Genomic DNA, 115343 nt, shown 5'->3' with positions numbered 1-115343 from the left:
CGCACCCAGTACTCGTACCCGCCGAGCATCTCCTTCACCTGATAGCCCAGCCGGGCGAAGGCCAGCGCGGCCCGGGTCGCGCCGTTGCAGCCAGGCCCCCAGCAGTAGGTGACAACGACGCTGCCGGCCGGGACGGCCTCGGCCGCCCGGGACGCGATCTCCGCGGTGGGCAGGTGTACCGCGCCGGGCAGGTGGCCGTGCTCCCATGCCTCCAGCGAGCGGGAGTCGACGAGTACGAAGCCCGGCGTGCCCGAGGCCAGGTCGGTGTGCACATCGGACACGTCGGCCTCGAACGCCAGCCGGGCGGCGAAGTGGGCGGCGGCCTCGGCGGCGTCGGCCGGGGGCGTGCTGAGCACTGCGGACGTGCTGACTGCGGTGGACATGGCCACTCCTTCGGGTCGGTCACTGGTTCCATCCTGCCGAGCGGCCGGGGCGGCCAGAAGTGGCGAGAACGCCGCTGTCCGCTAATATCTCGCCATGGGTACACCCGTGGCACTCCAGACCCGCGCCCGGCACCGGATCGCGGTGCTGGCCTTCGCCGGGATGGCGCCCTTCGAGCTGGGCTGCGTCGTCGAGGTGTTCGGCCTGCCCCGCCCCGAACTCGACATCGCCTGGTACGACCTCGACGTCTGCGCCGAGACGCCGGAGCCGATGCCGGCCGTCGGCGGCTTCTCGATCACCGCCCGACACGGCCTGGACGTGCTGGCCGCCGCCGACACCGTGATCGTGCCCGGGGTCGCCGACGTGCGCGCCGAGGTCTCCCCCGCGCTGGTCGAGGCGCTGCGCACGGCCGCCGCCCGGGGCGCCCGCATCGTCTCCATCTGCTCCGGCGCGTTCGCGCTGGCCGCGGCCGGGCTGCTGGACGGCCGGGCGGCGACCACGCACTGGAAGTACGCGCCGCTGCTGCGTGAGCGCCACCCGCTGGTCGAGGTCACCCCCGACGTGCTCTACGTCGACAACGGCCAGGTGATCACCAGCGCGGGCAGCGCCGCCGGGCTGGACCTGTGCCTGCACCTGGTGCGCCGCGACCACGGGGCGCAGATCGCCAACACGGTCGCCCGGCGGCTGGTGCTGCCGCCGCACCGCGACGGCGGCCAGGCGCAGTTCATCGAACTGCCGGTGCGCGACGTGATCGACGACGACGGCGTGGCCCGCGCCATGGCCTGGGCGCTGGACCACCTGACCGAGCCGCTCACGGTGAACCTGCTGGCCGCGCACGCGCGCATGTCCCCGCGCAGCTTCCTGCGGCACTTCGCCCGGCACACCGGCACCAGCCCGATCCGCTGGATCGTCGACCAGCGGGTGGCGGCGAGCCTGCCCCTGCTGGAGACCTCGGACTCCCCCGTGGAGCAGGTCGCCGCCGCGGTCGGGTTCGACTCACCGGCCACCTTCCGGCACCACTTCAGCCGGTGCATGCGCACCTCGCCGTCGTCGTACCGGAGGACCTTCCGCGGCCGGTGAGCCGGGATCAGGTCAGCAGCACCAGCTGGCGCTCGCGCTGCCGGCCGTGGCGAAGACGCCGACGGCCGCCGCGGTGACCGCCAGAGCCGACGCGATGATGAACCTGCGCATGGCTGCGCTCCTCTCGTTCGGGAACTGTCACAGGCATCGACGCCCGCCACGGCCCGCCAGGAGGGGTGTCATGACGAAGTCAGGCGGGACATCTCCACGGTGGACTGCAGCCGCCGGGCCTCCGCCAGGTACGCGTCGGACAGGCCGAAGCGCTCGTCGCCGCGGTGCAGCTCGCCGAGGCGGCGCGCGGTCTGCGCCTGGGCGCGGCGGTCCCCGATCCGCTCGAAGATCTCCAGGGCCTGGGTGAGCCGCTGCACGGCCACCTCGGGCGCCTCCAGCGTCGCCAGGTCGGTCAGACAGTAGGCCTCGCAGTGCGCGTCGCCGAGCACCGCGAACCGGTCCAGCGCCGCGATCAGGTCGGCCCGCGCGTGGGCAGGATCGCCGCTGCGCAGCCGGACCAGGCCCAGCTGGCGGGTCAGCAGCGCGGCCCGGTGCGCGTCGCCGACCTCCTCGGCGATGGCCAGCCCTCCGGTGAAGTCGCGGTACGCCTCGGCGAGGTCGCCCTTGGCCAGCCACACCATGCCCAGCGCGCCCCGTGAGTAGGCCTCGCCGTGCCGGTGCCCGAGCAGCCGGTACGCCTCCAGCGCCTGCCGGTAGCAGTCCAGCGCCTCGTCGTGCTCGGCCCGGATGCGGTGCCCCGTGCCCAGCCCGGCCAGTGCCGCGGCCTGCCCGCACAGGTTGCCCAGCCGGGCGAACAGCAGCCGGGACCGGCTGAACGCCTCCGAGGCCTGCTCATAGTGGTCGCGGTAGAGGTGCAGCTGGCCCAGCCCGCGCAGGGTCACCGCCTCACCGAGCAGGTTGCCCTGCGCCCGGCAGGCCGACAGCGCGGTGCGGTGCGTCCGCTCCCACACCGCGGTGTGCCCGCCCAGGTCGCACCAGGCCACCATGGCATGGGCCAGCTCCCAGGCCAGATCGGACAGCCCGTTGGCGGCGGCCGCCTCGACCGCGCCGAGCAGCGCCTCCCGCTCGGTCGAGAACCAGCGCACCGGATCGCGGGCCAGCTCCGCGGCCCCGGGCACCGGCCAGCGCGCCGCGACGGTGACGCCGGGGCCGAACACCTGCGGCGGCAGCCCCGCGGCGGCGCGCTCGGCCAGCGCGAGGTATCCGCCGAGCACCCGGGTCAGCGCCGCGCCGATCGCCTCGCCCGGCAGGTCCGGGGCCAGCAGGCCGACCAGCACCGGCAGCCCGTAACGCGGCTGGTCCAGCTCGTCGGTGCCGGTCGGGCGCAGCAGCCGGGCCCGGTCGAGCGCGTCGAGCACCTCCGTCGCGTCCGGCCGGTCCAGCAGCGCGGCGGGCACCCAGCCCGGCGTGGCGGCGATGCCCAGCCGGGCCAGGCCGCGCAGCACCAGTGCGGCCGCGCCGTCCAGCCGGGTGCCCAGCACCGCCGGGCCCTGCTCCTCGACCAGCAGCGTGCGATGCAGCCGGCGCAGCGGCTCACCCGGCTCCACGCCCAGCTCCTCGGTGAGCGTGCGGCGGGCGGTGGCGTACGCCGACAGCGCCTCGGCCCGGTGCCCCGCATCGCGCAACGCGGTCACCAGCAGCAACCACGCCTCCTCGCGCAGCGGCTCCTCGGCGACCAGCCGGCGCAGCTCGTCCACGGCCGCCGCCGGCTGCCCGGCCTCGATGCGCAGCCGGGCCCGGGTCTGCCGGACCGCCCGCCGCCGCTCGACCAGCCGGTCGACCTCAGCCCGCCACAGCGGTGAGGCGGGCAGGTTCTCCACCGGCTCGCCACGCCACAGCCCCAGCGCCGCGTCGAGGCTGTCCAGGTCGCCGCCGCGGGCATACTCCTCGAACCGCAGCACGTCCAGCTCGGCGCACTGCAACTCCAGCCGGTACCCGGGCGCCTGCCGGCGCAGCCGGTCCTCGCCCAGCCGGGTACGCAGCGCGCTGACGTACGTCTGCACATTGGCCAGCGCCGAGCGGGGCGGCTCCTGCCCCCACAGCACCTCGATGAGCTGGTCCACCGACACCGTGCGGCCATGGTTGAGCGCCAGGGTCGCCAGCAGCTGGCGCGGTTTCACACCGCCCACGGGTGCGTCGACGCCGCCCAGGGTCAACTCGAAGGAGCCCAGGATGCGCAGTTCCAGCCGGTCCGACATCGTCCAACCACCCACACGTTCCGTGATGGAATCGCCTGAGCCTACGCGTGCTCGGCTGATCGGACCAGAGCGCTGGGCTGAACGGCTGTAGTGGTTCTGGAGAAACGTTGGAGCGCTTGTCGCGACGCTGTGGTCACCCAGCCAGCTCGGGCTTCCTGTTCCACCACCCCACGGAAGGGAATCGTCCATATGCGACCAATAAGGTTGCTGACCGGCGCCGCCGCGCTGATCATCGGCCTGGCGAGCTCGGTCCTGCTCGGCAGCCCGGCCCACGCCGCCCCCGCCTTCCAGCTGCCCTTCCCCTGCGGCCAGACGTGGAACGGCAACAGCAGCAACAGCAGCGCCCACGTGTCCTGGGAGATCGACTTCAACCGCGGCTCCACCGCCACCGCCGACCTCGGCGACACCGTGGTCGCCGCAGCAGCGGGCACCGTCGAGGTGTCCGCGCACCAGGGCTCGGTCAACGGATACGGCAACCTGGTCGTCATCGACCACGGCGGCGGCTACTTCACGTACTACGCCCACCTCGACACCCGCGCCGTCACCGCGGGCCAGTCGGTGCTGCGCGGCCAGGCCATCGGTTCGGTCGGCAACACCAGCAAGCCGGGCAACGGCATCTCGCCGCACCTGCACTACGAGGTGCGCTACCCGGACCGGTCCCAGTCGCACATCATCAAGGCCGTCTTCAACGGCAGCACCTTCGGCTACGGCTCGGCCAACGTGACCAGCAACAACTGCGCCACCTCATACGACCCGGCGGCCGAGTGCGGCAGCGGGTTCCAGATCATCGACTCGGTGAAGCTGGGCACGGCGGGCACTGCCAACCTGCTGTGGAAGGGCTCCACCGGCCAGAACTGCGTCATCACCCTGAAGATGGCCAGCGTCGGCACCCCCACCGCCACCAGCGCGTTCCTGGAGCCGCAAGGGGCAAGCCGAACAACAGACTCCGGCAGCTTCTCCTACTACGCCGGGCCGGTCATCCGCACCGCTCCGAGCTGTGTGAAGTGGGGCGGCAGCGCCGGCGGCACCAGCTACACCTCCGGTTTCGAACACTGCGCCTGAGCGCCTACCCCCACTCACCCCAACGCAAGGAGCACCCCGTGCACATCAGACGCATCCTCGGGCTGGCCGTGGCCGCCGTGGCCGTAGGCGCGGCCGTCCTGGTCGAAGCCTCGCCGGCGATGGCCGCCCCGACCTTCAAGGTCCCCTTCCCCTGCAACCAGGTGTGGTCGGGGCAGACCCGCACCAACCACAGCCCCGCCAACGCCGTCGACTTCAACCGCACCGACGACTCGGGCGACCCCGTCGTGGCCAGCGCGCCCGGCACGGTCGACGTGGTCACCAACCTCGGTGACACCAGCTACGGCAAGTACGTGCGGATCAACCACGGCAGCGGCTACACCACGTACTACGCGCACCTGAACTCGTTCGCGGTGTCCGTGGGCCAGACCGTCAAGTACGGCACCGTGATCGGGTACGTCGGCACCACCGGCGGCTCCACCGGCCCCCACCTGCACTACGAGCAGCGCTCCGGCGGCTCCGCCATCCAGGTCAAGTTCAACGGCGTGACCGCGCTCTACTGGGGCACCAAGAACTACACCAGCGACAACGGCTGCGGCGGCGGGGCTGCGCAGGGCACCGTCAACACCGCGGGCTCCCCGCTGACGGTGCGCTCGGGCCCCGGCACCGGCTACTCGTCGGTCGGCACCGTCGGCGACGGCGCCACCGTCTCCATCCAGTGCCAGACCACCGGCACCTCGGTCACCGGCACGTACGGCACCAGCACCATCTGGGACCGGATCGGCTCGGGCCGCTTCATCTCCGACGCCTACGTCTACACGGGTTACGACGGCTTCATCCCCGGCGTCCCCCGCTGCTGAGACCAAAGGAAGGGCACCTTCTTAACGCTCCGCGTTAAGAAGGTGCCCTTCCTTTACCTATAGCGATGTGAAGGTGCCCTTCCTTTGCCGCAGGGCTTGGGCTAGGAGGCGGGCACGGCGGCGGGTGGGGACGACGGCTCGGCGGGCGAAGACGTCGTGGTCGGCGCGCTCGATCTCGTCCAGGATCGCGCCGTAGACCAGGTACGCCGTGCGCACGCAGGTCCGCGAGGCGCCGGGCAGCAGGTCGAGGCCCGGCCGGGCCGCCGCGTAGTGGGCGCGGGCACGGGTGGTCTCGTACGCGATGAGGCTCTTGATCTGCGGGGTGGCCCGGCCGGCCGCGGCGGCCGCGTGGAGCTCGGCGGTGGTGACGCCGAACCGGGCCAGATCGTCCTGGGGCAGGTAGACGCGGTCGCGGGCGAGGTCCTCGGCGACGTCGCGCAGGAAGTTGGTCAGCTGGAACGCCAGGCCCAGCTGCCGCGCGGGCTCGCGGGCCGCGGCCGGGTCGGCGGGGCCGAGGATCGGCAGCATCAGGGTGCCGATGACCGCCGCCGAACCCTCCATGTACGACAGTAGCGCCGGGTAGTCGGCGTACCGGCGCACGGTCAGGTCCATCGCCATGCTGCCCAGGAACGCGGCGAAATCGTCCCGGTCCAGGTCGAAGACCTCGACGGTGTGCAACAGGGCGGGCAGCAGCGGATCGTCCACGGGCTCGCCGCGCAGCCCGGCGAGGAAGCGGTCGGACCAGTCACGCAGCCGCCGGGCGCGGTCGGCGGGGGTGCCCGCGTCGGTGCGGTCGACGATCTCGTCGGCATACCGGGCGAAGCCGTAGAGGGCGTGCACGTGCGGGCGCTTCCAGGCGGGCAGCAGCCGGGTCGCGAGGTAGTAGCTGCGGCCGTGGCGGCGGTGCAGGTCCCGGCACCTGCGGTACGCCTGCGCCAGCTCGGCGGGGATCGGAGCGGCGGGGATCGGGGCGGCGGAGCTCGGGGCGGCGGAGCTCGGGGCGGTGGAGCTCGGGGCGGCGGGGATGGGACTGCCGGGGATCGGACTGCCGGGGATCGGACCGGCCGCCATACCCACCTGCCGCACCGCCGCCGCTCCCCCACGCCCTGCCGCCCGCACGTTCGCGCAGGTCACCGGACATGCTAGGCGCGCCCTGCCGTCGGCCCACCACCGGGCGGTCGGGAAGATCGCTGTTTCCGGTCAGAAAGTGAGGTCCGGCCGCAGTTTTTGACCGGAAACGGCGATCTTGCTCTGGGCACCGCCTCCCACCGAGCGGCCGGCGCAGCGCCGCCGCAGAGCCGCCGCAGAGCCGGCGCAGAGCCGGCGCAGGCAGCGGCGCTGCGGCGTTAGGAAGGGCACCTTCTTTAACGCGGAGCGTTAAGAAGGTGCCCTTCCTTTGCCTCAGGTTAGGAGGGGTAGACCTCCAGTTCCCAGAGCGAGTAGCCCCAGGCGGTGGCCCGGGTGGTGCCGTTGACGCGGAGGTAGCGGCCGCTGCCGGTCAGGCCGGTGAGGTCGTCGACCCCGCCGTCGCCGCCGGTCACGGACCGGACCGTGGTCCAGGTGGCGCCGTCGGCCGAGGTCTGCACCTCGTACGCCGACCCGTACGCGGCCTCCCAGGTCAGCTTCACCCGGGAGATGCTGTACGTCTGGCCGAGGTCGACGCGGATCCACTGCGGGTCCGTGAACGCGCTCGACCAGCGGGTGGCGGTCGCGTTGCCGTCCACCGCCGCCGAGCCCGGGTAGGCCGCCGACTCGGTGCTGGAGGTCAGCGTCGGCTTGTTCAGGGCCACGTTGACCGGCTGGGGCGGCACGGTGCCGCCGCCGTAGACCTCGAACGCGAACAGCGAGTAGCCCCAGGCCGTGCCACGCGCCGTGCCGTTGATGCGCACGTAGCGGCCGGTGCCGGTCAGGCCGGTGAGGTCGTCGACCCCGCCGTCCCCGCCGGTCACGCTGCGGACGGTGGTCCAGGTCGTCGCGTCGTTCGAGGTCTGCACCTGGTACGCCGAGCCGTAGGCCGCCTCCCAGGTCAGCTTCACCCGGTCGATCGTCTTCGACGAGCCGAGGTCCACGTAGATCCACTGCGGGTCGCTGAACGCGCTGGCCCAGCGGGTGGCCGCCTGCCCGTCGACCGCGGCCGAGGCCGGGTAGGTCGCGTTCTCGACGCTGGACGCCACCGCCGGACGGTTCAGCGCCAGGTCACCGCCCGGGTCGGGCGGCACGGTGCCGCCGCCGCCGAAGGTGAACTCGTCGATGTCGAACAGCGAGCCCGCAGCCCCCTTGAACACCAGGTAGAGCGTGTTCGACCCGGCCGGCGGGGTGACCGTGCCGGTGACCGTGACCCAGTTGGCCCAGCCGCCGGTAGGCGCGACCGTCAGCGTGCCCGCGAGCGGCCCGGTGACCGAGCCGGCCCGGAACTCGATGGTGCCGCCCGCCCCGGCCGAGGCGACCCGCGCCGAGACCGTGTTGACGCCGGTCAGGTTGTACGGCGTGAACGAGATCCAGTCCCCGTTGTCGATGTAGCCGACCGCGGAGCCGCCGTTGGCCCCGGCGTTCGCGCTGGGCTGGATGCCCTGGCTTGCGCCGAAGTGCTCGGCCTGGCGCACCCGGGGCTGCGCCACGTTGGTGGCGTGGCTGGTCAGCGCGGGCTGGCCGTTCGCGCCGTTGTCGGTGTACTCCGCGTCGAACACCCCGAAGATGTTCGCCGCGGTGTCGTGCTCACCGTCCTGGGTGGTCTGGATCGTGCCCGAGCAGCCGTTCTTGCTGGTGACCGGGTGGCCGTGGGTATCGTGGCCGAGGATGTAGCTGACCTTGACCCGGTTGCAGTCGATGGCGCCGTCCTCGGCGTCGGTGACCGTCACCGAGTAGCTGACCAGGTCGCCGAAGCTGAACACCTGCCCGTTGGCGGGCGTCGTCAGCGTCACGACCGGGGCGGAGTTGCCCACGGTGATGACGACGCTGGCGTTGCCCGACTTGCCCGTGCTGTCGGTCACGGTCAGCGTCGCGGTGCGCCGGCCGACCGTGGTGTACGTGAAGGACGGGTTGGCCGCGGTCGAGTCGACCGTGCCGTCGGTGTCGAAGTCCCAGGCGTAGGTGAACGGGTTGCCGTCCGGGTCGTAGGTGCCCGCCGAGGAGAACGTCACCGCCAGCGGGGCCGCGCCCGAGGTGCGGTCGGCCGCGGCCAGCGCGACCGGCGGGCGGCCGGCGCGGGCGTACTCGATGCGGTAGAGCGCCGAGTTCGCGTCGCCGCCGAACCACGAGGTGCCGTAGTCCAGCACGTAGAGCGCGCCGTCGGGGCCGAACTCCATGTCCATGACCTGGGTGCCGGTCCACGGGAACGGGTTGATCTTCAGGTAGTTGCCGGCGCTGTCGATCACGAAGTTCTTGATCCAGCGAGCGCCGAACTCCCCGTGGAAGTACGTGCCGTCGTAGTACGCCGGGAACGCCACCGGGCTGGTGTTGTTCGGGTCGTACCGGTAGACCGGCCCGCCCATCGGCGCCATGCCGCCGCCGCCCATGTCGGCCGGCGTCCCGCCGTTGTACGGCACCCACGCCGGCTTGAGCGGGGGCAGCTGGGTGATGCCGGTGTTGTTCGGCGAGTTGTTGACCGGCCCGCCCGCGCAGTTGTACTTCGGCAGCGACGGACCCGACGGGAACGTGTACTCGTTGTACGCGTCGCCGAAGCTGGAGCAGTACGGCCAGCCGTAGAAGCCCGGCGCGGTGACCCGGGCGATCTCGACCTGTCCCGCGGGGCCGCGGTTCGGGTCGGCGGTGCCCGCGTCGGGGCCGTAGTCGCCGAGGTAGACGACGCCGTTGGCCTTGTCCACGCTCATCCGGAACGGGTTGCGGAAGCCCATGGCGTACACCTCGGGCCGGGTGTTGGCCGTGCCCGGCGCGAACATGTTGCCCGCCGGGATGGTGTAGCCGCCCGCCGCCGACGGCTTGATGCGCAGCACCTTGCCGCGCAGGTCGTTGCTGTTGGCGGAGGTGCGCTGCGCGTCGTAGGCCGGGTTGCGGTCGGTGCGCTCGTCCAGCGGCGAGAAGCCCGCCGAGTCGAACGGGTTCGAGTCGTCGCCGGTGGACAGGTACAGGTTGCCCTGGGCGTCGAAGTCGATGTCACCGCCGACGTGGCAGCACATGCCGCGGCTGGTCGGCACGTCCAGCACGGTCACCTGGCTGGCCGGGTCGATGGTGTTGTCGGCCCGCACCGTGAACCGGGCCAGCCGGTTCACCCCGTTGAACGGCGCGAACTGCGCCGCCGTGCCGGTGGACGGGGCGTCCCCGGCCGGCGTGGACAGCGGGGGCGCGTAGTACAGGTACACCCATCTGTTGGTGGCGAAGTTCGGGTCCGCCTTGACGCTCTGCAGGCCCTCCTCGTCGTGGGAGTACACGGCCAGCGTCAGCGCGACCTTGGTGTTGCCGTTGACGTCGGTGTGCCGGACCACGCCGTCACGCGAGGTGTGCAGCACCCCGCGGTCGGGCAGCACGGTCAGGCCCATCGGCTCGCCCGTCTCGGCGACGCCCTTGGCCAGGGTCACCTGCGAGAAGTTGCTGCTCACGGTCGCGGTGCAGTCGGCCGCCACGGCGCCGGCCGCGGTGCGGATGCCGCCGAGCAGGTGCGCCCGGAAGTTCGCCTCCGCGTAGCTCTCCTGGGTGTGGCCGCCGCCGGTGTACCAGGCCCGGCCGCCCTCGTAGTTCTGGCACCAGGCGATCGGGTGGTCGACGCCCATTGTGCCGCCCGGGTAGCTGGTCTCGTCGAGCGTCGCCAGCACGTGCGCCTTGCCGCGCACGTTGGTCTGGTACGAGTACCACTCGTCGAACCGGTTCCAGCGCTCCGGCAGCGAGACCGTCGACGGGTGGACGTGGTCGGCCACCTTCACGGTCGCGTTGGCGGGCGCGGGGTGGTTGGCGAAGTACGCGCCGACCAGGTTGCCGTACCAGGCCCAGGTGTACTCGGTGTCGGACGCGGCGTGCACGCCGACGTAGCCGCCACCGGCACGGATGTAGCGCTCGAACGCCCCCTGCTGCGTCGGGTCGAGCACGTCGCCGGTGGTGGACAGCCATACGACGGCCTTGAACCGGGCCAGGTTGGCGTCGTTGAACTGGGCCGCGTCCTCGGTCGCCTCGACCGCGAAGTTGTTCGCGGCGCCCAGGGCCTGGATCGCGGCGATGCCCGCCGGAATCGAATCGTGCCGGAAGCCTGCGGTCTTGGAGAAGACCAGAACGGTGAAGTCCGGTGCGGCACTCGCGGTGCCGGGCCAGGCGGCGGCTGCGGTGACGGCGAGCGCTGTGGACAACAGCACGCCGAGCAGCCTTCGCCGCCTGGAGGGGCGGACGGTGGGCATGGCTTTCCTTCCTGTGCATACGGAAGGGGCCGTGCGCCGATCACGTCCCCCGGGGGCGAACACGGGGGCGCGTGTTCGGAGGAGCTCGCCCGCTGCGAGGCGGACGGTGGTGCGCTTGCTGGCTGTGCAGTTGTGCGGCGGCGCCGGGCTGGGAGCCGTTCCTGCGGGTGGTGCGCGGCTCCGGGCCGGGAGCCGGTCCTGCCGGTGGTGCGGGCCCGCCGGCCGTCACGTGGGAGCAGCGGCCGGCGGGGGCCGGGGCTCAGTCCGAGCTGAACGCCGCGTCGAACGAGGCGGTGGGCGGGTCGAACAGGAGGCCGCGCACGAACTCCAGCGCCTGGGGAGCCCCGACGAGGCGGTCCATGCCGGCGTCCTCCCACTCGATCGAGATCGGACCGTCGTAGCCGATCGAGTTCAGCGCCCGGAAGCAGTCCTCCCACGGCACGTCGCCGTGGCCGGTGGACACGAAGTCCCAGCCCCGGCGCAGGTCCGCCCAGGGCAGGTGGGACGACAGGATGCCGCGGCGGCCGTCGCCCATGCGCACCTTCGTGTCCTTGCAGTCCACGTGGTAGATGCGCTCGGCGAAGTCGAGGATGAAGCCCACCGGGTCGCAGCCCTGCCACACCATGTGCGACGGGTCCCAGTTCAGGCCGAACGCGGGCCGGTTGCCCAGCGCGTCGAGGGTGCGGCGGGTGGTGTGGTAGTCGTACGCGATCTCGCTCGGGTGCACCTCGTGCGCGAACACCACGCCGACCTCGTCGTACACGTCCAGGATCGGGTGCCAACGGCGGGCGAACTCCTCGTAGCCCGCGTCGATCATCGACTGCGGGACCGGCGGGAACATCGCCACGAAGTGCCAGATCGGCGAGCCGGTGAACCCGACGACGGTACGCACCCCCAGCTTGGCGGCGGCGCGGGCGGTGTCGGCCATCTCGGCGGCGGCGCGCTGGCGCACGCCCTCGGGCTCGCCGTCACCCCAGATGCGGGCGGGCAGGATCCCCTTGTGCCGCTCGTCGATCGGGTTGTCGCAGACGGCCTGGCCGACCAGGTGGTTGGAGATCGCGTAGACGCTCAGCCCGTACTTGTCGAGCTGGGCACGCTTGCGCGGGATGTAGGTCTCGTCCGACAGTGCCTTGTCGACCTCGAAGTGGTCGCCCCAGCAGGCGATCTCCAGGCCGTCGTAGCCCCACTCGGACGCCAGCCGGCAGACCTCCTCGAAGGGGAGGTCCGCCCACTGGCCGGTGAACAGGGTGATGGGTCGGGGCATGTGTTCGCTCTCCGATCTGTGCGGTGCCAGTGCGGCGGTGGACGCCGGGTCGTTGGGCGAGAGGGCCGGTCGGTCGGCGTCCGGCCGGCCCTCCCACGTTCGGTGCCGGTGCGGTCAGGCCGCGACCGGGACGGCGGGCTGCGCCACCTGCGTCCAGGCGGACCCGGACGCGGCGGAACTCTGCACCGCTTCGAGCACGAGCTGCACGCCGAGGGCCTCCTCGAAGGAGGGGTGAGGGTCGACGCCCTCCGCCACGGCCTGCACGAAGTCGCGCATCTGGTGGGTGAAGGAGTGCTCGTACCCGATGATGTGGCCGGGCGGCCACCACGCGGACAGGTACGGGTGCTCCGGCTCGGTCACCAGGATCCGGTTGAAGCCCTGCTCCGCGGACGGCTTGGTCGCGTCGTAGAACTCCAGCTCGTTGAGGCGTTCGAGGTCGAACACGAGCGAGCCGAGCGAGCCGTTGATCTCGACCCGCAGGCCGTTCTTACGGCCCATCGCGAAGCGGCTGGCCTCGTACGTGGCGATCGCCCCTCCGGACAGTCGCGCCGTGAACAGCGCGGCGTCGTCGACGGTCACCTGGCCGACGGCCTGGCCGTTGCCGGTGGCCGCCAGGCCGCTCGCCTCGGCCGGGATCGGCCGCTCCTTGATGAACGTCTCGGTCAGCGCGCTCACGCCGGTGATGCGCTGGCCGGTGATGTACTGGGTCAGGTCGATGATGTGCGCGCCGATGTCGCCGAGCGCGCCGGACCCGGCGCGCTCCTGCTGGAGCCGCCAGACCAGCGGGAACTGCGGATCGGTGATCCAGTCCTGCAGGTACACGGCACGCACGTGGCGGATCACCCCGAGCCTGCCGGCGGCGACCATCTGACGCATCAGCGCCGCCGCCGGCACGCGCCGGTAGTTGAACCCGCACAGCGTACGAATACCCGACTCCCGCGCCGCGGCTGCGGCATCGACCATCGCCCGGGCTTCCGCCACGGAGTTCGCCAGCGGTTTCTCGCACATGACGTGCTTGCCCGCGGCGAGCGCGGCGATGGTGATCTCCGCGTGGCTGTCGCCGGGTGTGCAGACGTCGATCACGTCGATGTCATCCCGGGCGATCAGTTCCCGCCAGTCCGTGACGTAGCCGTCCCAGCCGAGCTTGTCAGCCGCCTCGGACACCTTGGCCTCGTCACGGCCGCAGACCGCCGCCATCCGGACCCGCAGGGGCAGGTCGAACGCGCGGTTCACGGTGCGCCACGCCTGTGAGTGCGCGGCGCCCATGAACGCGTAGCCGACCATGCCGACCCGCAGTTCCTTGTTGTCGTTTGTGGACACGGGGTGGGCTCCTCCGTTACCGAGCCCGCTGGTGCGGGCGAACCATGTCGGGCTTAGAAACCGAGCGGCAGGTACGTGCTCGCGTTCTCTTTCGTGATCGTTTCAGAGGCCAGGATGATCTCCTTGGGCACCTGCAGCTCCACCAGGTCGGACATGCCCCGGCCCTGGGCGATCAGGCGGGCCAGCGAGATCGCCGACGACGCCATGGAGGGGCTGTAGGTGACCGTCGCCTTGAGCACGGTCTTGTCGGCGGCGATGTCCTCGATCGCCTTCTTCGAGCCGGCGCCGCCGACCATGAAGAACTCGCTGCGGTTGGCGGCCGTGATCGCGGCCAGCACGCCGATGCCCTGGTCGTCGTCGTGGTTCCACACGGCGTCGATCTTCGGCAGCGCCTGCAGGAGGTTCTGCGCCTCCTTCTGGCCGCTGTCGGCGGTGAAGCGCGCCGCACGACGGTTGGCCACGACGAAGCCGTAGGTGGCCAGCGCGGCCTTGAAGCCCGCGCTGCGCTCCTGGGTCAGCTCCAGCTCGTCCATGCCGGCGATCTCGCCGATGATCGGGCTGGCCACGTTCTTGGCCTTGAGCGTCTTGCCGATGTAGTGGCCGGCGGCCACGCCCATGCCGTAGTTGTCGCCCTTGACCTGCAGGCGGTACGCCAGCGCGTCGGGGAAGGCGCGGTCGAGGTTCACGACCGGGATGCCCGCCTCCATCGCCTTGAGGCCGAACGCGTTGAGCTCCTTGCCGTCGTGCGGCAGCAGCACGATCACGTCGGGCTTCTCGGCGATCAGGGTGTCCAGCGCGGCACGCTGGGCGGCGGCGTCCTTGCCCGCCTCGACCTGCTTGAAGGTGACGTCCTTGAACGCCCCGGCCTGCGCCTTGGCGTTGTTGGTGATCGCCGCGATCCAGCCGTGGTCGGCGGCCGGGGCGGAGAAACCGATCGTGACCGCCTTGCCGGCGGCGTCGTTCGGGTTGGTCGTGTCGGCGCCCTTGGTCTGCGCCGGGGTCGGCGTCTGCTCGTTGCTGGTGCAGGCGGTGAGCAGAGCGCCGGCGGCGATCGCCGTGCCGCCGAAGAGGAGCCGGCGGCGGGACGTGTCCGGAATCGGGTTGGTCATCACGACCTCCTGGTCGTCGCGAGGGTGCATTCGGTCCGGCGACCGTCGCGTTCGACGGTCGCCCCAGATGGAGCGGGCTGTGCGGTGGTGGAACCCTTACACAGGGGGCGGTCAGGCCTGCGGTTTTGCCCGGGTGAGACCGTGCCTTCGGGCGAACTGCGTGACGGACGAGAACCGCACCTGCTGGAGAAGGACCGCGACCACGATGATCGCGCCCTTGACCATGTTCTGGACCTCGGTGGGCAGGTTGGCGATGGCGAACAGGTTGGTGATCGCGGAGAACACGATCACGCCGAACAGCGAGCCGACGATGGTGCCGCGGCCGCCGGAGAGCAGCGTGCCGCCGATGATCGCCGCAGCGATCGCGTCGAGTTCGTAGAGTTCGGCCGCGGCCGCCTGGGACGAGGTGGCGAGCGAGGTGAGCATGATGGCGGCGATGCCGCAGCACAGGCCCGAGAGCGCGTACAGCAGCATGGTGTGGCCGCGGACGTTGATGCCGGCCAGGCGGGCCGCCTCGGCGTTGCCGCCGATGGCGACGGTGCGCCGGCCGAAGGTGGTGCGGTTGAGCAGCACCCACCCGAGCCCGGCGACCACGAACAGGATGATGGCCAGCAGCGGGATGCCGAACCAGCGGGTGGTGGCGAGGCTGTTGATGATCTGGTCGGTGGAGATCTGGGTCTGCTTGCCGGAGATCTGCGCGGCCAGGCCGCGTGCGGCGACCAGCATGGCCAGGGTGGCGATGAAGGGCACCAGCCGGCCGTACGCGACGAGCGCGCCGTTGACCAGGCCCGCCCCGATGCCCACGGCGATCGCGGTGAAGATCATGCCGGCCGTGCCGAAGCTCTGCGTGGCCAGCGTGGTGGCCCACACGCCGGACAGCGCGATCAGCGCCCCGACGGACAGGTCGATGCCGCCACCGATGATCACGAAGGTCATGCCGACCGTGACCACGCCGATCGCGGCCGCCTGGGTCAGGATGACCATGATGTTGTTGACGACCCAGTCGGCGTTGCTGTACAGGTCGGGCCGGATGTACGCGCCGATGGCGAACAGCGCCAGCAGCACCCCGACCAGGCCGAGGTTGCGCCGCAGCGGCTCCTGCGCCTCGTCCTTCCACCAGCTCGTCCCACCGGCACGCTCTGCGGCGGCGTGGGGCGCGTGCCCCTCGGGCACCGCGTGTTCCACCTTCTGCTCGCTGCTCACGCTCATGCGGCCACCTCTTCAGTCGTCGCGGCGGTCAGCGATCCCGCCATCACCAGATCGAGTACGTCCTCTTCACTGAGCTCGGACGCGGGCGCGGTGCGCACCACCCGGCCCTCGCGCATGACCAGCACCCGGTCGGACAGTCCGAGCACCTCCGGCACCTCACTGGAGACCAGCAGCACCCCGACGCCGTTCGCGGCGAGGTCGCGGATCACCTGGTACAGCTCCGCCCGGGCGCCCACGTCCACGCCCCGGGTCGGCTCGTCGAGCAGCAGCAGCCGGGTGCCGCCCAGCAGCCACCGGCCGACCACCACCTTCTGCTGGTTGCCGCCCGACAGCGTGCGCACGGCCCGCCGCACGTCGCGCGGGCGCAGTTCCAGCTGGTTCGCGACCTTCATGGCCTCGGCCTGCTCCTTGCCGGTGTCGGTGAACCCGGCCGTCGCGTACGAGCTGAAGTTGGTCAGCGTCATGTTGCGGTAGATCGGCTGGCCCAGCAGCAGCGCCTGGCTCTTGCGCTCCTCCGGGGCCATGCCCAGGCCCGCCCGCACCGCCGCGGCCACGTTGCCCGGCGGCAGCCTGCGCCCGTCCATCACCACCGTGCCGGCCTCGGCCACCCGTGCGCCGAACACCGTCTCCAGCAGCTCCGAGCGGCCCGAGCCGACCAGGCCCGCGATGCCGACGATCTCGCCGGAGCGCACGTCGAGGTCGACGCCGGCGAACTCGCCGGAGCGGCCCAGCCCGCGCACCTCCAGCAGCTTCTCGCCCGGCTCGGTGTCCGGCCGCGGCGGGAAGACGTACTCGATGGAGCGGCCGGTCATCCGGCTCACCAGGTCGCGGGTCGGCGTGGTGCGGGCCGGCAGGTTGACCGCCGAGGTGCGCCCGTCCTTGAGCACGGTGACCCGGTCACCGATCTCGCGGATCTCCTCCAGCCGGTGCGAGATGTAGACGACCGCGATGCCCTGCGCCGTCAGCTCCCGGATGATCCGGAACAGGTTGCCGACCTCGTCGTGGGCCAGCACCGCGCTGGGCTCGTCCATGATGATCAGCTTGGCCGAGTGCGAGAGCGCGCGGGCCATGCTGACGATCTGCTTGCCCGCGGCGGGCAGCGACTTGACCAGCCGGTGCGGCGGGATCTCGCCGTGGCCGAGCCGGCCCAGCAGCTCCCGGGCCTGGCGGGCGGCCTGTCCCTTGTGCACGAAACCGAGGCTGCGCGGCTCGTGGCCGAGGTAGATGTTCTCCGCCACCGACAGGTAGTCGACGAGGTCGAGCTCCTGGTAGATGGTGGCGATGCCGGCCTTCATCGCGGCCTGCGGGCCGCTGAACGCGACCTGCTCGCCCAGCCACTGCACGTCGCCCTCATCGGGGCGGTGCACGCCGGCCAGCACCTTGATCAGCGTGGACTTGCCCGCGCCGTTCTGCCCCAGCAGGCAGTGCACCTCACCCGCGCGCACCTCCAGCTCGACGCCGTCGAGGGCGCGTACGCCAGGGAAGGTCTTGACCACACCGGACAGCCGCAGGACCACCTCACCGGTGGCGGCCTCCGCCGTCGTGGCCGGCTGCTCGCTCATGCTCGACTCCTCGGTCATCTGAAGCTCACGCCTGCTCGAAGGCGATCTCGCTGGCCAGCACCGCGGCGCCGGCGACACCGGCGCGGGGGCCCAGCTCGGACAGCACCAGCGGCAGGTTCCCGGTGGCCAGCGGCAGCGACCGCCGGTACACCACGCTGCGGATCTCGGCGAGCATGATGTGGCCCAGCTGGGCCAGCCCGCCGCCGATGACGATCATCGAAGGGTTCACGAAGCTGACCAGCCCGGCCAGCACGGTGCCGATGCGGCGGCCGCCGTCGCGGATCAGCTGCACGCAGGCGACGTCGCCCTCGACCGCGGCGATCGCGACGTCCATCGCGGTGACCACGCCGTTGGTCGCCAGCCGCTCGGCCAGCGCGGGCGAGGTGCCCGAGCGGGCCGCGGCGGTGGCCTCGCGGGCCAGCGCGGCGCCGCTGAACACGGCCTCCAGGCAGCCGACGTTGCCGCAGGTGCAGACCGGCCCGTGGCTGTCGACCTGGATGTGGCCGATGTCGCCGGCGCAGCCGTCGGTGCCCCGGTAGACCTCGCCGCCGAGGAAGACGCCGCAGCCGATGCCGGTGCCGATCTTCACGAAGAGGAAGTTGTCGACGGAGTGCGCCACGCCCGCGTTGCGCTCGCCGATCGCCATGATGTTCACGTCGTTGTCCACCACGGCCGGGCACCCGTGTTCCCGCGTGAGCAGCTCACGCACGGGGAAGCGGTCCCAGCCGGGCATTATCGGCGGGGAGACGGGCACGCCGTCACGGAAGCTGACCGGGCCGGGCACGCCGATGCCGATGCCGTCGAGGTGCGCGAACGCGCCCTCCACCTTGGCCTTGGCGAGCAGCTCGTTGACCCGCTGCAGGGTGACCTTCGGACCGCTGCGGATGTCGGCCGGCTCGCTGTAGTGCGCGACCGGCTCCAGCCGGCCGTTGGTCACCTCGACGTCGATCGACGTCGCGCCGAGGTCGACGCCCGCGAAGCGCATGCCGGGGTTCAGCTCCACCAGCGTGGAACGACGGCCGCCGCGCGACTCCGCCGGGCCCGCCTCGGCGACGTGGCCGCCGGCGACGAGCCGGTCGAGCTCGCCCAGCAGCCGCGGACGCGGGATGTCCAGCCGGTCGGCGAGTTCCGCGCGTGACAACGCGCCCTCGTCGCGCAGCAGCCGCAGCACTCTGACGTGCAGCGGGTCCCAGAGCGTCCGCGCAAGGCTCATCCGCTCATTCCTCCGACCTGATAGGACTCCACCGATGTGGTGTGTCGCACAGGTTACGAGCTTTCGACAATCATGTCCATAGCTTCTCGCCGAATCCGCGAAACTTTTGTTTGATCTAGCAGAAGTTAGCCATGACCATCCAGAACACCCCCTCCTCTTTCGCGCAAGTCTTAAAAAGTCGCGGTCTCATAACGGTCTGGAGACCGCAACTCTCACGCAGTAGCGGCCCGTTCGCGCCCGACCTTGCGGCGAGGTGGCATCGTCACAGCTCACGGCCGGTCTGATCACGGCCGTGGGAGGCGGCAGAACGGCGGACGCGCCCCGGATGGCCGCGACCCCGACCAGTCCACAGGCCCGTCCGAGCCGAAACGAGGCGTCCCACGGATGCCTCTACGCGACCGCCGAGGCCACGCCGGAACGGCGGAGGCGGACCGGGCCGCGAGCGACTCCACCCCCACCGAAGGGCGCCCGGCCCCACAGGTGAACGCACCCGATTCACGCCGGGCGCGGCGAAAAGTAGGCCTGTCCCGAGCGAAACCCGTCCTTCGGGCACACCCGGCCCCATGATCATTGGACTTGCCCGGCACCCGTGCGTATCTTGGGCGCGCTTTCGCCCACTTGCCCGGCAAGTCGAACGATCATGGACCGGCACGCCGGTCGCCGGTCGCCGGTCGGCGTGCGGCGTGCGGCGGTCGCTGGTCGGCGGTCGGCGTGCGGCGGTCGCTGGTCGGCGGTCGGCGTGCGGCGGTCGCTGGTCGGCGTGCGGCGGTCGGCGTGCGGCGCGGAGTGCGGCGTGCGGCGTGCGGCGTGCGGGACGCGAGAGGAGATCGTCAGGGGCGCGGTGGTCGCTGTTCCTGCCAGCGCTGCAGGGCGGTGCCGACCTGCTCCTCCACGAAGCGGAAGAAGTCGCGCATGTCGGCCATGCGCTCGCCGGCCAGGGTCCGCGCCCCGCCCGCCGCCCCGATGACGACGTCGGCCTCGTCGGAGAACTGGCCGTAGAAGCCCCGCTTGGCCGTGGTCACGCCGTACCAGGGCTGGTCGGGCAGGCGGTAACGGTCGCGGCGGGAGCCGGGCGCGGGTTCGCGCACCACGAAGCCCATCTGCATCAGGTAGCGGACCGCACCGGAGATGGCCGCCGCGCTCACTCCCAGCCGCTCAGCCAGGTCACCAGCGGTGAGCGAGGTCTCCTCGGCGCTCATCATGGTCATCAGCACCCGCGACGGCATCCGGGGAAACCCCATGTCGGCGAGCATCATCGCCATGTGCTCCACCGACCGGCGCACACCGTCCTCATCACGCGACGCGACCGCGTCAACCTTGTCGCTCATCATGGACGATCATAACAACCTTCGGAGTCTTCACAATTTTATGAACACCGTGCACGTCCTCCGCCCGTCCTTCAATAGACGTCGGCCTGTCTGGATGTGAATTCACGGATCGAACTCATCCAGACAGGCCGACGTCCATGCAAAAGCGGAGCGGGCGCTAGGAGCCGGCGCCCTTGGCCGTGCCGGTCAGTGCGCCGACCACCCAGCCGACGAACAGCCCGTAGGTGGAGCCGGCCGCGGCGGTCTGGAGCGCCCCGACGAAGGTCGGATTGCTGATGATGAAGGAGGTGATGAAGGCCGCCAGCGCCGCCGCGAAGATCAGCGCCGACCAGCCGAGCAGGAAGCCGCCGGCGCCACCGGTGACCGCCTTGCTGACCACCCCGAGGATGAGAGCCACGAAGAGGATCAGCAGCAGCGCGCGCAGGTCGTCGGCGAGCAGCCGGCGCATCGCGCCGCTGGATCCGTCGACGGGACCGAAGGCCCACCGGGGCCAGGTCAGCACACGCAGGAACCAGCCCCACGCACTGTCGGAGCTGGTGTGCCTCGACACCCACTCCACGAAGGGCTGATTACCGAACAGAAGGACGAGCGCCACGGTTGCGATGATCCCGGCACCTGTCACCGTACGAGTCCGCGCCATGACGAAATGATAGTTGGCTAAGCACGCATATGTCGATGGGTCATACCGCTGGTAACACTCGCCCACTCAGCCCGTCGACCGGTCACCGGCGGCTGTCGCACCTAGACTGACGCCCATGCGCACCGCCCACGTACGCTGCGGCGACGACCTCCGGGAGACCCTCGGACCGGCCGGTTTCCCCGGTGACTTCGTGCCCTTCACGGACCCGGTGTGCCAGGGACCGGTCCCCCGCACGGCTGACCCGGCCGAGTTCGACGCGATCCGCGCGGACTGGCTCGGGCAGGCGTACGACCTCGACGTCGCGCAGGTCCGCGAGCGCCTGTCGCGGGAGCGTGCCGGCCTCGACGCCCTCGACGGTTATGACCGGGTGCTGCTGTGGTTCGAGCACGACTGGTTCGACCAGGCGATCCTGATCCGGCTGCTGGCCCTGCTGGCGCACCGGCCCGCGCTGCACGGGCGGCTGTCGCTGCTGTCGATCGACGCGTTCGCCGGCGAGGACCCGTTCATCGGGCTCGGGCAGCTGTCCGCACCGCAGCTGGCGACGCTCGCCGGGCGGGACCGGCCGGTCACCCCGGACCAGTTCGCCGCGGCGCAGCAGGCATGGGCCGCGCTGGCCGCGCCGGACCCGGTCGCGCTCGCCGGGATCGGCGGCGACGCGCTGCCCTACCTGCCCAGGGCGGTGCGCCGGCACCTCGCCGAGCTGCCGTGGACCACCGACGGGCTGTCCCTGTCGGAGCGGCTGTGCCTGCGCGCGGTCAGCGCCGGGCCGCTGCCGTTCCCGGCCGTCTACCGGGCGCATCAGGACGGGGATCCGCTGCCGTACCTCGGTGACGTCATGCTGCTGCCGGTGCTGCGACGGCTGCACGACGCGGAGCGCCCGGCGCTGGCGCTGCGCGGCGGCGAGTACCAGCTGACCGCGTACGGCCAGCGGGTCCTGCACGGCGACGCCCGCTGGCAGACCTTCCCCCGCTGGGTCGGCGGCATCCTGCTCCCCGGCTGGCTCTGGCACCCCGACACCGCCCGCCCCGTCCCCGCCTGAACTCGGGCCGCAGTTTCGGGGAAAGTGCGGGAATCTCCACTCGGATTCATGTGCTTTCCCCGAAACTGCAGACACGACATCGGGCGGCCGGTCAGGCCGCCAGGGGTGCGGCGGCGAAGGAGACCTTGAAGCGGGCGCACCAGATGGTGACGCTGCGCAGCTCGGTCGGGTCGGCGCTCGCGGGCACGGCGTAGACCTGGGTGCCGTGGGTGCCCTTGAGGCGGCCCAGCTCGACGTGCTTGCCGTCGTCGAACACGTGCCAGCCGGCGCGACCGGGCAGCACGGGCTGATCGGTGAGCCATACCCGCAGGTCGGGCCCGTCCGATGTGGCCAGATCGCGCAGGATCACCTGGTAGCGGCCGTCCGGCAGCCGCACCAGCTGCGCGGTGCCGGAGCTGTCGTGCTCGTGGGTGACCAGCTTGCCCTCCGCCACCAGCACGGCGACGGCCGACGGCGAGGGCGCGCCCGCGGCCGGGGAGGAGGCCGGCGAGGGCGTCGCGCTCGTGGTCACCACCGCCGGGGCGGCGTCGTTGACGGTCTTCGAGGTGAGCAGCTTCCAGGGCTGGAACCAGTACATGCCGAACGCCAGGCCCACGGCCAGCACCGCGGCCACCGCCCAGAAGGCGGGCTTGCCGAACATCCTCGTCATGCCCTGACGCTAAGGCCCGAACCGGGTCCGGCGGAGCCCACGTTCGCGGATCGTAAGGTTCCGATGCCGCCGCGTCCGGCGGTCGTCGATGATCTCGACGTACGCTCGCGACATGGCCACCAGTGTGCTCGTCGTCGACGACGATCCGACCGTCAGCGACGTGGTCCGCCGCTACCTGGAGCACGCCGGGCACCGGGTGGTGCTGGCCGCCGACGGGCAGGCCGCGCTGGACGCGTACGCCCGGGCACGCCCCGATCTGATCATCCTGGACCTGATGCTGCCCGGCGTCGACGGGCTGGAGGTGGCCCGCCGGCTGCGCGCCGAGCCCGGCCCCGGCGTGCCGATCATCATGCTGACCGCGCTCGGCGAGGAAGTCGACCGCATCGTCGGCCTGCAGGTCGGCGCGGACGACTACGTGACCAAGCCGTTCTCCCCGCGCGAGCTGGTGCTGCGGGCCCAGTCCGTGCTGCGCCGTACCGGCCCGCAGGCTGCCCCGGCCGCCGTGCTGACCGACGGCGACCTGGTCGTCGACCCGGTACGCCGCACCGCCCACCTCGCCGGCCGGGAGCTGGCGCTGACCGTACGCGAGTTCGACCTGCTGGCGTTCCTGATGGCGCACCCGAACGAGGCGCTGCGCCGGGCCCAGCTGCTGGAGTCGGTGTGGGGCTGGACCTTCGGCGACCAGTCCACGGTCACCGTCCATGTGCGACGGCTGCGCGAGAAGATCGAGCCCGACCCCGCGATGCCGCAGCGCATCCACACCGTCTGGGGCGTGGGCTACCGGTACGAGCCGGTCCGGGCGGCCGACGATGCGTGACGTACTGCTCATCCTGCTCGCCGCACTGCTCGGCGCGGCCGCCGTCTGGCTGCCCGCGGCGCTGCTGCTGCGCCTGCTGCACCGCCGCTCGCTCACGCTGAACGTGTGCGTGCTGCTGGTGGCCACGGTGCTGGCGATGCTGGCCGGGGTGCTGGCGGTCGCCGAGGGCATGTTCATCTCCCCGCACGATCTGCAGGTGCTGCTCGTCGTGGTGCCGCTGTCGGGGCTGGTCAGCCTCGGGATCGGCGGCTGGGTGGCGTGGCGGCTCGCCCGCTCGGCGATGTGGGCGGCCGACGCCCGCGAGCGGGAGCGGCAGGTCGAGGCGAGCCGCCGCGACCTGGTCGCCTGGGTGTCGCACGACCTGCGCACCCCGCTGGCCGGCATCCGGGCCATGGCCGAGGCGCTGGAGGACGGCGTGGTCAGCGACCCGGCCACGGTCGCCGAGTACCACCGCCGCATCCGCACCGGCACCGACCGGATGGCCGCACTGGTCGACGACCTGTTCGAGCTGTCCCGGATCAACGCCGGGGCGCTGGCCCTGTCCCCCGTCGACGTGCCGCTGGGCGAGGTGGTCTCCGACGCGGTCGCCGCGGCCGCGCCGGTCGCCGCCGCGCGGGGGGTGCGCCTGGTGGCCGACGGCGACTGGCCGGTGGTGCGGGCGGGCGAGCGCGAGCTGTCCCGGATCGTGGCGAACCTGGTGCTCAACGCGGTCCGGTACACCCCCGCCGACGGCACGGTGACGGTCACCGGCGGCCGCGACGCCGACGGCGGCTGGCTGGCCGTCGACGACACCTGCGGCGGCATCGCCGACACGGACCTGCCACGCGTGTTCGACGTCGCCTTCCGCGGCGCGAAGGCGCGCACCCCGGACGCGGACGGCGGCGGGGGCGGCCTGGGCCTGGCCATCGTCGCCGGGCTGGTCGACGCCCACGGCGGCCGGGTCGACGTCGCGAACACCGCGGCAGGATGCCGGTTCGAGGTGCACCTGCCGACCGCCGCCTGACGTCTCCGACGACGTGCGCCGCAGCCGGGCCCGCGGCGGAGCGCGGCATCCGGGCCTGGCCGCGCCGCAGGTGACGCGGCGTACCCGGATCACGTGTCCGGCTCCCGGGACGGGCCGGGCTGCCACCACCGGCCCCGCACTAGGCTGCCTGACATGCCTTCGGTTTCCCCTGACCTGGTCCACATCGGCTCCTACACGGCGAAGGCGGGGACCGCGCAGGCGATCACCGCCTGGCGGCAGGACCCTCGGACCGGGCGGCTGGAGCCCGCGCACCCGCCCGTCGAGGCCGTCGACCCGTCGTGGCTCGCCTGGCACCCCGCCGGCACCCACCTCTACGCGGCCAGCGAATCCGCGGCCCAGGTGCTGTCGTACGCGGTGACGGAGGACGGACTGCGGCTGCTCGGCGCGTTGCCCAGCGGCGGGGACGACCCCTGCCACCTGGCCGTCGACCCGCAGGGCCGGTTCGTGGTGGCGGCCAACTACAGCGGCGGCTCGGTGGCCGTGTTCGCGATCGGCGCCGACGGGGCGCTGCTGCCGTACCACCAGCTCGTCGCACACGACGGCAGCGGCCCGGACCCGGAACGCCAGCAGGGCCCGCACGCGCACATGGCCCTGCTCGGCCCGGACGGGCTGCTCTACGTCAGCGACCTGGGCACCGACGAGGTCCGCAGTTACGCGGTCGAGCCGGAAGGGCTGCGGCACGTGGCGACGTCGCCGCTGATCGCCGGGATGGGCCCGCGCCACCTGGCCTTCCACCCGTCCGGCACGGTGTTCGTCGCGGGTGAGCTGGACTCCACCGTGGTCGTCTGCGAGGTAGGCGACGGCCGGTTGCGGCCCGTGTCGGCGGTCGCGGCGACCGCCGGCGAGCCGGGTGAGCGCAACTATCCGAGCCACCTGGAGTGCTCGCCCGACGGGCAGTTCCTCTACGTCGCCAACCGCGGCGCCGACTGCCTCACCGTGTTCGCGGTGGCGGGCGGGGCGCTGCGGCCGGTCGCGGACGTGCCGGTTGGCCGCTGGCCCCGGCACTTCGCGCTGCTCGGCGACTTCGTGTACGCGGCCGGCCAGGACGGCGACACGGTGACGGTGTACCGCCGCGACCCGGTCACCGGCATCCCGTCGCCGACCGGCGACACCATCACGGTGCCGAACCCGACCTGCGTGCTGCCCGCCCCTGCCCGCGTCTGACCGCTTCTGACCGCTTCTGACCGCGCAGGATCCTCCTGGTAGGCCCGAGTCCGACGGATATCCCCAAACAACTCCATACCCTCCCGGGACCGGCTGATACTGGCCACGTAGCAGTCATGATCACGGGAGGCGTACATGATCGGGACGATCCTCTGGGGCATCATCGGCGGCGCGATCGTCGGATACCTGGGCCGGCTGCTGCTGCCCGGGCGTCAGAACATCTCCGCGCTGACGACGGTGCTGGTGGGCATCCTGGCCGCGACACTGGGTGGCATCATCGCCGACTGGCTAGGCGTCGGCGAGACCCGAGGCATCGACTGGATCAGGCACATCATCCAGCTCGCACTGGCCATGTTCTTCGTATGGCTGGCCGCGAGGATGTCGGCCAAGCGCCACACGCAGGCGGTCCAGCCGCGGCGTACCACTCCCTGATCTCCTGAGAGCCGGGCGCACGTCCGCTGTGCGCCCGGGTCACGAAGGATTATTCAGTACACACCGGACACACATGTTTACTGACCGTGGCCCTCGGCAATCGAGGCGCCATGGTACTTGCCGCATCGCGATACCGCACCACGACCGGTGCGGGCGTTCTCGCCGCACTCATTCTCGTGCTGGTGTTCGGCAGCCCCGTCTACGTCGACTGGGCGAACGACAACGCCAACACCAACACCGCCGGTGGCTGGTTCCTCAAGCTGCTGACGTGGCCTGCCTGGAGCTTCGACGCAGACAGCTCGGTGCAGGACGTGCTCGCCGCCGACCTCAAGGCGATCCTTCTCATCGTATTGACGGCCGTGTTCCTGGCCCTGACGACCAACGCTCAACTGGGACGCGCCCGCGGCAGCTTCAGCCAGCTGCTGGCCGGCTGGTCGGGGTACATCTTCGCGGGTGCGGTGGCGGGTCTGCTGACCGCCTTCATCCGCTCGGACGCCTCGCTGCTGGGCGCCTTCCAGGCGGCCGGTTCCGGCGCCATCTACGGCCTGTTCGTGGGCTGGATCGTCGGAATCGCCACGCTGGGCCACTACCGCGGCAACACCCCCTGACCGCGGTTCACCGCGCCCAGCCTGTTTCTGGGGAATCCGCACCCTCCGCTCCCCCGGAGGCCGCGGGTTCCCCGGAACCGTCTCCGGGCCCCTGCCCGCCGGGTTGACCGGCGGGTAACGTGCGGCGGGTGGAGATGACTTACGACACGACCATGCAGGGCGCGCTGGCCGAGCGCATGGGCATCAAGCTGCTGGAGGCGACCCCGGAGCGGCTGGTCGCCACGATGCCGGTGGACGGCAACACCCAGCCCTTCGGCCTGCTGCACGGCGGCGCGTCCTGCGTGCTGGCCGAGACCCTCGGCTCGATCGGGGCGACCCTGCACGGCTCGACCATCGGCCGCCCGTACGCCGTCGGCGTGGACATCAGCGCCACCCACCACCGAGCCGCCCGCTCCGGCCTGGTCACCGGCGTGGCCACCCCGCTGCACCGCGGCGGCACCATCGTCACCTACGAAATCGTCATCACCGACGAGGACGACAACCGCATCTGCACCGCCCGCCTCACCTGCCTCCTGCGCAAGTAGCCGCCGCGACGCGGCATGATCGCCGTTTCGTGTCAGAAGGTCTGGTCAGACCACAGTTTCTGACACGAAACGGCGATCACTGTTCCACCGCTACCACGACGGACGCTGCAGCAGGCTGACGAACTCGACCAGGAGGCGTTCGCGCAGGCGGGGTGGGGCGGCGGCGAGGACGGCGTTGACGACGGCCATCCGGGGGGCCGTGCCGGGTTCGCCGCCGGTGAGGCCGAAGGTGTCGGCCAGGCCCGCGACCATCTCGGCGGTGAGCTGGTCCGGCGGGAGGTGGGCGGCCATCGCCAGGAGCTCGGCGGGCAGCTCGACCGGGCCGTGGGTGCGGGCGGCGGCGGCCGACTCGGCCAGGGCCGGGCCGAACTGGGGCACCTGCGGGAGCACGGACGCGGTCACGGTCAGGTGGATGCTGGCCGGGATGCCGGCGTACGGCAGCTGCGGCTGGGTGTGCCAGCCCCGCGCGGCCAGCTCGTCGGCGAGCACGAACAGGTCCAGCCCCGGATCGTCCGAGGTCAGGCACACGACCGTGAAGTCGGCCGGGGCGAGCAGCCGCAGCCCGTCCACCTCGGACACCGCCTTGGCCAGCCCGGCGACGGCGTCGCGGGTCTGCCGGGCCAGCTCCAGGTAGCCCTCGTCGCCGACGTGGCGCAGCGTGGCGAACGCCGCCGCGATCGGGCCGCCGGAGCGCGTCGAGGAGATCACCGGGTTGACCATGGTGTAGCCGGGCCAGTCGGCGAACGCGAAGTACTGCGGGCGGCGCAGCCCGGCGTCGCGGTGCAGCAGCACCGACACACCCTTGGGGGTGTACGCGTACTTGTGCAGGTCCACCGACATGCTCGTCACACCCGGCAGGCTGAAGTCGAACGCGGGCACCGCGACCCCGACCCGGCGCAGGAACGGCAGCGCCCAGCCGCCGAAACACGCGTCCACGTGGCAGCGCACGCCCCGCTCGGCGGCGATCGCCGCGATCTGCTCGACCGGGTCGACGACCCCCTGCGCGTACGACGGCGCGGAGCACGCGACCAGCACCGTGTCCGCGGTGATCGCGGCGGCGATCGCGGCCGGGTCCGGCGTGAACGTCTCCGGGTCGACCGGCACCAGGTCCAGCGCCAAGCCCAGGTAGTGCGCCGCCTTGGCGAACGCCGCGTGCGCGGTCGACGGGGCGACCAGGCGCGGCGAGGTGATCTCCGGGTGCGCGTCGCGGGCCGTCTTCACGGCCAGGATCAGCGACTCGGTGCCGCCACTGGTGACCGAGCCGACCACGTCCGGCGCGGCCGTGCCGGGGCCCGCCCCGAGCACCCGGGCCGCGGCGGCGACCAGCGCGTTCTCGGTGGCCAGCAGGGACGGGAACGCCGTCGGGTCCAGGCCGTTCACGTGGGCGGACAGCGCATAGGCGGACATCGCCAGCTCGTCCAGCCCTGCCTTGGCCGGGTCGTACACGTAGGCGAACAGCCGCCCGCCGTGCGTGGGCAGGTCGGCCGCGCGCATCCCGCGCAGCTCGGCGAGCACCTGGTCGGCGGGGACGCCCTGGGGCGGAAGTGCGTCGATCATCGGGCCACCGTACCTGTCTCGACCTGCACGGATGCCAGGCGCTCCGGGGTCAGGTCGTAGCGGCGCAGCAGCAGCGTCACCGGGCCGACCAGCAGCGCGGGCACGAGGCTGAAGCCGAGCAGCACGCCGAGCTTCGCGCCGTCGGACTGGGCCGCAGCCCCGCTCGCCGACGAGGTGTAGCCGGAAAGCTGGAGCACCAGCGCGTAGAGGCCGGGGCCGAGCGCGAGGCCGAACGTCTCCCCCGCCGTCCACAGGCCGGTGAACACGCCGGCCTGGCGGCGGCCGGTGCGGGCGGCGTCGTACGCCACGCAGTCGGGCAGCATCGCCATCGCGAAGACCTGCTGGCCCGCGTAGCCGACGCCGATCACGCCCGTGATCACGTACGCGACCACCGGCGGCACGGAGCCCGCCACGATCAGCGCCAGCGCGCCGCCCGCCAGCAGCACCGAAGCCAGCGTCAGCGCCTTGGTCTTGCCAACTCGCGCGCCGACGCGGCTCCACAGCGGCATGACCAGCAGCGCCGGGCCGACGAAGCAGGCGAACAGCAGCGTCGGGCCGTCCTCGGGGCGCTCCAGCACGTGGTCGGCCACGTACTTGACCCCGGCCAGCATCGTCGCGACGCCGATCGACTGCACCACGAACACGGTCAGCAGCACGGTGAACGGCTTGTTCCGGCGTACCACGGCGAGCTGCGCGCGCAGCGTCGGCTCGCTCTCGGTGACCCGCCCGACCGGCGCTCGCCGGGTGCCGAAGAACGAGCCCAGCGCGCCGACCACGATCAGCGCGGCGACGAACACGCCCATCCAGCGGTGTCCGGGCACGCCCCCGCCCCCGGCCTGCACCACGATCGGCGCGACCGCGCCGGAGACCAGGATCGCCACCGCCAGCACGGCGACCCGCCAGGTCATCAGGCGGGTGCGCTCGCTGTAGTCGTCGGTCATCTCCGCGGGCATCGCCACGTACGGCACCTGGAAGAACGCGTACGCGGTGGCGGTGGCGAGGAACGCGACCGCGACGTAGATCGCCGCCCCGGACCCGGCCCCGAACGGCCCGGCGAACATCAACGCGAACAGCACCGCCACGGCGAGGCCGCCGAACAGCAGGTACGGCCGCCGCGCGCCCCAGCGGGACACGGTGCGGTCGGAGATCCGGCCCGCGACCGGGTTGATCAGCACGTCCCACGCCTTCGGCACGAGCACCAGCAGGCCCGCCAGGCCCGCGGCGACGCCGAGGTTGTCGGTGAGGTACGGCAGCAGCAGCAGGCCGGGCACGGTGCCGAAAGCCCCGGTGGCCAGCGAGCCCAGCGCGTACCCGGCGCGCACGCCACCGGTCAGCGGCTGGTCCTGGTCAGGGGCGGTGACCTCGGAGGATGCGGGGGGCGAGACGGTCATGGCTGCGGATGTTACGCGGCGTGTGGCGTAGCGCACAGAGGGAGGTGAGGGAATTTCACAGAGTTCTTGATGCTTCAACAACCTAGTAGCAACGCGCGCGTTACCTGAACGGGCACGTTCCGACGACGAGACTGGTGAGCCATGACCGAGCAGCTGGGTGTACGCACGAGGGTGACCGTTCCGCTGCGCTTCCCCGACGGGTCCGCCACCACCGCCGAGGTCTTCACCTTCACCGGCCTGTCCGACGGCCTGGAGCACCTGGCGCTCGGCCTCGGCGGCTTCGAGCAGGCGGCCACGCCCCTGGTGCGGGCCCACTCCGAGTGCATGACCGGCGACGTCTTCGGCTCGGCCCGCTGCGACTGCGGCCCGCAGCTGCGCGAAGCCGTCCAGCGCATCACCGAGCACGGCGGCTACCTGCTCTACCTGCGCCAGGAGGGCCGGGGCATCGGCCTGTACGCCAAGCTCGACGCGTACGCGCTACAGGACTCGGGCCTGGACACGTACGCCGCGAACCGGGCGCTCGGGTTCGGCGACGACGAGCGGGACTACACCGCCGCCGCGCAGATGCTGGCCGCCCTCGGCGTGCCCCGCATCGACCTGCTCACCAACAACCCGGACAAGCCCAGCCAGCTGCGCGACCACGGCGTCGAGGTGGCCCACGTGGTCCCCACCGCCGTGCACGCCGCCCCGGACAACCTCCGCTACCTCCACGCCAAAGTCACCCACACCAACCACACCATCACCCTCCCGGTGGCCGCCTAGCCCGGCCCGGCCCGGCCCGGTTTCGCCCGCGCGCCGGTGGTGATGATCGCTGTTTCGTGTCGGAAACTGCGGTCTGACCACAGGTTCTGACACGAAACAGCGATCACTCCCGGTCGACGGTCAGGAAGGGCGCCTTCCTTTCACTCGGCGCGGAGGTTGTCGAGGTCGAAGGAGCCGGGGCTGAGCCAGAGGTAGACGGCGTGGACCTCGTTCAGCGAGGACGGGTCGCAGGACAGGCCGGTGTTCAGGTCGACCTCGACCGTGGCCAGGGCCGTGTTCTGGTTGACCCAGTTGAACGGGCCCTGGCACCAGGTCCAGGACGGCCCGGTCTGCAGGACGATGCTGGTGGACGTGCCGGCCGCGGCGGTGCGGAGGTCGAACTTGACGTAGGACTTGCCCGACAGGTCCACGGGGGCCGGGAAGCTGACGCCGAACCAGCCGCCGTCGACGGCGTCGGCGTGCAGGCCGGCGGTGCCGTCGGTGTGGAAGTCCGACTGCGGGCTGAGCGTGCCCGCGTTGGCCTGCCAGCTGCCGGGCGCCCAGCCGTCCACGCCGGTCTCCCAGGAGGCCAGCGGGATGGCGGCGGTCGGATCGGGCAGCACGGTGACCGTGACGGTGGCCGCGTTGGACAGGCGGGCCGCGGTGTCGCGGATCGTGTACGTGACCGCCGCCTTGCCGGTGAAGCCCTCGGTCGGCGTGAACGTGAGCTGGCCGGAGGTGGCCAGGGTGAACGTGCCGCCGGGCACGGTCGCGCCGGTCTGCCGACCGTCCGCCGCCGGGTCCAGGTCGATCCGGTCGGGCCGCACGTGTGTCTGGTACGCGATGTCGTTGGCCGCCGGGCTGAGCACGGCCGTGGTCCCGAACGGCACCACCGCGCCGTCATGGTCGGCGACGGGCGGGAAGGTGCGCCGCCCGCTGCTGATGATCGTCCCGGCGTTGGTGATGGTCTGGCAGACCGGCGTCGGGCACGCCACGGTGAAGCCGTCGTAGTCCGGGTACATGGTGCCGTCGTCCTGGATGCCGTTGAGCATCCAGTAGAGGAAGCCGTCCCCGCCGTCGCTCGCGGCGGCTTCGGTCCACTGCTGGTAGACGGGGTTGCGGGTGGCCTTGTCGCGCCAGCCGAACTCACCCATCACGGACGGCTTGGTCGCCCGCTTGGCGTCGCGGTTGTGCCGCTTGATCCAGTCGGCGCCCCACTGGGCCGTCTTGTTGCCCCAGCCGTCCGGGTAGAGGTGGAACGAGACCACGTCGACGGCGGGCAGTTTGCCGAGCGCGACCGAGTCGACGCCCTCGCCGCAGTTGGTGGTCCAGTCCGCCGAGGCCGGGTCGTCGCAGTAGAAGCCCTCGTCGCCGACGCCGACCAGGTGCCGGCGGTCGACGCTCTTGACGTGGCGGGTCATCTCGTCGGCCCAGGCGGTGAGCGTGGCCGGGGTGCACGAGGCCGACGGCGGGTAGAGGCCGGAGCCCTTGCACCGCGGCTCGTTGCCCAGCTCCCACAGCATCACCGCCGGGTCGTCCTTGTACGCCAGCCCGGTCAGCGGGTTCACCCGGTTCAGCAGGTGGCTGATCCAGTCCTTGAACCAGCCCTTGATGACCGGGTCGGTGTAGAAGTCGTCGTGGTTGTCGGCCCCGGCCCAGCGCACGTACTGGTCGATGCCGCCGAAGTCGGACCAGTTGTTGGTGAACGGGATGACCAGCTTGATCCCGGTCTGCCCGGCCTTCCACAGCACGTAGTCCAGCCGCTGCAGTCCGTCCGGCCCGTCGTTGTACGCCGGCCGCGTGCCGTCCCAGTACTGCAGGTAGACGCCGTTCTTCTTGCCCGACACCGAACCGGAGTCGTCCTGGTTGCCGATGTCGAGCCAGCCCCAGCTGCGCAGGACGGTGAGATCCGCCCCCTCGGCGCGGGCGAACACGTCGTCGACCATCGCCTGCGACGAGTAGATCAGGTAGTAGTTGTTCGTCCCGGCGAACCGGAACGGCTTGCCGTTGAGTTGGAGATCGCTGCCGTGACGGGTCACGAACCCGTCGGGGGCGGGTTGACCGGCCGCGGCGGCGCTGCCGCTGCCGGTGCCGAGCAGCAGGATCAGCGCCCCGGCGGCGACCGCCAGGATCCGTCTGTTCATGTGCGTGCTCCTTTCGCCGCCGGCCCGAGCCGCCCGCCCGCACGCCGCCGGTGGTGCGGCGGGACGGCGTCGGGCGGGTCGTGGTGGCCGGTCGGCATCCGTGGAAGGGATGGGCCTTGCCGGAGATCCGGGATCTCTACGGCCGGTGACGCCTGGGCGATCACCGGCCGTAGAGATCCCGATGGTGGTGCTAGGGGATGTCGTTGACGCAGCGGAGCACCGGCTGGGCGGCCAGAGCGGTGGCGTCGAGGCGGGCGGTGGTGTGCACGGTGAAGGTGACCGACTCGCCGGGCAGCAGCGTGACCAGGGCCTGGTCGACGGTGGCGGCCGGGTCTAGCCGGTCGGGGAACAGGGACAGGTCGCGCAGGATGGTCCCGGCGGTGACGGTGACCTCGTAGCCGTCGGCGGTGGGTGCGACGGTCGTCTCGTACCGCGCGACCGGGTAGTCGATCTCACGGTCCTCGGCGTGGAACCACCAGGCCTGCTGCTCGCCGGCGACGGCCCGGAGCAGCTCGGACCGGGGTTCCTCGGGCAGCGCGACGCCGTCCGGGATCGGCGTCAGCACCACCGAGCGCGGCGCGACGTCGAGGGCGACCGTGATCGCCGCCAGCACCTTGCCGCTGAGATCGTGACTGGTCACGGTCGCCTCGGACGGCCACGGCTGGTCGGTGTCGTTGGACGCGACCAGGACGAGACCGCCGTCGCGCGGCTGGATCGTGAGCAGCCGGTCGGCGTACGCGTCACGCAGCGCGTGCCACAGCGGCTTGCGCCGCCCGTCGCCGTCGATCGCCGCCCAGGACGTCACCGGCCAGCAGTCGTTGAGCTGCCAGACGATCGCGCCCATGCAGACGGGCTGGTGCGAACGGAAATGCTCGACGGCCAGCCGGATCGCGCGGGCCTGGTTGACCTGCGTGAGGTAGTGCCAGTCGTCGAAACCCTGCGGCTCGGGCAGGTGCGCGTCCAGCCCGCGCCGCAGCTTCAGGTCGCCGTCGGCGGCCTTCTGATGGTGGCGCATACCGGGCGAGTCGCTGGCCAGCGGCTCGTCGTGCAGCGCCCGGCGCAGCGTCGCGTACGCCGGCGGCGCCTGGAACCCGAACTCGGCGCAGAACCGGGGGATGTAGTCCCGGTAGTGGATGTAGTCGATCTGGTTCCACACGTCCCAGATGTGCATGGTGCCGTGCGCCGGATCGTTCGGGTGGATGTCCGGCGTGCCCGACCAGGGGCTGCCCGGCCAGTACGGCCGGGTCGGGTCCAGTTCGGCCACGATGGACGGCAGCAGCTCGTGGTAGAAGCCCGCGCCCCAGCTGCGCCCGTGGAGCTGCTCCGGCCAGCCCCAGTCGGCGAAGCCCCAGATGTTCTCGTTGTTGCCGGTCCAGGTCACCAGGCTGGGGTGGGACGCCAGGCGCACCACGTGCTCGCGTGCCTCGGCCGCCACCTCGGCCGCGAACGGCTCCTCCTCCGGGTACGCCGCGCAGGCGAACAGGAAGTCCTGCCCGACCATCAGGCCCAGTTCGTCGGCGAGTTCGTAGAAGTCCTCCGACTCGTAGCGGCCGCCGCCCCATACCCGCAGGTAGTTGATGTTCGCGTCGCAGGCCTGGCGGAAACGCTCGGCCAGCCGCTCCCGGGTGATCCGGGTGACGAACGCGTCGTCGGGGATCCAGTTGACCCCCTTCACGAACACCGGCTTGTCGTTGACCACCACCGTGTACGGCGTGCCGTGCTCGTCCGGGGTGGTGTCGACGCGCACCGTGCGGAAGCCGACCCGGCGCTCCCACCGGTCCAGCTCACGCCCGCCCTCGGTGGCCAGCACCACGCGCAGCGGGTAGAGCGGCTGCTCGCCGTGGCCGCGCGGCCACCAGCGCCGCACGTCCGGCACGGACAGCCGCAGCGTGGCGCTGATGCTGCCGGCGCCGATGGAGGCCACCCCGACCACACCGCCGACCTCGACGGTGACGTGCAGCGACTCGGTGGACGCCCGCTCCACGTCGACGTGCACGTCCACCACCCCGGTCGTGCCGTCCACGGAGATCTGCGGGCGCACCTGCGCCAGCCGCGCCGTCGACCAGCTGTGCAGGCCGATCGGCTGCCAGATGCCGGCGGTGACCACGGTCGGGCCCCAGTCCCAGCCGAAGTTGCAGGCCATCTTGCGGATCAGGTTGTACGGCTCGTCGTAGGCCCCCGGCCGGGAGCCGACCTGCCGCGCCATCGCCGCCGTGTACTCGTACGGCGAGTCGAAGGTGATGCGCAGGTCGTTGCGGCCGGGGGTGAGCGCCGAGCGCAGGTCGAAGCGGTAGCCGCGGTGCATGTTCGCGGTGCGCCCGACCTCGGTGCCGTTGAGGGAGATGGTGGCGACGGTGTCCAGCCCCGCGCACACCAGGTCGATCCGGTCGTCGACCGGGCCGGACCATTGGAAACTGGTCTCGTACGTCCACCGGGTGCGCCCGATCCAGCTCAGCTCGTTCTCGTTCGCGTCCAGGAAAGGATCGGGAATGAGACCGGCTGCCAGCAGGTCGGTGTGCACGCACCCGGGCACGGCCGCCGGCACCCGGCTGACCGGCACCGGCGTGTTGCGCGCCGACACCACCCAGCCGTGGTGGAGCTGGACCATGCTTCGGGACCGAGACGCCATCATCACGATTTGACCGCACCCTCCATGATGCCGCGGACGATCTGCCTGCCCCCGACGAACAACAAGATGATCAGTGGCACGGTAGCCACGAACGCGCCGGCGAGCACCCGCCGGTACAGCACATAATTACCGCTGGCCAGGTCGAACAACGCGACCATCGAGGTCGGGTAGTCCGTGCCGCCCAGCGTGATCAGCGGCCACTGGAAGTCGTTCCAGCTGCCGACGAAGGTGAGCAGGCCCAGCACGGCCAGCGCGGGCCGGACTGCGGGCAGCACGATGCTCCAGTAGATGCGCATCGTGGTCGCGCCGTCGACGCGCCCCGACTCGATCAGCTCGTCGGGCACCGCGCCGAGGATGAACTGCCGCATGTAGAACACGCCGAACGCGCTGACCAGGCCGGGCACGATGACCGCGAGCAGGCTGCCGTTCCAGCCGCCCTCACCGGGCAGGTAGCCCATCAGGATGTACAGGGCGACGATGCCGAGCTGGTTGGGCACGGTGAGGGTGAGGATGACCATCACCATCAGAATCCGGCTGCCCCGGAAGCGCAGCTTGGCGAACGCGAACCCGGCCACCGAGCAGAAGAACAGCACCGAGACCGTGATCACGGTGGACACGATCACACTGTTGACCAGGGACTCGGCGAAGTACACGTCCTGCAGCGAGAAGACCTCGGCGAGGTTCCTGGCGAACTCGCCGCCCGGCAGGAACTTCGGCGGGATCTCGGCCAGCGCCGCGTCGGTGCTCGTCGCGATGACGAACATCCAGTAGATCGGGTAGATCGACAGCAGGAAGGTGAGCCCGAGCAGGATGTAGGTCCACTTGCCGGCCGGGGTGTCCTGGGGCGCGCGGCCCGACATGGACGGCCTCACCTTGTGGCGCGGCGCCTGGCCGGGGTCTGCGCCGGGCGGGGCCGCGACGTGGGTGTCGGTGGTGGTGGTCACCGCTTTCCTCCTCCGAGCCGGTTGGTCACCAGGGTGTTGACGACCGCGACGACCACGATGATCAGGAACAGGGCCCAGGACATCGCCGCGGCGTAGCCCAGGTTGAGGTTCTTCCAGCCGACCTTGTAGATGAGCTGGGCGATGGTCTGCCACTCGCCGTTGGAGCCGCCGCTGGCCGAGGCCGGGTTCGCGTCGAGCAGCATCGGCTCGGTGAACAGCTGCAGGCCGCCGATGGTGGACAGCACCACCGTGAAGATCACGACAGGCAGGATCATCGGCACGGTGATCCGCCACAGCTGCTTCCACGACGTCGCGCCGTCCAGCGCGGACGCCTCGTAGATGTCACGCGGGATGGTCTGCATCGCCGACAGGTACAGCAGCGCGTTGTAGCCGATCCACTTCCAGTTGACCATCGTGGCGATGGCGACCCAGGACTGCAGCTTGCCCGCGCGCCAGTCGATCGGGTCGTCCATGCCGAAGACGGACAGCACCCAGTTGGCCACGCCGTAGTCGCGCCCGAACACCACCAGGAAGACCAGCGTGGACGCGGTCAGCGGGGTGATGTACGGCAGCAGCATGCTGACCCGGAACCAGGTCTGCCCGCGCAGCCTGCGGTTGAGCAGGAACGCGACACACAGGGCGAGGAACAGCTGCGGCACCGTGGACAGCACGAAGATGCCGAAGGTGTTGTAGAGCGCGTTCCAGAAGTCCTCGTCGGTCAGCAGTTTCTCGAAGTTGGCCAGCCCGGCCCAGCCGTCCTGGGCCGGGTCGTCCAGCCGCCAGGTGCGCAGGGCCACCACGCCGTTGAAGATCAGCGGGAACAACCCGAAGATCGCGAAGAGGATGAAGAACGGTGCGATCAGGACGTAAGGCATCTGCTTCACGTCGAATCGGTGCAGCCGGTGCGATAGCCCGCGCACGATTACCTCCGTTTACCGAGGATGGTCGATATGATGCGGAACGTGGCGAGCGCCATGGCGGGCCAGGTTCCGTCGCGGCGGGCGAAGGGGTGGACGCCGTAGGGAGACGCCCACCCCTTCTGATCCCCACTGCAACGCGCGTGCGCGATCAGGCCTTGGCGGCCTTCTCGGCTTCCTTCACGGCTTGCGCCCAGGCGTCGGCGGGCTTGGTGGTGCCGGCCTGGACGGAGTTGATGACGTTCTCGACCGCGACCCGGGTCGGGCCGTTCTTCTTGCCCAGGTACTGCGGGGTCAGCACCTCGGCGGTCTTGCTGAAGATCTGGCCGACCGGGGCGTCGCTGAAGAACGGGTTCTTGAAGTCGGCGATCGCGGGGTCCTTGTAGAGGGCCGGCTGCGAGGGCAGGTTGCCGACCTTCTTGAAGATCTCGATCTGCTGCTCCGGCTGCACCAGCCACTCCAGCAGCTTGTACGCCTCGTCGACGTTCTTGCCCTGCTTCGGCACGGTCAGGAACGAGCCGCCCCAGTTGCCGCCGCCACCCGGGATGGCCGCGACGTCCCACTTGCCGGCGGTGTCCGGCGCGGTGTTCTTGATGTGGCCCTGCATCCACGCCGGGCAGGCCAGCACCGCGAAGTCACCCTTGACGAAGCCGGCGTTCCACTCGGGCGAGAAGGCCGGCAGGTTGGCCGACAGGCCGGCGCCGACGGCCTTGACCGTGAGGTCGAACGCGGCCTTCGGGCCGCCGTCCATCTTCAGCGTCTCGGACTCGTCGTAGAAGCCGACCGGCTGCTGGCCCAGGATCGGGTTGAACAGGTTGGTGGCGTTGTCGACGAACTTCTTCTTCGACTTGGCCGTGTAGTCCTGGCCGGTCTTGATGAAGTCGTCCCAGGTCGGCCACAGGGCGGACACCTTGTCCCGCTCGACCGGCAGGCCCGCGGCCTTGAACAGGTCGGTGCGGTAGCACATGGCCAGGCCGCCGACATCGGTGCCGAGCCCGATCTGCGTCTTGCCGTCGGCCGACAGCGACTGCTTCCACTTCCAGCCCAGGTACTTGTCCTGGTACTTGCTGGCGCCCTTGTCCAGCAGGTTCACGAACTTGTCTGCCTGGCTGCGGAAGCTGACGATGAAGCCCTCGTCGATCGCGGCGATGTCCGGGGCGCCGGAGCCGGCGATCAGCTTCTTCTGCAGGTCCTCGTGCTGGGCGTTGTACTCGCCCGAGTTGAGGACGATCTTCACGTTCGGGTTGGCGGCCTCGTATTTGGCCTTGAGCTCGTCGAGGCCGAAATCGCCCCAGAAGGCGATCTTCAGCTCGACCGGGCCGCCGGGCTTCGACGGCTCGCCGCTGTCACCGCCCTTGCAACCGGCGAGGGTGAGCGCGCCGACCGCGATCAGCGCGGTCGCCACGACCCAGCCGGACCTGTGCAGTCGCATGTACGTCCTCCGAAACAACTTGGAGCGCTCCCAGAGATAGCGAAGCGTCTACTGAACCGGATAAGTGCACACACGGTATGGGTGCGCTCCCAACGTGTCAATAGGAGGTCATTCTCGTGACGATCCTGTGACGTGGACCATGAAAACCGCTTAAGCAACTTCGTCTGCCATCGATGGCTAGACTGGTCGGTGCGGAAAACCGTGCCGTGAACGCGCTCTCCGTACGGCATGATCGGCGGGCACGAAAAGACACCGGAAGGGGGTGCGCAGCACCGTGGCCGAGGACCTGAAGATCACTGATGAGCTCGTGATACCGGACAGCGAGCTGCGTGAACGCTTCTCGCGTAGCTCCGGGCCGGGCGGGCAGGGAGTCAACACCACCGACAGCCGGGTGGAGCTGTCATTCGACGTGGAGCGCTCCCACAGCCTGTCCGACGAGCTCCGGCTGCGCATCCTCGAACGGCTGGGCAACCGGCTCACCGCGGGCGTGCTGACCGTCGCCGCCAGCGAACACCGCGCCCAGCTGTCCAACCGCGAGGCCGCCCGCGAACGCCTCGCCGGCCTGCTGCGCGACGCGCTCGCGCCCCCGCCGCCGCCCCGCCGCCCCACCAAGATGAGCAAAGGCGCCAAACAGCGCCGCCTGCAGTCGAAAAAACACCGCTCCGCCATCAAACAACTCCGCCGCGGCTCCCACGACTGACCCGCCGCGCCCCTGCCGCGCCCACGCCGCGCCCACGCCGCGCCCACGCCGCGCCCCTGCCGCAACTCTTAAACAGTTGCGGCTTCGGCGGGCGCCTGTGGCCGCGACTCTTTAAGAGTTGCGGCAGGTGGGAGCCCCGGTGGTGGGTCAGTTGCGGGTTTGGCGGACGTCGGTGTTGACGGGGGCTTCGGCGGCCAGGCGGAGGAAGAGGTCGCAGGCCGTCTGGGCCTGCACCCGGCGCTGGTAGGCACGGCTGGCGACGGCGACCGCACTCGGCCCGGCCTCCAGCCGCCACGCCCAGGCGAGCCGGCTCACCCGGTGGATCACCGGTTCGGCCTCGGTCGCCGCGGCGCGCACCTCGTCCACGGCGCGCAGGCAGGCGTCGACGTCGGGGAAGCCCACACCCGACCGTCCGAGATCACGGTTGTTGCTGGACAGCAGCCGCCAGGTGACGCCGGCGCTCGCCCGCTCGTAGAACTCGAACCGAGCGGTCAACGTCATCTCCAGCGGTCGGTGAGCCGATCACCCGACCCTTTCCCGCCGAGATGGACGGTGGTTGTCCTGATGGTGAACAGAATGTCCACCGTTGGGCGAAGAGACGGTCACAGGACCTCGCCGCGCAGTTCGGGAAACACCTTCCCGACCTTGCCGAGCAGGTAGTCGCCGTAGGTTCCGGTGAAGACGCGCAGGTCCTGGCCGTCCCAGCGGGGGTGGCCGTCCGCGCCCTCGCGCGCCCGGCCGGGCAGCGGCGGCACCGCCGCCGAGAAGTCCGGATCGAAGAAGAACGGGAACGACAGCCGCTCGTTGCCGCTGACGTTGCGTACCCGGTGCGGGGTCGAGCGGTAGTACCCGCCGGTGAGCCGGTCGAGCATGTCGCCGATGTTGCAGACGAACGTGCCAGGCACCGGCGGCGCGTCGACCCAGCCGCCGGGCGTGCGCACCTGAAGACCGCCGTTGTCGTCCTGGGCCAGCAGGGTGAGCAGGCCGTAGTCGGTGTGCTCGCCGACGCCCCAGCCGTCGTCCCCGGCCGGCGACGGAGGGTAGTGGAAGACCCGGAACAGGACCGTCGGGTCGGCGGTGTACCCGCTCGCGAAGTAGTCCTCGGGCAGGTCCAGGCTCACCGCGACGCCGCGCATCACCTCTTGCGCCACCGCGGTCAGCGCGGCCAGGTACGCCGGCACCACCGCGGCCAGCTCGGGCACCTGACGCGGATACAGGTTGGCGCCGTGCAGCGGGAGCCCCGCCAGCACCCGAGGATCGTCGGCGGGCAGCTCCGCACCGAAGTACAGACCCTCCTTGAGGTCCGGCCGCCCGGAGGTCAGCTCGCCGCCGACCGGGAAGAAGCCACGCCAGGCCCGGCCGCCGCGGGCCATCGCGATCTCCGTCTTCTCGTCCTCGGGCAGCGCGAAGAACTCCCGCGACGCCGCGTCGAGCCGCTTGAGCAGCTCGTCCGGGACGCCGTGCCCGGTCAGGTAGAAGAACCCGCTGTCGCGGCAGGCCGCCCGGATCCCCGCCGCCACGACGGCGCGATCCGCGGACAGGTCGATGATCGGCAGAGATCCACTCATGCCGCCATTCTGGCAGGCCGCGGCTCAGCGAGGAGGGGACGCACCTCCACCCGGTCGCCGCCGGGCCGCCCCGCGCGGTTGCGGAAGGCGGCCCGGCGGAGTCAGGAACCGAGCGAGCTGAGCTGCGTGGAACGTCGGCATCCCGCGGGCTCCACGACGTGCATCGGATCGTCGAGCTGCATCAGGAGTTCGAGGTCCTTTGGCGCGGGCGCCCGGCGGATGGTCGCCAAGTCCGTCCACAGCAGATCCGTACCCCGGAAGCAGAGCGGGAACCCCAGGTGACGCTTCGGCAGCGAGATCCGGCGCAGCACCAGGCCGTCGACCGTCGAGAACTGGAGCACGTCCGTCACCTCGGCCGACCCACCTGCGCCCAGCACCTCGACCCCGGCCGTGTCACCGGGGGCGGCGAGGATTGACCAGCTGCGCATCGACTCACCGGTCTCGATCCGGCCGGTCGCGTCGACGGTGATCGCGCGGACGGCACCCGTCGACGGGTCCACCACCTCCAGCGGGACGGAGGTCGTCGTGGGGCTGCCTGCCGACCGCAGCAGCTCGCCGCTGTCCAGCACGACCTTGGTCGCCCGGTCCCATGGCACGGCAGGAAGGTCACGGGCCGTCCAGTCAGGCAGGTGATATAGCGTCTCGCCGGTGCCCGCCCGCGCCGGCAGCAGGAACCAGTCGCCGCCGGGCGACCAGAGCGGTGCGGTCAGCGTGGCGGGCAGCTCGCGTATCTGCGTGCCGGTGAGGTCGCGCACCGTCGTCGCCGTACGCGTCGACCAGGTGAGCCAGCGCCCGTCCGGCGACAGCGAGGGCGCGCTGACGAAACCCGATTCGGGCGCGGGAACCGAGTAGTGGCGGCCGTCGACCATGACCAGCGACGCCCGGGGCCCTGCCGATGTCTGGTCGTCATGGACCTGCAGCACCGCCGGGCCGGGGCCGCGGTCGTCGGGCAGCGGCTCGCTCCGCGTGTTCGGATCGAGCCGGGACGGCAGCGCGGGTAACGGCTTGACCGGGGCCGGGATGCCAGATGGCGTGCTGGTCACCGGAGGAGGCACCGTGTCGGGGCCGCGCGAGGCGAACCAGAGCAGGCCGACCAGCATCGGCACAGCCACCAGCACGGCGGTGACCGCCCGGCCGGTCCGGCGGCGTCGCGCCAGGGCCAGGGCGGCATCTGCATCGGCGTACTCCCCCGCCCGGTCGGCGAAGAGCGGCAACGCCCGCCGGAGGTGACCCAGCGCCAGGTGGGTCTGGCTCTTCACGGTGCCGACGGAGCAGCCCATCAGCGCGGCGGTGTCCGCCTCGGACAGATCCTCGTAGAAACGCAGCACGATGACCGCACGCTGGCGTGGGGTGAGCGTGTCCAGGGCCCGCCCGAGCGCGATCCGCTCCACAGCCCGGCCCGGCTCGTCGGGACCGGCCCGCTCGGGCACCTGCGCGACCGGGCGTGCGGGCCGCTTGCGCCACCACGAGATCTGCTCGTTGATCATGATGCGCCGGATGTACGCCTCCGGCTGCGTGTGCTCCACCAGCCAGCGCCACCGCACCGCCGCCTTGGCCAGCGCGGACTGGACCAGATCCTCCGCCGCGTGATGCTCCCCCGTCAGCAGGAAAGCCGTCCGCGACAGCGCCCCGCCCCGCGCCACGACGAACTCGTGGAACCCGTCATACCTGTCCATGCGCCACCTCCGTCCCCATGACGCAGCGCGCCCTTCACGGGTTGGAGGTCACCGTGCGGCAATCCGCGGCGGGCAACGAGACGTCAGGCACGGCAGCGACCGGCCGCACCGTGCCACCGGGTGGCTCGGTTTCCGTCAGGTCATCCCCGGCGGGTAGCCGCGCGCAGGCAACCTGTGTGGGTGATCTCGTGCTCGCCGCTGAGGGCGATGACGACCTCATCCCGGCGGTTGCGGGGACGTGGCCGGTCCGCGTACGGCCTGGCGAACCCGAACCATGCAAGATCACGCCGCGATCTGCCCGCCCTCCCGGCAGCCGGGCGGGTGGACTGCCGCGCTCGGGTCGAGCGGCATCACCACCTCGTCGTGGTCCGCACCCGCCGGCCTGCGGCGCAGGTTCACGCCGTCGGTCCACAGCAGATCACCGCTCTGGTAGCAGAGCACCCAGGCGACGATGTCGGGCACCAGGTCGATGCGGCGCAGCACCCGGCCGTCCACGGTCGAGAATTCGATCACGGACTGCCCGACGGACGTGCCGGCGACCGGCTCCTCGCGGACGACCCGGAAGGCGGCCACGCCGACACCGATCTGAACGTCGATCCGCGTCGGCAGGACCGCAGCGGGGGCGGTGATGGATTCGCCCGCACCGAGCAGCCCGGCAGCGTCCACCCTGATCTGGCGGACCGCGCCGGTGAACGGCTCTGCCAGCACGAACGCGGCGGCGGTGGGGCTCACCGCCCGAGCGGAGCGCAGCAGCTCCCCGCTGTCCAGCACGGCCCAGGTCATGTGCTCCGGTGCGGCCTGCGCGAGCGGGTGAGCCGCCCAGTCCGGCATGCGGTAGAGCAGGTCGCCCCGGGTGGGCGTGGCCGGGATGAGGAACCAGCCGCCGGAGGGTGACCAGAACGGCGCGCCGGACGAGGGTGGTAGCTCGCGCACCGTGGTGTCGGTCAGGTCGCGCACCATCGTCGCCTGTGCGGTCGTCCAGGTGAGCCACCGGCCGTCCGGCGACAGAGCCGGGGCGTTGAGGAGCTGTTCGGCGGGCACGAAGTGGTGGTAGAGACCGCCGTCGCCGCCGACCAGTTGCACCAGGCCCGGACTGGATCCCGCCAGCAGCAGCGACGCGCCGCCGATGCCACGATCCGCAGGCAGGTTGCCGACGCTGGTCGGCTGCTCCGGACGCGGACGCAGCCGGGGCAGCGACACCGGGCTCACCGACGGCGGCACCGTCGCGGGCGGCGGCACGTCGGCGGGGTCGCGCACGGCATACCAGAGGGCAGTCAGCAGCAGCGGCACGATGGCCAGCGCCACCACGGCCGCCCGGCGGGAGCGGCGTCGGCGTGCCGCTACCAGGGCGGCGGGCGCGTCGGCGTACTGGCCGGCCTGCTCGGCATACAGCGGCAGGGCGCGCCGCAGGTTGGCCAGCGCGTGGTGGGTGTGGCTCTTCACGGTGCCGACCGAGCAGCCGAGCACGGCTGCGGTGTCCGCCTCGGACAGGTCTTCGTAGAAACGGAGCACGACCACCGCCCGCTGGCGGGGCGAGAGCGTGTCCAGCGCTTCGCCGAGCGCCACCCGGTCCACGATCCGGTGCGGCTCGTCGGGACCGGGCAGGTCGGGCAGGTCGGCCACGGGCCGCGCCGGGCGTCGGCGCCACCACGAGATCTGCTCATTGATCATGATGCGGCGGATGTACGCCTCGGGCTGCCCGTACTCCACGATCTGCCGCCAGCGGCTCGCCGCCTTGGCCAGCGCCGACTGCACGAGGTCCTCCGCCGCGTGGTGCTCCCCGGTCAGCAGGAACGCCGTACGCGACAGCGCGCCGCCCCTGGCGACCACGAACTCGTGGAAACCGTCGTACCTGTCCATCCGCCACCTCCGCTCCCCAATACGCGGCGGGGCCCTGCCGGGTTGAGGGTCATCATCCGGCAGCCCGCCGCGAGCGGGTGGCGAGCTAAACGAAAGAGTTTCGCGTTCGCTATGCTGCCGGTCACATCGCCGTGTATCCAGGAGAGTGGCAGCGTGGACGCAGACGTCATCGTGGTCGGAGCCGGGCTGGCCGGGCTCGTCGCCACCGCCGAGCTGGCCGACGCCGGCAAGCGCGTCATCCTGCTCGACCAGGAGCCCGAGGCGTCGCTCGGCGGCCAGGCGTTCTGGTCGTTCGGCGGCCTGTTCCTGGTCGACACGCCCGAGCAGCGGCGCATGGGCATCAAGGACTCCCCCGAGCTGGCCCTGCAGGACTGGCTGGGCAGCGCCGGGTTCGACCGCGAGTGCGACGCCTGGCCGCGCCGCTGGGCGCAGGCCTACGTGGACTTCGCCGCCGGCGAGAAGCGGTCCTGGCTGCACGCGCAGGGTGTGCGCTTCTTCCCCGTGGTCGGCTGGGCCGAGCGGGGCGGCTACCTCGCCGACGGGCACGGCAACTCGGTGCCGCGCTTCCACATCACCTGGGGCACCGGGCCCGGGGTGCTGGCCCCGTTCATCCGCCGGGTCCGCGCCGCGGTGGACAAGGGACTGGTCACGCTCGCGTTCCGGCACCGGGTCGACGAGCTGACGCTGACCGCCGGGGTGTGCGACGGCGTACGCGGCGCGGTGCTGGAGCCCAGCTCGGCCGCGCGGGGCGAGGCGAGTTCGCGTACCCAGGTGGGTGATTTCTCCTTCCGCGCGCAGGCGGTGATCGTGACCTCCGGCGGCATCGGCGGCAACCACGACCTGGTGCGGCGCAACTGGCCGGAGCGGCTGGGCACCCCGCCGCAGCGGCTGCTGTCCGGCGTGCCCGCACACGTCGACGGCCGGATGCTGGGCATCACCGAGGACGCGGGCGGCAACCTGATCAACCGCGACCGGATGTGGCACTACACCGAGGGCATCGAGAACTGGGCCCCGATCTGGGACAAGCACGGCATCCGGATCCTGCCGGGCCCGTCGTCGATGTGGCTGGACGCGACCGGCAAGCGGCTGCCGGTGCCGCTGTTCCCGGGCTTCGACACGCTCGGCACGCTGGAGCACATCATGGGCACCGGGCACGAGTACACCTGGTTCGTGCTCACCCAGAAGATCATCGAGAAGGAGTTCGCGCTGTCGGGCTCGGAGCAGAACCCGGACCTGACCGGCAAGAGCGTGCGGCAGGTGCTCAAGCGGGCACTGCCCGGCGCGCCCGGCCCGGTCGAGGCGTTCAAGCGCAACGGGGCGGACTTCGTCGTCGCGGACACCCTGGCCGAGCTGGTCGCGGGCATGAACAAGCTGACCGGCGAGGACCTGCTGGACCTCGCCGACGTGCAGCGCCAGGTCGAGGCGCGCGACCGGGAGCTGACCAACACGTTCACCAAGGATCTGCAGATCACCGCGATCCGCGGGGCGCGCAACTACCGCGGGGACAAGCTGATCCGGGTCGCGACGCCGCACCGGCTGCTGGACCCGAAGGCGGGGCCGCTGATCGCGGTCCGGCTCAACATCCTCACCCGCAAGACCCTCGGCGGGCTGGAGACCGACCTGGAGGGCCGGGTGCTGCGGGCCGACGGCACGCCGCTGCCCGGGGTGTACGCGGCCGGCGAGGTGTCCGGGTTCGGCGGCGGCGGCGTGCACGGCTACCGGTCGCTGGAGGGCACTTTCCTCGGCGGCTGCATCTTCTCCGGCCGCCAGGCGGGCCGCGCCGCCGCCGCGGCCGTGTGACCGGGCCGTGGCCGACCACACCCGGCCACGGCCCCCTTTCCCGCGGCCTGCTCCGCGCCCGCACGTTCCGCCTGCGTAGCGCACCTGGCTGGTTAGGAAGGGCACCTTCTTCTACGCAAAGCGTTAAGAAGGTGCCCTTCCTTTCGCTGGGGGCGGGAGAATGCGGGGATGACGGAGACGGCTGTGGGGGTCGTGGTCGCGACGCGGGACGGGCGCGTGCGGGGGCGGGTCGACGACGGGGTCGCGGTGTTCCTGGGCATCCCGTACGCGGCAGCGCCCTTCGGCGAGCACCGGTTCGCCGCGCCCGCGCCGGTGACGGCGTGGACGGGCGTGCGCGACGCGCTGGCGTACGGGCCGACCGCGCCGAAGGCGCCGTTCCCGCCGCCGATGGACCGGCTGCTGGCCGACCCGTCGATCCCGGGCGACGAGTGCCTGAACCTGAACGTGTGGGCGCCCGCGGGCGCGGTGGGCCGTCCCGTCCTGGTGTGGATCCACGGCGGCTCGCTACGCAACGGGTCGAACTGCCTGCCCGCGTACTCCGGGCACCACTTCGCCCGCGACGGCGTGGTGCTCGTGTCGATCAACTACCGGCTCGGCATCGAGGGCTTCGGCGTGTTCCCCGACGCCCCGGCCAACCTCGGCCTGCGCGACCAGATCGCGGCGCTGACCTGGGTACGCGACAACATCGCGGCGTTCGGCGGCGACCCGGCCAACGTGACCGTGTTCGGCGAGTCGGCCGGGTCGATCTCCATCGGCGCGCTGCTGACCAGCCCGCTCGCGCAGGGGCTGTTCCACCGGGCCGTGCTGCAGAGCGGGGCCCCGGCCGCGCAGCCGCCCGAGGCCGCGGGCCGCTCCACGAGGCTCATCGCAAAGCGGCTGAAGATCCCGGCGACCGCCGCGGCGTTCGCACGGGTCGACCGGGCCCGGCTGCTGGCCGCGCAGGTCTCGATCACCCGGGGCGGGCCGCCGATCGGCAACGGCAACGGCTTCACCCTGGCCGTCGACGGCGACGTGCTGCCCCGCGACCCGATGGTGGCGCTGCACGACGGCGCGGGCGCGGACATTCCCGTGCTGCTGGGCTACAACGCCGAGGAGTACCGACTGTGGTTCGTGCCGACCGGCCTGGTCGACCGGATCAACCGGCTCACGCTGCGGCTGGCCCTGGCCAAGTTCCGGGTGCGGGCGCGCACCGCCCGGGCCTACCGGGCGGCCCGGCCGGAGGCCTCGCCGGGCGAGCTGCTCGGCGTCATCGCCACCGACCGGCTGCTGCGGCGGCCGCTCAACCTGCTGGCCGACGCCCGGGAGCCGGGCAGCACCTGGCTGTACGAGTTCGCCTGGCCGTCCCCGATGGAGCGCCTGGGCGCCTGCCACGCCCTGGAGATCGGCTTCGTCTTCGACACCCTGGGCACCCCCGACGGCCTGCCCCTGTCCGGCCCTAACCCACCCCAGGAGCTGGCCGACACGATGCACCGGGCCTGGATCGACTTCGCCACCACCGGCGACCCGGGCTGGACCCCCTGGAACGACACCCGCCCCGTCATGCGCTTCGACGCCCCCACCTCACGCCTCATCCACGCCCCCAACGACGACGAGCTCCGCTCCTGGACCTGACGCCGCCGGCGCGCCGGGGCCGAATGCAGTTTCGGGGAATGTGCAGGTATCGGAAGGTCCATTCGCGCAGTTTCCCCGAAACTGCACGCCGTCAGGCGGGGTGTGCTTCGGCGAGTTGGGCGGACAGCAGCGCGGGGGCTTCGGCGAGGGAGGGGCCGTACCAGGTGAGGTGGCGGCCGGAGAGCAGGGCGCAGGGTTTGCCGGGGAAGGCTTCGGGGCCGTCGGCGCGGGTGAAGGCGTAGGGCTCGTCGGGGAGCACCACGAGGTCGGCGTCTCGCGCGTGGAGTTCGTCGGGGGACGGGCGCGGGTAGCGATCGGGCGCGTCGTCGTAGACGTTGCGTACGCCGAGGCGGCGCAGCACGTTCCCGGCGAAGGTGTCGCCACCGAGCACGATCCAGGGCCTCCTCCAGACCGGGACGATCGCGCACCGGGGCACTGTCGGGGTCGGCAGGCCCGCCCAGGCGGCGCGGGCCGTGGTCAGCCAGGCGGGCTCGGCGGTCGCGCCGAGCGCGGTCAGCATGCGGCCCAGCTCGTCGAGGGCCTCGTCGACGGTGCGCGGGTAGGTGACGTACAGCTCGACGCCCGCGGCCCGCAGGGCGTCGGCGTCCTGCTCGCGGTTCTCCTCGACGTTGACCAGCACCACGTCCGGCCGCAGCGCCAGCACCCGGTCGAGATCGGGATACTTGCTGCCGCCGACCCGCGCCGCGTCGAGCCCGGCCGGATGGGTGCACCAGTCGGTGACGCCCACCAGGGCCCCGGGCAGGGTCGCCGCGACGGCCTCGGTCAGCGACGGCACCAGGGAGACGATCCGCACCCGCCCGACCCTAGTGCGCTGCCGGGTCGTCGAGGTCGTCGACCAGCCAGGGAAACGTCTCCGGGCCGGGCAGCGGCTTGCTGAACAGGTAGCCCTGGCCGTAGGGGCAGCCGATGTCGGCGAGGATGTCGCGCTGCTCCTGCGTCTCGATGCCCTCGGCGATGACCTCCAGCCCGAGCGTGTTGGCCAGCCGCACGATGCCCTCGACCAGGGCCCGCTGCTGGGCGGAGACGGCGATCTCGCCGACGAAGGACTTGTCGAGTTTCACCACGTCCAGCGACATCTGCCGCAGGTAGCTCAGCGACGAGTAGCCGGTGCCGAAGTCGTCGATGGCCACCCGTACCCCGGCCTCGCGCAGCTCGGCCAGGTCGGCCCAGACCTCCTCGTCCTCGTGCAGCAGCAGCGTCTCGACGATCTCCAGCATCATCCGGTGCGCGGGCAGGCCCGCCTCGTCCAGCTCGCGCAGCAGGTCGGCGACCACGCCGGGGGTGCGGAACTGGCGCGCCGAGATGTTGATGCTGATGTACGGGCTCAACCCGGCCCGGCTCGGCCACCGGGCCGCCGTGGCCAGCGCCTGGCGCACCACCTGGGTGCCGATCGGCACGATCAGCCCGGACTCCTCGGCCAGCCCGATGAACTCGCCGGGCGGCAGCGTGCCGCGACTCGGGTGCTCCCAGCGCACCAGCGCCTCGAAGCCCACCGTGCCGTCGCCGGTCAGCCCGACGACCGGCTGGAAGCGCAGGCTGAACTCCTCCTCGGCGACGGCCCGGTCCAGGTCGGCCTTCAGCTGGAGCCGTTCGACCAGCGCCTCGTGCAGGGCCGGCTGGTAGCGCCGCCACTGACCCTTGCCCTCGCCCTTGGCCGAGTAGAGCGCGAGATCGGCGTGGCGCAGCAACTCGTCGCCGTCGTCGGCGTGCCGGGTGGTGGCCACGCCGATGCTGGCCCCGGCGGGCACCCGCTGGTCGCCCACCGGCACGGGCAGCGACAGCGCCCGCACCACCCGTTCGGCGACCGCCTCGATCGCCTCGGTGCCGGTGGAGTCCTCGATCAGCGCCGCGAACTCGTCGCCGCCCAGGCGCGCGGCGGTGTCGTGGGGGCGCAGCACGCCCTTGAGCCGCTCGGCCACCGCGGTCAGCAGCTCGTCCCCGACGGGGTGGCCCATGGTGTCGTTGACGTCCTTGAAGTCGTCGAGGTCGATGAACAGCACTCCGGCGATGGAGCCGTTGCGGCGGGCCCGGTCCACCGCGAGTGTCACCCGGTCGATGAACAGGGCACGGTTGGCCAGTCCGGTCAGCGAGTCGTGGAACGCCCGGTGCGTCAGCTCCCGTTCGAGCCGCCGCCGCTGCGTCACGTCGCGCAGCGTGATGACCAGACCGGCGACCGCCGGGTCCTCGCGCAGGTCGCGGCTGGAGACCTCGACCTGCAGCCGCCGGTCGCCGAAGCCCCACACGGTCCAGTCGGTGGTCTCGCCGCGCCGCTCCTGCCGCGCCCGCAGCAGGTATCCCGCGCTGCGCTCGCGCTCCTCGGGCACGACGAGATCGAGCAGGTGGTTGCCTTCGAGGGCCTCGCGGCCGAACATCGCCGCCGCCGACGGGCTGCAGTAGCGGATCTCGTCGTCACCGCCCACGATCATGATCACGTCGGCGGTGTTGTGCACCAGCGCGCGGAAGTACGCCTCGCTGTCGCGCCGGTTGACCTCGTCGTTGAGCATGATCCGGGACAGCGCCAGCGCCGCCTGCAGGGCGAGCACCTCCATCGTGCCCTGCAGCGTCTGCAGCACGTCCTCCTCGGCCGCGACCAGCAGCGTGCCGATGCTGTGCCCGCCCGAGGTGCCGTCCGCCGGCGCGAGCGGGCAGCTCAGCACGGCGTCGAAGCCGGCCAGCTCCTGGGCGTGCTCCGGGGACAGCTCGCCGGTGCGGCATAGCACCGCCGGGCGGGGCGACCCGTCCGGCGGCTTCGCTCCGGCCGCAGCCCGGTCGTTGCCCTCGACCGCCAGGATGACCCGGTGTTCGGCGTGGCTGGGCATCAGTCCGGTGGCCGTGTCGCGTACGACGTCGGAGACCTGGGCGATGTCCGTGGCGGCCACCATGCTGACGCCCGCCTCGCGCAGCATCCGCTCGCGGGCCAGCGCCTGGCGGTGGATGCGCATGGCGTCCAGCAGCCGGATCAGCACGAGCACGAACATGGCGATGCACAGCAGCGCGATGCCCTCGGCGTTGCGCACCGGCCCCCGCAGCGCCTGGAAGAGCAGCACCATCGGCGGGATGAACGACGACAACCCCAGCACCACCACCCGCCGCCCGCTGAGTTCCGCGGTCGGGGCGGGGCGGGGCTCGGTCAGCCAGACCATCGAGGGCAGCAGCGCGGCCAGCCCCCAGCCCCAGTAGAGCAGCATCCAGCCGACGTCGAGCGACCCGCCGATGTGCCAGAACCCGTCCAGCCGGGCGAACAGGTGCAGGTTGTCGCTGACGAACATGCCGACGCCGCCCGCGGCCAGCAGCGCCACCGGCGCGCTCCAGCGCGCGACCAGCACGATCCGCACCACCATCGCCAGCAGCAGCAGGTCGGCCAGCGGATAGGCGACCGCGGCGATCTGGTCCACCGCCGTCAAGCCGGGGGTACGGAAGCGCGGCTCGATGATGAACATCCAGGCGAGCAGGCCCAGGCCCAGGATCAGGGTCACCGCGTCGAGCACGCCGGCCCGGTCGCGCATCGCCCAGCCGGAGCGGGCCAGACCCATCAGGCCCATGCTCATCACGACGAACATCGCCAGGTAGACCATGTCGACCAGGAACGGCACGTCGTAGGGCGCCAGGTAGTCGCTGTTGAGCAGGGCGGAGAAGAGGTCCCCGAGGACGAACAGCAGCAACGCCCCAGCCAGCAGGTACCACGGACGGGGTCGGCGCGGCCGGTTGCGGCGCACGCCGTGGACGATCGCGGCCGCGCCGCTCAGCCCGAGCGCTGCCCACAACCCGACCTGCCACGGCCTGATGACGTAGTAGAGCACGCCAAGCAGCACCATCCAGGCCGTGAAGAGCACTGAAACGGCGCGAGACGACACAATTCCCTCCGGATAACACTATTACGCGGCCGGTTCCCTGACGGGGCAACGCGAAAACCTACGATTCGGGCAAAGCGGTGCACGTTCGTCGATCGTTTTGAGCGCCCCCGTGAGTACCGGGTACTCTGACCGCCTGCCCCTACGGCACCGAGGCTGTCTCACATAAAGATCTGCCGAAGCCACCGTCGCGCATCCCCGACGACGGCACGGCCGCCCGGCCCGCTGCTCCCCCAGCAGTGCCGCCGACGCGCCGAGCCCCCCGCGCGGCGAACGACGGAAGGAAGCACCTCCGTGACCCCCACCGTGCCCCTGCGCCAGTGGGTCGTCCCGGCGGACCGCCTGGACGGCGGACCACCGCGGACTCCCCACCGGCGCACCCGACGACGACGCGCCGCCTACCTCACCCTGCTGCTGGCTGCCGTGTTCCTGGTGGTCAGCGGGCTGTCGCCGGCCGCGCCCGCGTTCGCGGAGCCCAACGAGGGCAACTCCAAGACGCTCGCCAAGCTGCGCGAGAACCTGGACGCGGCGGCCAAGGGCTACCTGGAGGCGCAGGCGGAGCTGGAGGCGGCCCAGGCCTCGCAGAAGGCGCTGGCCGCCGAGCTGACCGCGGCCGAGTCGGAGCTGGAGCAGCTGCGCGTGTTCGTCGGCCAGTACGCCGCCGAGGCCTACAAGACCGGACGGCTCGGCATGGTCAGCCTCATGATCAACGGCACCTCTCCGGGATCGCTGCTGACCAAGGCCAACGCCATGGACCGGATGACCCAGCGCGACGAGGCCCGGCTCAACGATTACCGCACGCACAAGCAGGAGATCACCGCGAAGAAGGCGGCGATCGACATCCAGCTGAAGCTGCAGCAGGACGCGGTCAAGAACATGGAGAAGCGCAAGAAGGCCGCCGACGCGGCCCTGCGGGCGGTCGACGGGCGCGACTCCACCGGCTACATCAACCCGAACTCACCGCTGGCCAAGCCCGCCCCGCGCAACGCCAACGGGTCCTGGCCCAGCGAGAGCTGCTCGGTCAACGACCCGACCACCAGCGGCTGTATCACCCCGCGCACCCTGTGGGCGATGAACCAGGCCAAGGCCAACGGCTTCAAGCGCTACGTCTCCTGCCACCGCTCCGGCGGCGGCGGCGAGCATCCCAAGGGCCGGGCCTGCGACTTCGCCTCGGCCACCGGCGGCTTCACCAACTACTCCGCCAGCGGCGGCGACCGCACCTACGGCAACAACCTGGCGTCGTTCTTCATCAAGAACGCGAGCCGGCTCGGGGTGATGTACGTGATCTGGTACTGCAAGATCTGGATCAACGGCGGGTGGAAGACCTACGACTCCGCCGGCTCCAACTGCGGTGACAACCCCGCCGGGGACCACACCAACCACGTCCATCTCTCCATGCTCTGACCTGGCGACACCAGGGGCGTCCTCCGGCGGAGGGCGCCCCTTGCCGTATCCCCCGGCTTGTCGCGGATCGGTGGCGTAGCGGGCCCGCGAACGGGCACAGTGATGGCATGACGAACGTCGGAGATCCGCCCCAGTACTTCTGGTGCATCAAGCACAACCGGGTCGAGCACGGCGACGACAAGTGCCCGTCGAAGTTCCTGCTCGGCCCGTACCCCTCCCCCGCCGGCGCCGAGCAGGCGCTGACGAAGGTCAAGGAGCGCAACGAGCAGTGGGAGGAGGAGGACGCCCGCTGGCAGGGCGACCCCTCCTGAACCGCTGATCAGAGCGGGACGGCCGCCGCCTCCCGGAGCAGGATGGTCAGGTCGGCGGTGGCCGCGCGCTGCCGCCGGCCGGCGTGCTCCAGCTCGAACGTCAGCCGCACCACGACCTCGGCGAAGCCCTTCGGCCGGGTACGCGTGGACAGCAGGTCGGCGCCCATCCGCACCAGCGCGCCGACCGGCACCGGGGCCCGCAGCCGCAGGTTGTCCAGCCCCTGGTTGACGGTCATGTCCACGCCCTCGACCCGCCAGATCTCGGCCAGCAGGGTCGGCGTCAGCGACATGGTGAGGAAGCCGTGCGCAATGGTCTGGCCGTACGGCCCGCTCGCGGCGCGCTCGGGGTCGGTGTGGATCCACTGGTCGTCCCACGTCGCCTCGGCGAACAGGTCCACCTGACGCTGGGTGATCTCATGCCACGCGCTGTGGCCCAGGAAGCTGCCGACCACGTCGGCGAGGTCGCGCACATGCGTCACGGTCTGCGGCACAGCCGTGATCCTATGCGGACACCCGCGCTTTTGTGACCGGTGCAGGTGCCACAACCAGCCGATGCGATGAGTCGGATGTCCGCGGGGTGTGCGAAGCTGCCTCGAGCTCGTCGGCTCGCCTCAGCGAGACGAGCAGCAATCCTTCCGCAAGCGCGTTTGTCTCGCGCGTTCACTTTGGAGGTCTTCGTGGCCTGGTTCATCGGCCAGTCGCTCCTCATGATCCTGACAGCGTTCCTGCTCGGCCTGCTGGTGGGCTGGTTGCTGTTCAGCAGGCGCGGCAAGTCCACCCCGGCGGAGCAGCCGGCCGCGGCCGCCGCCCCGTCTTCCCCGGTCGTGGCGGATGCCGCGCCGGTCGCCGCGGTCACCGTGGCCGACGAGCCCCAGGCCGAGAAGCCGAAGGCCGCCAAGAAGTCGTCGAAGAAGGCCGTGCCCGCCCCGGCGGCGCCCGCCGACGACGAGATCGAGGTGCAGCAGCGGCCGGTGTCGCTGGTCGCCCCGATCGCCAAGCCCGAGCCGGTCACCGAGCCGGAGCCGGTCGCCGCACCGGCCGAGCCGGTCGCTGTCGCCGCGGTGGCCGAGCCGGTCGCCGTCGCCGACGAGCCCGACGACGCGGTCGAAGCCGCGGTCGAGGCCGCCCAGGACAAGGCGTTCAAGGTCGAGGCCTCGACCCTCACCCCGATCGAGAACATGCTGGTCGCCGCCGGGGACAACCTGCAGCGCATCGAGGGCATCGGGCCCAAGATGGAGGCCGCGCTCACGGCCGCCGGAATGGGCACGTACGCCGCGGTCGCCGCAGCCGACAACGACGCCCTGCGCAAGGCCATCGAGGATGGCGGGCTCAACTTCGCGCCCGCGCTGCTCACCTGGTCGCGCCAGGCCCAGCTGCTCGCCGACGGTGACGAGGAGGGTCTGGCCGACCTGCAGCGCCGCCTCGTCGCCGGCCGCGACACGGGACGGGAATGAGCATGGCGGACAACGCTCGCAGGTTCCACCCGGTGGTCGGGCTGGCGGTCGCGGTGCTCGGCCTGGCCGGCATCGTCACCGCGCAGCACCTGCCCATCCGGGAGACCGTCCAGGACGATCTGACCTCCCGGTCCGAGCAGGCCCTGCGGGCCGCCGGGCTGCCGGCGGTGGAGGTCGGCTTCATCGGGCGCGACGGCACGCTGAAGGCGGCCTCGGCCGACGAGGCCGACCGGGCGCTGGCGATCGTGCGCGGACTGGAAGGCGTACGCGTCGCCGTCGCCGACGTGCCCGCGGTGGCCGCACCGGCCCCGTCGCCGTCCCCGACCGCGACGGCCACCCCGCCGACGGTGGTGCTCACCGTGTCCAGCGGCGGGGCCACGCTCACCGGCACGGTGCCCACCGAGGAGTCCCGCAAGCGGCTGGTCGACGCGGCTGCTTTCCTGGCCGGCACCCGCCCGGTGGACGACCAGCTCAAGGTCGACCCGAGTGTTTCCGACGCCGGGCTGGACGGCCTGGCCAACGTGGTCTCCGCGTTCGGCCAGGGCGCCAAGGACGTGTCGGTGGAGCTGCGGGACGGCAACCTGTCGCTGGCGGGCACGCTCGCCTCGCAGGCGACCAAGGACGCCGTGACGGCCGCCGCCGCCCAGTCCGGCTCGGTCGTGGCCGACCGCACCGAGGTGGCGAAGGTCCAGCAGGAGCTGGTCAAGCTGCCCGCGGTGACCTTCCTCGACAACAGCACCACGCTGACCGCGGCGGGTCGCGCCGCGCTCGGCGAGGCGGCCCGCATCCTGACCGCCAACCCGCAGGTCAAGGTGCGGATCGAGGGTCACACCGACAGCAACGGCACGGCCGCGGACAACCTGGCGCTGAGCCGGTCCCGCGCCAAGACGGTGCTGGACTACCTGGTGAAGCAGGGTGTCGCAGCCGACCGGCTGACCTCGGCGGGCTACGGCGAGAGCCGCCCCGCCCGCCCCAACACCACCGAGGCCAACCAAGCCGTCAACCGGCGGGTCGAGTTCATCGTCCTCCCCTGACGCACGTCAAGAAGGGCGCCTTCCACAACGCATAGCGTGGTGAAGGCGCCCTTCCTTCGTTCGAGGTCTACTCGGCGCCGGTGTAGCGCAGACGGTAGATCTTGGCGGCGGGGTCGTCGGGGGAGGTGGTGTCGGCGTCGGGGTAGAGGGCGGTGAAGTAGAGGCCGTCGGGGCCGGCGGCCAGGCCGACCACGCTGGCTTTGCCGGTGCCGTTGTACTCCAGCAGCGTTTTCGGTTTGCCGACCTTGCCGCCGTCGAAGGTGAACTCGACGATGCGCTTGCCGTTGTCCTGCGGGCCGCTGGCGAAGGTCGGGCCGCTCTCGGCCACGAACATGTGCCCGTGCTTGCTCTTCGGGAAGCCGGAGCCGTGGTGCACGTCCGGGTCGATGAACGCGATCGAGGTCGGCGCGGTCGACGGCTCCCAGATGTAGAGCTTCGGCTTGAGCATGCTGTCGCGGGTGCCGTCCCAGCCGTAGTCGACGCCCTTGTCCACCCGTGACAGCCGGTCGATCGCGGTGCCGTTCTCGACCTGGTAGTAGCTGCCGTCGGCACGCCACGCGCCGCCGAACGGGTTGCGGAAACCCGAGGCGTAGACGTAGTCGCGGGCGGTGATGCCGTCGCCGTCGTCGTAGAACGGGTTGTCGGCCGGCGCGCTGCCGTCCAGGTTCACCCGCAGGATCTTGCCGCGGAACGAGTTCAGGTCCTTGGCCGTGTAGGCCAGCATGCCGTCGCCCATGTGCACGTAGAGCTTGCCGTCGGGGCCGATGGTCAGCTGGGAGATCTGGTGGGCGGCCGACTGCGGCTCGGCGGGCATGTCCAGCAGGGTCGTCTGCTTCGCGGCGGTCAGGCCGCCGTCCTTGCTGGAGAAGCGGACCACCTTCGGGTAGTGCACGCCGTCGCGCTCGTAGAGCACCGAGGCCAGCACGTCGCCGTTGTCCGGGTCGACGACGACGCCGGTGACGCCCTTCTCCCCGGTGCCGGGGAACGTCCCGCGCGGGTTGAAGTTCAGCAGGTTCCTGGCGTACACGCCGGTGCTCAGGTCGCCCTTGACGACCTTGATCTGGCCGTACAGCTCGGTCACGTAGAACATCGGCGCGGCCGGGTCGCCCGTGTGCCCCGGGACCATGGCCAGGTGCACGGGCAGCTGGAAGCCGCCGGCCACCTCCTCGACGCGGTAGCCGTCCTGGCGCACGTGCCAGGTGCCGGCCCCGGCCAGCGGGGCCCGCTGCGGGATGGTGCGGAACGCGCGGTAGCCCCACGGGCTCCACCGCTTCACCTTGTCCAAGCTGGCGTCGCGGTAGCGGACCCGCAGGTCGTACTCGCGGTCGGCGACGAGGTCGCGGCGGGCGGCGAAGGAGTTGTCGAACACGCCGTCGCCGAGGTGCGCGTGGACCAGCTGCGGGCCGTCGACGCACGGCGAGTGCCAGACCCGCTCGGCGGGCTCGACGGACCAGATCTCCCACTCGGTGCAGACGTGCTTGACCTTCCTGCCGTCCTTGCGGGTCGGCATGGGCGCGCTCTCCATGTGCACGTCGGCGCCGCTGACCAGGTGCCCGTCGGCGCGCGGCTCGGTGACGGCGGGTGCGCCGGGCAGCGGCGCGCCGAGCGTGCGCACCGGCCGGGCCGGCTGCAGCGGCGCGCCGCTGCTGTACGCCTGCCGGAAGGAGAGGTAGCCGATGCCGCCCAGCACGACGGCCACCACGGTCGCGGTGATCAGAAAGCGCCTGTTTTTCATATCTTCCCCACATCGCAGACAAGTCAGCGAATTCGGGCAAGGTTACCGGCGCGACGCCGGGCGGCAGGTGTTACACGCCCGGCGTCGCGCCGGTTGGCAGCGAATTCACAGCGACGGGCGGCCGGTCACCACTGGTACATCTCGCCGTTCTCGTCGAGCATGAACCAGGCCCCGTCCATGCCCTGCCCGTGGGCGTCGCCCGGCTTGTCGTTGCCGAACCGGTAGAGCGGCAGGTTGCGGTACGTGGTCTGCACCGTCCCGTCGGGCCGGGTGTGAGTGGACAGCAGGAAGCCGTCGACGCCCTCCCCGTTGACCGCGTCCCCGACCATCGGCGGCCAGGTCGCCGCACACTTGTCCAGGCAGGCGCTCTTGCCCTTGGCATCGCGGAGGAAGACGTAGAGCGTGCGGCCGTCCTGGTCGACCAGGGCCTTGCGGCCGCCCACATTGGCGACCCGCACCGCGGCGCGGGCCTTCGTGGGCGAGGCGGCCACCGGGGTGACGGCCACACCCGGTTTACCCGCGACAGGCGGGGTGACACTCTCGGCGCAGGCGCCGAGGGCCCCTGCGGTGATCACGGCGGCGAGCAGAGCGAATCGGCGTACGTACATTGGTGCCACCCCGTTGGCGGATCCGACATTGTCACAAAGCGTAGTGACCGGGGGACTTTCCACAGGTGAAAAGCGCCAGAACACGCCCATCCGGAGGATATGAATCCAATTCGGATATAAGTAAGTTGAAGCCGCAACGACCACCGACAACGCTGTCGAGGGCTGAACGTGTCGTCATATGACACCGATGTGTCCATCCGGTGGACGTTTCGGGGGTTGTGGTGAAGGTTGTTGCCCGTAACTCTCATGGGAGTCCCACCGAACAGTCGAGAGGCACAGGCGATGGCAGTCACCGGCGGCGCACCGCCGTGGGCACCCCAATACGTCCAGGAAGCCGATGTTCCGATGGTCACGGCACGACGCCGTCCCCGTCGCTCCATCGGCTTACGCCTGCTCCTGCCCATCGCCGTGGCCACCATCGGCGTCGGCGTGCTGGGCAGCGTGCAGACGTCGTCGGCCATGGACGCCGCAGCCGAGGCCGAGTCCTCCGGCGCGGTGGCCCAGGCGCTGACCGCCACGGTCAAGCTGAACCACCAGCTCGAACAGGAGCTGTCGGAGACCGAGGCGCTGCTGCAGCGCGGCGGCAAGGCGGGTGAGCTGCTGCTCACCGCACAGCGGCGGCGCACCGACGAGGCGGCGACCCGATACCGGGCGACCGTGCCCGTCGCGGCCCGGGTCGCGCCGGAGATCCGCGGGCTCGTCGACGAGGCCGACGCCGCGCTCGCCGAGCTGACCCGGCTGCGTGAGCTGGCCCAGTTCCCGCCCAAGGGCGAGCCGGCCGTCAAGACCTCCCCGGAGTCCGTGTACGACGAGCTGACCCACAGCATGTTCGCCGTCGGCGAGGCGCTGGCCGCCGCGCCCACCGACGCCAGGCTCAGCGCGCTGACCGAGACGGTGGCCGCGCTGAACGCCGTCGAGCACCACTCCGCCGAGCAGCGCGGGCTGCTGCGCACCGTCTTCGCCAGGGGCCGGTTCGAAGACGGCGAGCTGGCCGAACTCGGCGAGCTGCACGGCGCGGAGACCGAACGCGTGGCGCAGTTCGAGCGGGTGGCCGGCCCTCAGCTGGCCGCGCGCTACCGCGAGGTCGTCCGCGGCGCCGACGTGGACAAGGCCCGCGTGCTGCTCGAGGGAGCGCTCACCGCCGACAGCACGCCCGCCGGCCTGGACGTCGACCCGGACGCCTGGTTCGTCGCCAAGTCCAACGCGCTGCGCCGGCTCTACCTGTTCGAGCTGGAGGTCATCGGCTCGCTGGAGGCCGAGGCCGCCCGGCAGCACGCCGCCGCCGAACGCGACGCGCTGACCAGCGGCGGCGCGTCCGCCTTGATCATCGCCGTCTCGCTGGGCGTGGCGGTGCTGCTGTCCGTGCGCACCAGCCGCGGGCTGCGCCGGCTCAGCCGGTCCGCGATGGACATCGCCAGCGGCGAGCTGCCCGCCGCGATCGCCGAGGTCTCCTCCGCCCCCGGCGTCGAGACCGTGCGCCGCCTGGTGCGCGCCTCCAACGAGCAGGCCGCCAAGGCGCTAGCCGGCCCCAACGACGAGATCGGCGAGGTCGGCGCGGCGCTGGCGAACCTGCACCAGCAGGCGCTGCGCCTGGCCGCGGACCAGGCCATGCTGCGCCACGACATCTCGCAGATGTTCGTGAACCTGTCCCGGCGCGGCCAGACCCTGGTACAGCGACAGCTGCACCTGATCGACGAGTTCGAGCGCGGCGAGACCGACCCGGCCTCGCTGGCCAAGCTGTTCGCCCTGGACCACCTCGCCGCCCGCATGCGCCGCAACGAGGAGAACCTGCTGGTGCTGGCCGGCGGTGAGCCGGGCCGCCGGTTCGTCAACGCCGAGCTGCTGGTCGACGTCGTGCACGCGGCCGCCGCGGAGATCGACCAGTACGCCCGGGTGGAGACCAACTCCATCGCGGACCTGTGCGTCGTGGCGCACGCCGTCGGCGACGTCGTGCACCTGCTGGCCGAGCTGCTGGAGAACGCCACCGACTTCTCCCCGCCGAACAGCCGCGTGCTGGTCACCACCCGGCGCGGCGTGGACGGCCTCACCATCAACATCTTCGACGCCGGCATCGGCATGCCGCCCGGACAACTGCAGGAGATCAACGAGCGGTTGATCCGGCCGTCCATGCTGACCAGTGAACTGGCCCGCACCATGGGCCTGCTGGTGGTCGCCCGGATCGCCGGCCGCCGCGGGATCACGGTGCAGCTGCGCAGCAGCCCCGGCGGAGGTACCGTGGCGCTGGTGCTGCTGCCGACGGCACTGCTCGCCCCGTCCCACAGCGCCGTGAGCAGGCTGACAGTGTCGTCTGGCAACGGCAGCCTGCCCGACGGCGAAACCCTGCGCACCCGCCGGCCCGGCGCCCGCCCGGCCATCGCGAACGCACGACCGCCCGTCTCCGCACCACCGTCCGTCCCCCACCCCACCGTCCGTCCACCCCTCGACACCCCCGCTACGCCCGCTCCGGCCACCGCCACCTTCGCGGAGGTCGGCGACGCACCGACCCAGGCGATCCCCGCGGTCCGGCAGGCGCCCACCGAACAACCCCGACTACTGCCCTCCGGCCTGCCCCAGCGCCGCCCCGCCGACCTCTCCCCGCCCGGCGGCGCAGCCACCACCCCCTCCCGGACCGACAGTTCCGGGCTGCTGGACCCCGAAGCGGTCCGGGCCCGGCTGTCCGGTCTGGCGGGCGGTATCGCGGCCGCTCACCGCGAACTGGCCCGTGAGCAGCGCTTGTCAGCCCCGCCAGCAACGAAGGAAAGCACCCGATGACTCAGAACCCCGCGCAACTCGCCGGCACCGACGAGGTCGGCGGCCTTGACTGGCTGCTGACCTCCTTTGCCCAACGGATCGCCGACGTCACCTACGTGCTGGCCGTCTCTGTGGACGGCCTGACGATCGCCCACTCGGACGGGCTTCGTCAGGACCTGTCCGACCAGCTCTCTGCCATCACGAGCGGGATGGCCAGCCTCACCATCGGCGCGGCGCGCTGCCTGAGCAGCGGCCAGGTGCGCCAGACCGTGGTGGACATGGACGAGGGCGTACTCCTGATCATGGCGGTCCGCGACCGCGCATTCCTCGCCGTGGTGGCCGCGCCCGGCTGCGACCTCGGCCAGATCGGCTACGAGACGGCGCTGCTGGCGCACCGGGTCGCGTACGCCCTGGAGCCGGAGGCGCGGGTGGACGGCCAATGGTGAGGCGCCGCCGGCTGGCCCTGCTGCTCTGCGTGCTGCTCGGGCCGGCGCTCGCCGCCTGCTCGGCGGACGCCGAAGAGGCCGCACCGGCCTGGCACGGCGGCACCCTGACCATCGGCACCGGCCCCACCAACGGGGTGTTCAACCAGGTGGGTGGCGGCTACGCCGACCTGATCAACCGCCACCTGCCCGGTTACGAGGCGCTCGCCCCGCCGACCAACGGCGCGGGCGAGAACCTGCAGCGGCTGGCGATCGACGACGTGCAGATCGCGTTCACCTTCGCCGACGTGGCCGCGGACGCCGCCGCGGGCAAGGGCCTGTTCGAGGGCAAGCCCGTGCAGTTCCGGGCGCTGGCCCGGGTCTTCAACGGCCAGACCCACCTGGTCGTGCGCCGCAACGCGGGGATCAAGTCCATCGACGACCTGCGCGGCAAGAAGGTCGGCACCGGGCCGCAGAACTCCGGCAGCGAGGAGGTGGCCGTACGGCTGCTCACCGTCGCCGGCCTGGACCTCAAGCGCGACATCAGCCAGGTGTCGGCGTCGCTGTCGCAGATGACGAACTCGATGCGCGCCGGTGACCTCGACGCCATGTTCTACTCGGCGGGCCTGCCGACCACCGGCATCCAGGGCCTGTTCGACCAGTCGCCGGGCGTGTTCACCCTGGTCCCGCTCGACGAGCTGGGCCAGGCCATCAGCAAGGCGTATCCCGACATCTACGCCCCGGGCGCCATCCCGAAGGGCATGTACGGGCTGACCGCCGAAGTGGACACGATCGCGGTGCCGAACCTCGTCGTGGTGCCGGTCGACATGCCCGAGGAGGTCGCGTACCGCCTCACCCAGCTGCTCTTCGACCACCAGTCGGAGCTGGCCGCGGTGCACCCGGAGGGCGGCAACTTCAGCCGGGAGATCGCACCGCTGGTGTCGCCGCTGGAGCTGCACCCGGGCGCGAAGCGATTCTACGGAGTGTCCTGATCCGCCGGCGCGGATTCACCGGACCCCACCCCACCCGGACGGCCCCGGCGTAGCGTCGGAGCCGTCCGGAGGTGTGTGATGCCGTTCTTCGCTGCCATCTGGTTCACCGTCGTCGTCGGCTGGCTGATCCACGTCGCCGTGGACAAACACCCGCAGCGGCGCAGCAAGCACCGCGCCACCGAACTGGCCCTACTCTGGATCATGGTGGTCGGCGCCGGCATCTGGGGCGTGCTCGGCGGGCTCAGCCATATCGGCCCGACGTCCGACCAGACCGCCGAGCAGATCGGCTACACGCAGTCGATGTTCCAGTGGGAGGTCGGCTGGGGCGACCTGGCGATCGCCGTGCTCGCGATCGGCTGCGCCTGGCGGCGGCTGCGCGGCACCTGGCTGACCGCCGCGGTGACCGCACTGGCCATCTCGTTCTGGGGCGACGCCTGGGGCCACTTCAACCAGTGGGTCTTCCATGACAACCACGCGCCCGCCAACGTCTGGGCGCTGCCGTCGGACATAGTGATGCCCCTGCTGGCCATCATCCTGCTGGTCCTGTACCGCCGCGGCGCCCCCGCGCAGTCGTTCGAGCAGCCGTCCACCGCCCTGCCGACCCGACCCTGACCCCCGGGCCACCCGGAACGCGTCCGACCCGCGCGGCCCAGCCGGGCGCGGCTCGCACCAAGGTCACTCGACTTGCCAGGCACCTGGGCGAATGCGGTTCCAAGATACGCACAGGTGCCTGGCAGGTCGGACGATCACGGGCGGTGCGGGGCGTGGCGCGGCCCGTCAGGCCTGACCGGGGGCGTCGATGACGTAGGGCATCAGCGCGACCGGGAGTTCGGCGGCGCCCGGACCGCCGGCGGCGGCCCAGGCGGCGACGTACTCCACTGCCGCCTCGTCGAGGATGCCGCCCAGCCACACCGGACGGCCGCCGTCGCGGCGACCCGTCGGGCGCGGGTGCACCACCATCACGTTGGAGTGCTCGCAGACGTCCAGGCACTGCGCGATGCGCACCCGTACCCCCGCCTTCTCCAACTGCCGCAGCTGACCTTCGTGATCGGTGTCCGGGTGCTTGGCGGTGCCGCAACAGCAGTCGCGGCACACCGTCACCCTGGCCTTCACGCGGCCGCCCGCACGGCGGCGGCGTCCGCGACCGCGCCGGCCCGCAGCCCGGCCAGCCCGAATCCGACGCCGATCCCGGCCCACAGCACCACCGAGGCCAGCAGCGACAGCAACCGGAACGACCACAGCAGATCGGCCGGCGTGCTGATCGGATCACCCGACGACGGCAGCACGAACAGCAGGGCGAGCCCCACCAGCACCACCCCCACTGGGGCCAGCTGGCGCAGCGGCAGCGACGCCCCGCGCTCAGCGAGGCGGGTCGCCAGCAGGCCCGCCGCGGACACCGTGGCCAGCCCGATCGCGATCGCGGCCAGCCACGTCACGGTGCGCGCCTGCTGCGTCGCCTCGCTGCCCACCCCCGGCGGGTTCGTCGGGAAGCGCAGGAACGGCAGGAACGCCACGCCCAGGAAGCCGCCCCCGGCCAGGCGCAGCGCCCGGCCCCACGGGTCGGCCCCGGGATCGCGGCGGTGCAGCACCGCGTACACCAGGCCGAACAGCAGCCCGACCGCCATCCCGGCCAGGATCACCGAGACCAGCATGCCGACGTGCTGCGTATCGCGGCTGAACAGCTCCGCGCCGTGGCCGTCGCCGGCGTTCGCGTGTTCGAGGGCGATCGCCCGGTCGATGACCGGCTCGGCGAGCACCAGGGACACCACGGCGGAGAGGGCGCCGGCGCACGCACCGGCCAGCCCGCCCCGCCCCATGAGCGAGAGCAGGGACATGTCCGCCCCGCTCAGTGGCAGTTGGCGGCGAACAGGTGCCGCCCGTCGTGGGACAGCTCGTGCAGATAGTTGGCGCTACGGGAGAGTTCCCCGTACACCGGGGACAGCAGTGCGCCCTGGTCCAGGAACACCGCGTAGAGGATGAACAGCGCCAGCGCGACGAGCACACCCGCGATGACCTGATCCCGCAGCCGCCCCGCGATTCCGGCCGTCTCCTGCGACGGCACCGCGGGCGTCGACAACGCACCCATGACAGACCTCCTCCTCGGGGTTCACCGCCCCGAACTGGACAACGACGGGTCAGTGTCCTGACTCCCGGGTGGATGGAACTTCGTCGCGCTTGCCGCGCCTTCCAGCCGCTGCGGCGGCCGTGGCTCGTGCGGGGCGCTCCCCGGTCACAGTGGCGGGACCGTCCCGGATTCTCACCGGGTTCCTGCGCACCGTCGTCTGATGTGAACTTGTTGCCCTCACCATGCCAGCAACGCTCGCCGGCCGTCAAACCTCCTCAAGGATGACGTTGGTGAATATCCGCATGAAGACGGCCGTGATCGTGGCTGTGCCCGTACTCGTGGCTGTGACTGTGGCTGTGCCCCGCGTCACCCGGATGGTGGTGCGGGGTCTGCGGCACGCCGACCCGGTCCTCGAAGCCCGGCAGGCTGACGCGGTACACACAGGAGTCGCAGTTCATCCGGATGTCTCCGGCCAGTGCCTCGCCGTAGCGTTCGATCACCAGGTCGGCCAGGGCGTCGGTGTCGCCGAGCACCTCCGCGCAGGCCACGTCCACCCCGGGGCGGCCCGCCGCCCAGGCCGCGGTCTGCTCTGCCACGCGGCGCGGCAGCACCCCGGTGAACAGGAAGTACGGCAGCACCACGATCCGGCGCGCGCCCAGCGCCGCGCAGCGGTCCAGCCCCGCGGGCACGCCGGGGGTCGCGAGGGAGATGAAGGCGTACTCCACGCCCGCCACCCGGGTCGTCTCGGCCAGCAGCCGGGCCGCCCGTGCCACCTCGGCGTTCGCGTCGGGGTCCGTGGACCCCCGACCGACCAGCAGCACCGTGGTGTCCTGATCGGCTCCCGCCTGGTCCAGCCGCTCCCGGAGCAGGGCCAGCACGGTGGGATGCGCGCCGAGCGGGCGGCCGTACGCCACCGTCAGGCCAGGGTGTCGCAGCTGCTCGCGGGCCAGCGCCGCGGGGATGTCGCCCTTGGCATGCCCCGCCGCGACCAGCATCAGCGGCACGGCCGCCAGCCGGCGGTGGCCGCCCGCGACGAGGTCGGCCACCGCCTCGCCCAGCGGGGGCGGGGACAGCTCGATGAAGCCGCCGCCGACGGTCACGCCGCGCGGGGCCAGGCGCTTGCCGACCCGTTCGGTGAACGCGCGGAACTGCTCGGCGCCGTCCGCGTCGGACGTGCCGTGCCCGGCGATGAGCAGCGCGGGCGGGGTGGTGGTCACAGTCTCTCCAGGGGTTCGCGTGACAGGGGTTCCGGCCGTGACAAGGGCTCCGGCGGTGACAAGAGTTCCGGCGATGCCAGGGGGTCGCCGTAGAGCAGGGCGTTCACGGCCGCCGCGGCGACCGCCGAGCCGCCGCGGGCGCTCACGTTGGACAGCTGCGGCAGCCCGGACGCGCGCAGCGCGGCCTTCGACTCGGCCGCCCCCACGTAGCCCACCGGCAGGCCGACCACCAGCGCCGGGACGACCTGCCCGGCGGCGGCCAGCCGCAGCAGCTCGAACAGGGCGGTCGGGGCGTTGCCGACGGCCCATACCGCGCCCGCCGGGTGCTCGGCCGCGGCCAGCCGCACCGCCGCCGCCGACCGGGTGACTCCCCCGGCCGTGGCCAGCTCCGCGGCCTGCGCCGAGGCGACCAGGCAGCGCGACGGGTAGCGGGTGATCCCCGCGCCGACCATCGTCACGTCGACGACCAGCGGCGCGCCCGCGGCCAGCGCCGCGGCCCCGGCGGCCAGCGCGGCCTCGTCCAGCACCAGGTCGGCGACCCAGCCCGGATCGGCGGTGGTGTGCACGATGCGCTCGGCCACGTCCCGGCTGTGCCGGGGCAGCCCCGCGGTGTCCACCGCGGACCGCAGCAACCGGTAGGACTCCGCCTCGATCGGGTGCACCGATCTGCGCACGACGGTCATCCCGGCTCCCCCACGATCTGCCGGGCCCCGCCGACGAGACCGTCCCCGACACCGGCCTCGACGCGCTCCGGGCCGGCTCCGGCATACGTGAGCGTCATCGCGCCTCCCACTCGACCAGGACGACCGCGTCGACCGGGCACACCTCGACGCACTCGCCGCACCCGGTGCACAGGTCGGGCCGGGCGTACAGCCTGGCCGGGCCGGTGCCGCCGATCGGCCGGATCGCGTGCGTGGGGCAGGTCAGCAGGCACGCGCCGCAGCCCTGGCAGCCGTCGAAACGCACCGGGCTCACCGCGCCATCCACGCGTACCCCCGCGGGGTGACCATGCGCCCGGCGACCGTGCGGGTCGTGCTCGCGCCCACGATCACCACGGTGTTCATGTCGACGTCGGCCGGGTCGACCGCGTCGAGGGTGGTCAGCGCGATCCGCTCACCGGCCCGGGACGCGTCGCGGACCAGCCCGATCGGCGTGCCCGGCGGCCGGTGCGCGCCCAGGATCGCCAGCGCCGCGGGCAGCTGCCGGGTACGCCGGGCGCTGCGCGGGTTGTACAGGCACACCACGAGATCCGCCCGTGCCGCCGCCTCCAGCCGTCGCTCGATCATCTCCCAGGGGGTGTGCAGGTCCGACAGCGACAGGTACACGTGGTCGTGCCCCAGCGGCGCGCCCAGCAGCGACGACGCGGCCAGCGCCGCGGTCACCCCGGGCACCGCGGTCACCTCGATGTCGTCCCCGGCGAACTCCAGCGCCGGGGAGGCCATCGCGTACACGCCCGCGTCGCCGGACCCGATCAGCGCCACCGCGTGCCCCTGCCGCGCCAGCTCGACGGCCGAACGGGCCCGCTCCTCCTCCGCGCCCAGTCCTGAGTCGACGATCCGGGTGCCGGGGCGCAGCAGGTGCCGGACCTGGTCCACGTACTGGTCCAGGCCGACGACGATCGAGGACGCGCGCAGCTGCGCCGTGGCCCGGGGCGTGCGCAGGTCCGCCGCGCCGGGGCCGAGGCCGATCACCGCGAGCCGGCCCATCGGCGTCAGCCGGGCCACCGCCACGGTCGCCATCGCCGACGCGGTCTTGCCCGCGACCAGCTCCACCGCGCGCCCCCGGGCACCGGCGGCCAGCAGCGCCGCCGCCTCGGCCACGCTCGGTGTGCCCACCGCGGCGCGGACCACCTCGGACGGGTTCGGCACCGCCACCGCCGCGAGTTCGGCCGCCGGGAACGTCACCAGCGGCAGACCACGGGACGCCGCGTACGCCACCAGCCCGGCCTCGTCGGCCTTGACGTCGGCGGTCGCCACCGCGCACACCGACTCCATCGCCAGCCCTGCCTCGGCGAGCACCCGCTCGACCAGGTCGGCGACCTCATCGGCGGGCACGCCGCGGCTCGCGCCGACGCCGAGCACCAGCGACGGCGGACGCAGCACCAGGACCGCCCGGTCCGCGTCCGGCGCGTCCACGGTGCCGCCGTCCGGCACGCGGCGATCGGTGATCAGTACCGTCCGTGCCGCGCCGGGATGGTCGCCGAGGTTGGCGGGCAGTGCCGGCAGCGGCCACACCTGATCGGAGCGCAGGAGCACCGGCTCGCCGTCGAGCAGCGCCCGCGACACCGGCGCGACGGCTTCCGGGTTCGCGACGGCGAACCCGAGCGTGTCCAACCCGGGCAGCCCGGAGGCGTCCGTGCCCGTGGTCACCACGGGCGCCGCGCCCAGCACGTCGGACACCCGCGCGGCCAGCGCGTTCGCCCCGCCGCCGTGCCCCCCGAGCAGCGCCACCGCCCACCGCCCCGCCTCGTCCACACACACCACACCGGGCTGCGTGTGCTTCCCGCCGACCGCACCCTGCGCGTCCCCCACCCCGCCGACCTCCTCGGCAGCAGCCGAACCGGCACGGGCCGTCCCGCCGGGAGCTGCTGCACTTTCGGGGAAAGTGCATGAATCCCCGCTCTCTGAGCTGCAGTTTCCCTGAAACTGCGGGCCGGGCGGCGAGGTGAGCGTGGGCGTGAGTAGGGGCGCGAGGAGTCGGACGGTGGCACCGGCGGCGAGGAAGGCGACGATGGTCTCGGAGTCGGACCAGGCCCTGGTGAGCTGGTCGCGGACGCGGCCCTCGTGGACGGTGCACTCGCCCGGCCACGCGGCGGCCAGCCGCTGCGCGGCTGCGCGGCCGGCGGCGGTGGCCCAGATCAAGCCGATGGTCATGGCAGCTCCCCGGAGACGATGAAGACAGGGTTGGTGGCGGCGAGCCGATGGCTTCCGTCAGGCAGCGGGCTCAGGCGCGAAGCCTGCAGCTGTACGCCCTCCGTCCGGTACCCGGCGTCGGCCAGCACCGCCAGTGCCGGGCCGACGCGTTCGAGCCCGGCGAGCGCGGTCACGATCCGGGCCGGGCGGCGCTCGGCGCACGCGGCCAGCACCGGTGCGCCGCCACCGCCGACGAAGACGGCATCGGGATCGGGCAGCCCGGCCAGGCAGTCAGGCGCGTTCCCCGCGACGAGCCGCACCCCGAGACCGGTCGCGTTCGCGCTGATCAGCGGCAGGGCAGCCGGGTCGCGTTCGACGGCGAGCACCGCAGCCCCGAACCGGGCGCACTCCACGGCGACCGAGCCGGATCCGGCCCCCACGTCCCAGACCAGGTCGCCGAGGCGCGGGCCGAGCCGGGCCAGCACGTACGCGCGCACCTCCGCCTTGGTGATCATCGAGTCGCGGTGGGCGTAGGCGGCCTCCGGCAGCGCCCACCCGGCGGGCCCGGGACCTGCTCCGGCGATCCAGCCGGGGCCAGGTCGCTGTTGCGGCCGGGCCGGGTCCAGCACCAGCACCACGTTCGGATCGGCCCAGGCAGCGGTGGCCGCCTCCGCCGCGGTGACAGTGGCCAGGCGCTCCTGCGGCGTGCCCAGCCGCTCGGCCACCACCAGCGTGCGCTCCCACCCGGCCAGGGCCGCCCCCAGCTCCGCCGGACCGCTACCGGGCGCGGTCAGCACCGCCACCTTCGGGTAAGCCCGGCAGACGTTGACCGCCCGCCGCAGCCCCCGCCCCGGCGAGCCCGAAGATCCGTTTTTGTGGACGCTGGATGCCGCTATAGGGACGTCCAGCGTCCACAAAAACGGATCATGGCGCGGTGCCGAGGAGTCGTGGCCGTCGTGGCCGTCACGGACATCGCGGCCGTCACGGACATCGCGGCCGTCGAGGGTGTCGAGGGTGTCGCGGCCGTCACGGACATCGCGGCCGTCGAGGGTGTCGCGGCCGTGCGCGGACACCACGAGCGCGTCGTCCCAGGGCAGGCCCGCGCGGCCGAACGCGGCCGCGACGCTGGACACCGCCGGGATCACCACCGGCTCGATCCCGGCCCGGCGCAGCGCGGCGACGATCCCGAAGAACCCGGGGTCGCCACTGGCCAGCACCACCGCTTCGCCGCCGTGCGCGGCCACCCGCGCGACGACCGGCGCGACCGGCCCCATGACCAGGCGCTCGGCGGTCACGTCCAGCCCGGACAGGTGCCGCTCGCCCCCGGCCACCAGCGTCGCGCGCGCCAGCGCCGCACCCGCGGCGGCACCGAACCCGCCGCCGTCGTGACCGATCACCGTCACCCGGCGCATGCCACCCACCCCGGCCTGGTCGCGGCACCGGCTGTTCGCAGGCCGACCCGGTTTTGGCCGATCACCGTCAGGGCGCGCATGCGACCCACTCCGGCCTGGTCGCCGCCACGACCGTCCGGCCCGTGAAGTCCACCATCGCGACCTCGGCCCGCAGCGCGCCCTTGCCGAAGCGGACCAGCACGTCGCGCACCCGCCCGCACAGCACGTCGCCCGCGACGCGCAGCAGACCCGCCGCCTCCCACAGCTCATACGCATGCCGCGCGGTGTTCGCCCCGTCGACCTGCTCGGCCAGTTCGGCCGAACCGCCCACCGCCGTGGTGACCTGCCCCAGCAGCACCGTGTCCACGGCCGAGCGGGTGTAGTGCGTCATCAGCACCCCGGCGGCGAGCTTGGTCAGCTTGCCGGCCATGCCGACGAAGACCACCTCGCTCATGCCCCGCTCGGCCGCGGTCCGCAGCGCGGCCCCGGTGAAGTCGCCGACCTCGACGAAGCACACCTCTGGCAGGCCGGGCAGCAGCGCCATCGCGCCCGCCTCGGTGCGCCCGCCGGTGCACAGCACGATCGTCTGCTCGCCCTGCGCGGCGGCGACCTGCACGGCCTGCATGACGCTCGCCCGCCACGAGGCGGTGGAGAACGGCCGCACGATGCCGGTGGTGCCCAGGATCGAGATGCCGCCGAGGATGCCCAGCCGCCGGTTGGTCGTCTTGCGGGCCATCCGCTCGCCGTCGGGCACCGAGATCACGACCTCGATGCCGCGCCCGCCTGCCACTTCGGCCACCGCCTGGGTGATCATCTGACGCGGCACCGGGTTGATCGCCGGTCCGCCCACGTCCAGGCCCAGCCCCGGCCTGGTCACCGTGCCCACGCCGTCCCCGCCGCGCAGCGCGACATCCGTGCCGTCCTGCCAGCGTACGGTCGCGGTCAGCCGGGCCCCGTGGGTCACGTCCGGGTCGTCGCCGGCGTCCTTGACCACGACCGCGCGGGCCGCGTCACCGTCCAGCACCGACTCCGCCACCGCGAACGTCACCCGCCGCCCCGACGGCAGCGCCACCTCGACCCAGCGCGGCGGCACCCCGCCGACCAGCAGCTCCGTGGCCGCCTTCGCCGCCGCCGACGCGCACGTGCCGGTGGTCCACCCGGTACGCAGTGCCTTCGGCCGGTCCTTGGCGGTCCGCGGCAGATCGGGTTCGCGCAGCTCGGGGCCCTCCGGCCCGACCGTGCCGGGGGCCTGCTTGCGCGTCCGTCCTCGCGTCGGCCGCCGCGCGGGCACGCCGGGACGGGACAGGGCCTCCGGTGCCAGGTCGCCGGGTTCCAGCTGCTCAGTCATGACTCGCGCGTCCGGCGTCGGCGCGACCGGCTCGCAGGGCGGTGCGGGCGGCCGGGTCGGCCCGACGGAAGCCGTGGAAGTGGCCGGGGTGGTAGAGGTGACTGCGGGTGCCGCCGGCCTCGCCGAGCGCGGGCCCGACCAGGAACAGCGTGTGCTTCCACAGCTTGTGCTCCTTGACCGCCGCTTCCAGGGCGCCGACCGTGCAGCGCACGATCAGCTCCTCCGGCCAGGTCACCCGGTACGCGACCACCACCGGCGTGTCCGGCGCGTACCCGCCCGCCAGCAGCTCCGCCGCGAGCTGCCCGGACCGGGCCGCGGACAGGAACACCGCCATCGTCGCCCCGTGGGCGGCGAACGCGCGTACCGACTCGCGCTCCGGCATCGGCGTCTTGCCGCCCTCCAGCCGGGTCAGCACCACCGACTGGGCCACCTCGGGCACGGTCAGCTCGCGCTGCACCGCCGCGGCGGCCGCGGTGAACGAGGACACCCCGGGGATCACCTCGGTGGGCAGGCCCAGTTCCCGGCACGCGTCGAGCTGCTCGCCGAGCGCGCCCCACAGCGCCGGGTCGCCGGAATGGATCCGTGCCACCACCAGGTCACGTTCGGCGGCCTCGCGGTAGAGGTCGAGGGTCTGCTCCAGGGTCAGCGCCGCGGAGTCCACGATGCGCGCCCCGGGCCTGGCGTGCCCGAGCACGTCCGGGTGGACCAGGCTGGCCGCCCAGACCACCACGTCGGCGGCCCCGATCGCGGCCGCGCCGCGCAGCGTGAGCAGGTCGGCAGCGCCCGGCCCGGCTCCGATGAAGACGACCTTCACAGCTTTCCCCCTCTTCCGGCACGGCGGCCCGGCACCAGCACCGCCGACAGGTACGGCGCCTCGACCGCCTCGGCCAGCGGCGTCACGTTCTCCCCCGGCAGTCCCAGCCGAGTGCCGAGCACGGCCTCGTCCAGCCGCCCGGCCTCCTTCACCGCGGTCGTCACCTCGGCCAGATGACGGCCACCCTTGTACGCGACCACCGTCCCGTCCTGCGCGTACGCCAGAGCTGCCGACAGCGCCGTGGCGCCCCGGGCCAGCGGCACCAGCACCAGGGGCTCGACGCCCTCGGCGAGCGGCACCCCGGCCGCGGCGGCCAGCGCCTGCATCGCGGTGATCCCGGGCGCGGTCTGCACCGCCACCTCGGGCAGCAGGGCGCGGACCGTCGCGGCCAGGTAGCCGAAGGTCGAGTACACGTTGGGGTCGCCGATGGTGGCGAACGCGGCGGTGCCGCCGGTCTCGCGCAGCCAGTCGGCGACGCGTGCACCGGCGGCGTCCCAGTGGGACTCGCGGCGGCGCGCGTCGTCGCGCTCGTTGAGTGCGAACACGAGCCGCTCTACGCGGTCGTGGCCGGCGTGCGCGCGTACCGTCGCCTCGGCGCGGCCCTGCTCGGCCACGTCCATGACCGGCACGAAGACCCGGTCGGCCTCGCGCAGCAGGCGCACCGCCTGCAGCGTCACCAGTTCCGGGTCGCCGGGGCCGACCCCCACCCCGATCAGGCGCATGCGGCACGCACCATGCGGCGGGCGAAGCCCGGCTGCCCGGCCCAGTGCAGGTGCAGGTAGGACGCGTGCACTCCACCCTGGACGAAACCCTCGGCGGGCTGCCCGCGCCACGCCCACGCGGGCGACGGCCCGGCTGCCGGGGTCACCGCGGTGCGGTGGAACTCGTGCCCGGTGACCCGGGTGCCCGCGTCGGCGAGCATGCTGCCGGTCACCGCGACCGCGTCGCGGTAGCCGAGGGTGAGCCGCTCGGTCATGACCGCCTCGGCGTCGAGCACGCCGCACATCTCGCGCCCGTCCAGGGACCTGGCCAGCCACAGCAGGCCCGCGCACTCGGCGGCGACCGGCGCGCCCGCGGCGGCGAGTTCGCGTACCGCGTCGCGCAGCGGCTTGTTGGCGGCCAGCTCGTCGCCGTACACCTCGGGGAAGCCGCCGCCCACCACCAGCCCGGCGGTGCCCCGCGGCAGCGCCTCGTCGCGCAGCGGGTCGACGTGCACGACCTCGGCCCCGGCGGCGCGCAGCAGCTCGGCCTGCTCGGCGTAGCCGAACGTGAACGCGGGCCCGCCCGCGACCGCGATCACCGGCCGGTCCCCGGCCCGCTCCGGCGATCCGGCCGCTTCGGGCCCGGCCGTCGCCGCACCGGCCGTGCCCTGGCCGGTCGACTGCGCTCCGGCCGCCTCCGCGGCGGCTCGCACCGCGTCGGCCGCCGACCACGGGGTCACCGACAGCGGTGGCGCACTGTGTGCGACCGCCAGCACCTCGCCCAGGTCGACCCCGTCCTCGACCAGCGCACCCATGGCCCGCACCGCGTCCACGGCCGCGCCGCTGCGCTCGGCCGCGGGCACCAGCCCCAGGTGCCGCGACGGCACCGCCACCGCCCCGGCCCGCCGCAGCACGCCCAGCACCGGCGTGCCGACCTCCTCGCAGGCCTCGCGCAGGATCTGTTCATGCCGGTCGGAGCCGACCCGGTTGAGCACCACCCCGGCCAGCCGCACCGAGCCGAACGAGCGGAACCCGTGCAGCAGCGCGGCGACCGAGCGGCCCTGGCCGGTCGCGTCCACCACGAACACCACCGGCGCGTCCAGCAGCCGGGCCACGTGCGCGGTCGAGCCGAACTCGCCCTCCCCGGAGCGGCCGTCGAACAGGCCCATCACGCCCTCGACGACCGCCACCTGCGCGCCGGTCGCCCCGTGCGCGAACAGCGGCGCGACCAGGTCCTCGCCGACCAGCGACGGGTCCAGGTTGCGGCCGGGCCGCCCGCAGGCCAGCGAGTGGTACGTCGGGTCGATGTAGTCCGGCCCGACCTTGAACCCGGCCGCGGTCATGCCCCGCGCCGTCAGCGCCGCCAGCAGCCCCGTCGCCACGGTCGTCTTCCCGTGCCCGGACGCCGCCGCGGCCACCACGATCCTGGGCACCCGCAGCACGTGCGCGGACGAGCCCTCGTCCCGCTTCACCATTCGATCCCCGCCTGGCCCTTGCGCCCCGCGTCCATCGGATGCTTCACCTTGCCCATCTCGGTGACCAGGTCGGCCAGCTCCAGCAGCGGCGGCGCGGCGTACCGGCCGGTGATCACGACGTGCTGGGAGCCGGGCCGCGCGCGCAGCGTCTCGACCACGTCTGCGGTGTCCACCCAGCCCCAGTGCATGGGGTAGGTGAACTCGTCCAGCACGTAGAAGCCGTACCGCTGGACCGCCAGGTCGCGCTTGACCTGCGCCCAGCCCTCGGCCGCCTCGGCGGCGTGGTCGCGCTCGTCGCCGGGCCGGGCCAGCCACGACCAGCCCTCGCCCATCTTGTGCCAGGTCACCGGCGCGCCCGTGCCGGACTCGTCATGTGCGCGGCCCAGCGCCCGGAACGCGGCCTCCTCGCCGACCCGCCACTTGGGACTCTTCACGAACTGGAAGACCGCGATCGGCCAGCCCACGTTCCAGGCCCGCAGCGCCATCCCGAACGCCGCGGTGGACTTGCCCTTGCCGATCCCGGTGTGCACGGCCAGCACCGGGGACTTCCGGCGCTGCCGCGTGGTCAGCCCGTCGTCGGGCACCGTCTCGGGTCTGCCCTGCGGCATCATCGGCCTCCGGTGGTCGGTTGTCCGGGCACGTCCTGCCCGGTGCCTCGGTGTGCTGCTCGCCGTGCCGTGGCCATCACGCCGCCCTGCGCCGGTCGCGCCGGGCCACCCCGGCCAGGCCCTGGGCGGTGACCTCGGTCAGCGGCACGTGCTCCGCGCCGAGCCGGACGGCCAGCCGCTCGGCCAGCCCGAGCCGCACCACCCCGGACTCGCAGTCCACGACCACGGCGGAGACCCCGGTCGCGGCGAGTCCGCCCGCGATGTGCATGGCCTCGCCGACCGGGTCGGCCCCGGCGGTGGCCCGGCCGTCGGTCACCACGATCAGCAGCGCCCGCCGGTGCGGGTCGCGCAGCCGCTCCACCCGCAGCGTGTGGGCTGCCCGGCGCAGACCCGCGGCCAGCGGGGTACGCCCGCCGGTGGGCAGCTCGCGCAGCCGTGCCGCGCCCGCCTCCACGCTGGACGTCGGCGGCAGCGCCAGCTCCGCCTCGCTGCCCCGGAAGGTGACCAGGCCGACCTTGTCGCGCCGCTGGTACGCGTCGAGCAGCAGCGACAGCACGGCCCCCTTCACCGCGCCCATCCGCTTCCGGGCCGCCATCGAGCCGGACGCGTCCACGCAGAACAGCACCAGGTTGGACTCGCGCCCCTGCCGCACGGGTTCGCGCAGGTCGGCCGCGACCAGCCGCAGCGGCCCGCCGGGTGCCCGGCCGCGGGTGTGCTGCTGCCGCGCCGCTGCCCGCACGGTCGCCGCCAGGTGCAGGGCGGTCAGCGCGCCGCCGGGCTCCCGCGCGCCGACGGTCCGGCCCGTCCGGGTGTACGCGGGCGAGCGCCGCCCCGCCGCGCCCTCCCCCACCCCGGCAACCGCGAACAGCCTGGCCTTCCGCGGTGTCGCCGCCTCGGCATGCTGCTGCCCCGCGGATGCGTAACGTCCCTCGTCGGCCCCGTCCCGCTGCCGCGTGTCCACTGGCGATCCCGGCCGCGGCGGCGCGCCGTCCCCGTCGGGGGCCCCGCCACCCGGCCCGCCCGCTCTCGGCCCGCCGTCGGGCCCACCGTCGTCAGGCCCGTCCGGGCCGTCGTCCGGACCGGAGCCGTCGGGCCCGTCACCGTCCAGGTCACCGTCCGGATCGACGTCGCCGTCCGGGCCGGTGTCCCCGCTGCCGTCGTCGCGCGCTGCGCGGTCACGTTCGCCCGGCGCGCCCGAGGCGTCGCCCAGGCCGGGGTCTCTGTCCGCGTGGGAGCCGTCCGTGGGCGGGGGTGCGCTGTTCAGCGCGTCCTCCAGGGCCTGCTCGTCAAGGTCGGGGGCGTCGAACGGGTCGCGCCGTCGGCGGTGCGGCAGGGCCAACCGGGCCGCGTCGCGCACGTCCTGCGCGGTGACCCGGTCGCGGCCGTGCCAGGCGGCCAGGGCCAGCGCGGCGCGGGCCACCACCAGGTCGGCACGCAGCCCGTCCACTTCGAACGTGGCGCACACGTGCGCGATGCGGGTCAGCTCCGCGTCGGGCAGCGTCACCGCGGGCAGCCGCCGCCGGGCGGCGTCGATGCGCTCGGCCAGCTCGGCGTCGGCGTCGGCCCAGCGCGCGGCGAAACCGGCCGGGTCGGCCTCGTACGCCAGCCGCCGCCGCACCACCTCCACCCGCTCACGCGGCTCGCGCGGGGCGCGCACCTGCACCGCCAGCCCGAACCGGTCGAGCAGCTGCGGGCGCAGCTCGCCCTCCTCCGGGTTCATGGTGCCTACCAGCAGGAACCGGGCGGCGTGGCGCACCGAGACGCCGTCGCGCTCCACGTACGCCTCACCCATGGCGGCGGCGTCGAGCAGCAGGTCGACCAGGTGGTCGTGGAGCAGGTTCACCTCGTCGACGTAGAGCACCCCGCGATGTGCCCCGGCCAGCAGACCCGGGGAGTACGCGGCCTGGCCCGCGGTCAGCGCGCGCTCCAGGTCGAGCGCGCCGACGAGCCGGTCCTCGGTCGCGCCGACGGGCAGCTCGACCAGCCGGGCGCGCCGGGTGACGGCGTCGCTCCCCGCCTCGTGCGGCCCGTCGGGGCACGCGCCGTAGGGCGACGCCGGATCACAGCCGAACCGGCAGCCGGCCACGACGTCCACGCTGGGCAGCAGCCCGGCCAGGGCGCGTACCACGGTGGACTTGGCGGTGCCCTTCTCGCCGCGCACCAGCACCCCGCCGATGGCGGGCGAGACGGCGTTGAGCAGCAGGGCGAGCCTGAGGTCGGGCAGGCCGACGACAGCGGAGAACGGGTACAGCGGGGTCAATTCCCGCTCAGGCACGAGCCCATGCGCGAGTCCTCTCCGCGGGTTTCCTCGCCCGCGAACACCGGTGAAGTGACGCCGTGCGGCGTCGCGAGCGGCCGGAGTGTCCTGGCTCCCGGATCGACGCTTCCCCTCGGCCTTCCAACCGTGTCAACGGCCGTGGCCTGGTGCCGAAACGGCGCGTGTCGTCAAGACGGCGCCGCTCGGGAGGGTTCGCTCCCCGGTGACAGTGGCGGGACCGCCCCGGATTCGCACCGGGTTCCTCCACTGCCGCTCACCGGCCATCGTGACGGACGCGGTGCGCCGCGTCAAAGCGGGTCGCCCGTACGGAGGCGTGTGTCACCGCCCCGGCGCGCCGTGACATCAGTACGTAACAATCAACTTCGATATTGCTATGCATCACTGTCTTCCGCTAGCTTCCAGGGAAACTCTCCGGCGATCCGGCGCCAGAAGCGCTCGGCGCCGGGTGGACCCTGGGAGGATCCTGTGCGGAATTCACTACGAACGGCACTGCGTGCCGGCGCGATAGCGCTGGCCGGCGCCATGCTCGCCCTCGGCTCGGCCGCCGTCCCGGCGCAGGCCGCGCCCGCGGACGCCCCTGGCGAGGTCGGGCCTCAGGTCGTCGGCGGCACCCCCGCCGCGCAGGGCGAGTTCCCGTGGATCGTGCGGCTGTCCATGGGCTGCGGCGGCGCGATGTACACCCCGAGCCTGGTGCTGACCGCCGCGCACTGCGTCGGCGCGACCGGCAACAACACCTCGATCACCGCCACCTGGGGCGTCATCGACCTGCAGGACCCGGCCCGGACCACCCGCACCTCGAACTACGTGTACCGCGCGCCGGGCTACAACGGCACCGGCAAGGACTGGGCGCTGATCCGCCTGTCCAGCCCGATCACCACCGCCCCGCTGCTGAAGATCGCCACGGACACGTCGCTGCACAGCGGCGAGTTCGACGTGATGGGCTGGGGCGCGACCGCCTCGGGCGGCGCCCAGCAGCGCTACCTGCGCAAGGCCAAGGTGCCGTTCATCACCGACACCCAGTGCCAGAGCGCGGGCGGCGACTACTCCGGCCTCGTCTTCAACGAGGAGATCTGCGCGGGCAACTGGGCCTCCGGCGGCGTGGACACCTGCCAGGGTGACTCGGGCGGCCCGATGGTCAAGCGCAACGCGAGCAACGAGTGGATCCAGGTCGGCATCGTCAGCTGGGGCATCGGCTGCGCCCAGGCGCAGAAGCCGGGTGTGTACAGCGAGGTGCGCTACTTCTCGACCGACATCTACAACGCGGCGGTCTCCCTCGGCGGGGCCCCGGGCGGCGTGTCCGTCACCGGCCCCGGCAACCAGTCCACCACCGTCGGCACCGCGGTCACCCTGAACAGCACCGCGTCGGGCGGCACCGCGCCGTACAGCTGGTCGGCCAGCGGCCTGCCGGCCGGGACCTCGATCAGCTCGTCGACCGGCCAGATCACCGGCACCCCGAGCGCCGCGGGCACCTACACGGTGACCGTCACCGCGACGGACAGCGCCAGCAAGACCGGCACGGCCTCGTTCACCTGGACGGTCAATCCGGTCGGCAGCTGCGCGGCGACCACCAACGGCACCGACGTGAGCATCCCCGACAACAACACCACCGGGGTGTACAGCAACATCACGATCGCCGGCTGCACGGGCAACGCGTCGTCGACGTCCAAGGTCGAGGTGCACATCGTGCACACCTACAAGGGTGACCTGATCGTGGACCTGGTCGCGCCGGACGGCTCGGTGTACAACCTGCACAACCGCTCGGGCGGCAGCGCGGACAACATCGACACCATCTACACGGTGAACCTGTCCACCGAGGTCAAGAACGGCACCTGGCGCCTGCGCGCCCGCGACGCCGCGTCGATCGACACCGGCTACATCAACTCCTGGACGCTCACCCTCTGAGTCCGTCGCACCACCCCGGGCCCGGTGCCGCGACCAGCGGCGCCGGGCCCTCCTCCCGACCCGCCTCCACCTACCCCCTCGGAGGTAACCCGTGCGCAGACTCGCGCTCATCCTGACCACCCTGGCCACCGGCATCGCCCTGACCGTGCCGGGCCCGGCCGGCGGCGCGCCCGCCGACGACTTCACCCTCGCCGGATCCCAGCAGTACAAGGTCACCGGCCCGAAGACCTTCGACGACCGCAACGCGGTCGCCCGCACCGGCGCGGCGATCGACCTCATCGAGCACGGCATCATCTACATCACCGCCAACTCGGCCGAGGCCGACCGCATCCGCCGCCTCGGTTTCGGCCTGGAGCTGCTGCCGCCGCCGTCGTCGCGGGTCACCGGCCCGAACGCGGTCCCGCTGGACTTCCCGTCGGCCGACGGGAACTACCACAACTACGCCGAGATGAACACGGAGATCAACCAGATCGTCGCGGACCACCCGACGCTGGTGCGCAAGAGTGTCATCGGCACCTCGTACGAGGGCCGCCAGATCGTCGCGCTGAAGATCTCCGACAACGTCGCCACCGACGAGAACGAACCCGAGATCCTGTTCAACGCGCACCTGCACGCCCGCGAGCACCTCACCGTCGAGATGGCGCTCTACCTGGCGAACCTGTTCACCGACGCGTACACCACCGACAGCCGGGTCAAGGCCGTGGTCGACTCGCGCGAGATCTGGATCGTGCCGGACCTCAACCCCGACGGCGGCGAGTACGACATCGCCACCGGCTCCTACCGCTCCTGGCGCAAGAACCGCCAGCCGAACTCGGGCAGCTCGTCGGTCGGCACCGACATCAACCGCAACTTCGGCTACAAGTGGGGCTGCTGCGGCGGCTCCTCGGGCAGCACGTCGAGTGAGACCTACCGCGGCCCGTCGGCGTTCTCCACCCCGGAGGCGTCGGTCCTGCGCGACTTCGTGCTGTCCCGGCGGGTCGGCGGCGTGCAGCAGATCAAGGCAAACATCGACTTCCACACCTACGGCGAGCTGATCCTGTGGCCGTTCGGGTACACCACGGCCGACACCGTGAACCCGGGCATGACCACCGACGAGCGCAACACGTTCGCCACCATCGGCCAGCAGATGGCGGCGACCAACTCCTACACCCCCGAGCAGGGCAGCGACCTGTACGTCACCGACGGCGACATCACCGACTGGCTGTGGGGCGACCAGCGGGTGTGGACGTACACCTTCGAGATGTACCCGAAGTCGTCCAGCCCCGGCTTCTACCCGCCGGACGAGGTCATCTCGGCGCAGACCTCGCGCAACAAGAGTGCGGTGCTGCTGCTGTCCGAGTACGCCGACTGCCCGTACCGGGCCATCAACAAGCAGGCCCAGTACTGCGCCGCGACCAACGACTTCTCGATCACGGCCGCGCCTTCCTCGGGCTCGGTCAACCCGGGCAGCTCGCTGACCTCGACCATCAGCACCGCCGTCACCGCGGGCAGCGCGCAGACGGTGAACCTGTCCGCGAGCGGCCTGCCCTCGGGCGCGACCGCCACGTTCAGCCCGGCCTCGGTCACCGCGGGCGGTTCGTCGACGCTGACGATCGCCACCAGCGCGTCGACCCCGGCGGGCAGCTACCCGGTCACGGTGACCGGCACCGGCACCGGGGCGACCCGGACCGCCACGTACACGCTGACCGTGAACGGCGCGCCCGGCTGCACGGGGACCAACCCGACCGACGTGACCATCGTCGACGTGGCCACGGTCTACAGCGACATCACCATCGCGGGCTGCAACCGCAACGCGTCGTCGACGTCGACGGCGGAGGTGCACATCGTGCACACGTACAAGGGTGACCTGGTGGTGTCCCTGCTGGCGCCGGACGGCACCGCGTACACGCTGCACAACCGCTCGGGCGGCAGCACCGACAACATCGACACCACCTACACCGTGAACCTGTCCTCCGAGGCCGCCAACGGCACCTGGCGGCTGCGGGTGCAGGACGCGGCGTCCGGTGACGTCGGCTACGTCAACACCTGGACCCTGACCCTCTAGCCAGACCCCCGGTGGCGCCCGCAACGGCGCGGGCGCCACCGGTTAAATCGCTTGCCTTCGCTGCTAGACAGGCAGGGTGACGAGTGAACTCCTGATCCGCGAGATGACCATCGAGGACGTGCCGGCGCAGGCCGCCATCCGGTACGCGTCCTTCCCCTGGTTCGTCGCCAGCGTGGCGCAGCAGGAGGTCTGGTGGCGCACCACCCGCCCGGAGGCCCGGGTGCTGCGGCTGCTGGCCCTGCGCGACGGTCACGCCGTGGGCTGCGCCGTCGGCGGCTTCAACATCTCCACCTCGGAGCCGGGCGCGAGCTACGTGCAGGTCGAGGTGCATCCCGACCACCGCGGCCAAGGCGTCGGCAGCGCCCTCTACCAGCGGCTGGAGGAGCACCTGCGCGCCATCGGCGCCCGCCGCGTGCGCACCTTCGCCACCGAGGACCCGGCCGATCGGCGCTGGGCGCAGAAGCAGGGCTACACGCAGGGCGCGCACGACCGCTACGCCCAGCTCGACACCGCACAGCTGCCGTCCCTGCCGCCGCTGCCGTCCGGCGTGACCACGGTCAGCCTCCGCGAGGCAGGCCCGCAGACGGTGTACGACCTGGACCTGGCCGCCTCGGTCGACGAGCCGGGCGACATGTCGTTCGACGGCATCCCCTACGACGTCTGGCTGGGCCGCTACTGGAACAGCCCCGACCAGCAGCTCGACGTCGGCACCGTGGTGCTGGTCGACGGCGTGGCCGCCTGCGCCACGTTCCTGGAGGCCAACCTGGCACTGGGCAAGGGCGTCTCCACCGGCACCTGCACGCTGCGCGAGTACCGCGGCCGGGGACTGGCGAAGATCGCCAAGTCGGTCGCCCTGCGCCAGGCCGCACAGGCCGGCATCCACACCGCGATCACCTGCAACGACTACACCAACGCGCCGATGATCGCGGTCAACGACTGGCTCGGCTACCAGCCCTTCGCCAGCGAGTACTCGTACCTCAAGCAGCTCGCCGACTGACGGCCGGAGCTACTGGCCGACGCTGCGCAGTTTCGCGACGATCGTCTCGACCATCAGCACGAACGTGTACGCGTTCGCCATCAGGCCGAAGTTCACCCGCGTCCCGCGCGGTCTGCACTGCCGGTCCACCAGCGACAGATGACTCTCCTCGACGTGGTTACCCCCGACGTGGTCGATCTCGACGCCGCCGATGTCCGACCAGGGCGTCAGGAATCCCCCGTAGGCCACGCCCTCGTCGGTCACCGTCAGATCGCCGAAGGTGATCGGGTTGCCCTTGTCGAAGTACGCCATCGCCTTTGGCAGCTGCGCCTGGGCGACGCGCGCGCTGACGAGCGGGCCGAAACGCGCCATGTCGACGTGCACGTGCCAGATGTCCATCCGGCGGCCGTCGACCATGGTGATCCGGATGCCGTAGGGCGTCCTGCTGCTGATCTCCGCGGTGAAGGCGGCCAGGTTGGCGAACAGCGCCTGCACCTCGTCCCAGCGGTACGCCTCCGTGCCGCTGCGGCGGGCCCACACCCAGCCGTGCTCGAACACGTGCACCCGGAACTGCCGGGCCCGCCTGGACACGGCCGGACTGCGCAGCAGCACCCACAGGAAGCCCAGCAGGCACGGCGCGGTGATCGTCCAGAGGATGTTGGCGGCGACCCAGACGACCGGGTCCCCGATGATCGCGCCCCAGGTCGCGGCACCGGCGAGCACCCCGAACAGCACCGTGAACATCCCCAGGGAGACCAGCAGTGGCTTTGAGGTCACCGCCGGGTAGCTCTCGCGGTGCTCGCCCAGGTTGCGCATCGAGGCCGCCAACGTCACGTCGGGGCCGAGCCCGAGCGCGGACTCCACCAGCAGTGTCATGTCAGCCCGCCCTCATCCACGCCGCCGCGGCCTCGATCTGCGCCTGATCCTTCTTGTTCTCCCGCGAGCCCGCCACCACGAAGCCGCCCGCGGCCAGCACGAACAACCCGCCGACCCCGCCCAGGGCACCGAGCAGTATCGGGCGCCGGGCATCCTGCTCGGCCTTGAGCTCCGCGTAGGTGTGATAGGTCTTGCGGCCGTCCTTGGCCACCTCCAGGCACACGTCACCCGGCCGCATCGCCTTGCCGTCGCAGGTCACCTCGCCACCGGAGCTGAACGCGGCGACGACGAAGAAGACCACGCCGATCACGGCCAGCGCGGACGCGCCGATGACGACACCTGCCTTGGGCTTTGCCACGTTCCTGTGCCCCCTCCGGGCTGTCGGACTTTTCGCGGACGGCGCGTTACGCCTGCGCGCCGCGCAGCTTGCCGAGGACGGTGTCCATCATCAGCAGGAACGTGTAGCCGTTGGGGATCTTCCCGAGCAGCGTCTGCGGGGAGATCCGCTTGCCCGCCCGGTCGGCGATGCTGACGTGCCCGTTGTCCAGCAGCACCCCGCCGATCTCCGACCAGGCCAGCACCTTGCCGCGCCTGGTGCGCACACCCTCGTCGGTGATCGTGAAGTCGCCGAAGGCGACCGGGTTGTCCTTGTCGAAGTAGCTCATCGCCTTGGGCAGCTGCGCCTGCGCCACCTGCGAGGCCAGCACCGGGCCGAACCGCGCCATGTCGGTGGCGAGGGTGCCCAGCACGATCTTGCGCCCGTCGGCGAAGGTCAGCTGGTAGCGGTAGCTCGTCTGGCTGATGCCGTTGGTGACCTGCACGGTGACCTGCGCGTACAGCGTCTGCACCTCGTCCCAGCGGTAGACCTCGACGCCCTTGCGCCGCACCCGCACCCAGCCCTGCTCGAACACGTGCACCTGGAGCCGGCGGGCCGCCTTCGACACCGCCGGGCCGCGCAGCAGCACCCACAGGAAGGCGGCCAGGAACAGCGCCGCCGCCCCCGTGAAGCCGATGGCGGGGCCGACGGCGCTGTCGTCACCGGAGCCGACGCCCACCAGGGCGAGGACCGCGATCGCGCCGAGGACCACCCAGAGGACGCCGAAGCCGAAGAGCAGCCGCTTGGAGGTCCGGTTCGGGTAGCTCTCCCGGTGCCCGCCCAGATCCCGGGTGGCAGCCACCGCCGCGACGTCGGCGGGCACGGTCGTGGAGTCGAGTCCTGACGTCATGTCAGCTCTCCCTGGTCCATGCCTGCGCCGAGGCGTCCTGCAGCGCTTCCTTCGCGCTGTCGCGCATGCCTTTCACCAGGGTGCCGACCGCGCCCAGCAGGAGCAGCACGCCGAGGCCGCCGAAGATCGGACCCCGCTGCTTCTGCTGGTCCTGCATCTCGGTGTAGCTGTGCCAGGCGCTACCGGAATCGCCCGTGACCAAGCACTTGTCGCCCGGCTGCATCGGGTCGTTGCCGCAGAGGACGTCTCCGAACACGACGAGCGCGAGCACGATGCACAGAGCGCCGCCGACGGCGAGTGACACGGCGCCCAGGATGGCGCCGGCCTTGGGTCTGGCCACTATGGATCTCCCCGTTCGCATGATGAGGGCGCCACCATAACGACACTGAAGATCGGCCGAGAATCGTCCGATCGCCCGACCGCGGGGTCGTCCGTGACCCCTCGCCTCGCACCGGCCCGGATCAGGCGGGATTCTTGGCGAGAGCGTGGACCAGCAGCAGGAACGTTCTGACGTTGGGGATCTCGTCCACCGCCGCCTGCGGGGATGCCCGCCTGCCCTGCCGGTCGAAGATGCTCACCTGGTCGGACTCGACGCTGACGCCGCCGAACTCCGGCCATGCCAGGAATCCGCCCTTGCGGGTGGCCACCCCGCCGCCGGTCACGATGAAGGCGCCGAAGGCGACCGTACCGTCCGCGCGGAGATGGGCCGCCGCCCTGGGCAGCTGCACCCGCGTCACGGCGTCCACCAGCAGCGGACCGAACCGCACCATGTCCGTGGAGTAGTTGCGCAGGCTGACGTGCCGACCGTCGGCGAACGTGATCCGGTAGTGGTGGACGGGATGGCGGAGATGGCCGGCTTTGCTGGTGCCGACCGCGGCGTACAGCGTCAGCACCTCGTCCCAGCGGTAGACCTCGACGCGCCTGCGGCGCACCCGCACCCAGCCGTGCTCGAACACGTGCACCTGGAGCTGCCGCGCCCGAGCCGACACGATCGGGCTGCGTGCCAGCAGCAGCAGGAAGCCGGCCGCCGAGACCGCCGCCAGCACGGTGAACGGCAGCGCGGCCTCCCACGGGCTCGACCCGTACAGGCCGGGCGAGTCGCCCGCGCTCACCGCCATGAGGCCCGCCACCGCCGTCCACAGCACCACGAAGATGCCGAGGCCGACCAGCGGCCTGCCCGCCGTCTGCACCGGATAGCTGACCTGGTGCGGGCCGAGCGCCCGCGACCCCGCGGCGACGGCCGCCTCCATGGGCACCGAGTCCGAGCCGAGATACGTCGTCATGTCACCGCACCGTCATCCACGCGCGGGCCTCCAGCGCGTCCCGCCGCTCCAGCCTGCTCCGGCCGACGGCGGCGGCGACCGCGCCCGCGGACACGAGCAGGAACAGCGCACCACCGCCCCGGAGCAGCAGGAGCTGCTGCCCCTGCTCCTTCTGCTTCTCCGCATAGGTGCGCCACAGCGCCTCGCCCTCGGAGATCTCCAGGCACCGGTCGCCCGGCCGCATCGGGTCGCCGTCGCAGGTGACTCCGGCGATCGAGCCCCAGGTGGCGACGCCGACGCCGGTCAGGCCGATGACCGCGAACACCGCGGCGTTCGCGATCCGGCCCACGCCGATCCTGGCCACGCCTGCTCCCCCCGCAGAGTCGGTTCAGGCAGCCACCATAACGACGCGGGGTGTGGCCGAGAATGGCCCGATCACCCGACCTGGTCAGCCTTCCAGCTCGCCCTCCACCGACAGGTACGCCTGGCGCAGCGCCTCCAGCGTGGCCGGGTCCGGCTCCGCCCACAGCCCCCGGTCGGCGGCCTCGATGAGGCGTTCGCTGATGCCACGCAGCGCCCACGGGTTGGACCGCTCCATGAACTCGCGCACCTCCGGGTCGAAGACGTACGCCTCGGCCAGTTTCTGGTACATCCAGTCGTCGACGACCCCGGCCGTGGCGTCGTAGCCGAACAGGTAGTCGACTGTCGCGGCCAGCTCGAACGCGCCCTTGTAGCCGTGGCGCATCATCGCGGCGATCCAGCGCGGGTTGACCACCCGGGCCCGGAACACGCGTTTGGTCTCCTCGCCCAGGGTGCGCGTCTTCACGCTGTCGGGCAGGTGCGAGTCGCCGATCACCGCGGTCGGGGACACGCCGGTCAGCGTGCGCACCATCGCGATCATGCCGCCGTGGTACTGGAAGTAGTCGTCGGAGTCGACGATGTCGTGCTCGCGGGTGTCCACGTTCTTCGCGGCGACGCTGACCCGGCGATAGACCCGTTCCAGGTCCTCCCGGGCCGCCCGGCCGTCCAGGTCGCGGCCGTAGGCGTAGCCGCCCCAGACCGCGTACACCTCGGCCAGGTCCTTGTCGTCGCGCCAGTTCCGGGCGTCGATGAGTGGGAGCAGGCCGGCCCCGTACGCCCCCGGCTTGGAACCGAAGATGCGCGTGGTGGCCCGCCGCCGGTCGCCGTGCTCGGCCTCGTCGGCGCGGGCGTGCGCGCGCACGAAGTTGTCCTCGTCGGGCTCGTCGAGGTCGGCCACCGCCCGCACCGCGTCGTCGATCAGCGCCACCGCGTGCGGGAACGCGTCTCGGAAGAACCCGGAGATGCGCACCGTCACGTCCACCCGCGGCCGGCCCAGCTCCGCCAGCGGCACCACCGCGAACCCGGTCACCCGCCGCGACGCGTCGTCCCAGGTCGGACGGCAGCCCAGCAGCGCCAGCACCTCGGCGATGTCGTCGCCCTGGGTACGCATCGCCGACGTGCCCCACACGGTCAGCCCGACCGTACGCGGCCACTCGCCCGTCTCCTGCCGGTGCCGGGCCAGCAGCGAGTCCGCCAGCGCCACGCCCACGTCCCAGGCGTTGCGCGACGGGATCGCCTTCGGGTCGACGGAGTAGAAGTTGCGCCCGGTCGGCAGCACGTTGACCAGGCCGCGGGTCGGCGAGCCGGACGGCCCGGCCGCGACGTAGCGCCCGTCCAGCGCTTTCAGCACCGCGGTCACCTCGTCCACGGTCGCGTCCAGCCTGGGCACGACCTCGGTCGCGGCGAAGCGCAGCACCGCCTCGACGGCGTCGTCCGGCCCGCCCAGCACCTCGGCGACCACCGCCGGGACCTTCGACGGCTCCCAGCCCAGCGTCTCGTTGCCGATGACGAGCCGCCGGGCCACGCCCTCGATCAGGTCGACGGCGTCCGCGCCGGTGCGGGCCGGGCCGTCGACGACCTCGGTCAGGTCCGCGGGCACCGCCACCGCGGCTCCGGGCTCGGCCAGCAGCGCGCGCTCGTCCAGCCCGTACCGGCGGCACAGCGCCGCCCGCAGGCCCGGCAGCGCGCCGCGCACGCCGCCCCAGACCTGGTTGGCGCGCAGCACCGCGAGCACCAGGTTGATCCGCGCCTCACCCTCCGGCGCGCCGCCGAGGATGTGCAGGCCGTCGCGGATCTGCGAATCCTTGACCTCGCACAGGTAGCCGTCCACGTGCAGGATGAAGTCGTCGAAGTCGTCCACTCCGGGCATGTCGGCCTGGTGCAGGTCGTGGTGCAGCTGCGCGGCCTGGATCAGGGTCCAGATCTGCGCGCGCACCGCGGGCAGCTTCGTCGGGTCGAGGGCCTGCACGGTGGCGTACTCGTCGAGCAACTGCTCCAGCTTCGCCATCTCGCCGTACGTCTCCGCGCGGGCCATCGGCGGCACCAGGTGGTCCACGATCACCGCGTGCCCGCGCCGCTTGGCCTGGGTGCCCTCACCCGGGTCGTTGACGATGAACGGGTACACCAGCGGCAGGTCGCCGAGCACCGCGTCCGGGGCGCACTCGCGGGACAGGCCCAGCCCCTTGCCCGGCAGCCATTCCAGGGTGCCGTGCTTGCCCAGGTGCACCACCGCGTCCGCGCCGAACTCCTCGTCCAGCCAGCGGTACGCGGCCAGGTAGTGGTGGCTCGGCGCGAGGTCCGGGTCGTGGTAGATGGCGACCGGGTTCTCCCCGAAGCCGCGCGGCGGCTGGATCATCAGCAGCACGTTGCCGAACCGCAGCGCGGCCAGCACGATCTCGCCGCGGTCCACGTACAGCTCACCCGGCGGCTCGCCCCACGCGGCCACGATGCCGTCGCGCAGGCTCGCGGGCAGCGCGTCCAGCCAGCGCGTGTGCGCGCGCAGCGGCACCCGGGCCGGGGCCGCCGCGAGCTGCTCCTCGGTCAGCCACTCCACGTCGTGCCCGCCCGCCGCGATCAGCGTGTGGATCAGCGCGTCGCCGTCCTCGGGGAAGCCCTCACCCAGGTCGTACCCGGCCTCGCGCAGCGCCCGCAGCAGCACCACCGCGCTGGCCGGGGTGTCCAGGCCGACCGCGTTGCCCACCCGCGAGTGCCGGGTCGGGTAGCTGGACAGCACGATCGCGAGCCGCTTGCGCTCGTTGGGCACGTGCCGCAGCCGAGCCTGGCGCACCGCGATACCCGCGACCCGGGCCGCCCGCTCCGGGTCGGCGGCGTACACGCCGATGCCGTCCGGGCCGGGCTCCTTGAACGAGAACGGCACCGTGATCAGGCGGCCGTCGAACTCCGGGATCGCCACCTGCATCGCCGCGTCCATCGGGCTGAGCGCCGCGTCCGAGTCCTGCCACCCCGCCCGTGACGAGGTCAGACACAGCGCCTGGAGCACCGGCACGTCGAGTTCGGCCAGCGCCGCGACCGACCAGGCCTCGTCGTCCCCGCCGCCGCTCGCGTCCGCCGCGATCGTGCCGCCCGCGGCCAGCACCGTGACGATCAGCGCGTCGCAGCCGCGCAGCAGGTCCCGCAGCCCGTCGGACACCCCGCGCAGCGAGCCGCAGTACACCGGCAGCGAGTTGGCCCCCGCGTCGTGCAGCGCCCCGGCGAGGGTGTCCACGAACGCGGTGTTCCCGGCCAGCTCGTGCGCCCGGTAGTAGACGATCCCGACGGTCGGCCGCCCGGCCTCGTGCGCCGGGCCGGGGCGTACGCCGTACTCCGGCGTGGCGTGCGGCGGTTCGAAGCCCTCACCGGTCATCAGCAGCGTGTCGGACAGGAACCGGTGCAGCTCGCGCAGGTTGTCCGCGCCGCCCTCGACCAGGTATGCCAGCGCCTCCCCGGCGACCCCGGCGGGCGCCGTCGACTCGGCCTGCAGCGCGGCGTCGGGCTGCGCCTCCCCGCCCAGCACCACCACCGGCAGGCCCCCGGCGAGCACCGCGTCGAGCCCTTCCGGCCAGGTGCGGCGGCCGCCGAGTAGGCGTACCACCACGAAGGCGACGTCTTGCAGCAGCTCGGGAACGTCGCCGGGGTCGACCCGGGCGGGGTTGGCGATACGCCAGGGCGCGTCCGACGCGCGGGCGGCGAGCAGTTCGGTGTCCGCAGTGGACAGCAGCAGACCTTGCACAGCCGTCATGGCCGCGTACCTCCTGTCGGGGTCCGCGCCCCGGTAGCAGAGTCGATGCGGCGGCCGGAGTCTCCTGACTCCCGGATCAACGCCCGGCCCCGGGCCTTCCCTTGCGGTGGCCTCGACAGCGTGTCGACGGGGTGGGGACGGGCTCCCCGGTCACAGTGGCGGGACCGTCTCGGCTCTTCCCCGAGTTCCTCCCTGCCGCCGGTCCGATCCTAACGGCAGCGGACGCGGGACGGCCCGTCGGCGCGGTCGGGACGGCGGTCACGGCCCGGCAACGGCGGCGACATCGAGGGGAAACCATTCGCCGATGTAATCCACGGTGACTCACCGAAGGTGAGGCGCGCCTAGGGTTCCGCCGTTCCGGCCCTGTCGTTACGGGTCGCCGGACGGGCCTGGTCCGAGAGGCGCAGGCGGCCCGCGCAGCGGCGTGGCCGTTCCACGGCGGGACAAAAGCCCGGGAGACAGCCGAACACCTGGCTGTTTCGCGGCCAGGCTCCTCGTCTCGGAGGCGCCCCATGGGCTTCGCCCACCACCATCACCGCCACGGCTCGCCCGACGACAACGCCCTGCGCGAGCAGCACGGCCTGCACGAGCACTACGGCCCCGAGGCGGCGTACGCCGTCGCGCGCGAGGCCGAGCTGCCCACCACGAAGTGGGAGGAGGAGATCGCCCGGGGCCTCGAATACGGCCTGCCCGGCGCGGACTCCATCGTCGACAAGCGCATCCCGACGTTCTCCCGTGGCGAGCTGCCGCACTTCGCCGGGATCAACACCTTCCTCAAGGCCCCGTACCTGGAGGACGTGCGCCGCTGCGGCGAGTACGACGTCGCGGTGCTGGGCGCGCCGTTCGACGGCGGCACCACCTACCGCCCCGGCACCCGGTTCGGCCCGCAGGGCATCCGGCGCATCTCCGCGCTGTACGGCCCGTACAGCTTCGAGCTGGGCGTGGACCTGCGGGAGTCGATCACGATCGCGGACCTGGGTGACGTGTTCACCATCCCCGCCAACATCGAGAAGACGTTCGACCAGATCTCCAAGGCCGTCGGCCACGTGTACGCCTCGGGCGCGTTCCCGGTCGTGCTCGGCGGCGACCACTCCATCGGCTACCCCACCGTGCGCGGGGTCGCCGAGCACCTGCAGGGCAACCTCGGCATCATCCACTTCGACCGGCACGTCGACACCCAGGAGACCGACCTCGACGAGCGGATGCACACCACCCCGTGGTTCCACGCCACGGACATCCCGAACGTGCCGCCGAAGAACCTGGTGCAGATCGGCATCGGCGGCTGGCAGGCCCCGCGGCCCGGCGTCAAGGTGGGCCGGGAGCGCGGCACCACGATCATGACGGTCACCGACTGCGTCGAGATGGGCATCGAGGCCGCCGCCGAACGCGCCCTCGAAGTGGCCTGGGACGGGGCCGAGGCGGTGTGGCTGTCCTTCGACGTGGACTGCCTGGACGCCGCGTTCGTGCCCGGCACCGGCTGGCCCGAGCCGGGCGGTTTCCTGCCCCGCGAGGTGCTCAAGTTCATCCAGCTCATCGCCGAGCGGCCGCTGGCGGGCATCGAGATCGTCGAGTGCTCGCCGCCGTACGACAACGCCGACATCACCTCGCTCATCGCGACCCGCGTCATCTGCGACACGCTCGGCTGCCTCGTCCGCGCCGGCCACCTGCCCCGCCGCACCTCCTGACCTTCTCGCATCCTCCAGGAGACATACATGAACCGTCGTTTCCGCCACCGCCTCGCGGCTGTCACCGCCGTCGCCGCGCTGGTCCTGCCCGCCACCGCCTGCGGCGCGGACGAGCCCGCACCGGGCGCGCCCGCCACCGTCGTGCTCGGCTTCAGCGCCTGGCCCGGCTGGTTCCCCTGGCAGGTCGCCCAGGAGCAGGGCCTGTTCGCCAAGAACGGCGTCACCGTCGAGCTGAAGTACTTCGACAGCTACACCGACAGCCTCACCGCGCTGGCCACCGGCAACCTCAGCGCCAACAGCCAGACCCTGGGCGACACCCTGACCTCGGTCAGCGGCGGCGCACAGCAGACCATCGTGCTGGTCAACGACAACTCCACCGGCAACGACCAGATCATCGCCAAGCCCGGCATCAACACGCTCGCCGACCTGAAAGGCAAGCGGGTCGCCGTCGAGCAGGGCACCGTCGACCACTACCTGCTGCTGCTCGCGCTGAAGACGGCCGGGCTGACCGAGGCCGACATCCAGCTCAAGCCGATGCTGACCGACGCCGCCGCGGCGGCCTTCACCACCGGCGAGGTCGACGCGGTGGGCGCGTTCGCCCCGTTCACCACGACCGCGCTCGGCCTGGCGGGCAGCAAGGCCATCGCCACCAGCGCCGACTTCCCCGGCGCGATCCCCGACCACCTGGTCTTCACCACCGCGTTCGTCAAGGACCACCCGACCGAGGTGCAGGCCGTGGTGAAGACCTGGTTCGACACCCTGGCCTGGATCAAGGCCAACCCGGACGCCGCGATCGACGTCATGGCGAAGAAGGCCGGGGTCAGCGCCGCCGACTACAAGTCGTACGACGCCGGTACGACGATCTTCACCCGGGAGCAGAACCTGGCCGCGTTCACGCCCGGCTCGACCCCCGCCAACCTCGACTTCCAGGCGAAGTCGATCGCCGAGTTCATGGTCTCGGCGAAGCTCGTCGACACCGCACCCCCGCTGGACGGCCTGCTCGAACCCAAGTTCGTCCAGGCGGTATCGCCATGAGCGTGCTCACCGAGGGTGGGCCGGAGCCGGCCGGCAGCCCAGGCGGGCCGGGCACGGCCGGCCCGCTCGCCGCCGCTGACGCCGCGTCGCGGGAGAGCCCGCCCGCCGCGGGCGATCCGTCCGCGGCACACCTGGACCTGACCGGCGACACCGCCGCGGCCGACGGCGCGGCCGTCGCGGTGCACGCCGGCACGGGAGCCGGGGCGGCGGCGTTCGCGCCGCTGCCCCGGCGGCAGCCGCCGCGCCGTGTGCCGCGGGTCTTCGCGATCCGCACCCCGATCCCGCGGCCGTCCCGGCTGGCGCTGACCGCGCTGTCGGTGCTCGTGCCGCTCGCGCTGTGGCAACTGCTCAGCACCGTCATCGACGGCCGTCCCGACTACCTGCCGTCACCCGCCCAGGCCTGGGCGGCCGGGCTGGACCTGGCCCGGGACGGGCTGCTGCTCGGCGACACCGTCGCCAGCATCAGACGGGTGCTGCTCGGCTTCGGGCTGGCCGTGGCGGTCTCGGTGCCGCTCGGCATCGCGATGGGCGCGTTCCAGGCCGGGCGGGCCGCGTTCGAGCCGGTCATCGGCCTGCTGCGCTACCTGCCGGCGAGCGCGTTCATCCCGCTGCTGGCGCTGTGGCTGGGCATCGACGAGATGTCGAAGGTGGCGCTGCTGTTCCTCGGCACCGTCTTCTTCAACACCCTGATGACCGCCGACGCGGTACGCCGGATACCGGGCGCGCTCGTCGACGTGTCGTACACCCTCGGCGCCCGGCGCGGAGAGGTGCTGCGCAAGGTCGTCATCCCGCACTCGCTGCCCGGCATCCTCGACGCGATCCGGGTCAACGCGGCCGCGGCCTGGAACTTCGTGGTCGTCGCCGAGCTGTTCGCGGCCGAGGAGGGCCTCGGCTACCGCATCGTGCGGTCGCAGCGCTTCAACCAGATCGACCGCATCTTCGCGGTCCTCGTGGTCATCGCGCTGATCGGCCTCACCATCGACATCGCGCTGCGCCTGCTGCGCGACCGGGTCGGCAGGTGGACCTCGTGACGAGAACTCCGCCGCGCCGAGGCGGCACGGCCGGAAGGTGGACCTCGTGACCGGGACGCTGTGCCTGAAGGCCGTCGGCAAGGACTTCACCCGCGGCTGGGAGCAGGTGCGCGCGCTGGAGGACATCGACCTGGAGGTCGCCCGCGGCTCGTTCGTGTGCGTGGTCGGCGCGTCCGGCTCCGGCAAGTCCACGCTGCTCTCCCTGATCGCGGGCCTGTCCCGGCCCACCACCGGCGAGGTCCTGCTCGACGGGGTTCCCGTCGCCGGCCCCGGACCCGACCGCGGCATGGTCTTCCAGACCGGCGCCGTCTACCCCTGGCGCACCGTCGAACGCAACGTCGCGTTCGGACTGGAACTGCTGCCGCTGAGCCGCGGCGAGCGCGCCGCCCGCGTCGACCACTACCTCGCCGCGACCGGCCTGACCGGGCTGCGCCACGCGCTGCCCCGGCAGCTGTCCGGCGGCCAGCGCCAGCGCGTCGCCATCGCCCGCGCGCTGGCCTGCGAACCCGAGGTGCTGCTGCTCGACGAGCCGTTCGGCGCGCTCGACGTGCAGACCAAGGAGGACATGCAGCTGTTCATCCGCCGCCTGTGGCACGAGTGCGGCACCACCGTCATCATGGTCACCCACGACGTGGAGGAGGCCGTCTTCCTCGGCCAGCGCGTCATCACCCTGGCCAGCAACCCCGGCCGCGTCGCCGCCGACGTGACCGTCCCGCTGCCCGGCGAACGCGACCTCACCGTCAAACGCGACGCCGCCTTCCTGGGCGTACGCGCCGAGATCGAGGACCTGGTCCGGCTCTACCACCACCAGGCCTGACGGCCTGTCCGGGCGCCGGCCGCAGCGGGATGCCGCCGCGGCCGGCGCTTCACGCGCGGCCCACGGCGTTGCCTGACCGTCATAGGGTGCGTTGATGATCGAACAACTCACCCCCGGCGGGCGTCCCGCATTCGTCGTCAACGTCGAGGTCCACCTGCATCGCGACGGCCGCTGGCTGCTCATCAAGCGCGCCGAGCAGGAGGCGCACGCCGCGGGCCTGCTGTCCGGCGTGGGCGGCAAGGTCGACCTGCCGGCCGGGCCCGTGGTCCCCGACGTCCTCGCCGTCGCCACCATTGATCATCGTGGCTGAATGATGTCGTACGTGAGTTCTAAAATGGAGTCATGTGGGAGGCGTTGACGCAGGCAGGGCGAGCAGTCGCCGCTTGCGCCGATGCACCCGCTTGGCCGCTGACCGACGCCGAGCTGATCACCACGCTCGACTCCGCGCGAGGCCTGCGGGAACGCCTGGCAGCCGTGGAGCTGTCCCTCGTCCGCGAACTCGACGCCCGTGCCGTCCCGGCCGCCCATGGTGCCTCCAGCACGGCGGTCTGGCTGCGTGAGCACTGGCGTATCGGCATACGCGGCGCCAGGCAGACCGTCGACCTCGCCCGAGCCCTGGACCGTCTTCCCGCCACCGCCGAAGCCCTCGCCGCCGGAACCATCAACACCGAGCAGGCTGCCGTCATCGCCCAGGCCCTTGAGGCACTGCCCACCGCATCGGAACTGGAGACCACGGCGAAGGCCGAGACCGCGTTGATCGGATTCGCGGCCCAGTTCGAGCCGTCCATCCTGCGCCGCTTCGGCGAGCGCATCCTCACCCACGTCGCCCCCGACGCCGCCGAGGAGCACGAACGCGAGGCGCTGGCCGCGCAGGAGGAACGCGCCCACGCCACCCGCACGCTCACCCTCAGCCCCGACCGCAGCGGGCGCGTACGCGTGACCGGCTGGCTCGACACCGAAGCCGCCGCCGTCATCACCGCCGCCCTCGATCCTCTCGCCCGGCCCGGTGTCCTCGATCCCGCGCACCCCCGGACCACCCTCGGCGGTCACCTCCTGGGCGACGGCAGCGCCGGACGTGCCGACGACATCGCATGGGCCGGCCATCGCGCGTCCGACAGCACCCGCGACATGCGCACCGCCGGTCAGCGGAGAGCCGACGCCCTCACCGAGGTCTGCCGCCGCGTTCTCGCCTCCGGCGAACTGCCCGACAACGGCGGTGACCGCCCACAACTCGTCATCACCGTCGACTACGGCGACCTCGTCCGACGCACCGGCGCGGGGCTGCTCGACGACGGCGCGACGCTCACTCCTGAGACCGTCCGCCGCGTAGCCTGCGACGCCCAGGTCATCCCCGCCGTGCTCGGCGGCGGCGGACGACTGCTCGATCTCGGCCGGACCCGCCGCCTCGTCACCGGAGCCCTGCGCCGAGCACTCGTCCTGCGCGACCGAGGCTGCGCCTTCCCCGGCTGCGACCGCCCACCGCGCTGGTGCCAGGGCCACCACATCCGCCACTGGGCGGACGGCGGCCCGACCGACCTCGACAACTCCGTGCTGCTGTGCGGGCACCACCATCGCGTCGTCCACCACGAGGACTGGCAGGTTCGGCTCGGCCACGACCGGCGACCCGAGTTCGTCCCGCCCAGCTACGTGGACGTCACCCGGAGTCCCCGCCGCAACACCTACCACCTGCGGCCCTAGGCCGTGCCCGAGCGGCAATCACACCTGCCCGAGCCGGCCACCCACTCGGGCACACGAGCACCTCGAATCCCAGCGCCTCCGTTGCGACCCGGCGACCTCGGAATCGGCCGCCCAGGCAGCGCCGTGACCTCAACGGGTGTGCGGTTCGCAGGTTTCGAAAACCGCGATCAGGCCACCAGCGTCGCCGCACGAGCGGCCAGGCCGACGCCGACGAGCAGCACCATCGCGCTCGCGGCGTAGGGTCCCGCCAGGCGGATGCGACGGAATCGGTCGAACCGCCCCGCCCAGCGGTCGCGAACCTTGAGCAGTAGCAGCCCGGCCGCGGTGAGCGTGCCCGCCATGCCCAGGCCGTAGGCGAGCACGAGCAGGATGCCGAAACCGGTCCGGCCCAGCGCTATCGCGCCCAGCAGCACGACCAGCGCGGACGGACTCGGCACCAGCCCCGCCGCCACTCCGATCGCCCCGAGCCCGAACCGCCCGCGTCCGGGGGGCCCCTGCGCATGGCTGCCGTCGTGGGAATGCGCCCGGCCGAACAGACCATGCCGATGCACCTGCCCATGCAAGCCGTGAACGTGCGAGCCATGGGCGTGCGAGCCGTGGTCGTGCGTGTCGTGGGCGTGCGTGTCGTGGTCGTGCGTGTCGTGGTCGTGCGTGTCGTGGGCGTGGCTGTGGGCGGCACGGCGGCGCAGCGCGGTCAGCAGCATCGCGAGGCCTACGGTGATCACGATGGTGCCGCTGGCCAGGCCGAGCCAGCCGAGCACGGTCTGGCCGGTCAGGCCGGAGACGGCGGTGAGCAGGAGGCCGAGGGCGATGACGCCGCCGGTGTGGGTCGCGGTGACGGTCGCGCCGACGGTCAGGGCGTCGCGCGGGCGGCCCGCACGACCGGCCAGGTATACCGCCATCACGGTCTTGCCGTGTCCGGGCAGCAGCGCGTGCCCTGCCCCGAGCACCAGGGCGAGCAGGACGGCGAGGAGGCCGACGAGCGGGGTGAGCCGGTCGGCGCCGACGGCGTCCAGGACCTGCTGCTGTGTCCAGGCTGCCCAGCGCAGCGGCGCAGGGTCGTCGGGTCGTGCGGGCGCGCCCAGGTCAGGCGCCGATCCGGAGACGGCGCCGGTCGCCGGGTAGCCGGACGCCGCCGTGCCTGTGCCGGGGCGGGCGGGCAGGCGGGCGTCGCGGACGTCGAGCGGGGAGCCGAGCAGGTCGACGGGGTAGTCGCGCAGCTCGTTCGTGGTGCTGCGCGCCGGTACGGGCGAGCCGGGCAGGTCGACGCCCGCGCCGGTGGCGGTGATCTCCCGCCAGCCGATGTGGTCGGCGAGGTGGCCGTTGTGGATGGTGAGCACGGCGGGCCGGTCCAGCCGTGCGGGTGCGCTCAGGGTGCAGGTGATCCGGCTGGTGGGCAGGCCCGCGGAGCCTGGTTCGAGGGTCATCGCGGCGGAGCGGACGGCCCAGCGCAGGGCGCGGTCGTCGACGCGTACCGCCAGGTCGCGGGCGAAGGCGTCGCACGCGGCCGCGGCGTGCGCACGCAGCTCGGGCGGGTCGGCGACGCCGTCGCCGGAGGTGTCGACCGTGCCGCGCTGCTGCAGGGTGGGCAGTTCGGCGACGTCGAGGACCGTGGTGGCGTCGACGGCGGCGGGACGCAGGGTCAGCGCGACCAGCTGGTTGACGGACAGGTTGCCGAGCGGGTGCGCGGAAGCGGGGGCGGGCAGCAGCGCGAGCGCGGCTCCCACCAGCGCCGCGACCGGCAGCGTGCGGCGGATCGTCGTCTTCGGGTTCATCAGGCACCTGCCGAGGCCAGGGCGCGCGCCGCGGCGGGCGCGTCGACCGGGGAGAAGTGGGGGTTGAGCCGCAGGGCCCGGGCGAGATCGCGGCGGGCGGCCGCGCGGTCGCCGAGGGCGAGTTCGATCATTCCGAGGTGGTACGCGTGGAGCGCGCTGCGCGCGCCGAGCGCCGCCGCGGCTCGGGCCAGGGGCAGCGCCTCGGCGGGGCGGCCGGCCTGGTGCAGCGCCCAGGCGAGGGTGTCGGCGACGTCGGTGTGCCTGCGCCGTCGCCACTCTCCCTCGGCCAGGCGCACCGCGGTGGCGTGGTCGCCGCGGGCCAGGGCCAGTTCGGCGGCGGCGAGCGCGTCCCCGCCTCCCCCGGCGGTCAGCAGGTCGAGCGCGGCTTGGGCCAGGGCCAGCTGCGTTTCGGCTTCGTCGGCGCGGCCGAGCGAGCGCAGCAGCAGCGCGTGCTCGACGAGCAGGGACGGGGTCGGCGAGGCGGCGGTCAGTGCCGCGTACCCGGCCAGCGCCTCGCCGGTGCGGCCGCTCGCCGCGTCGACGCGGGCGAGCCCGTGGCGCAGCGGCAGGTAGCCGCCGTCCGCGGACAGCCCGGCCTGGTAGGCGGCGCGGGCCGCGGTGAGGTCGCCACCGTGCCAGGCGAGGTCGCCGAGCTGGTGGTGGACGAAGGCCAGGTCGGCGGGCGCGATCGCGGTGGCGAGCGCCTGCGTCCACAGGGCACGGGCCTCGTCGACCCGGCCGTGCTGTTCGAGGTCGTACGCCGCCCGGGACAGCGCGGGCAGCCCCGGCCGCAGGTCGAGCATGCGCTGCGCCGCCTCGGTCGCCTCGGCGGGGCGGCCGAGCTGGGTCAGCGCATCGGTCAGCACCCCGTACGCGTCGGCGCTGAACGGGTTGGCCGCGACCGCCTGCCGGGCCAGCCGTTCGGCGAGCGTGAAGTCGTGCCGCGCGTTGGCCAGCGCGCCCAGCCCGGTCAGCGCGGCATGGTTGCCCGTGCCGTCCCCGGCCCCGGCGCTGGTCCCGGCGCCTGTTCTGGCACCACCGGAGCTGGCGGGGTTGCCGGATCCGGTCGACGGCGTGCCCGCCGGGTGCAGACGCAGCGATTCGCGCAGCGCACCCTCGGCCCTGGTGTAGTAGCCGGGGTCCCCGGTGATCCGGGCCCGCTCGACGTACGCGCTGCCCAGCGCCGCCCAGGTGGTCCAGTCGCCGGGCACGTCCCGCAGCCGCGCCTGCGCCTGCTCGATCGATTTGACCAGCGGATCGGCCTGTGCGTGCGCGGGCTCGGCGATCCAGGGCGCCGATGACGCGCCGAACGCACCCCCGAGGCCGAGCAGCGCCGCGGCGGTGACGCCCACCGCGATGATCCGTCGCCACATGACTACCTCCCCTTTCGCAGACGAGCGATGGGAAGGGCACCTTCTACAACGCATAGCGTCGTGAAGGCGCCCTTCCTTTCAGTGGACGTGGGTTTCGGGGCCGTGGGGGTGGGTGCGGTTGCGGCGGCGCATCCACCAGCCGGCGAAGAGGAGCAGGCCGAGGCCGCCGGCGACGGAGGAGCCGACGACGGCCATCGTGTCGCCGGTGGACATGCCTTCCTCGACGGTGGTCGACGCGGACGCCGGGGACGGGTCGGCCGAGGCCGGTCCGGCCGGGGCCGCGGCGGCCGCGTTCACCGCGGTCGCGTTGGGCAGGGCGACGTACGGGAACGTGTCGCCGAAGGCGTTCTCGTTGGCGTCGACCGCGTCCCCGGCTGCCAGCGCGTCCACGATCTGCCCGGTCTGCGCCGCGCCGACCAGGGCCTGCAGCTCGATGTCGACGACGTCGTCGGCCAGCCGCCGCCCGTTCGGGAAGCCCTGCAGGTCGCCGCCGATGACGCCGAGCCGGTTCGGGTCGGCGGTGACCGGCGTGGACAGGTTCAGCCGGAGCATCTCCGACGGGCGGAACTTCGACGGGTTCACGTCGGCGTTGTTGAGCTGCGAGTTGAGGTCCGCCTTGATCGGGCCGTTCGCCTTGGTGGTGATGCCGGTCAGGAAGATCTCGACCAGGTCGTTGCGCGGGGTGGCCGGGGCGGGGATGTTGTAGATCGCCTCGATGAGCTTGGGCACCTCGGGTTCGGTGACCCGCTTGACCAGCTGCGGGATCTTCGCGTCGCCGTCGGGCCGGGAGGCGTTGAACGCGTCCTTGAGTCCGGCGGGCACGACGACCTCGTTGACCAGCGGGTTGCCCAGCCGGGAGACCTGCACCCGGTCGCCGCCGCGCGGGTCGCCGGTGCGTCCGGTGATGCGCACCCGGGGCCGCTCGGTGGTGGTCCACACGCCGATCACGGGGTTGCGCTCGCCGTCGCCGCGCAGGGCGACGTCCTTGAACGGCACCTCCAGCGCGATGGTGTTGACGTTGTAGCCGGCCAGGGTGTCCTGCCCGGTCTCGCTGAGGTCGCCGCCGTAGAGCAGGTCGAACACCCGCAGATCGAGGAAGAACGGGTCGTCGGCCTGCCCGGCGAAGATGCGCCAGCCGCCGGGCAGTTTGACGGTGGCCTGCTCGCGCAGCGCGCCGTAGTCCGGCATGGACGCCGGGCCCACCCGCGAAGGTGCGACCCCGACGTTGGTGGCGCGGGTGCGGAAGGCCTCGCCGTTGAACGAGGACTCCAGCGTGTACGTCTGCTTGAACAGCAGGTTCTCGTCGTCCAGCGAGGTCACCGGCCCGTTGTTGAGCAGGAAGGTGGAGTTGCCGCGCTTGTCGACGTTCTTGAACGTCCACCGGAAGCGGGCGTCGGGCCGCGCGTCGCCGTCGCTGTCCACATTGATCATGTATTGCGCGTCGGTGGCGAACGGGTAGAAGTTGGGGCCGCCGTTGGGCTCCTGGAACGGCACCCAGTTCGCCACGAACGTGACGTATCCGGGCCGGTCCGGGCTGACGAAGGCGTACAGGTCGGTCGCGTCGACGGCGGGATCGAGCGCGACGAGAGGCGCCTCGCGGTGGCTGGACGCGCCGGCCGGGCCGGGCCCGAGCGCGTACAGCCCGCCGGAGACGGCCACGCAGGCCGCCAGGGCGAGCACGGTGCCGGTGCGGCGACCCCGTCGGCGAAGGGTGAGTCTCATGGTCGGGTCCTCCCCGGTTCTGAGGGGCAGACGCGCCAACCGCGTCTGTCGCCGGAACTTCGGACCCGGCCTCACGTATAGATGGCTGCCTGTCCACTTGCCGTCAGCGGCCCATCCGGGAGCCCACCGGCGCCGAAGCACCTTCTCGGTGCTCCGAACACGAGACATGAAATACACGATTTCCGCATTCAACCCAGACACGGACTATCAGGCGTAAAATGTGCTATTAACCGCCATAGGATGTCGCGGTGACCCGAACCTTCCCCACTCGCCGCGCCCTCGTCGGCCTGACCGTCGTCACGTTGCCGCTGACCCTCGCCGCCGCGGCCGTGGAGGAGCCGGACCCCGATCCCACCATCAGCGTCGACGACGTACGGCGGGCCAGCGTGTCCGATGTCATCGACGTTCCCGCGCAGGTCAACGCCCGCAACGCGGCGACGCTGCGGGCCGCCGCCCGGGGTGTGCTGGTCGATCTGAAGGTCGAGCCCGGACAGCTCGTGGAGGCCGGCGACCTCATCGGCTTCATCGACTCGCCGATAGCGCAGCAGCGGCTGGCCCGGGCGAGCCAGGCCGCCAAGCGGGTCAAGAACATCAAGAAGATCGACCCCGCGAGCCTGGACGACCTCATCGACGACCGGCGGGACGCGGGCAACGAGCAGTACAACGCAGCACGCGACAACGCGAAGCTGATCCCCTTCCCGCAGCTGCGCCAGCAGACGATCGACCAGATCAACGAGCAGCAGAACACCTTCAACGACACCATCGACGACCTCGACGACTTCACCGACGACGTCGACGACAACCTGGAGAAGGTCGACGAGATCCTGGTCGGCCTCAACGCGGTGACCCGGCTGCTGACCCAGTCGTCGTTGGACGCCGCGCAGGCCACGGTGGCGGCGCTGACCCTGCGCGCGCCGATCGGCGGCACCGTGCAGCTCGGCGGGCCGGAGAGCAACGCGGTCATCTCGTCGCTGCTCGCCGACCGGCTGCCGTCCGGCCCGCTGGCCACGCTGCTGCCGGGCCTGACCGGGATCGACATCGGCGCGGGTGGCGCGGGCGATCCGGGCGTGAACGCCGCCCCGGAGGTCGGCGACCCGGTCACCGCGGGCAAGGCGATCGTGACCATCGTGGACATGAGCGAGCTGTCCGTGGTCGGGCAGATCGACGAGACCGACGTGCTCTCGGTGCACCCGGGCGACGTCGCCGACGTGTCGCTGGAGGCCACCCCGGGCACCTCGTACAGCGCGACCGTCACCTCGATCGACGTGCTGCCCACCCCGGCGGCCCGCGGCGGGGTGTCCTACCGCACCACGTTCAAGCTGGAAGGGCCGCTGGACCCGGCACCCCTGCCCGGCATGACCGGCACGGCGCACCTGCCGCTCGGCGGCACCGGCTCGGCGCTGTCGGTGCCGCTGGGGGCGATCTTCCAGGAAGCCGGCAAGGACTTCGTCTGGCTGGTCCGGGCCGGCAAGGCGATCAAGCAGCTCATCAAGGCCGGTTCGGCCGGGCCGGATCGCCGCGAGATCCTGGAGGGCCTCGTCGAGGGCGACCGGGTCGTCGTCAGCGGCCTGGAGCAGGTCATCGAGGGAATGACGGTCGAGTGACCGCGGCCATCGAGGTACGCCAGGCCGCCCGCGCGTACCGGGTCGGCCAGACGGAGGTGGCCGCGCTGCGCGGGGTCAGCCTGACCGTGCGCCGCGGCGACCACCTGGCCGTGGTGGGCCCGTCCGGGTCGGGCAAGTCGACGCTGCTCCAGCTGCTCGGCGGGCTGGACCGGCCGACCGCCGGCAGCGTCGTCATCGACGGCCACGACACGGTGACCGTGGGCGAGGCGGAGCTGGCGCGCATCCGCAACCGGGTCATCGGCTTCGTGTTCCAGGGCTTCCACCTGCAGCCGCGTACCTCCGCGCTGGACAACGTGGCGCTGCCGCTGGTCTACCGCGGGGTGCGCCGCGCCGAGCGGCGGCGGCGCGCGGCCGAGATGCTGGCCCGGGTCGGCCTCGCCGCGCGGGCCGGGCACCTGCCCGGCCAGCTGTCCGGCGGTGAGCAGCAGCGGGTGGCGATCGCGCGGGCGCTGGTGACCGGGCCGGCGGTGCTGCTCGCCGACGAGCCGACCGGCAACCTCGACTCCGCCGCCGGCAGGCACCTGCTCGACCTGCTGGAACAGCTCAACACCGAGCACGGCGTGGCACTGGCGATCGTCACCCACGACCACGAGGTCGCCGCCCGCGCCCGCCGGCAGATCGTGATGCGCGACGGCCGCATCGTCAGCGATACCGACACGGACACCGCCACCGACACCGACACCATCACCGACAGCGGAGTCTGCTCATGAGGATCGGCGAAGCGGCGCGGGTCGCGGTCGGCGCGCTGGTGGCGGCGCGGCTGCGGACCGGGCTCACCGTGCTGGGCGTCATGATCGGGGTCAGCTCGGTGATGGTGCTGATCGCGATCGGCGACGGCACCCGCCGCGAGGTGGCCGGGCGGGTCGACGAGCTGGGCTCGAACCTGCTGCTGGTGGTGCCCGGCAAGGTGGAGATCGGCATGCCGACCATCTCCCGGATGCAGCTGTCGGACGTGGAGGCGGTGGCTCGCGTCGTCGGGGACCCCACCCGCGTCGCGGCCTCGGTGGCGTCCGGCGAGCTGGTGCAGGCAGGACCGGTCAAGACCTTCACCACGGTGGCCGGGGTACTGGAGAACAACCGCACGGTGCTGGTCCGCGACATCGCCCGCGGCGCGTACCTGAGCCGCGCCGACGTGGACAGCGCGCGCCGGGTCGCGGTGCTCGGCGCGACCGTGGCCCGGGTGCTCTACGGCGGGACCGACCCGGTGGGACGTCAGATCACCGTGGCCGGGGTGCGGTTCCGGGTGGCCGGGGTGTTCGCGCCGCTCGGGCAGAGCCTGGGCGTGGACCGCGACGACGAGGTGCACATCCCGCTCACCACGGCGCAGCGGCTGTTCGCCACGACCCGGGTGGACGGGCTCGCGGTACGGGCCACCGACCCCGCGGGCATGGCCGCCCTCGGCGACCGGATCGTGGCCGAGCTGGGCGAGCGCCACCCCGACAGCGCTTTCAGCGTGGTCACCCAGGACCAGATCCTCAGCGTGCTCGGCGACATCCTGGACGTGCTGACCGGCGTGCTCGGCGCGACAGCCGGCATCTCACTGCTGGTCAGCGGCGTCGGCGTCTCCAACATCATGCTGGTGTCGATCCGCGAGCGCACCCGCGAGATCGGCCTGCGCAAGGCCGTCGGCGCGCGCCCGTCCGACATCGCCGCCCAGTTCCTCACCGAGGCGGTCCTGCTGACCAGCGTCGGCGGCGTGCTCGGCATCGCCCTCGGCGTGGCCGCCACGGTCGCCGTCGAGCGGTTCACTCCCCTGCCGACCCTGCTCACCGGCTGGTCCATCGCCCTGTCCTTCGGCGTCGCGGCCGGCGTCGGCATCATCTTCGGCGTCCTACCGGCCCTGCGCGCCGCCCGCCTCGACCCCGTCCCCGCCCTCCGCACCGAATGACCCGAACGTTGGGAAGGGCACCTGCTACATCGCATAGCGATGTGAAGGTGCCCTTCCTTTCCCCAGACGCGGGGTGAGCTGCTGGTGGTCAGCTCTGGGCGAGTTTCGTGGTCGGGGTGACCTTCACGATCACGCGTACCTCGTCGGCCTTGCGCCACGGGTAGCTGTCCTTGCCCAGGTACTTGTACGCCAGCTTGTCGATGTGCGCGTCAGCGCCCTCCTCGACGAACTCGACGTCGCCCTTGATCCACAGGGTGCGGTAGTCGTTCGCCTTGTCCACGACGGAGATGCCGACCCGCGGGTCGCGGACCATGGCGTTGTACTTCACCCGGCCCTTGGCGGTGTTGAACAGGATGTGCTCGCCGTCGGTGTCGATCCAGACCGGAGTGACGTGCGGTGCGCCGTCGAAGTCCACCACCCCGACGTGGGCCAGCTGAGGCTCGTTGAGCAGCGCGACGTCCTCGGCAGTCAAAATAGTCATAACGCGCAATCTACCCGTTACCTCCGCGCCGAACCGGCTACTCGGCAGGCATCGGGATGCGCAGCGACATGGTGCCGCGCAGGTCGAGCCAGGCGCTGCTCGGGCCGCGGACCAGCCGCATCAGCACCTGCTGGCAGGAGGGGCAGCGGGCGACCAGGCCGGGCGCGTGGGCGTACACCTTCATGCCCGCCACCGGCCCCTCGTCACCGCAGCCGGCGCAGCGCCCGGTGGCCGTGGTCATGTCCACCGCGAAGATCTCGCGCAGCGGCCCGGCCAGCGCGTTGCCGTCGGTGAAGTCGTCGGAGAAGAGTTCCATCACGGTATGCCTTCCGTCAGGTCCCGCTCGGGCCGAAACGTTCGGTCTTCACCCGGCGCGCGTCGTGGCCGAGCGCGATCAGGATGTCGGCCACCGCCTCGACGAAGCCGGTCGGCCCGCACACGAAGCAGGCCGGCTGGAAGTCGGGCGGCCAGCCGCCGTTGTTCACGTCGGCCACGCCCAGCCGCCGCGGCGGCAGCGGCCAGCCCTCGGGCGTCTTGCGGGTGTACACGTAGCTGACGTCCAGCCCGAAGTCGTCGCGCGCCCGGGTGCGCAGCTCGTCGGCGTAGTACCGGTCCTCCGGCGTGCGTGCCGAGTAGATCAGCCGGAACAGGGCCTTGCTGCCCGCCGCGCGCCGGGCCCGGATCATCGCCATCAGCGGCACGACGCCCGAGCCGCCGCCGATCAGCAGCACCGGGGCTGTGTCCGCCGGCCGCCACACGAACCAGCCGCCGACCGGCCCGCGCAGCTCGATCACGTCGCCGACGGACAGGGTCTGCGTGAGGTACGGCGACACCTCCCCGTCCTGCACCAGCTGCACGGTCAGCGCCACGCGCGTGCCGTCGGCGGGCGTCGCGATGGAGTAGCTGCGCTCGGTGCTGTACCCGTCCTCGGCGGTCAGCCGCACGTCGACGTGCTGCCCCGGCAGGTGCCCGGGCCAGTCGGGCACGTCGAACACCAGGGTCCGCGCGCTGGGCGTCTCGTCCCGGAACTCGACCAGCCTGGCCGCCCGCCAGACCAGCCGCGGGCTCAGTCCCCCTGGTACCGCTGCTCGCGCCATGGGTCACCGTAGTCGTGGTAGCCGGCGCTCTCCCAGAAGCCCGGGGTGTCCTCGTCGGTGAGCGTGATGCCGCGCACCCACTTCGCCGACTTCCACAGGTACAGATGCGGCACCAGCAGCCGGGCCGGCCCGCCGTGCTCCGGCGTCAGATCCTCGCCGTCGAACTTGTACGCGATCCAGGCCTGCCCGTGCAGCAGGTCCTCGTACGGCAGGTTGGTGGTGTAGCCGCCGTAGGAGTGGACCATCGCGTAGTCGGCCGCGGTGTCCACGCCTTCGAGCAGCACGTCCAGGCTGACGCCCTGCCAGCTCGTGTGCAGCTTCGACCATTTGGTCACGCAGTGCAGGTCGACGGTCGGCCGCTCGCTGGGCAGCGCCATCAGCTGCTGCCAGTCCCACCGGTGCTTCTCGCCCGTCTCCGTGACGATCACGAACTCCCACGTGTCCGTAGGCACCCGCAGCGTCGGCCCCGCGGTCAGCACCGGGAAGTCCTCGGTCAGGTACTGCCCCGGCGGCAGCCTGACCTCGCCGCCCTCAACCCCCCGCCGCCCCCGGAACCCCGGCGAAACGATCCCACCCATCCCCCACAACTACCACCCGGCCCGCAGCCCACCGCCACCTTTCCCGCGTTGATCATGAACTTATGGCACGGCTCGACGGCGTGTCGCTGCCACAACTTCATGATCAAACGCGGGAGGCGGACGCCCCGCCGGCTGGAAGACGCGAAAGCGCGCCCGCGGGTGCGGGCGCGCTTTCGCGTATGGGTGAGCTGAGCTGCGGGTCAGCGGTCGGTGACCGGGATGAAGTCGCGCTCCGGGGCGCCGGTGTACACCTGGCGCGGGCGGCCGATCTTGGTGGCCGGGTCGCTCATCATCTCGCGCCACTGGGCGATCCAGCCGGGCAGGCGGCCCAGCGCGAACAGCACCGTGAACATCTTCGTGGGGAAGCCCATGGCCTTGTAGATCAGGCCGGTGTAGAAGTCCACGTTCGGGTAGAGCTTGCGCGAGACGAAGAAGTCGTCGGCCAGCGCGATCTCCTCGAGCTGCATCGCGAGGTCCAGCAGCGGGTCCGGCTTGGCCATGCGGCCGAGCACGTCCTGCGCCATGTTCTTCACGATCGCCGCGCGCGGGTCGTAGTTCTTGTACACCCGGTGGCCGAAGCCCATCAGGCGTACGCCGTCCTCGCGGTCCTTGACCTTCTTGACGAACGCCTGCACGTCGCCGCCCTCGGCGCGGATGCGCTCCAGCATCGACAGCACGGCCTCGTTGGCGCCGCCGTGCAGCGGGCCGGACAGCGCGTTCACGCCGGACGACACCGACGCGAACAGGCTGGCCTGGGCCGAGCCGACCAGCCGCACGGTCGACGTGGAGCAGTTCTGCTCGTGGTCGGCGTGCAGGATGAGCAGCAGGTCCAGGGCCTTGGCGAACACCGGGTCGACCTCGTAGCCGGTGGCCGGCACGCCGAAGGTCATGCGCAGGAAGTTCTCCACGTACCCGAGGGAGTTGTCCGGGTACAGCATCGGCTGGCCGATGGACTTCTTGTACGCGTACGACGCGATGGTCGGCAGCTTGGCGAGCATGCGCACGGTCGAGATCTCGACCTGCTCGTTGTCGAACGGGTCCTGGCTGTCCTGGTAGAACGTGCCCAGGGCGCTGACAGCGGCGGACAGCACGGCCATCGGGTGGGCGTCACGCGGGAAGCCCTCGAAGAACCGCTTCATGTCCTCGTGCAGCAGCGTGTGCATGCGCACCCGCTCGGTGAACTCCGACAGCTGCGTGGCCGTCGGCAGCTCGCCGTACATCAGCAGGTACGAGACCTCCAGGAAGCTGGAGTGCGCGGCCAGCTGCTCGATGGGGTAACCGCGATAACGAAGGATTCCCTCGTCACCGTCGATGTAAGTGATCGCGGAAGTGCAGGCCGCGGTGTTGACGAAGCCTGGGTCGTACGTGACGTACCCGGTTTCCTTCAGCACCTTGCCGATGTCGAGCCCGCTTGGGCCCTCGACGGCCGGCTGCACTTCCAGGGAGAGGTGTCCACCCGGGGTTTCCAGGTTCACGTCCGCCACGACTTCCCTCGCTTTATCGGGAGCTTCTTTTACCAAAGTTAAGTTTCAGGGTAAGCACTCGGCGGCGGCATCTGCCCCATCGGGGGCTGAGGGGAGAATCACGGTGCCCGGCTCGCTTTAAGCCGACTTACCCTCTTTTCTGCCGAATTAACAGGGGTTGTGTGTCCAGAGCGACTGCCCCGCGCGGCCCCGCGCCTTAGGCTGGACCCGTGGCGACGGAGCCCCTGGCCAGCGTGGACATGTCGGGCGAGGAAGCCGAAAGATGGCTGGCCCTCGCGGTGAAGTTCGCTGTCGCGAACGTGGAGTCGGGCGGCGGCGGGCCCTTCGCGTCGATCATCGTACGCAGCGGCGAGGTCATCGGCCGCGGCGTCAACCGGGTCATCCGCGACCTGGACCCCACGGCCCACTCCGAGATCGTGGCCATCCGCGCCGCCTGCCGCCAGGCCCTGCACTTCCGGCTGCCCGGCGCCGTGCTGGTCTCCACCTGTGAGCCGTGCCCCATGTGCCTGACCGCGGCGCTGTGGGCCGAGGTCGGCCGCATCGTGTACGCCGTCGACCGCCACGAGGCCGCCGCAGCCGGATTCCCGCAGGTCGAGCTGTACGACCTGTTCGAGGACCCGCAGCACAAATGGACCGTGCCCGTCGGCAAGATCTCCATCGCCCAGGCCCAGGACCCCTTCGAAGCCTGGCAACGTACCAAGGCCGAACGCCAAGCCCGCTCCTGACCCCCCGCCCCGCGCCCCGCGCCCCGCGCCCCGCGCCCCGCGCCCCGCGCCTGCAGTTTCGGGGAAACTGCGCCCAACGGCGAGCGGATGCCTGCACTTTCCCTGAAACTGCAGCCCGAGCTCGATCGTGGGCCCGAGCGTGAGGGACCTGGGACGGGTCAGGCGGGGTGGGTCGACTTCCAGGCGGTGAGCAGGGCTGCCTCGTCGTCGCGGGTGATGCCGGCCCAGGGCTTGCGGGTCGGGCCGGTGGCGAGCCAGGCCAGGGTGTCGCGGGCGGTGTCGGCCAGCGGGCGCGGCGTGAGCCCGGCGGCCAGCGCGTCGGTGGTGTCGCGGGACAGGAAGCCCGCGTATTCGGGCAGCGGCAGCCACATCGGCAGCGAGCGGTCCCCCGCCCACGGTTCGACGCCCTGCGCCGCGAGGAACTCCTGGTCGACCCAGGTCAGCTGGGGTGTGGTGCCGACACCCTGCGCGATGCCGGCGAGGAGGTCCGCGCGGCCGATCGGTGCGCTGATGCCGTCGTACACCCCGGCGAGCCGCAGCTCGGCGGCCTGCACCAGCCAGGCGGCCAGGTCGCGTACGTCGATCCACTGCACCGCGTCGTCCGGCGTGCCCGGGGCGAGCACCTCACCGCCGTCGGCGAGCCGGGACACCCAGTAGTCGAAGCGGCCCGTCGGGTCCTCCGGCCCGACGATGAGCCCGGCCCGGCACAGCATCGCCCGGTCGGGGCCGACGGCGTCGAGCAGCGCCTGCTCGCAGGCGACCTTGGCCGGGCCGTAGTTCTCCCCGGTCGCGTCGTCGGTCTCCAGGGGCAGCGGCGCGAGCACCGGGGCGTCGGCCGCGCGCTGGCCGGGGGTGCCCTGGTCGGCGTAGACGGAGCAGCTGGACACGTAGACCCAGTGCGGGATGCGCGCGCCGAGCGTGGCGACCGCGTGGCGGACGTGGCTCGGCCGCCGGGCGACGTCGATCACGGCGTCGAAGTCGCCGTCGAGGCCGGCCAGGCCGCCTGGGGCGTCCCGGTCGGCGGTCACCAGCGTCGCGCCCGCGGGCGCCTCGCCGGACGTCCCGCGGGCGACGCAGGTCACGTCGTGGCCGGCCGCCAGCGCATGCGCGGCCACCGCGCGCCCGAGGAACACCGTGCCGCCGAGTACCAGGAGTCGCATGGGCGCAAGCATCGCCGACCCCGCCCCGGTTTCGCACACCCGTTCGCCATCGGCGTACCCCGCCCATCCGGACCCGCCGGCCCCGGGCCCCGCGGCCGCCGCCAAGGTCATCCGACTTGCCAGGCACTCGTGCGGAAGCGCGGTCAAGATACGCACAGGTGCCAGGCAAGTCCGACGGTCAAGACGAGGTCAGGCGGGTGGGAGGAGGCGGTGGTCGAGGGCGGTGTGGCGGCGGCCCGCGCCGAGGGTGCGCACCGCGACGGCGAGGGCGCGGGTGGACCCGGCGAGCACGACCAGCTTCTTGGCCCGGGTGATCGCGGTGTAGAGCAGGTTGCGCTGGAGCATCATCCAGGCGCTGGTGGTCAGCGGCACGACCACGGCCGGGTACTCCGAGCCCTGCGACCGGTGGATGCTGATGGCGTACGCGTGGACCAGCTCGTCGAGCTCGTCGAAGCCGTACTCGACATCCTCGTCCTCGTCGGTGCGCACGATCAGCTTGTGGTCGTCGGGGGCCATGCCGGTGACCACGCCGACGGTCCCGTTGAACACCCCGGCCGTGCCCTTGTCGTAGTTGTTGCGGATCTGGGTGACCTTGTCGCCGACCCGGTACACCCGCCCGCCGTAGCGGCGTTCGGGCCGGCCCTCGGCAGCCGGTGTCAGCGCCTCCTGGAGCAGCTGGTTGAGGTTGCCGGCCCCGGCCGGGCCGCGGTGCATCGGGGTGAGCACCTGGATGTCGCGGCGCGCGTCCAGGCCGAACTTCTTCGGGATGCGCCGCGCCACCAGGTCGACGACCAGCGGCGCGGTCGCCTCGCTGTCGTCACACTCGAAGAAGAAGAAATCGGGGAAGCCCTTGAGCTGTGGGAACTCCCCCGCGTTGACGCGGTGTGCATTGACCACGACACCGGACTGCTGCGCCTGTCGGAAGATCTGCGTGAGCCGTACCCGGGGCACGACCTCGGCGTTGAGCAGGTCCCGCAGCACCTCGCCCGCGCCGACCGAGGGCAGCTGGTCGACGTCGCCGACGAGCAGCAGGTGCGCCCCGGGCGCGACGGCCTTGACCAGCTTGTTGGCCAGGATCAGGTCGAACATGGAGGCCTCGTCGACCACGACCAGGTCCGCGTCGAGCGGGTTGTCGCGGTCGAAGCTCGGGTCGCCGCCGGGCTGGAGTTTCAGCAGCCGGTGCACCGTGGTCGCCTCGTGGCCGGTCAGCTCGGCGAGGCGCTTGGCGGCCCGGCCGGTCGGCGCGGCCAGCACGATCTTCGCGCGCTTGGCGCGGGCCAGCTCGACGATCGAACGTACGGTGAAGCTCTTGCCGCAGCCCGGACCACCGGTCAGCACGGCGACCTTCTCGGTGAGCGCGAGCCGCACCGCCTGCTCCTGCTCGGGGGCCAGTTCGTGGCCGGTGCGGGCCTTCAGCCAGACCAGGGCCTTGGCCCAGTCGACGCCGTCGAACGCGGACAGCCGGTCCCGTGAGGTGTTGAGCAGGGTCAGCAGGCTGCCCGCGAGGCCGCGCTCGGCGCGGTGGAACGGCACCAGGTAGATCGCGGGCACCGGGCCGTCCGCGCCCGGCACGTCCTCGCGGACCACGCCCTCTTCCTCGATCAGCTCACGCAGGCAGGTCACGATGAGGTCGGCGGGCACGCTCAGGTCGGCCCCGTCCTTGTCCGTCACGGCGAGGATCTTCGCGGCGGCGGTGGTCAGATTCGGGGCGGGCAGGAAGCAGTGGCCGTTGTCGGCGGCCTCGCTGAGCGTGTGCTGCAGGCCCGCCTTGACGCGCTGCGGGCTGTCGTAGGCGATGCCGACCGCGCGGGCGATGGTGTCGGCGGTGCGGAACCCGATCCCCCACACGTCGGCGGCCAGCCGGTACGGCTCCTCGCGCACGACCGCGATCGAGCCGTCGCCGTACTGCTTGTAGATGCGCACCGCGAGCGAGGTGGACACGCCCACGCCCTGCAGGAAGATCATGACTTCCTTGATCGCCTGCTGCTCCTGCCAGGCCGCGGCGATCAGCTTGGTGCGCTTCGGGCCGAGTTTCGGCACCTCGATGAGGCGCTGCGGCTCCTCTTCGATCACCCGCAGCGTGTCCACGCCGAAGTGGGCCACGATGCGCTCGGCCAGCCGCGGGCCGATGCCCTTGACCAGGCCGGAGCCGAGGTAACGCTCGATGCCGACGATGGTCGCGGGCAGCACGGTGGTGTAGTTCCACACCTCGAACTGGCGGCCGTAGCGCGGATGCGAGGTCCAGCGGCCGGTCAGCCGCAGGCTCTCCCCCGGCTGCGCGCCGAGCAGCGCGCCGACCACGGTGAGCAGGTCGTCACCGCGCTTCTCGGTCGCCACCCGGGCGATCGTGTAACCGGTCTCCTCGTTCGCGTAGGTGATCCGCTCCAGCACCGCGTTCAGCACGACACCCGGCGGGCGGTTCGGCGCGGCGGCCGGGGGCGAGGACAACGCGGTCACCCCGACATGGTGCCGCACGGGTACGTCGTTCCGAAGACCTCAGCGTTCGGGGCGGATGTTGGGGTTCAGGTGGAAGGTGTTGTCGGGGTCGTAGGCGGCCTTGATACGGGACAGGCGGCGGTAGTTGTCCAGGCCGTAGCCGGCCACGACACGCTCCTGGCCCTCCTGTCCGATGAAGTTGCTGTAGACGGCGCCGGTGGACCAGGGTTTGACGTCGGCGCGCAGGTCGCGGGCCCAGCGGATGGCACGGTCGTCGTCTTGCGTGTCGGTCCACAGGCCCAGCGGGTGGACCACCCAGGGGGCGCGCCGCCACGGAACCGGGTAGCCGGTCGGGCCTGCCGCGACCGCTCCGCCGTACGGGAAGAGCACATGCTGCGACGGGGACGGGACGACCATGTCGTTCGCCCGCGCGCAGAACAGGTCGATCGCCTTGTCGGGCAGCGAGTCCAGGTGCTCGGCGGACCAGTAGTTGCGGTAGCCGGGCGGGTCGTCGAACATCGCCTGCAGCTCGGCGTAGGGCACCTCGGCGATCAGCTCGCCCTCGTGGCCCAGGTTCAGCAGCGGGTCGATCACCCGGCGGGCCTGCGCCAGGTCACCGGCGTATGTGACGAGCATGGCGCAGGTCAGTTTGCCGGCCAGGTGCGCCGGGACGAACGGCTCGGCGGGGCCGGTCAGGTAGATGACGCCGCCGCCGACCTCCTCGGGCGCGTTCTCCATGAAGTCGCGGTAGGCCCGGGTCACCTCGGGCCCCGCCTCCGGCCGCCACAGCAGCAGCGCGACCGAGGCCGTCGGCAGCGGGTACAGGCGCAGCGTCAGCGAGGTGACGACGCCGAAGTTGCCGCCACCGCCGTGCAGCGCCCAAAACAGGTCCGGGTGGCTCTCCTCGCTGGCCACGACGGTGTTGCCGTCGGCGGTGACCAGTTCGGCGGCGACCAGGTTGTCGCAGGCCAGCCCGAACTTGCGCTCCAGCCAGCCGGAGCCGCCGCCGAGGGTGAAGCCGCCGACGCCGGTCGTGGACACCCGGCCGCCGGTGGTGGCCAGGTCGAAGGGCTGGGTGGCGCGGTCCAGGTCGCGCATGGTCGCGCCGCCGCCGATGCGTACGACGCGCCGCTGCGGGTCGACCGTCGCCTGGTTCATCCGGCGGAGGTCGACGACGAGGCCGCCTTCGGTCGACGCGGTGCCCGCCACGCCGTGGCCGCCGCCCCGCACCGCGATCTCCAGGCCCTGCTCGCGCGCGAACTCGATCGCCCGGGACACGTCCGCCCCGGTGGCGCACTGGGCGATCACGCTCGGCCGTTTGGTGATCATCGAGTTGAACAGGCTCCGCGCGTCGGCGTAGGCCGGGTCGGCCGGTCCGATCACCGTTCCGGCGAAGCCGGACCGCAGATCGGCCACCGCCGTCTCACCGAGGACTGTCATGACAACTCCCCACGCAGGTGCACGCAACCGTGATCCCGCAGTCCAGCCTAGTCAGGCCCGGGACAGGCCACCGCGAAAAGAGACTTATGGCCGTTGCCGGCCACCGCCCGCCCGGACAATGGGGAGACGTCGGCGAGCAGGGGTGGCGGCATGGCTGCGGCGGGCACGGGATCGCGACGCCGGGCGGCGTACCTGGCCACGGCGATGGGCGTGGTGCACTCCGTGCTCGCCCTGGTGTCGTTCTGGCTGCTGCACGACGCGCCCAAGCCCGGAGCCCCGGACACCGACGTGGTCGCGTACTACAGCGGCGGGCAGGGCCGCACGGTCCTGATCGTCGGCATCTACCTGCTGCCGCTGTCGGCCATCGCGTTCATCTGGTTCACGGTCGCGCTGCGGATGTGGATCTCCCAGCACGGCCATCCCGAGCATTTCCTCTTCTCGAACCTGCAGCTCGTGGCCGGCATCGTGTACGCGGCACTGCTGCTGATCTCGGGAGCGGCGTTCAGCGTGGACTCGGCGGTGGCCGCGCTCGGCGACGGCCCGGTCGACCCGGAAAGCGCTCGCGCCTTCCCGCAGTTCGGCCGGATGCTGGCGGTCATGCTGGACTCCCGCATGGCGGCCATCTTCGTGATGACCACGGCCGGCATCGGCCGGTCGACCAAGGTGCTGCCGTCATGGTTCGTCTGGCTGAGCTACCCGCTGGGCCTGCTGCTGCTGTTCGGGGCGAGCCTGGAGACCGAGTTCGCGCTGATCTTCCCCGCCTGGATCCTGGTGCTCGCGGTGCTGCTCACCCTGCGGGTGCGGCACGCGGGCGAGCCACGTCCCGGTGATCTGGTCACCGGGACGTGACGCGGGTCAGCAGAACCAGCCGTCCTGCACCCAGCCGTTGCGGTTGACGTGGCCGTAGGCGAAGCCGTAGATGTACCCGCCCTGCCTGGGGCCCTTGACGGTGAACGTCTGGCCCGCGTAGAGCGTGCCCATCCAGGCGCCGAGCGGCTCGGTGCGCACGAACAGCGAGTCGGCGCACACGGTCTCCCGCACGCCGACGGTTCCGTTGGCCGCCTGTGCCGCGGACGGCACGGCCAGCAGGGCGAGGCCGGTCACGACCGCGGCCGCCGCGCGCAGGGTCCTGGCGGCAAGGGTGCTGGTCACCATGAGTCGTACCCTCCGATGCACTCGATCCGCATGAAGCCCCAGTCGTTGGGCCCGAAGTCGAAGGTCGCCGCCCAGCCGTTGTAGACCGGGTGCGCGCCGGGGGTGTGGCCGATCTTGTTGCCGTACTCGAGCACGCGCTTGAGCCCGTACGGCCCGGACGCCGAGTCGTAGTTGTCGTAGAAGCTGGCGCTCTGGCAGACGTTGATCGCGTGCCGGGGCACCACGACCGCCTGGGCGGGGCTCGCGGCGGCGAGCACACCCACGACCACCAGGGACGCGACGATTCTCGTGGAGATTCGCATATCCACCCTCTTCACTTGATGGTGATCGCCAAGCTATCAGGACTGTAGTTTCTGCACAAGGATCATGCCGATGGTGAAACTTTCCTTTGCCGACCTGATCCGGACTTCGCGGTCGTCGGACACCTCCCGCTCACTAGGCTCGGAGCATGGGGCCGGTCACTCCGGTTTTCGTGGGACGGCAGCGCGAGACCGACCGGCTGCGCGCACTCGCGCGGCAGGCCGTGGCCGGGCACGGCGTCGCGGTCCTGGTCGAGGGCGAGCCGGGCATCGGCAAGACCTCACTGCTGGACCGGGTCGCCGCGGACTGCGCGGACCTCGGCATGCGGCTGCTCACCGGCACCGCCGAGGACCTGG

97 protein-coding genes, 3 pseudogenes and 4 riboswitches (2 of these 104 running past the window's edge) are annotated in these 115343 nt (G+C 72.3%); of the genes and pseudogenes, 37 read left to right on the top strand and 63 right to left on the bottom strand.

Going from position 1 to position 115343, the window contains the following annotated elements; genetic code table 11:
* Positions 1-383: the 5' portion of a rhodanese-like domain-containing protein gene (locus F6W97_RS09730; protein WP_155369875.1), read on the bottom strand. The gene continues 94 nt to the left of window position 1, outside the view; 383 of the gene's 477 nt are visible here — the first part of the coding sequence; the start codon lies at positions 381-383; its stop codon lies off the left edge, out of view.
* Between the two features lie 94 nt (positions 384-477).
* Here F6W97_RS09730 and F6W97_RS09725 point away from each other — a divergent pair, with 94 nt between their 5' ends.
* Complete coding sequence (locus F6W97_RS09725) at positions 478-1461, top strand: helix-turn-helix domain-containing protein (RefSeq protein ID WP_155369874.1); 984 nt, start codon at positions 478-480, stop codon at positions 1459-1461.
* Positions 1462-1640: 179 nt separating this feature from the next.
* Here F6W97_RS09725 and F6W97_RS09720 read toward each other — a convergent pair whose 3' ends face one another.
* Entirely contained in the window at positions 1641-3671 is a 2031-nt protein-coding gene (locus tag F6W97_RS09720) for a BTAD domain-containing putative transcriptional regulator (RefSeq protein ID WP_196279042.1), read from the bottom strand.
* Positions 3672-3860: 189 nt separating this feature from the next.
* On the opposite strand from F6W97_RS09720, the gene F6W97_RS09715 reads away from it, so the two are divergent.
* The gene (locus tag F6W97_RS09715; protein WP_196279041.1) at positions 3861-4733 is read left to right on the top strand and encodes a M23 family metallopeptidase; all 873 of its coding nucleotides are present in this window, start codon (positions 3861-3863) and stop codon (positions 4731-4733) included.
* A gap of 38 nt (positions 4734-4771) precedes the next feature.
* A complete protein-coding gene (locus tag F6W97_RS09710; protein WP_230686531.1) occupies positions 4772-5551 on the top strand; it encodes a M23 family metallopeptidase in 780 nt (259 codons plus the stop codon).
* Positions 5552-5608: 57 nt separating this feature from the next.
* On the opposite strand, the gene F6W97_RS09705 is transcribed toward F6W97_RS09710, so the two are convergent.
* From F6W97_RS09705 to F6W97_RS09660, 10 genes are all read right to left on the bottom strand, one after another.
* Complete coding sequence (locus tag F6W97_RS09705; RefSeq protein ID WP_230686555.1) at positions 5609-6502, bottom strand: phytoene/squalene synthase family protein; 894 nt, start codon at positions 6500-6502, stop codon at positions 5609-5611.
* A 455-nt stretch (positions 6503-6957) separates the two neighbouring features.
* Positions 6958-10893 carry a ThuA domain-containing protein gene (locus F6W97_RS09700; RefSeq protein WP_155369872.1) on the bottom strand — a complete coding sequence of 1312 codons (3936 nt, stop codon included), beginning with the start codon at positions 10891-10893 and terminating at the stop codon, positions 6958-6960.
* Positions 10894-11152: 259 nt separating this feature from the next.
* Positions 11153-12157 carry a sugar phosphate isomerase/epimerase family protein gene (locus F6W97_RS09695; protein WP_155369871.1) on the bottom strand — a complete coding sequence of 335 codons (1005 nt, stop codon included), beginning with the start codon at positions 12155-12157 and terminating at the stop codon, positions 11153-11155.
* Positions 12158-12271: 114 nt separating this feature from the next.
* Positions 12272-13441 carry a Gfo/Idh/MocA family protein gene (locus tag F6W97_RS09690; protein WP_196279055.1) on the bottom strand — a complete coding sequence of 390 codons (1170 nt, stop codon included), beginning with the start codon at positions 13439-13441 and terminating at the stop codon, positions 12272-12274.
* Between the two features lie 89 nt (positions 13442-13530).
* On the bottom strand, positions 13531-14586 hold the full coding sequence (locus tag F6W97_RS09685) for a substrate-binding domain-containing protein (protein ID WP_155369869.1): 1056 nt from the start codon (positions 14584-14586) through the stop codon (positions 13531-13533).
* A gap of 111 nt (positions 14587-14697) precedes the next feature.
* The gene (locus tag F6W97_RS09680) at positions 14698-15795 is read right to left on the bottom strand and encodes an ABC transporter permease (RefSeq protein WP_155369868.1); all 1098 of its coding nucleotides are present in this window, start codon (positions 15793-15795) and stop codon (positions 14698-14700) included.
* Positions 15792-17357, bottom strand: coding sequence for a sugar ABC transporter ATP-binding protein (locus tag F6W97_RS09675; RefSeq protein ID WP_155369867.1), 1566 nt, complete (start codon positions 17355-17357; stop codon positions 15792-15794). The genes F6W97_RS09680 and F6W97_RS09675 overlap by 4 nt, the downstream gene beginning before the upstream one ends.
* A gap of 25 nt (positions 17358-17382) precedes the next feature.
* Complete coding sequence (locus F6W97_RS09670) at positions 17383-18570, bottom strand: ROK family transcriptional regulator (protein WP_155369866.1); 1188 nt, start codon at positions 18568-18570, stop codon at positions 17383-17385.
* Between the two features lie 830 nt (positions 18571-19400).
* Positions 19401-19898, bottom strand: coding sequence for a GbsR/MarR family transcriptional regulator (locus F6W97_RS09665; RefSeq protein WP_155369865.1), 498 nt, complete (start codon positions 19896-19898; stop codon positions 19401-19403).
* Positions 19899-20055: 157 nt separating this feature from the next.
* Positions 20056-20493 carry a hypothetical protein gene (locus F6W97_RS09660; RefSeq protein ID WP_155369864.1) on the bottom strand — a complete coding sequence of 146 codons (438 nt, stop codon included), beginning with the start codon at positions 20491-20493 and terminating at the stop codon, positions 20056-20058.
* Positions 20494-20653: 160 nt separating this feature from the next.
* On the opposite strand from F6W97_RS09660, the gene F6W97_RS09655 reads away from it, so the two are divergent.
* On the top strand, positions 20654-21577 hold the full coding sequence (locus F6W97_RS09655) for a DUF1835 domain-containing protein (protein WP_155369863.1): 924 nt from the start codon (positions 20654-20656) through the stop codon (positions 21575-21577).
* A 91-nt stretch (positions 21578-21668) separates the two neighbouring features.
* On the opposite strand, the gene F6W97_RS09650 is transcribed toward F6W97_RS09655, so the two are convergent.
* Complete coding sequence (locus tag F6W97_RS09650) at positions 21669-22226, bottom strand: DM13 domain-containing protein (RefSeq protein ID WP_155369862.1); 558 nt, start codon at positions 22224-22226, stop codon at positions 21669-21671.
* 112 nt (positions 22227-22338) lie between these two features.
* On the opposite strand from F6W97_RS09650, the gene F6W97_RS09645 reads away from it, so the two are divergent.
* From F6W97_RS09645 to F6W97_RS09620, 6 genes are all read left to right on the top strand, one after another.
* Positions 22339-23043, top strand: coding sequence for a response regulator transcription factor (locus F6W97_RS09645; protein WP_155369861.1), 705 nt, complete (start codon positions 22339-22341; stop codon positions 23041-23043).
* On the top strand, positions 23036-24046 hold the full coding sequence (locus F6W97_RS09640; protein WP_155369860.1) for a sensor histidine kinase: 1011 nt from the start codon (positions 23036-23038) through the stop codon (positions 24044-24046). Before F6W97_RS09645 ends, F6W97_RS09640 begins: the two co-directional genes overlap by 8 nt.
* 153 nt (positions 24047-24199) lie before the next feature.
* Positions 24200-25231 carry a lactonase family protein gene (locus F6W97_RS09635; RefSeq protein WP_155369859.1) on the top strand — a complete coding sequence of 344 codons (1032 nt, stop codon included), beginning with the start codon at positions 24200-24202 and terminating at the stop codon, positions 25229-25231.
* A gap of 135 nt (positions 25232-25366) precedes the next feature.
* Positions 25367-25663 (top strand): GlsB/YeaQ/YmgE family stress response membrane protein, encoded by a 297-nt coding sequence (locus tag F6W97_RS09630; RefSeq protein WP_155369858.1) that lies wholly within the window; start codon positions 25367-25369, stop codon positions 25661-25663.
* A gap of 86 nt (positions 25664-25749) precedes the next feature.
* A complete protein-coding gene (locus F6W97_RS09625; protein WP_330164959.1) occupies positions 25750-26271 on the top strand; it encodes a hypothetical protein in 522 nt (173 codons plus the stop codon).
* A gap of 134 nt (positions 26272-26405) precedes the next feature.
* The gene (locus F6W97_RS09620; protein ID WP_155369964.1) at positions 26406-26795 is read left to right on the top strand and encodes a PaaI family thioesterase; all 390 of its coding nucleotides are present in this window, start codon (positions 26406-26408) and stop codon (positions 26793-26795) included.
* A 90-nt stretch (positions 26796-26885) separates the two neighbouring features.
* On the opposite strand, the gene F6W97_RS09615 is transcribed toward F6W97_RS09620, so the two are convergent.
* Positions 26886-28352: a pyridoxal phosphate-dependent decarboxylase family protein gene (locus F6W97_RS09615; protein ID WP_155369857.1), complete on the bottom strand. Its 1467-nt coding sequence runs from the start codon at positions 28350-28352 to the stop codon at positions 26886-26888.
* Positions 28349-29743, bottom strand: coding sequence for an MFS transporter (locus F6W97_RS09610; RefSeq protein ID WP_155369856.1), 1395 nt, complete (start codon positions 29741-29743; stop codon positions 28349-28351). The genes F6W97_RS09615 and F6W97_RS09610 overlap by 4 nt, the downstream gene beginning before the upstream one ends.
* A 141-nt stretch (positions 29744-29884) precedes the next feature.
* On the opposite strand from F6W97_RS09610, the gene F6W97_RS09605 reads away from it, so the two are divergent.
* Positions 29885-30505: a GTP cyclohydrolase II gene (locus F6W97_RS09605; RefSeq protein ID WP_155369855.1), complete on the top strand. Its 621-nt coding sequence runs from the start codon at positions 29885-29887 to the stop codon at positions 30503-30505.
* Between the two features lie 140 nt (positions 30506-30645).
* Here the strand turns inward: F6W97_RS09605 and F6W97_RS09600 are convergent, their stop codons facing one another.
* From F6W97_RS09600 to F6W97_RS09580, 5 genes are all read right to left on the bottom strand, one after another.
* Entirely contained in the window at positions 30646-32628 is a 1983-nt protein-coding gene (locus tag F6W97_RS09600; protein WP_155369854.1) for a cellulase family glycosylhydrolase, read from the bottom strand.
* Between the two features lie 190 nt (positions 32629-32818).
* Positions 32819-35236 carry a glycoside hydrolase family 2 protein gene (locus F6W97_RS09595; protein WP_230686529.1) on the bottom strand — a complete coding sequence of 806 codons (2418 nt, stop codon included), beginning with the start codon at positions 35234-35236 and terminating at the stop codon, positions 32819-32821.
* A 23-nt stretch (positions 35237-35259) separates the two neighbouring features.
* Positions 35260-36117 carry a carbohydrate ABC transporter permease gene (locus F6W97_RS09590; RefSeq protein WP_155369963.1) on the bottom strand — a complete coding sequence of 286 codons (858 nt, stop codon included), beginning with the start codon at positions 36115-36117 and terminating at the stop codon, positions 35260-35262.
* 80 nt (positions 36118-36197) lie between these two features.
* Positions 36198-37076 carry a carbohydrate ABC transporter permease gene (locus tag F6W97_RS09585; protein ID WP_155369852.1) on the bottom strand — a complete coding sequence of 293 codons (879 nt, stop codon included), beginning with the start codon at positions 37074-37076 and terminating at the stop codon, positions 36198-36200.
* A gap of 193 nt (positions 37077-37269) precedes the next feature.
* Positions 37270-38550 carry an ABC transporter substrate-binding protein gene (locus F6W97_RS09580; RefSeq protein ID WP_155369851.1) on the bottom strand — a complete coding sequence of 427 codons (1281 nt, stop codon included), beginning with the start codon at positions 38548-38550 and terminating at the stop codon, positions 37270-37272.
* A gap of 274 nt (positions 38551-38824) precedes the next feature.
* On the opposite strand from F6W97_RS09580, the gene arfB reads away from it, so the two are divergent.
* Complete coding sequence (arfB, locus tag F6W97_RS09575; RefSeq protein ID WP_155369850.1) at positions 38825-39250, top strand: alternative ribosome rescue aminoacyl-tRNA hydrolase ArfB; 426 nt, start codon at positions 38825-38827, stop codon at positions 39248-39250.
* 147 nt (positions 39251-39397) lie between these two features.
* On the opposite strand, the gene F6W97_RS09570 is transcribed toward arfB, so the two are convergent.
* The 4 genes from F6W97_RS09570 to F6W97_RS09555 form a co-directional block, all read right to left on the bottom strand.
* Positions 39398-39745, bottom strand: coding sequence for a YegP family protein (locus tag F6W97_RS09570; protein ID WP_230686528.1), 348 nt, complete (start codon positions 39743-39745; stop codon positions 39398-39400).
* A gap of 107 nt (positions 39746-39852) precedes the next feature.
* Positions 39853-40818 (bottom strand): isopenicillin N synthase family dioxygenase, encoded by a 966-nt coding sequence (locus F6W97_RS09565; RefSeq protein ID WP_155369848.1) that lies wholly within the window; start codon positions 40816-40818, stop codon positions 39853-39855.
* A gap of 101 nt (positions 40819-40919) precedes the next feature.
* On the bottom strand, positions 40920-42494 hold the full coding sequence (locus F6W97_RS09560; RefSeq protein ID WP_155369847.1) for a SigE family RNA polymerase sigma factor: 1575 nt from the start codon (positions 42492-42494) through the stop codon (positions 40920-40922).
* Between the two features lie 282 nt (positions 42495-42776).
* Positions 42777-44354, bottom strand: coding sequence for a SigE family RNA polymerase sigma factor (locus tag F6W97_RS09555; protein WP_155369846.1), 1578 nt, complete (start codon positions 44352-44354; stop codon positions 42777-42779).
* 153 nt (positions 44355-44507) lie between these two features.
* Here F6W97_RS09555 and F6W97_RS09550 point away from each other — a divergent pair, with 153 nt between their 5' ends.
* Together F6W97_RS09550 and F6W97_RS09545 are read left to right on the top strand one after the other, a co-directional pair.
* Positions 44508-46154, top strand: coding sequence for an FAD-binding dehydrogenase (locus F6W97_RS09550; protein WP_230686527.1), 1647 nt, complete (start codon positions 44508-44510; stop codon positions 46152-46154).
* Positions 46155-46322: 168 nt separating this feature from the next.
* The gene (locus F6W97_RS09545; protein WP_155369844.1) at positions 46323-47765 is read left to right on the top strand and encodes a carboxylesterase/lipase family protein; all 1443 of its coding nucleotides are present in this window, start codon (positions 46323-46325) and stop codon (positions 47763-47765) included.
* A 91-nt stretch (positions 47766-47856) separates the two neighbouring features.
* On the opposite strand, the gene F6W97_RS09540 is transcribed toward F6W97_RS09545, so the two are convergent.
* On the bottom strand, positions 47857-48579 hold the full coding sequence (locus F6W97_RS09540; protein ID WP_155369843.1) for a helical backbone metal receptor: 723 nt from the start codon (positions 48577-48579) through the stop codon (positions 47857-47859).
* A gap of 10 nt (positions 48580-48589) precedes the next feature.
* Positions 48590-51601: a putative bifunctional diguanylate cyclase/phosphodiesterase gene (locus F6W97_RS09535; protein ID WP_155369842.1), complete on the bottom strand. Its 3012-nt coding sequence runs from the start codon at positions 51599-51601 to the stop codon at positions 48590-48592.
* A gap of 444 nt (positions 51602-52045) precedes the next feature.
* On the opposite strand from F6W97_RS09535, the gene F6W97_RS09530 reads away from it, so the two are divergent.
* On the top strand, positions 52046-53041 hold the full coding sequence (locus F6W97_RS09530) for a coiled-coil domain-containing protein (protein WP_456236808.1): 996 nt from the start codon (positions 52046-52048) through the stop codon (positions 53039-53041).
* A gap of 107 nt (positions 53042-53148) precedes the next feature.
* Positions 53149-53352, top strand: a complete 204-nt coding sequence (locus F6W97_RS09525; protein WP_155369840.1) for a hypothetical protein — start codon at positions 53149-53151, stop codon at positions 53350-53352.
* An 8-nt stretch (positions 53353-53360) separates the two neighbouring features.
* On the opposite strand, the gene F6W97_RS09520 is transcribed toward F6W97_RS09525, so the two are convergent.
* Positions 53361-53843, bottom strand: a complete 483-nt coding sequence (locus tag F6W97_RS09520) for a MaoC family dehydratase (RefSeq protein ID WP_155369839.1) — start codon at positions 53841-53843, stop codon at positions 53361-53363.
* A gap of 186 nt (positions 53844-54029) precedes the next feature.
* On the opposite strand from F6W97_RS09520, the gene F6W97_RS09515 reads away from it, so the two are divergent.
* Complete coding sequence (locus F6W97_RS09515; protein ID WP_155369838.1) at positions 54030-54806, top strand: helix-hairpin-helix domain-containing protein; 777 nt, start codon at positions 54030-54032, stop codon at positions 54804-54806.
* 2 nt (positions 54807-54808) lie between these two features.
* Positions 54809-55840 (top strand): OmpA family protein, encoded by a 1032-nt coding sequence (locus tag F6W97_RS09510; RefSeq protein WP_196279040.1) that lies wholly within the window; start codon positions 54809-54811, stop codon positions 55838-55840.
* 67 nt (positions 55841-55907) lie between these two features.
* On the opposite strand, the gene F6W97_RS09505 is transcribed toward F6W97_RS09510, so the two are convergent.
* Together F6W97_RS09505 and F6W97_RS09500 are read right to left on the bottom strand one after the other, a co-directional pair.
* Complete coding sequence (locus tag F6W97_RS09505; protein ID WP_155369836.1) at positions 55908-57575, bottom strand: PQQ-dependent sugar dehydrogenase; 1668 nt, start codon at positions 57573-57575, stop codon at positions 55908-55910.
* Between the two features lie 125 nt (positions 57576-57700).
* Positions 57701-58183, bottom strand: a complete 483-nt coding sequence (locus F6W97_RS09500; protein ID WP_196279039.1) for a COG4315 family predicted lipoprotein — start codon at positions 58181-58183, stop codon at positions 57701-57703.
* A 345-nt stretch (positions 58184-58528) separates the two neighbouring features.
* On the opposite strand from F6W97_RS09500, the gene F6W97_RS09495 reads away from it, so the two are divergent.
* The 4 genes from F6W97_RS09495 (at position 58529) to F6W97_RS09480 (ending at position 62960) form a co-directional block, all read left to right on the top strand.
* Positions 58529-60955, top strand: coding sequence for a sensor histidine kinase (locus tag F6W97_RS09495; RefSeq protein ID WP_196279038.1), 2427 nt, complete (start codon positions 58529-58531; stop codon positions 60953-60955).
* The gene (locus tag F6W97_RS09490; protein ID WP_155369833.1) at positions 60952-61380 is read left to right on the top strand and encodes a roadblock/LC7 domain-containing protein; all 429 of its coding nucleotides are present in this window, start codon (positions 60952-60954) and stop codon (positions 61378-61380) included. Before F6W97_RS09495 ends, F6W97_RS09490 begins: the two co-directional genes overlap by 4 nt.
* The gene (locus F6W97_RS09485) at positions 61374-62348 is read left to right on the top strand and encodes a TAXI family TRAP transporter solute-binding subunit (RefSeq protein ID WP_155369832.1); all 975 of its coding nucleotides are present in this window, start codon (positions 61374-61376) and stop codon (positions 62346-62348) included. Before F6W97_RS09490 ends, F6W97_RS09485 begins: the two co-directional genes overlap by 7 nt.
* 78 nt (positions 62349-62426) lie before the next feature.
* Positions 62427-62960: a DUF6790 family protein gene (locus F6W97_RS09480; protein ID WP_155369831.1), complete on the top strand. Its 534-nt coding sequence runs from the start codon at positions 62427-62429 to the stop codon at positions 62958-62960.
* Positions 62961-63125: 165 nt separating this feature from the next.
* Here F6W97_RS09480 and F6W97_RS09475 read toward each other — a convergent pair whose 3' ends face one another.
* From F6W97_RS09475 to F6W97_RS09410, 14 genes and pseudogenes are all read right to left on the bottom strand, one after another.
* Complete coding sequence (locus tag F6W97_RS09475; RefSeq protein ID WP_230686553.1) at positions 63126-63449, bottom strand: hypothetical protein; 324 nt, start codon at positions 63447-63449, stop codon at positions 63126-63128.
* 8 nt (positions 63450-63457) lie between these two features.
* Positions 63458-64183 carry a CbtA family protein gene (locus F6W97_RS09470; RefSeq protein ID WP_155369829.1) on the bottom strand — a complete coding sequence of 242 codons (726 nt, stop codon included), beginning with the start codon at positions 64181-64183 and terminating at the stop codon, positions 63458-63460.
* An 11-nt stretch (positions 64184-64194) separates the two neighbouring features.
* Positions 64195-64434 carry a CbtB-domain containing protein gene (locus F6W97_RS09465; RefSeq protein ID WP_120316643.1) on the bottom strand — a complete coding sequence of 80 codons (240 nt, stop codon included), beginning with the start codon at positions 64432-64434 and terminating at the stop codon, positions 64195-64197.
* A 30-nt stretch (positions 64435-64464) separates the two neighbouring features.
* Positions 64465-64660: riboswitch (cobalamin riboswitch) on the bottom strand.
* A gap of 49 nt (positions 64661-64709) precedes the next feature.
* Positions 64710-65630: pseudogene (locus F6W97_RS09460) on the bottom strand (CbiX/SirB N-terminal domain-containing protein); the annotation flags it as partial.
* Positions 65631-65719: 89 nt separating this feature from the next.
* Positions 65720-66304 (bottom strand): annotated as a pseudogene (locus tag F6W97_RS09455) (precorrin-8X methylmutase); the annotation flags it as partial.
* 130 nt (positions 66305-66434) lie between these two features.
* Positions 66435-66617: pseudogene (locus F6W97_RS09450) on the bottom strand (4Fe-4S binding protein); the annotation flags it as partial.
* Positions 66602-68503, bottom strand: a complete 1902-nt coding sequence (gene cobJ, locus F6W97_RS09445; RefSeq protein WP_330164958.1) for a precorrin-3B C(17)-methyltransferase — start codon at positions 68501-68503, stop codon at positions 66602-66604. The gene cobJ and the pseudogene F6W97_RS09450, both read right to left, overlap by 16 nt.
* On the bottom strand, positions 68500-69894 hold the full coding sequence (locus F6W97_RS40535; protein ID WP_230686526.1) for a bifunctional cobalt-precorrin-7 (C(5))-methyltransferase/cobalt-precorrin-6B (C(15))-methyltransferase: 1395 nt from the start codon (positions 69892-69894) through the stop codon (positions 68500-68502). Before F6W97_RS40535 ends, cobJ begins: the two co-directional genes overlap by 4 nt.
* A 67-nt stretch (positions 69895-69961) precedes the next feature.
* Entirely contained in the window at positions 69962-71221 is a 1260-nt protein-coding gene (locus F6W97_RS09435; protein WP_155369825.1) for a cobalt-precorrin-5B (C(1))-methyltransferase, read from the bottom strand.
* On the bottom strand, positions 71214-72035 hold the full coding sequence (gene cobM, locus F6W97_RS09430; protein ID WP_155369824.1) for a precorrin-4 C(11)-methyltransferase: 822 nt from the start codon (positions 72033-72035) through the stop codon (positions 71214-71216). The genes F6W97_RS09435 and cobM overlap by 8 nt, the downstream gene beginning before the upstream one ends.
* Positions 72032-72757, bottom strand: a complete 726-nt coding sequence (gene cobI, locus F6W97_RS09425; protein WP_155369823.1) for a precorrin-2 C(20)-methyltransferase — start codon at positions 72755-72757, stop codon at positions 72032-72034. Before cobI ends, cobM begins: the two co-directional genes overlap by 4 nt.
* Positions 72748-74178: a cobyrinate a,c-diamide synthase gene (locus tag F6W97_RS09420; RefSeq protein WP_155369961.1), complete on the bottom strand. Its 1431-nt coding sequence runs from the start codon at positions 74176-74178 to the stop codon at positions 72748-72750. The genes cobI and F6W97_RS09420 overlap by 10 nt, the downstream gene beginning before the upstream one ends.
* Before the next feature lie 26 nt (positions 74179-74204).
* The gene (gene cobO / locus F6W97_RS09415) at positions 74205-74819 is read right to left on the bottom strand and encodes a cob(I)yrinic acid a,c-diamide adenosyltransferase (RefSeq protein ID WP_155369822.1); all 615 of its coding nucleotides are present in this window, start codon (positions 74817-74819) and stop codon (positions 74205-74207) included.
* A 76-nt stretch (positions 74820-74895) separates the two neighbouring features.
* Positions 74896-77094 carry a putative cobaltochelatase gene (locus tag F6W97_RS09410; RefSeq protein WP_230686525.1) on the bottom strand — a complete coding sequence of 733 codons (2199 nt, stop codon included), beginning with the start codon at positions 77092-77094 and terminating at the stop codon, positions 74896-74898.
* Positions 77095-77177: 83 nt separating this feature from the next.
* A riboswitch (cobalamin riboswitch) is annotated at positions 77178-77341 on the bottom strand.
* Between the two features lie 221 nt (positions 77342-77562).
* On the opposite strand from F6W97_RS09410, the gene F6W97_RS09405 reads away from it, so the two are divergent.
* From F6W97_RS09405 to F6W97_RS09395, 3 genes are all read left to right on the top strand, one after another.
* A complete protein-coding gene (locus tag F6W97_RS09405) occupies positions 77563-78999 on the top strand; it encodes a trypsin-like serine protease (protein WP_230686524.1) in 1437 nt (478 codons plus the stop codon).
* Between the two features lie 91 nt (positions 79000-79090).
* Positions 79091-81043 carry a M14 family metallopeptidase gene (locus F6W97_RS09400; RefSeq protein ID WP_407924563.1) on the top strand — a complete coding sequence of 651 codons (1953 nt, stop codon included), beginning with the start codon at positions 79091-79093 and terminating at the stop codon, positions 81041-81043.
* Positions 81044-81119: 76 nt separating this feature from the next.
* Positions 81120-82040, top strand: coding sequence for a GNAT family N-acetyltransferase (locus F6W97_RS09395; protein WP_155369821.1), 921 nt, complete (start codon positions 81120-81122; stop codon positions 82038-82040).
* Positions 82041-82049: 9 nt separating this feature from the next.
* Here F6W97_RS09395 and F6W97_RS09390 read toward each other — a convergent pair whose 3' ends face one another.
* From F6W97_RS09390 to cobN, 7 genes are all read right to left on the bottom strand, one after another.
* Complete coding sequence (locus F6W97_RS09390) at positions 82050-82895, bottom strand: DUF6585 family protein (RefSeq protein ID WP_155369820.1); 846 nt, start codon at positions 82893-82895, stop codon at positions 82050-82052.
* A 1-nt stretch (position 82896) separates the two neighbouring features.
* Positions 82897-83253 (bottom strand): hypothetical protein, encoded by a 357-nt coding sequence (locus tag F6W97_RS09385; protein ID WP_155369819.1) that lies wholly within the window; start codon positions 83251-83253, stop codon positions 82897-82899.
* A 46-nt stretch (positions 83254-83299) separates the two neighbouring features.
* Positions 83300-84121, bottom strand: coding sequence for a DUF6585 family protein (locus F6W97_RS09380; protein ID WP_155369818.1), 822 nt, complete (start codon positions 84119-84121; stop codon positions 83300-83302).
* Position 84122: 1 nt separating this feature from the next.
* Complete coding sequence (locus F6W97_RS09375) at positions 84123-84461, bottom strand: hypothetical protein (protein WP_155369817.1); 339 nt, start codon at positions 84459-84461, stop codon at positions 84123-84125.
* Positions 84462-84582: 121 nt separating this feature from the next.
* Positions 84583-85404, bottom strand: a complete 822-nt coding sequence (locus F6W97_RS09370; protein WP_155369816.1) for a DUF6585 family protein — start codon at positions 85402-85404, stop codon at positions 84583-84585.
* 1 nt (position 85405) lies between these two features.
* A complete protein-coding gene (locus F6W97_RS09365; RefSeq protein ID WP_155369815.1) occupies positions 85406-85747 on the bottom strand; it encodes a hypothetical protein in 342 nt (113 codons plus the stop codon).
* Positions 85748-85831: 84 nt separating this feature from the next.
* Positions 85832-89473: a cobaltochelatase subunit CobN gene (gene cobN, locus F6W97_RS09360; protein WP_196279050.1), complete on the bottom strand. Its 3642-nt coding sequence runs from the start codon at positions 89471-89473 to the stop codon at positions 85832-85834.
* Positions 89474-89539: 66 nt separating this feature from the next.
* Positions 89540-89673: riboswitch (cobalamin riboswitch) on the bottom strand.
* Positions 89674-89812: 139 nt separating this feature from the next.
* Positions 89813-89942, top strand: a riboswitch (guanidine-I (ykkC/yxkD leader).
* Between the two features lie 52 nt (positions 89943-89994).
* On the opposite strand from cobN, the gene F6W97_RS09355 reads away from it, so the two are divergent.
* The 6 genes from F6W97_RS09355 to F6W97_RS09330 all read left to right on the top strand — a co-directional run bounded on the left by F6W97_RS09355 (position 89995) and on the right by F6W97_RS09330 (position 95748).
* Entirely contained in the window at positions 89995-91167 is a 1173-nt protein-coding gene (locus tag F6W97_RS09355; RefSeq protein ID WP_155369813.1) for an agmatinase family protein, read from the top strand.
* A 27-nt stretch (positions 91168-91194) separates the two neighbouring features.
* Positions 91195-92202, top strand: coding sequence for an ABC transporter substrate-binding protein (locus F6W97_RS09350; protein ID WP_155369812.1), 1008 nt, complete (start codon positions 91195-91197; stop codon positions 92200-92202).
* Positions 92199-93233: an ABC transporter permease gene (locus tag F6W97_RS09345; RefSeq protein ID WP_155369811.1), complete on the top strand. Its 1035-nt coding sequence runs from the start codon at positions 92199-92201 to the stop codon at positions 93231-93233. The genes F6W97_RS09350 and F6W97_RS09345 overlap by 4 nt, the downstream gene beginning before the upstream one ends.
* A gap of 46 nt (positions 93234-93279) precedes the next feature.
* Positions 93280-94050, top strand: a complete 771-nt coding sequence (locus tag F6W97_RS09340) for an ABC transporter ATP-binding protein (protein WP_230686523.1) — start codon at positions 93280-93282, stop codon at positions 94048-94050.
* Positions 94051-94144: 94 nt separating this feature from the next.
* On the top strand, positions 94145-94360 hold the full coding sequence (locus F6W97_RS09335) for a hypothetical protein (protein ID WP_155369809.1): 216 nt from the start codon (positions 94145-94147) through the stop codon (positions 94358-94360).
* A 32-nt stretch (positions 94361-94392) separates the two neighbouring features.
* Positions 94393-95748, top strand: coding sequence for an HNH endonuclease signature motif containing protein (locus tag F6W97_RS09330; RefSeq protein WP_155369808.1), 1356 nt, complete (start codon positions 94393-94395; stop codon positions 95746-95748).
* A 167-nt stretch (positions 95749-95915) separates the two neighbouring features.
* Here the strand turns inward: F6W97_RS09330 and F6W97_RS09325 are convergent, their stop codons facing one another.
* The 3 genes from F6W97_RS09325 to F6W97_RS09315 all read right to left on the bottom strand — a co-directional run bounded on the left by F6W97_RS09325 (position 95916) and on the right by F6W97_RS09315 (position 100618).
* Positions 95916-97523, bottom strand: a complete 1608-nt coding sequence (locus tag F6W97_RS09325; RefSeq protein WP_155369807.1) for a nickel/cobalt transporter — start codon at positions 97521-97523, stop codon at positions 95916-95918.
* Positions 97523-98896, bottom strand: coding sequence for a tetratricopeptide repeat protein (locus F6W97_RS09320; protein ID WP_196279036.1), 1374 nt, complete (start codon positions 98894-98896; stop codon positions 97523-97525). The genes F6W97_RS09325 and F6W97_RS09320 overlap by 1 nt, the downstream gene beginning before the upstream one ends.
* 78 nt (positions 98897-98974) lie before the next feature.
* Complete coding sequence (locus tag F6W97_RS09315) at positions 98975-100618, bottom strand: DUF4331 domain-containing protein (RefSeq protein WP_155369805.1); 1644 nt, start codon at positions 100616-100618, stop codon at positions 98975-98977.
* Positions 100619-100866: 248 nt separating this feature from the next.
* Here F6W97_RS09315 and F6W97_RS09310 point away from each other — a divergent pair, with 248 nt between their 5' ends.
* The 3 genes from F6W97_RS09310 to F6W97_RS09300 are packed head-to-tail and all read left to right on the top strand — an operon-like array spanning position 100867 to position 104131.
* Positions 100867-102222, top strand: a complete 1356-nt coding sequence (locus F6W97_RS09310; RefSeq protein ID WP_155369804.1) for an efflux RND transporter periplasmic adaptor subunit — start codon at positions 100867-100869, stop codon at positions 102220-102222.
* Positions 102219-102953: an ABC transporter ATP-binding protein gene (locus tag F6W97_RS09305; RefSeq protein ID WP_155369803.1), complete on the top strand. Its 735-nt coding sequence runs from the start codon at positions 102219-102221 to the stop codon at positions 102951-102953. Before F6W97_RS09310 ends, F6W97_RS09305 begins: the two co-directional genes overlap by 4 nt.
* A complete protein-coding gene (locus F6W97_RS09300) occupies positions 102950-104131 on the top strand; it encodes an ABC transporter permease (RefSeq protein WP_155369802.1) in 1182 nt (393 codons plus the stop codon). The genes F6W97_RS09305 and F6W97_RS09300 overlap by 4 nt, the downstream gene beginning before the upstream one ends.
* A gap of 88 nt (positions 104132-104219) precedes the next feature.
* Here F6W97_RS09300 and F6W97_RS09295 read toward each other — a convergent pair whose 3' ends face one another.
* The 5 genes from F6W97_RS09295 to F6W97_RS09275 form a co-directional block, all read right to left on the bottom strand.
* Positions 104220-104612, bottom strand: a complete 393-nt coding sequence (locus F6W97_RS09295) for a PPOX class F420-dependent oxidoreductase (RefSeq protein WP_155369801.1) — start codon at positions 104610-104612, stop codon at positions 104220-104222.
* Between the two features lie 37 nt (positions 104613-104649).
* The gene (locus F6W97_RS09290; protein ID WP_155369800.1) at positions 104650-104928 is read right to left on the bottom strand and encodes a DUF6510 family protein; all 279 of its coding nucleotides are present in this window, start codon (positions 104926-104928) and stop codon (positions 104650-104652) included.
* Between the two features lie 16 nt (positions 104929-104944).
* Positions 104945-105709 carry a ferredoxin reductase gene (locus F6W97_RS09285; protein WP_155369799.1) on the bottom strand — a complete coding sequence of 255 codons (765 nt, stop codon included), beginning with the start codon at positions 105707-105709 and terminating at the stop codon, positions 104945-104947.
* On the bottom strand, positions 105679-106287 hold the full coding sequence (locus tag F6W97_RS09280) for a sulfite oxidase-like oxidoreductase (protein ID WP_155369798.1): 609 nt from the start codon (positions 106285-106287) through the stop codon (positions 105679-105681). The genes F6W97_RS09285 and F6W97_RS09280 overlap by 31 nt, the downstream gene beginning before the upstream one ends.
* A gap of 200 nt (positions 106288-106487) precedes the next feature.
* The gene (locus F6W97_RS09275) at positions 106488-107771 is read right to left on the bottom strand and encodes a citrate synthase (RefSeq protein WP_155369797.1); all 1284 of its coding nucleotides are present in this window, start codon (positions 107769-107771) and stop codon (positions 106488-106490) included.
* A gap of 209 nt (positions 107772-107980) precedes the next feature.
* Here F6W97_RS09275 and F6W97_RS09270 point away from each other — a divergent pair, with 209 nt between their 5' ends.
* Positions 107981-108496 (top strand): nucleoside deaminase, encoded by a 516-nt coding sequence (locus tag F6W97_RS09270; protein ID WP_230686522.1) that lies wholly within the window; start codon positions 107981-107983, stop codon positions 108494-108496.
* 158 nt (positions 108497-108654) lie between these two features.
* Here F6W97_RS09270 and F6W97_RS09265 read toward each other — a convergent pair whose 3' ends face one another.
* The 3 genes from F6W97_RS09265 to F6W97_RS09255 form a co-directional block, all read right to left on the bottom strand.
* Entirely contained in the window at positions 108655-109656 is a 1002-nt protein-coding gene (locus tag F6W97_RS09265) for an NAD-dependent epimerase/dehydratase family protein (RefSeq protein WP_155369796.1), read from the bottom strand.
* A gap of 189 nt (positions 109657-109845) precedes the next feature.
* Positions 109846-112104 carry an SF1B family DNA helicase RecD2 gene (recD2, locus tag F6W97_RS09260; protein ID WP_155369956.1) on the bottom strand — a complete coding sequence of 753 codons (2259 nt, stop codon included), beginning with the start codon at positions 112102-112104 and terminating at the stop codon, positions 109846-109848.
* Between the two features lie 48 nt (positions 112105-112152).
* Positions 112153-113532 (bottom strand): FAD-binding oxidoreductase, encoded by a 1380-nt coding sequence (locus tag F6W97_RS09255; protein WP_155369795.1) that lies wholly within the window; start codon positions 113530-113532, stop codon positions 112153-112155.
* A gap of 150 nt (positions 113533-113682) precedes the next feature.
* Between F6W97_RS09255 and F6W97_RS09250 the strand changes: the two genes are divergently transcribed.
* Positions 113683-114381: a hypothetical protein gene (locus F6W97_RS09250; RefSeq protein WP_155369794.1), complete on the top strand. Its 699-nt coding sequence runs from the start codon at positions 113683-113685 to the stop codon at positions 114379-114381.
* A gap of 6 nt (positions 114382-114387) precedes the next feature.
* On the opposite strand, the gene F6W97_RS09245 is transcribed toward F6W97_RS09250, so the two are convergent.
* Together F6W97_RS09245 and F6W97_RS09240 are read right to left on the bottom strand one after the other, a co-directional pair.
* Positions 114388-114687, bottom strand: a complete 300-nt coding sequence (locus F6W97_RS09245) for a hypothetical protein (RefSeq protein WP_155369793.1) — start codon at positions 114685-114687, stop codon at positions 114388-114390.
* Positions 114681-114989 (bottom strand): hypothetical protein, encoded by a 309-nt coding sequence (locus F6W97_RS09240; RefSeq protein ID WP_230686521.1) that lies wholly within the window; start codon positions 114987-114989, stop codon positions 114681-114683. Before F6W97_RS09240 ends, F6W97_RS09245 begins: the two co-directional genes overlap by 7 nt.
* 146 nt (positions 114990-115135) lie before the next feature.
* On the opposite strand from F6W97_RS09240, the gene F6W97_RS09235 reads away from it, so the two are divergent.
* Positions 115136-115343: the 5' portion of an ATP-binding protein gene (locus tag F6W97_RS09235; RefSeq protein ID WP_155369792.1), read on the top strand. 2606 nt of this gene lie beyond the right edge of the window; only the first 208 of its 2814 coding nucleotides appear in the window; it begins with the start codon at positions 115136-115138; its stop codon lies beyond the right edge, outside the window.

It is taken from the genome of Catellatospora vulcania (assembly GCF_009720385.1).
Lineage (GTDB): Bacteria > Actinomycetota > Actinomycetes > Mycobacteriales > Micromonosporaceae > Catellatospora > Catellatospora vulcania.
This window is presented reverse-complemented; position numbering and strand designations above follow the sequence as displayed.

Bases quoted from the DNA above. Each gene is read 5' to 3' on its own strand.
- F6W97_RS09320 (WP_196279036.1), bottom strand. From the start codon at position 98,896: ATGTGGCGACGGATCATCGCGGTGGGCGTCACCGCCGCGGCGCTGCTC.
- F6W97_RS09510 (WP_196279040.1), top strand. From the start codon at position 54,809: ATGGCGGACAACGCTCGCAGGTTCCACCCGGTGGTCGGGCTGGCGGTC.
- F6W97_RS09355 (WP_155369813.1), top strand. From the start codon at position 89,995: ATGGGCTTCGCCCACCACCATCACCGCCACGGCTCGCCCGACGACAAC.
- F6W97_RS09640 (WP_155369860.1), top strand. From the start codon at position 23,036: ATGCGTGACGTACTGCTCATCCTGCTCGCCGCACTGCTCGGCGCGGCC.
- F6W97_RS09605 (WP_155369855.1), top strand. From the start codon at position 29,885: ATGACCGAGCAGCTGGGTGTACGCACGAGGGTGACCGTTCCGCTGCGC.
- F6W97_RS09290 (WP_155369800.1), bottom strand. From the start codon at position 104,928: ATGGAACTCTTCTCCGACGACTTCACCGACGGCAACGCGCTGGCCGGG.
- F6W97_RS09255 (WP_155369795.1), bottom strand. From the start codon at position 113,532: ATGACAGTCCTCGGTGAGACGGCGGTGGCCGATCTGCGGTCCGGCTTC.
- F6W97_RS09295 (WP_155369801.1), bottom strand. From the start codon at position 104,612: ATGACTATTTTGACTGCCGAGGACGTCGCGCTGCTCAACGAGCCTCAG.
- F6W97_RS09545 (WP_155369844.1), top strand. From the start codon at position 46,323: ATGACGGAGACGGCTGTGGGGGTCGTGGTCGCGACGCGGGACGGGCGC.
- F6W97_RS09595 (WP_230686529.1), bottom strand. From the start codon at position 35,236: ATGGTCCAGCTCCACCACGGCTGGGTGGTGTCGGCGCGCAACACGCCG.
- F6W97_RS09565 (WP_155369848.1), bottom strand. From the start codon at position 40,818: ATGAGTGGATCTCTGCCGATCATCGACCTGTCCGCGGATCGCGCCGTC.
- cobI (WP_155369823.1), bottom strand. From the start codon at position 72,757: ATGCGCCTGATCGGGGTGGGGGTCGGCCCCGGCGACCCGGAACTGGTG.
- F6W97_RS09700 (WP_155369872.1), bottom strand. From the start codon at position 10,893: ATGCCCACCGTCCGCCCCTCCAGGCGGCGAAGGCTGCTCGGCGTGCTG.
- F6W97_RS09380 (WP_155369818.1), bottom strand. From the start codon at position 84,121: ATGACGTCAGGACTCGACTCCACGACCGTGCCCGCCGACGTCGCGGCG.
- F6W97_RS09465 (WP_120316643.1), bottom strand. From the start codon at position 64,434: ATGGGTGCGTTGTCGACGCCCGCGGTGCCGTCGCAGGAGACGGCCGGA.
- F6W97_RS09335 (WP_155369809.1), top strand. From the start codon at position 94,145: ATGATCGAACAACTCACCCCCGGCGGGCGTCCCGCATTCGTCGTCAAC.
- F6W97_RS09330 (WP_155369808.1), top strand. From the start codon at position 94,393: ATGTGGGAGGCGTTGACGCAGGCAGGGCGAGCAGTCGCCGCTTGCGCC.
- F6W97_RS09265 (WP_155369796.1), bottom strand. From the start codon at position 109,656: ATGCGACTCCTGGTACTCGGCGGCACGGTGTTCCTCGGGCGCGCGGTG.
- F6W97_RS09600 (WP_155369854.1), bottom strand. From the start codon at position 32,628: ATGAACAGACGGATCCTGGCGGTCGCCGCCGGGGCGCTGATCCTGCTG.
- F6W97_RS09555 (WP_155369846.1), bottom strand. From the start codon at position 44,354: ATGGACAGGTACGACGGTTTCCACGAGTTCGTGGTCGCCAGGGGCGGC.
- F6W97_RS09500 (WP_196279039.1), bottom strand. From the start codon at position 58,183: ATGTACGTACGCCGATTCGCTCTGCTCGCCGCCGTGATCACCGCAGGG.
- F6W97_RS09675 (WP_155369867.1), bottom strand. From the start codon at position 17,357: ATGAGCGAGCAGCCGGCCACGACGGCGGAGGCCGCCACCGGTGAGGTG.
- F6W97_RS09650 (WP_155369862.1), bottom strand. From the start codon at position 22,226: ATGACGAGGATGTTCGGCAAGCCCGCCTTCTGGGCGGTGGCCGCGGTG.
- F6W97_RS09560 (WP_155369847.1), bottom strand. From the start codon at position 42,494: ATGGACAGGTATGACGGGTTCCACGAGTTCGTCGTGGCGCGGGGCGGG.
- F6W97_RS09280 (WP_155369798.1), bottom strand. From the start codon at position 106,287: ATGGGTGGGATCGTTTCGCCGGGGTTCCGGGGGCGGCGGGGGGTTGAG.
- F6W97_RS09670 (WP_155369866.1), bottom strand. From the start codon at position 18,570: ATGAGCCTTGCGCGGACGCTCTGGGACCCGCTGCACGTCAGAGTGCTG.
- F6W97_RS09630 (WP_155369858.1), top strand. From the start codon at position 25,367: ATGATCGGGACGATCCTCTGGGGCATCATCGGCGGCGCGATCGTCGGA.
- F6W97_RS09535 (WP_155369842.1), bottom strand. From the start codon at position 51,601: ATGGTGCTGCTTGGCGTGCTCTACTACGTCATCAGGCCGTGGCAGGTC.
- F6W97_RS09480 (WP_155369831.1), top strand. From the start codon at position 62,427: ATGCCGTTCTTCGCTGCCATCTGGTTCACCGTCGTCGTCGGCTGGCTG.
- F6W97_RS09715 (WP_196279041.1), top strand. From the start codon at position 3,861: ATGCGACCAATAAGGTTGCTGACCGGCGCCGCCGCGCTGATCATCGGC.
- F6W97_RS09720 (WP_196279042.1), bottom strand. From the start codon at position 3,671: ATGTCGGACCGGCTGGAACTGCGCATCCTGGGCTCCTTCGAGTTGACC.
- F6W97_RS09505 (WP_155369836.1), bottom strand. From the start codon at position 57,575: ATGAAAAACAGGCGCTTTCTGATCACCGCGACCGTGGTGGCCGTCGTG.
- F6W97_RS09655 (WP_155369863.1), top strand. From the start codon at position 20,654: ATGCGCACCGCCCACGTACGCTGCGGCGACGACCTCCGGGAGACCCTC.
- F6W97_RS09350 (WP_155369812.1), top strand. From the start codon at position 91,195: ATGAACCGTCGTTTCCGCCACCGCCTCGCGGCTGTCACCGCCGTCGCC.
- F6W97_RS09315 (WP_155369805.1), bottom strand. From the start codon at position 100,618: ATGAGACTCACCCTTCGCCGACGGGGTCGCCGCACCGGCACCGTGCTC.
- F6W97_RS09495 (WP_196279038.1), top strand. From the start codon at position 58,529: ATGGTCACGGCACGACGCCGTCCCCGTCGCTCCATCGGCTTACGCCTG.
- F6W97_RS09635 (WP_155369859.1), top strand. From the start codon at position 24,200: ATGCCTTCGGTTTCCCCTGACCTGGTCCACATCGGCTCCTACACGGCG.
- cobO (WP_155369822.1), bottom strand. From the start codon at position 74,819: ATGCCGCAGGGCAGACCCGAGACGGTGCCCGACGACGGGCTGACCACG.
- F6W97_RS09370 (WP_155369816.1), bottom strand. From the start codon at position 85,404: ATGACGACGTATCTCGGCTCGGACTCGGTGCCCATGGAGGCGGCCGTC.
- F6W97_RS09620 (WP_155369964.1), top strand. From the start codon at position 26,406: ATGACTTACGACACGACCATGCAGGGCGCGCTGGCCGAGCGCATGGGC.
- cobJ (WP_330164958.1), bottom strand. From the start codon at position 68,503: ATGACCATCGGCTTGATCTGGGCCACCGCCGCCGGCCGCGCAGCCGCG.
- F6W97_RS09325 (WP_155369807.1), bottom strand. From the start codon at position 97,523: ATGAACCCGAAGACGACGATCCGCCGCACGCTGCCGGTCGCGGCGCTG.
- F6W97_RS09645 (WP_155369861.1), top strand. From the start codon at position 22,339: ATGGCCACCAGTGTGCTCGTCGTCGACGACGATCCGACCGTCAGCGAC.
- F6W97_RS09580 (WP_155369851.1), bottom strand. From the start codon at position 38,550: ATGCGACTGCACAGGTCCGGCTGGGTCGTGGCGACCGCGCTGATCGCG.
- F6W97_RS09665 (WP_155369865.1), bottom strand. From the start codon at position 19,898: ATGAGCGACAAGGTTGACGCGGTCGCGTCGCGTGATGAGGACGGTGTG.
- F6W97_RS09615 (WP_155369857.1), bottom strand. From the start codon at position 28,352: ATGATCGACGCACTTCCGCCCCAGGGCGTCCCCGCCGACCAGGTGCTC.
- F6W97_RS09725 (WP_155369874.1), top strand. From the start codon at position 478: ATGGGTACACCCGTGGCACTCCAGACCCGCGCCCGGCACCGGATCGCG.
- F6W97_RS40535 (WP_230686526.1), bottom strand. From the start codon at position 69,894: ATGCGCCGGGTGACGGTGATCGGTCACGACGGCGGCGGGTTCGGTGCC.
- F6W97_RS09610 (WP_155369856.1), bottom strand. From the start codon at position 29,743: ATGACCGTCTCGCCCCCCGCATCCTCCGAGGTCACCGCCCCTGACCAG.
- F6W97_RS09250 (WP_155369794.1), top strand. From the start codon at position 113,683: ATGGCTGCGGCGGGCACGGGATCGCGACGCCGGGCGGCGTACCTGGCC.
- F6W97_RS09590 (WP_155369963.1), bottom strand. From the start codon at position 36,117: ATGTCGGGCCGCGCGCCCCAGGACACCCCGGCCGGCAAGTGGACCTAC.
- F6W97_RS09435 (WP_155369825.1), bottom strand. From the start codon at position 71,221: ATGACTGAGCAGCTGGAACCCGGCGACCTGGCACCGGAGGCCCTGTCC.
- F6W97_RS09685 (WP_155369869.1), bottom strand. From the start codon at position 14,586: ATGACCAACCCGATTCCGGACACGTCCCGCCGCCGGCTCCTCTTCGGC.
- F6W97_RS09390 (WP_155369820.1), bottom strand. From the start codon at position 82,895: ATGACACTGCTGGTGGAGTCCGCGCTCGGGCTCGGCCCCGACGTGACG.
- F6W97_RS09585 (WP_155369852.1), bottom strand. From the start codon at position 37,076: ATGCCTTACGTCCTGATCGCACCGTTCTTCATCCTCTTCGCGATCTTC.
- F6W97_RS09690 (WP_196279055.1), bottom strand. From the start codon at position 13,441: ATGGTCGGCTACGCGTTCATGGGCGCCGCGCACTCACAGGCGTGGCGC.
- F6W97_RS09525 (WP_155369840.1), top strand. From the start codon at position 53,149: ATGACGAACGTCGGAGATCCGCCCCAGTACTTCTGGTGCATCAAGCAC.
- F6W97_RS09490 (WP_155369833.1), top strand. From the start codon at position 60,952: ATGACTCAGAACCCCGCGCAACTCGCCGGCACCGACGAGGTCGGCGGC.
- F6W97_RS09240 (WP_230686521.1), bottom strand. From the start codon at position 114,989: ATGCGAATCTCCACGAGAATCGTCGCGTCCCTGGTGGTCGTGGGTGTG.
- F6W97_RS09695 (WP_155369871.1), bottom strand. From the start codon at position 12,157: ATGCCCCGACCCATCACCCTGTTCACCGGCCAGTGGGCGGACCTCCCC.
- F6W97_RS09470 (WP_155369829.1), bottom strand. From the start codon at position 64,183: ATGTCCCTGCTCTCGCTCATGGGGCGGGGCGGGCTGGCCGGTGCGTGC.
- F6W97_RS09300 (WP_155369802.1), top strand. From the start codon at position 102,950: ATGAGGATCGGCGAAGCGGCGCGGGTCGCGGTCGGCGCGCTGGTGGCG.
- F6W97_RS09680 (WP_155369868.1), bottom strand. From the start codon at position 15,795: ATGAGCGTGAGCAGCGAGCAGAAGGTGGAACACGCGGTGCCCGAGGGG.
- F6W97_RS09245 (WP_155369793.1), bottom strand. From the start codon at position 114,687: ATGGTGACCAGCACCCTTGCCGCCAGGACCCTGCGCGCGGCGGCCGCG.
- F6W97_RS09345 (WP_155369811.1), top strand. From the start codon at position 92,199: ATGAGCGTGCTCACCGAGGGTGGGCCGGAGCCGGCCGGCAGCCCAGGC.
- F6W97_RS09285 (WP_155369799.1), bottom strand. From the start codon at position 105,709: ATGGCGCGAGCAGCGGTACCAGGGGGACTGAGCCCGCGGCTGGTCTGG.
- F6W97_RS09485 (WP_155369832.1), top strand. From the start codon at position 61,374: ATGGTGAGGCGCCGCCGGCTGGCCCTGCTGCTCTGCGTGCTGCTCGGG.